Here is a 113,207-nt window from a genome sequence, read left to right as displayed (position 1 = left end):
TCGTCGATCTTGTAGAGCCCCAGGCGCTGCAGCCGCCGCAGCGTCTTGTTGGTGTGTACCAGCGACAGCCCGAGTGCATCGGCGATATGTTGCTGGTTGAACGGAAACTCGATCCAGCCGTCGCGCACCATGCCCACGCGGTCGGCACGCCGGTAGAGATGCATCAGCAGCATGGCCACGCGTTCGCCGGCATTGCGCCGGCCGGCTGAGACGAGGTTGTCGTCGACCAGCTTCTCCTCGCGCGCGGCCAGCCACGTGATGTCGTATCCCAGCTTGGGCTGCGCGTGGAACAGGCCCCAGAGGCGGTCGCGCGAGAAGGCGCACAGCGTGACATCGGTGATGGCCTCGACGCCGTGGGTCTGGCCGTCGGCGAATTCGTCCTGCAGGCCGATGAAGTCGCCGGGCAGCAGGAAGCTCAGGATCTGCCGCCGCCCGTCGCTCAGCGTCTTGAAGCGGAAGGCCCAGCCCGAATAGAGCGTGAAGAGCTGCGGGCTGCGCCGGTGCTCCTCGACGATGGCGGCGCCGCCCTCGACGCGGCGGGCGCCGACGCGGAACGACTGGATCGTCCTGAGCTCCTCCTCGGAGCAGGGCAGGAACGCGTCGAGCCGGCGCAACGCGCACTGGTCGCAGGGATTGGCGCCCTGGGGTGGAGGCGCCGCGGCAGGGTAGTCCTCGAATTTCACGCGTAACTATAGGCGCACGGAATGTGTCTTTTGACATTTCGCGACGGCGGGGGAGGTACCTACACTGCGCACGTTTTTTTCTGCGCCGCATGACCGAACAACGCCCGCTCTACGAAGTCCTCTACTGCAGCACGCTCACCCAGGACCTGCCCCCGAACACGGTCGGCTCGATCGCCACCCGCGCCCGCGGCCGCAATGTGGAACGCGGCATCACCGGACTCCTGGTGTTCGACGGCCAGCGCTTCTGCCAGCACCTCGAGGGCCCGCGCGAGGCGGTCGATGCGCTGATGCAGCAGATCGAGAAGGATCCGCGCCATACCGACATCCGCGTGGTCTACCAGGCGCCCCTGGCGGTGCGGCGCTACACCGGCTTCGGCATGGGGCTGGCCGAAAGCGAGGGGCCCGACCTGATGGCCGGCGTGCACGTGCTCGAAGGCGAGACGGCGCTGCGGCACTTCCTGGCGCTCCTGCCGAGCTTCGACATCAACGGGTAACGGCAACCTGTTACGCGAAAAGTAGCTTCAAAAAGAAAAAGGCGGCCGTGGCCGCCTTTCCAGCTCCTGGAGGCAGAACAATCAGGCGTTGTCCCAGCTGTAGGTCGCGCCGTAGCCGTCCCACGCCTCCATCACGATGCGCTGGCCCGCGGCCACATGGAGCGATTCGCCGGGGGCGAGCACCAGGTCTTCGCTGGGGCTGGCGAGCGTGGCGTCGGGCGTGACCCACACCCGGCCCTGCTTCACGCGCAACACGCTGGCCGACCGCGCCTTCAGGCTCATCGCCTCGCCGGGAGCGATCTGCCAGGCGCCACGGCGGACGGCCGGCGGAACTGCGGCGGTGCGGACGGTTGCGGACAGGGGCGAGAGCGATTCGGTGGTGCAGACGGCGGTGGACATGATGAAACTCCTTAGGGCTTTGCCGAAGCGCTTCACAGGAGGCAATAGCGCAGTTCGGGAATGAATGATCGTTTCTCATGCACCGGTGGTCCAATGAAAACGAGGTAGGCTACTGATGCGGGTTTCGCATCAATTGCGCAAATCGCCGCCCGACCTCCCAAAGTCATACTCATGCAACATTCGCAAACCCATCTGCGCTCGCGCCCGATCTCGGCCGGCCACCTGCGCGCCTTCGAGGCGGTGGCGCGGCACCTGAATTTCCGCGCCGCGGCCGAGGAGATGGCCCTGACGCAGTCGGCGGTCAGCCGCCAGATCCAGTCGCTGGAGGAAGAGGTGGGCGTGTCGCTGTTCCTGCGCCACACGCGGGCCGTGGAACTCACCAGCGCCGGGGCGCTGCTGCTGCTGGCGGTGCAGCAGTCCCTGCCGCGCATCGACACGGCCGTGCGGCAGATCCGCCAGAGCGCGGGGCGCCAGAGCGTGTCGCTGACCACCTTTGCGTCGTTCGCGTCGATGTGGCTCATCCCGCGGCTGGAGGCGTTCCAGCGCGACAACCCCGAGATCGACATCCGCATCGACGCCAGCGACGTGGCGGTCGACCTCGAAGTGGCCGACGTGGACATCGCGCTGCGCTACGGTCCGCGCGAGACCATGTCGGCAGGCGCCCTGCGCCTGTTCGGCGAAACGCTGACGCCGGTGGCCAGCCCCTGGCTGCTGAAGAGCAACCCGCCCATCAGGACGCCCGCCGACATCACCCGCTTCACGCTGATCGAAGCCGGGGACGCGCACCGCACGCACCTCGAGTGGTTGACGTGGCGGCGCTGGTTCGAGGTGAACGGGCTGGAGCGCGCGCAGCCGAAGCGCTGGCTCTATTTCAACTACGCCTATCAGATGGTGCAGGCCGCCCTCACCGGACAGGGTGTGACGCTGGCGCGCAGTTCGCTGATTGCCGAGAGCCTGGCCAACGGCGATCTGGTCGAGGTGCTGCCGCAGCACCGCATGGATTCACCGATGGCCTACTGGCTCATCGCGGGGCCGCGCAGCGCGTTGCGCCCGGAGATCAGGGCCTTCTGCGACTGGCTGCAACTGCAGGCCGCCACCACCCGCGAGACCATCGGCGAAGTGCCCGATCCGGACACGGTCGACGACATCGACTGAAGTCCGACGCCGCAAAGGGCCCGGCGGCCCTTTCCAGGAACACCGCGGAACCGGCTCCCGGCCGCAGTTGTTGCCCCCAGCGAGGGGGCAGGCGAAGCGACACGAAGTGCGCGAAGACGGGGGCGAGTCAGGAACACCGCGGAACCGGCTTTGCCGGGCCGCAGGTGTTGCCCCCGGTAGGGGGAAGTTGAAGCGACACGAAGTGCGCGAAGCCTGGGGGCGAGCCAAGCCTGTGGCGAGTCAAGCCTGTGGCCAGACCACGCCGTTGTCGTTGAGGATCGCGTCGAGCGGCAGGTCGTGCGCCTCGGGCTTGAAATCATCCAGCAAGCCGTTGGTGAAGCCCAGTCCCACCGTGAACGGCCGCGGCTCCAGCGCCGCCAGCGTGCGGTCGTAGAAGCCGCCGCCGTAGCCCAGCCGGTAGCCGCCCGCGCTGTAGCCCACGCAGGGCACGAACAGCAGCGTCGGCACGATCAGCTCGGTGTCCTTGGGCTTGGGAATGCCGTAGGCGTCCTCTTCCATCTGGCAGCCCGGGTACCAGGCATGGAAGGTCAGCGTCTTGTGAACTTTGTCGATCACCGGCAGTCCGATGCGGCGACGCTGCGACTCTTCCATGAGTTCGCCGTCTTCCTTCCAGCGGTGCAATGCAGGCAACGGATCGAACTCGCCCTTGATCGGCCAGTAGGCGCCGATCACGGTGTCGGGCCGGCCGACCAGCCAGATGCGCATCACGCGCTGCAAAAGGTCGGCGCGTGTCAGCCGGTCGGGCATGGCCAGGCGTTGTTCGACCAATGCCTTGCGCAGCTGATCCTTCAGAAAACTCGCCGTCGCCGAGGTGTCGGCATCCTTTGACTTGTCCATAATCCCCCGATGCAGTTCCCAAGCATTTTGGCACCCCAGCGCGCATCGCAGCGCACCCTTCGGCGCAGCGCGGCACCCGCACTGGTTTTTTCCGCTGTCATGGCTCTCGCGGCACTGCTCTCGCAGCAGCCCGCCGCCGCCCAGACCAACACCAACGACGACGTGCTGGTCCAGATGAAGCAGGCGTTCCAGCGCGGCGACAAGGGCCGCCTCACGGCCCTGCTGCCGCAGGCACGCGGCCATGCCCTGGAACCTTGGGCCGCCTACTGGGAACTCAAGGCGCGCCTGCAGGAGGCCGCGCCCAGCGAAGTGCAGGACTTCTTCGCACGCTACCCGGGCACCTACCAGGAAGACCGCCTGCGCAACGACTGGCTGCTGCTCACCGGCCAGCGCCGCGACTGGGACAACTTCTCGGCCGCAGTGGCGGGCTTCCGCATGGGCGACGACGCGCAGGTGCGCTGCTACGCAGTGCTGGTCGACACGCTGCGCACCGGCACCGCCACGCAGGCCCAGGCCGACGACGTGCGTCGCGACTGGTTCAGCCAGAAGGAAGCCGACGACGGCTGCCTCACCGCCGCAGACCGCATGGTGGCGGCCCGGCTGCTGTCGCCGAACGACGCCTGGAAGAAGGCCCGCCTTGCCATCGAGGCCAACCGTCCGCAGGCCGCGCGCGGCGCCATCACCATTGCCGCGCCCGATGCGCTGCCGCTGTTCGAGGAACTCAACGCCAGCTCGGCCAAGTTCCTGACCGGCCGTGCCTTCGTGGCCGCCAAGTCGCGCAAGGAGCTGGTGGTGCTCGCGCTCATCAAGGTCGCCATCGCCGACCCCGAGCAGGCGGCCGCGCAGCTCGACAGCAAGTGGGGCCCGATGCTGTCCGCCGAAGAGCGCAACTGGCTCTGGGGCACCATCGGCCGCGCGGCCGCGCTCAAGCTGTGGCCGCAGGCCGGCACCTACTTCGGCAATGTCACGAAGAACAGCGACCTGTCCGACGACATGCTCGGCTGGCGCGTGCGCGCCGCGCTGCGCGCCGGCCAGTGGAAGGAGGTGGCGCCCGCCATCAACGCCATGAGCGAGACCGCCCAGCTCGACCCGACATGGGTGTACTGGAAGGCCCGCGCGCTCGCCACCGAACGCAGCGAAGAGCGCCGCGCCCAGGCGCGCGATCTCTACCAGAGCATTGCCGGCTCGCGCGGCTTCTACGAGATGCTCGCGCTCGAGGAACTCGGGCAGCGCACCGTGGCCGCCACCCGGCCCGCGCCGCTCACGCCCGAGGAAAAGGCCGCCGCGCGCGCCAACCCGGCGCTGGCCCGCGGCCTGTACGCCATCGCCATCGGGCTGCGCCCCGAAGGCACGCGCGAATGGAACTACGCCACCAACCTGCACGACAAGGGCGGCATGGACGACCGCGCGCTGCTCGCAGCGGCCGACTTCGCCTGCCAGCGCGAGGTCTGGGACCGCTGCATCAACACCAGCGAGCGCACCAAGGGCGTGGTCGACGTCGAGCAGCGCTTCCCGATGCCGTTCCACGACACCGTGCTGCGCAAGAGCCAGGACATCGGGCTCGACCCGGCCTACGTCTATGGCCTGATCCGCCAGGAAAGCCGCTTCATCATGGACGCGCGCTCGGGCGTCGGCGCGTCTGGCCTGATGCAGGTCATGCCCGCCACCGCGCGCTGGACCGCCCGCAAGATCGGCCTGACCGACTTCTCGCCCGGCCAGATCAACGACCGCGAGACCAACATCACCATCGGCACCAACTACCTGAAGCTGGCGCTCGACGATTTCGACGGCTCGATGGCGCTGGCCGCCGCCGCGTACAACGCGGGCCCCGGCCGCCCGCGCAACTGGCGCAACGGCCCGGTGCTTGAGGCCGCCATCTGGGCCGAGAACGTGCCCTTCAACGAGACGCGCGACTACGTGAAGAAGGTGCTGGCCAACACCACCAACTACGCCGCCATCATCAGCGGCCGGCCGCAGTCGCTCAAGGAGCGCCTGGGCCGCGTCGGCCCGCGCGACGCGTCCGAGCCGGAACCGAACAAGGACCTGCCCTGAGCCGCGAAGGCGCCTGAATGAGCTGGCACGACGAGGTCCTCGACACCATCGCCTCCGAGTTCTCGGACGTGACCGACGTTGCGCAACTCACGCGCATCGTGCTGCGTCTCACGCTGGCCGGCGTGCTCGGTTTCCTGCTGGGCTTCGAGCGCGAGCAGGCGGGCAAGGCGGCCGGCGTGCGCACGCACATGCTGGTGGCGATCGGATCGGCCATGTTCGTGCTCATCCCGCAGCAGACCGGCATCGTGCCGGCCGACATGAGCCGCGTGATCCAGGGCCTGGTGGCGGGCGTGGGCTTCCTGTGCGCGGGCACCATCCTGAAGCAGGGCAAGGACGAAAGCCACGTGCAGGGCCTGACCACGGCAGCGGGCCTGTGGATGACGGCCGCGATCGGCATGGCCTGCGGGCTGGGCCGCGAGGCGACGGCGCTGCTGAGCGCGCTGCTCGCGCTGGCCGTGCTGGCGCGGGTGCCGCGGCTTGTGGCGCTGGTCGAACGGGTCGCCGGCCCGTCGCGGAACGGCGGCGATGCGCAGGACGCCAGGCCCCGCGTGATCGCATCGCCGGACGACGACCGCCCGCGTCGTTCGTGAACGCATCAATCCGGCGCGCGTCCGGAATCAATGGCGACGCGCTGCACGGCTAGCATCGAACGCTTTTTTGAACCGCAACGGACCGGAGGCCCACTCATGCGCAAGCTCTACATCGGCAACAAGAACTACTCGTCGTGGTCCATGCGGCCCTGGGTGCTGATGAAGCAGGCCGGCATTCCGTTCGAGGAAGTGATGGTGCGCTTCGACTCCTTCGAGGCCGATTCGCAGTTCAAGCACACGATCGCCGCGCTCAACCCCGTGGCCAAGGTGCCCGTGCTCGCCGACGGCGACCTCGTGGTGTGGGACACCCTGGCCATTGCCGAGTACCTCGCCGAGACCTTCCCCGAGAAGCAGCTCTGGCCCCAGCCGGCCGCCGACCGTGCCCGCGCGCGCAGCATCTGCGCCGAGATGCACTCGGGCTTTGGCGGGTTGCGCGGCCACTGCGGCATGAACATCGAGGCGTCGCTGCCCGAGGTGGGCGCAAGGCTCATGAAGGAAGAACCCACCGTCGCGAGCGATCTTGCGCGCATCGTGCAGATGTGGAGCGGCCTGCTCGAGGCCCACGGCGGCCCGATGCTGTTCGGCGCCTTCAGCATCGCCGATGCCTACTTCGCCCCCATCGGCACGCGCATCAGGACCTACGGGCTGCCCGTGCCCGCGCACATCACCGCCTACATCGAGCGCGTGCAGGCCCTGCCGGGCGTCAGGGCCTGGATCGACGAAGCGCTGGCGGAAAAGGACTTCCTGCAGTTCGAAGAGCCCTACCGCACCGGGCGCTGAGCGCCGAGGACGCCGCAACGGATCGAAACACAGAGCAGCCGGCAGTGCCGGGCCTCATGTATTGCCGGCTGCAGGGGAAGGCAAAGCGGACCCGAAGTGCGCGCAGCCTGGGGACGAGTCAGAAACACCGAGGAACCGGCTCTGCCGCGCCTCAGGTGTTGCCCCCGGCAGGGAGAAGGAGAAGCGACACGAAGTGCGCGCAGCCTGGGGGATGAGCCAAGAACACCGCGGAACCGGTTTTGCCGGGCCGCAGGTGTTGCCCCCGGTAGGGGGTTGGCGAAGCGACACGAAGTGCGCGCAGACTGGGGGCGAGCGATACCAGACGCAGCCTGGGGGCGCGCGATATCAGAACCTGTAGGTGGCCGACACGTAGGTCACGATCGGGTTCAGCTTCAGGCTGGCTTCGCTGGTGGCCACCGGCAGGCCGGTGATCGAGGTGGTTGTCAGCTTGGCCTTGGTTTTCAGCGGGATGTACGACACCGAGAACGACAGGCCCCAGTGCTTGTCGAGCTGGTAGGCCACGCCGAGGTTGATCACGGGCGCGAACGAGCTGTCGAGCTTGGCGGTGGTATTCACCGCGAGCGGCGACTGGCGGAACTGGCTGGCCAGCGCGCCCTGCAGGTTCGAGGTCAGCTTGACGTCGCTGTACCAGACATAGGTGGCGCCCACGCCGACGTACGGACGGAAGGCCGAAGTGCCTTCGTTGAAGTAATACTTGCCCAGGATGGTCGGGCTCCACTGACGGGCTTCGCCGAGCTGGCCGACGCGGCCCAGCGTGCCGGTGCCGTCGAGCTTGAACTTGGGGGGAACGCCGAACACGCCTTCGACCGCCCAGTGGCTGTCGAGGAAGTACATGGCGCTCAGGCCCAGGGTGTCGGAATCGCTCACGCTGGCGCCCGAGCCCGGCAGCACGGCCGGAATGGGCGAGGTCACGGTCAGCGGCTTGCTCGAGTCCTGAGGCGACAGATGAAACCACCCTGTGCCGACGACCCAGTCGCCGGCTTGTTGCGCCATCGCGCTCCCGGACGCCAGGGCGCCCAGAGCAGCCAGCGCAATCATTGTTTTCTTCATGATGTGAATTGCTCCTTTGGTTGAAAGATCCCTCTGCGGATACGAACTTCGGCTTATGTCTGCCGCTGTGAATCGTCCGTCTGGCGAACGATTGCCCGGTCTGCGGCGTGGATTATCGAACGACCGTTCTTTTCTGGGCGTGAGGAGTATCCCTACACTGCACTCATGAAGATTTTTATCGTCGGCGGTGCACTCCGCGACCGCCTTCTCGGGCGACCGGTGTCCGACCATGACTGGCTGGTGGTGGGCGCCACGCCCGAGGACATGGTGCGCCGCGGCTACCTGCCCGTGGGGCGCGACTTTCCGGTGTTCCTGCATCCGCGCACCCGCGAGGAATACGCGCTCGCCCGCACCGAACGCAAGAGCGCACCGGGCTACCGCGGCTTCACCGTGCATGCCGCGCCCGACGTCACGCTCGAGCAGGACCTCGCCCGCCGCGACCTGACCGTCAACGCCATCGCGCTGCCGGCCGAGCTGGTGGGCGACGACGGCCGCTTCGACGCCGACCCTGCCCTGCTGGCCGACCCGTTCCACGGCCAGCGCGACCTGCGCGACAGGGTGCTGCGCCACGTGACGGACGCCTTCCGCGAAGACCCGGTGCGCATCCTGCGCGTGGCGCGGTTCGCCGCCCGTTTCGACGACTTCGGCGTCGCCCCCGAGACCATGGCGCTGATGCGCGAGATGGTCGCCGCAGGCGAAGCCGATGCGCTGGTGGCCGAGCGCGTCTGGCAGGAGCTGTCGCGCGGCCTGATGGAAACCCGGCCTTCGCGCATGTTCGACGTGCTGCGCGCATGCGGTGCGCTGGCGGTGCTGCTGCCCGAGGTCGACCGCCTCTGGGGCGTTCCGCAGCGCGCCGAGCACCACCCGGAGATCGATGCGGGCGTGCACCTGATGATGGTGATCGACACCGCCGCCCGGCTCGGCGCCTCTCTGGCCGTGCGCTTCGCCTGCCTCATGCACGACCTCGGCAAGGGCACCACGCCCGCCGACGCGCTGCCGCGCCATCCCGACCACGAGCTGCGCAGCGTCGCGCTGCTGCAGCAGGTGTGCGAGCGCTGGCGCATTCCGGTGGACGTCCGCGAACTGGCCGAAGTGGTGGCGCGTGAGCACGGGCACGTCCATGCCAGCGGCGCGCTCGACGCCACCGGGCTGGTGCGTCTGCTGGAGCGCTGCGATGCCTTCCGCAAGCCCGCGCGCTTCGCCGAGGCGCTGCTGGCCTGCGAGTGCGACTCGCGCGGCCGCCTCGGCTACGAGGACGCGCCCTATCCCCAGCGCGCCCGGCTGCTGCAGGTGCTGGCCACCGCGGCGGGCGTGGCCACCGACGCAGTGGCGCGCGCGGCCCAGCAGGCCGGTGCCACCGGACCGAAGATCGGCGAGGCGATCCACCGGGCGCGGGTCGATGCGGTCGCGGCGTCGCTGCCGGCCGGGGACTGAATCCCCGCTTTCCCAAGCGGGCCCGTCCGAACCCACCCCCGGGCACCCACCCGTCGGGCATGACTTCTGGCACTTCTCCGTGCACATCCGGCCGATAGCATCGATCGGGTGAATGCGACCGCGCCGAAGCCCCTGGGCGACCCCCTTGCCGTCCACCGTGCAGACACGGACCATTCGGGCCTGCGCGTGCTGCGCGAGCACGTGGCCGCCGTCTACGCGGCCTACGACACCTCGGTGTTCGTACATTTCGGGCTGGCGGCCGCGCTGGGCGTGGTCATGTACCTGCACGTGCCGCGCACCTGGATCCTGGCGTGGATGGCCGCCCACCTCGCGCTCGGCCTCGTACTGCTGCTGATGCCGCGCTGGCACGACGGCGTGCCGCTGGCGGACACTCCGCTGTGGGCGCGCCGCCATTCGCGCACCGCGGCCACGATCGGCATGGCCACCGCCACCGCACCGCTGCTGTTCATCTCGTCCGACGACCTGCCCGTGACCTCGGTGGTCACGGTCGTCATCATCGGCAGCTGTGCGCGCGCGATGCAGCTGCTGTGGCCGCTGAAGCCCGCGCTGTACGGCTACACCCTGCCGATGATGCTGAGCCTCATCGCCGCGCTGGCCTGGCAGCGCGACACGATGCATTTCTTCCTGGCGGTGTTCAGCCTGGCCTACCTCGTGTTCACGCTGCGCGTCGGCAACCAGCAGCACAGGCTCCTGACCGAGTCGCTGGCGCTGCGCTTCGAGAACGAGGCGCTGGCCGCGCAGCTCGGCGCGCAGATCGCGGTGGCGGAGCGCGCCAGCGCCGAGAAGACCCGCTTCCTCGCCACCGCCAGCCACGACCTGCGCCAGCCGCTGCACGCCATCGCGCTGTTCGGTGCCGCGCTGGAGAACGAGCTGCGCACCCACCACGACGGGCGCAACGCGCAGGGGCTGATGCGCGCGGTGAACGCGCTGGGCGCCTCGCTCGACACCATGTTGGACGTGTCGCGCCTTGATGCAGGCGTGGTCGTGCCGGCGGTGGCGCCGGTGTCGCTCGACGCGCTGTTCCGGTCGATCAACCAGCTGTTCGCGGCGCAGGCCGAGCAGCGCGAGCTGCAGTTGCGCGTGCGCGCCAGCGGGCTGTGGGTGCGCAGCGACGCGCAGCTGCTGTCGCGCATGCTCTCGAACCTCGTGGACAACGCGCTGAAGTACACCGCCCGCGGCGGTGTCGCCGTGCGGGCCCGCGCGCGCGGCGACACCGTGTGGATCGAGGTGCACGACACCGGCATCGGCATCGCGCCCGAGCAGCAGGAGCGCGTGTTCGAGGAGTACTACCAGGTGCACAACCCCGGGCGCGACCGCGCGCAGGGCCTGGGCATCGGCCTGTCGATCGTGCAGCGGCTGTCGCGGCTGCTCGACCATCCGGTGCAGGTGCACTCGCGGCTCGGCGGCGGCACGCGCTTCAGGCTGTGCCTGCCGGCAGCGGCGCCGGCCGAGGCTGCGGCGCTGCCGCCTTCCGCATCCGCGACACCCGGCACTTCGCCGGGACGCATCCTGCTGGTCGAGGACGCGGCCGACATCCGCGAAGCCATGGCCGGCCTCTTCCGGCTTCATGGCATGGCCGTGGACGGGGTGGCCGACGAGGCCGCGGCAGTCGAGCTGCTCGGCCGGCCCGACGCGCAGGAGCACCCCTTTTCCTTGCTGCTGTGCGACTACCGCCTGGCCAACGGCGACAACGGGCTCGATGTCGGCCTGCGGCTGCAGCGCCGCTTCGGCCTGCAGGCGCCGCTGATGCTGGTCACGGGCGAGACCGCGCCCGAGCGGCTGCGGCATGTGCGCGCCTCCGGCGTGCCGGTGCTGTTCAAGCCCGTCAGCGCACCCGCGCTGCTGCGCGCGCTGGCGCAGGTCCTGCCGAACGGTTCGCCCGCGCGCTGATCCCGGAGATTGGGCTTTGGCCGACACGCGCCGCCGACAGCGCGTGTTAAGGTTTTTACCAATGCCAAAGTCCACCAGCAACTCGCAGTTGCCTCCTCCGTTGGGCCGGGATGCAGCCCTCTTCCTCGACTTCGACGGAACGCTCGTCGGGCTCGCTCCCACGCCCGAAGCCATCGAGATTCCTCCGGCCCTCGTCTCCCTGCTGGGCGACCTGAGCGACCAGCTCGGCGGCGCGCTGGCCGTGGTGTCGGGTCGCCAGATCGACTCGATCGACCGCTTCCTGGCGCCGCTGCGCCTGCCCGCGGCCGGCGAACACGGCGTGCAGCGCCGCAATTCCAAGGGGCACATGCAGGAGCAGCGCGCGCCCGACCTCGTCCCCATCCTCGAGATCGCCAACGAACTTGCCCGCGTGCACGAAGGCCTCCTGGTGGAGCGCAAGCACGCGGCCATCGCGCTGCACTACCGCCTCGCGCCCCAGCTCGAGGCGGTCTGCCAGGACGCCATGTCGCGCGCCATCGCCGACAACCCGTCCCTCGAGCTGATGCACGGCAAGTTCGTGTTCGAGGTGAAGCCCGCGGGCGTCAACAAGGGCATCGCGATCGACGCCTTCATGGGCGAGGCACCGTTCACCGGGCGCACGCCGGTCTTCCTGGGCGACGACACCACCGACGAGAGCGGCTTCGCCGTGGTGCAGCCGCGCGGCGGCATCGCCATCAAGGTCGGCTCGGGGCCGAGCCTGGCACTGCACCGGCTCGAATCGCCGCGCGCCGTGTACGAATGGCTGGTGCAGGCGCGCGACCTGCTCGCCACGCCTAAGACCGAGGCCGCATCGCAAGAATCCCCGAGGAACCAGGAATGAGCGAACAACAACTGGCCACGGCGCCCGAAGACCGCGCCGGGCAGGCGCTGGCGGGTGCCGCCGGCCCCGACGACGCTGCACCGCTCGATGCGCACGCCACCGCGGCACCCGCCCCGCGCGGCTTCGCACCGCCGGCCGAGCCCTCGCTCAACGTGGGCGTGATCGGCAACTGTGCCTACACCGCGCTGATCGACGCACGCGGGCGCGCCGTGTGGTGCTGCCTGCCGCGCTTCGACGGCGATCCCGTGTTCAACGCGCTGCTGCATCCGGGCGAGGAAGCGGGTGCGTGGTCCATCGAGATCGAGGACTTCGCCGAGGCGAAGCAGTGGTACGAACCGAACACCGCGGTGCTGCGCACGCAGCTGTTCGACAGCGCCGGCCAGGGCATCGAGATCACCGACTTCGCGCCGCGCTTCTACAGCCGCTCGCGCTACTTCCGGCCGCTGATGTTCGTGCGCCGCGTGCGCCCCATCGCCGGCGCGCCGCGCATCCGCGTGTCGCTCGACCCGCGCTTCCAGTGGGGCGCTTCGGCACCGGTGGAAGTGACGCGCGGCAGCAACCACATCCGCTACGTGGGGCCCGACCTGACGCTGAGGCTGAACACCGACGCGTCGATCTCGCACATCCTGTCGCGCCAGCCCTTCGTGATCTCGCGCGAGTACAACTTCATGTTCGGCGTGGACGAGACGCTGCTCGACGGCATCGCAGACACGGCGCGCAAGTTCGAGCAGGAGACCATCGCCTACTGGCGCACCTGGAGCAAGCGCCTGGCGATCCCCTTCGAGTACCAGGACGCGGTGATCCGCGCGGCCATCACGCTGAAGCTCTCGCTGTACGAGGACACCGGCGCGATCGTCGCGGCCATGACCACCAGCATCCCGGAGGCGCCGGGCAGCCAGCGCAACTGGGACTACCGCTACTGCTGGCTGCGCGACGCCTTCTTCGTGGTGCGCGCGCTCAACTCGCTGAGCGAGGTCGGCACCATGGAGGACTACCTTCGCTGGCTCGGCAACGTGGTGATCGGCTCGCACGGCGAGCACATCCAGCCGCTGTACGGCATCGGGCTGGAGCGCGAGCTTCCCGAATCCTTCGTCGAAGGCCTCGCGGGCTACCGCGGCATGGGTCCGGTGCGCGTGGGCAACCAGGCGCAGGAACACTTCCAGCACGACGTGTACGGCAACATCGTGCTCGGCGCGGCGCAGGCCTTCCACGACCACCGGCTGCTGAGCCGCGCGGGGCTTGCGGAATTCCCGCACCTCGAGGCCGTGGGCGAGCAGGCGGTGCGCGTGTACGGCACGCCCGACGCCGGCATGTGGGAGCTGCGCACGCGCGCCCGCGTGCACACCAGCTCGGCGCTGATGAGCTGGGCCGCCTGCGACCGGCTTGCCAAGATCGCGCGCCGGCTCGAGCTGCCCGAACGCGCCGCCTACTGGCACGGCCACGCGGCGCGCATGAAGGAAGAAATTCTCTCCAAGTCGTGGTGCGAGGAGCGCCAGGCCTTCGCCGAGAGCTTCGGCGGCCACGAGCTCGACGCCAGCATCCTGCTGATGGTCGAGGTGGGACTGATCGACGCGCGCGACCCGCGCTTCATCTCCACCGTCGATGCCATGGAGAAGTCGCTGTGCGACGGCCCCTACATGCGCCGCTACGAGGCCGCCGACGACTTCGGCAAGCCCGAGACCGCCTTCAACATCTGCACCTTCTGGCGCATCGACGCGCTCGCCAAGATCGGCCGCAAGGCCGAGGCACGCCAGATCTTCGAGACCATGCTGGCCGCGCGCAATCCGCTGGGCCTGCTCTCGGAGGACACCCACCCGGTCACGGGCGAGATGTGGGGCAATTTTCCGCAGACCTATTCGATGGTCGGCATCATCAACGCGGCCGTGCGCCTGTCCGCTCCCTGGGATTCCTGCATATGATGGTCGCCCCCCGGCTTTTCACTCGCTACGCTCGTGTAACTCCACCCCCCGAGGGGGAGGCGCGGCCCGCCTTGGGGCGGCCCGGCGGCGGCTGCACGACCGCCCCCCTGCTTTTCACTCGCTACGCTCGTGTAACTCCACCCCCCGGGGGGGAGGCGCGGCCCGCCTTGGGGCGGCCCGGCGGCGGCCGCGGCATGCGCGAGGTGCGCGCATGAGCCGGCTCGTCGTCATTTCCAACCGCGTGGCCGACCCACGCAAGCCCGCGGCCGGCGGCCTGGCCGTGGCGCTGGGCGAATCGCTGCAGCAAAGCGGCGGCCTGTGGTTCGGCTGGAGCGGCCAGATCGTCGAGGGCGGCCCGACCGGCGAAGGCGAGCTGCACAAGCAGCAGGCCGGCAAGGTCACGCTGGCCACCATCGACCTGAGCCGCGAGGACCACGACAGCTACTACCTGGGCTACAGCAACGACGTGCTGTGGCCGGTGTTCCACAACCGCCTCGACCTCGCGCACTTCGACGCCGGCTTCATCGGCGGCTACCGGCGCGTGAACCAGCTGTTCGCGCGCAAGCTGCTGCCGCTGCTGCAGGACGACGACATCATCTGGGTGCACGACTATCACCTGATCCCTTTGGCGGCCGAGCTTCGCGCCATGGGCTGCAAGCAGCGCATCGGTTTCTTCCTGCACATTCCGCTGCCGCCGCAGATCATCACCGCGGCTATTCCGCAGCACGAGTGGCTGATGCGCTCGCTGTTCGCCTACGACCTGATCGGCTTCCAGGCCCAGCAGGACGTGCAGCATTTCGAGCACTACGTGCGCAACGAAGCCCGCGGCGAATATGTGGGCGACGACATGTACCGCGCCTACGGCCAGACCGTGCGCTGCAGCGCCTTCCCCATCGGCATCGACGTGGACGAGTTCCTGGCGCTCACCCACGCCAAGGAAGCGCGCGACATGTACGAGACGATGAAGCGCGAGTATTCGCAGCGCCGGCTGCTGCTGGGCATCGACCGGCTCGACTACTCCAAGGGCATTCCGCAGCGCGTGCGCGCGTTCCGCGAGCTGCTGGCGCACTACCCCGAGAACCGGCGCAGCGCCACGCTGATCCAGATCGCCTCGCCCACGCGCGAGACGGTCGATGCCTACGCCGACATCCGGCGCGAACTCGAATCGCTGTGCGGCGCCATCAACGGCGACTACGGCGAGCTCGACTGGATGCCGGTGCGCTACATCCACCGCATGGTGGCGCGCAAGCGCGTGCCGGGCCTGTGCCGCGCGGCGGCCGTGGGGCTGGTGACGCCGCTGCGCGACGGCATGAACCTGGTGGCCAAGGAATACATCGCGGCGCAGGACCCGGCCGACCCCGGCGTGCTGGTGCTGTCGCGCTTCGCCGGCGCGGCCGAGCAGCTGAAGGAAGCGCTGCTGGTGAACCCGTACGACACGCACGGCACCGCCGAGACGGTGCAGCAGGCGCTGCACATGCCGCTGGAAGAGCGGCGCGAGCGGCACCAGAAGCTGCTGTCGCGCATCCGCGAGCACGACATCCACTGGTGGCGCCGTGCCTTCCTCGACGCACTGCGCGCGTCACCCAGCGTGCGCTGAACGCTCACCAGCCGGTGAGCAGGCGCACGAAGCGCATCACCGGGCGGGCCTCGGTGCGCGTTGCGGCCTTCGAGGGTGCCGCGACCATCGCCGCGTGCAACCGCAGGTGCACCGGCGTCAGCGCGAGCACCTCGATCCATCCGCCATGCGGCAGCGGGTGCACGTCGCCTTCATCGAGCAGGGTCTCTGCCATGAACACCGTCTCGCCAAACCAGCCCGGCGGCGACACCACGCGGGCGCGGCCCTCTGCCAGCTGGAGCCAGGCCCCTGCGTCGACCGCGGTGCGCAGCGACTGGCCAGGTTCGAGGACGATGGAATCGGGCGCTTGGGAGAGGGTGGTGATCATGGCGGACCTCGGGTGAATCGAGGCTTGATCGTAGGAATCCGGGCGCCCAAAAAACAGGCACACGCCATGGCTATTGCGACCGGAACAGCCGGCCCGCCGGGGCATCTGTTATGGTCTTTTTCCCAGGCAACTGCATCTGTTTTCAGACGCCCGAAGCGGGGAACATCGACCTCATGGACTCGCTACCGCTCTACCGCCAGCTCGCAGCGCACTACGTGGACGCGATCCACACCGGTTCGCTGAAGCAGGGTGACAAGCTCCCGTCGCTGCGCAGCCTGATGCGGCTGCACGACATCAGCCTGTCGACCGCGCTGCAGGTCTGCCGCGCGATGGAAAGCGACGGCTGGGTCGAGGCGCGCGACCGGTCGGGCTACTTCGTGCGTCGCCCGCAGCGACTGGCCATCGCGCCGATGGAAGAGCCCCTGTCCAGCGTGCCGCCAGACCCGGCGCAGTTCGTGAGCATGCGCGCGCGCATGGCCAACTTCATGGCGCGCGGGCGGCACACGGGCGTGAAGCTCAACTTCGCCATCGCCCGCGCGGCACCCGAGCTGTACCCGGCCGAGGCGCTGCGCAACGCCATGACACGCGCACTGCGCCAGCGGCCCGATCTGCTGACCACCGCCTCGTCGCAGCGCGGCCACCTGCAGTTCCGCGAGGCGCTCGCGCAACGCAACCTGCGCATCGGCATGACGGTGGCGCCCGACGAGGTGCTGGTCACCAACGGCTGCATCGAGGCGCTGAACCTCGCGCTGCGCGCGGTAGCGAAGCCGGGCGACACCGTGGCGGTGGAGTCGCCCACGTTCTATGGCCTGCTGCAGGTGCTCGAAAGCCTCGGGCTGCGTGCGCTCGAGATCCCGACCAGCCCCCAGACCGGCATGTCGCTGGAGGCGCTTGACCTGGCCATCCACACCTACGACGACATCAAGGCCGTGGTGGTGGTGCCGCACCTGCAGAACCCCATCGGCAGCGTGATGCCGGACGCGCACAAGCAGCGCCTGGTGCACCTGTGCGAGAGCCACGGCATCGCGCTGGTCGAGGACGACACCTACAGCGACCTGGTGGAAACCGACACGCCGCTGCGCGCCATGAAGTCGTGGGACCGCACGGGCAACGTGATCTATTGCGCCTCGCTGCACAAGGTGCTGGCGCCGGGGCTGCGGCTGGGCTGGATCACCGCGGGCCGCTGGCATGCGCAGGTGGAAATGCTCAAGTACGCGCAGACCCGCAACAACGAGGCGCTGGCGCAGATCGCGGCGGGCGAATTCGTCGCCAGCGGCGCCTACGACCGCCACCTGCGGCGCCTGCGCGAGAGGCTGCACGTGCAGCGCGACCAGACGGCGGACGCCATCGCGAAATACTTTCCTGCCGGCACGCGACTCAACCTGCCGCGCGGCGGGCTGCAGCTGTGGGTCGAGTTGCCGCAGCAGCGCTCGTCGGTGGACGTGTTCGAAACGGCGCTGCGCGAACACATGCTGGTGGCGCCGGGCGCGCAGTTCTCGAACTCGGGGCGCTTCGACAACTACCTGCGGCTGAACTGCGGCTGGCCGTATTCGAAGGCGGTCGACGAGGGGTTGAGGCGGCTCGGCGAGATCGTCTCTGCCACGCGGCCACCGGGCTGACCGCCCGTCATCCGGCTAGGCGATGTAGAAGACCACCGCGTCGCGCCGCGCGGCCGCACCGGCGAAGAAGCGCTTCACCCCTTCGAGCAGGCCTGCGAGTTCGCTCGCGCCGTCCTGCCAGGCGCGCGCCCGGTAGAGCTCGGCGAACTTCGCGGGCTCGCCGGTGAACTGGCCGACGAGTGCCTGCACGTCGCGCTGCGCAAGCCGCGCCGCGGCGCGCTCCACATGCGCGGCCGTCAGGTAGATGCAGCCCAGGCCGCCGGTCTCATCGAGCGTCTCGCCGTCGACGGCCTCGGGCAGGAGCGTTCGCACCACGTCCCAGGCCTGCTCCACCGTGTGGCTGTCGCTCGGGCTGTCCGGCCCCGCCGGCGAGCGGATGAAGCCCGGCACGGTCGACGGATCGATCACCAGTGCGCGAAGCCGGTAGCGGTCGAGCGCGTAGAACGCCCCGCCGATGCTCATGTGCTGGGCTCCATGCGCGCCGCGCGTGCGACCGCCGCGAGCACCATGCTGACGCTGTCGATGTTGCGCTGCGCACTCTCGATGTTCGAGAAATGGTCGGGCGTGCAGATCTGGTTGAGCAGCAGCGTGCGCTTGAAGTGCATGAGCGCCTGGCGCAGGTCGCCGTCGTCCTGCGCCATCAGTCCGAGGTCGTTGTGGGCGTTGGCCGCGGCGGTCGAGATGCCTCGGCAACTGGCTTGCTGGATGGCCAGCGAACGGTCGTAGAGCGGCCGCGCCCCGTCGAAGTCGCGGCGCGCCATCAGCAGGCTGGCGAAATTGTTCAGCATGTGCGAGTGCAGTTCGGCATCGCCCCGCTCGTCGCCGCCCGCCTCGCGCAGCTTGTCGAGATGGACGAGCGCACGCGCATAGCAGAGCTCGGCCTTGTCGTTCTGCCCCGACTCGGCATACAGGAATGCCAGGTTGTTGAAGGCCCGCACCACGCCGTCGCTGGAACCGCCCCTGGCCTCGGCCAGTGCCATCGCGATGGTCTTCTTGTAGAGCGCCTCGGCCTCGTCGGCACGCCCCGCTGCGGCATGCAGCAGCGCCAGCGTGTTGGTCGGCCCGCGCCGCCAGCTGTCGTCCAGCCCGAGCTCGCCGGCCATGGCGAGCGCCTCGTTGGCGGCTACCTCGGCCTTGTCGTTCCACTGCAGGCGGCGGCACAGCTCCGCGTGGCTGGACAGGTGGAACACCACCGACTTGCCCGGTCCGCCGCACAACTGCCGGCTGGTGGCCACAGCCTCGGCGCACAGGCGCTCGGCGCGCGGCAGGTCGCCCTGCACGAGCGCGTCGCGGTAGCGCGTTTCCTTGTCCTCGAGCAGGTTCAGCAGCACCGCCTCGCCATCGGTCTCGGCGCCCTGCGCCTTGCGCTCGGCGATGGCGGTCCGCGTGAGCGCCAGCGCGTTGCGGGCGATGTCCATGTCCTCGGCCGGCATGCCGATCCGGCGGCCGATGGCCAGGCATTCCTCGAGGCTGGCCCTGGCCTTGTCGTAGGCCTTGAGCTGGTGGCAGGCCTGGCCGAGCATGCACAGGGACATAGCCAGGTTGAGATGCGGCCCCTTGAAGATGCGGCGTGCGCCGGCCACGATCTGTTCGGCAACGGCCACCGCCCGTGCCCAGTCCTGCGCCTCGGCCGCGGCGACGAAGGAGGCTTGCAGGCGGTTGACGTCGGCGAGCGCTGCGAGGTCGTAGTCCTTGCCTTCGGCATGGCCTTGCGGCCCTCGGCGGCGCGCGCCGGCCAGGGCGAGCGCGGAAGCCGGCTGCCGGGTCCGCAGATGCACCCAGTAGATGTCGAACAGCAGCCAGGGCAGCAGCGGCAGCAGCGCGAGCCGCGCGCCCGGCAGTCCGCTGAACCCGTACAGCAGCAGCCCCAGTTGCGCCGCACCGCCGAGGTAGCTGCCCAGGTAGAACCGGTGCGCGCCGGCGAAGCCGCCCACGCCCAGCAGCAGGAAGGCGAGACCGGGGCGGCGGGGCGACGCGGTCATGGTGCGCCCGTGTGTGCGTGGTCGGTGGCGCCTTGCCCGCTCAGTCGAGCAGGGCCAGCGCGGCGTAGTCGCCGACCTTGTCGCCGAGGCCGGCGGGAACGAGCTTCACGCCGCGCGTGAGCGGCAGCAGCTTGCCGTCGATCTGAGCCTGCAGGCGCGGCAGCACGAAGTCGCGGTGATGCCAGAACACGCTGCCTCCCAGGCTGATTCGCTCCAAGTCGAGCGTGATGACCATGTTGTAGAGCATCCGGCCGAAGACGCGGCATAGGGCCTCCGCCGTCTCCAGCGCCTTGGGCTCGCCGGCGGCCGCGGCGGTGAGCAGGTCGGCGGCGGACTGGCCGAAGCGATGGCCGATCGAATTGCCGCCGACCAGGGCCTCCACGTCGCCGTGGTTGCCGCAACCGCACAGCGCGCCGCTGTCGTCGTCGACCACGAAGCTGTGGCCCGCGTGGCCCGCATTGCCGTTCTTGCCGCGCAATGCCCGGCCGTCCACGCACAGGCCCACGCCCACGCCGGTGCTCCAGGTGGCGTAGGCGCAGTTGTCCAGGCCCTTCAGCGCGCCCCATTGGCGCTCGGCCTCGAGCGCGGCAACGGCGTCGTTCTCGACGCGCACGCTGCCGAAGCGCTTCGCCAGCGGGGCCTCGACGATGGCGGTCATCCATGAATTCGGCAGGCCGCGCGACGGTCCGGCAATGCCGCCGCAGATGTTGGGCGTGGCCAGCTCGACCATGCCGTCGCGCAGCTCGAACGGCCCGGTCGACGAGACGCCCACACGGTCGATCGTGCCCGCGTCGACGCCCTGCTCCGCGCAGACCTCGTCGATCATCCGAATGATCTGCACCGCCACGGCGTCGTTGTCGCCGGTCTTGGCGGTGGGCTCGCTGCGGCGGCCGACCAGCGGCTCGCCGGTCGCGGCTGAAAGGCTCACGGCCACCTTGGTACCACCGATGTCTACGCAGGCTCTCATTGCGGTTGTGCTTCTCTTTCAGGTCAGGTCAAGGGCGTGGCCGCTACAGCAGGCGCGCGACCAGCGCCGCGATCATGCTGAGCACCACGGTGCTGGCGATCGGCAGCTGCCACTCGCGGCCGAACATGCGGAACTCGAGATCGCCGGGCAGCCGTCCGAAGCCGAAGCGGCGCAGCCAGGCGGTCAGGCCGCTCATGAGCACCAGCGCAAGGACGACGACGATCAGCCAGCGGAACATGGTCGACAGTCTAGGCCGAGAGAATGGCCATCGCTTGTCGGTGGAGTTCGGGCGTTGCGGCCGCGATCACCCTGCCGTCGGACTTCAGTCCCAGCGGCTGGCCCTGCCAGTCGGTGACGACGCCGCCGGCCGCCTCGATCAGCCCGGCCGGGCCGAGGTAGTCGTAGGGCTGCAGGCCGGTTTCGACCACCAGGTCGATGGTGCCGCCCGCCAGCTGGGCATAGCCGTAGCAGTCGCCGCCGAAGCGGCGCATGGCGCACTGGCGGCTGAGCCGGTCGAAGGCCTGCCAGTCGGCCGGCGCGAAGATGTCGGGCGAGGTGGTGACGATGCGTGCCTGGGCGACATCGGTGCAGTTGCTGACGTGCACCGGCTGGCCGTCGCGCGTGGCGCCCTTGCCGGCTTCGCCGATCCAGCGCTCCTTGAGCACCGGCATGTCGACCACACCCAGCACCACGCGTGAACCCTGAAGCACGCCGATGAGCGTGCCCCACAGCGGCGAGCCGGTGATGAAGCTGCGCGTGCCGTCGATCGGATCGAGCACCCAGACGCGTTCGGCCTCCAGCCGCTCGGGACCGTGTTCCTCGCCGTAGATGCCGTCGGCAGGCACACGCCGGGCGAGGATCTCGCGCATCGCCGTCTCGGCGGCGCGGTCGGCCAGCGTGACGGGGCTCTCGTCGGCCTTGGTGATGATGTCCAGCGGCGTGCGGAAGTGGCGCATCGACAGCGCGGCGGCGGCATCGGCCAGGGCCTGGGCGATCGATGAAAGGTCTGCAGTGGATGAGCTCATGGGAGAGAGGAGAACGCGTGGCAAAACCAGGATTAGACCCGAGCCGGGCCGGGTTTGACACAGCCGGGCCGCCAGCCCTAGCATGGCCCGGAAATTGCCACGGACCTGCGACAAATGGACTCCTTCAAACCCCTGCGTGCGGCGCTGCTGGCGCTCGTGCTCGGCGCCTCGGCCCTGGCGGCCCAGGCCACCCCTTCCGCGGCCGAGGGCAAGCTGATCGACACGCTGATCCAGCGCGTCTCGCAGATGAGCGCGATGGTCTTCGTGCGCAACGGCAGCGAGTACAACGCCGCCGACGCCGCCAAGCATATGCAGGCCAAGTACGACCACTTCAGAAAGGAACTGGTCACCGCGGAAGACTTCATCGAGCGCTGCGCTTCGCGCTCCGAGATGACCGGCCAGGCCTACAAGGTGAAGCTCGCGGGCGGCGCGGTGCGCGACGCCAACGAGTTCCTCAACAACGAGTTGCGCGCCCTGCGCCAGGGCACGCCGAAACCCTAGCGCTGCTGTCCCCAGCGGCGCACCGTGAGCCGCTCCAGCGTCTTGAAGCCGAGGCTCTCGACCAGCAGGCCGATCAGCACCACCAGCACCAGGCCGGCGAACACGCGGTCGGTGTAGAGCTCGTTGCGGTTCTGGAAGATGTACCAGCCCAGGCCGCCCTTGCCCGACGAGGCGCCGAACACCAGTTCTGCGGCGATCAGCGTGCGCCACGCGAAGGCCCAGCCGATCTTCAGCCCCGACAGGATCGACGGCAGCGCCGCCGGCACCAGGATCTGCAGCACGTAGCGCATTCCCTTCAGGCCGTAGTTGCGCCCGGCCATGCGCAGCGTCTCCGGCACGCCCTGGAAGCCCGCATAGGTGTTGAGCGCCAGCGGCCACAGCACCGAATGGATCAGCACGAACACCAGGCTGCCGCGGCCCAGCCCGAACCACAGCAGCGCCAGCGGCAGCAGCGCGATGGCCGGCAGCGGGTTGAACATCGAAGTGAGCGTGTCCAGCAGGTCTCGGCCGATCTGCGTGGACACCGCGAGCGTGGTGAGCGCGAAGGCCAGCAGCACGCCGGCGAGGTAGCCCTGCAGCAGCACGGCGAGCGAGATGCGCACCTTCTCGACCAGCTCGCCGCTGGCCAGGCCCTCCACCAGGGCCCGGGCCGTGGCGGTGAAGGTGGGCAGCAGCAGGTCGTTGTCCTGCCAGCGAGCGGCCAGCTCCCAGAGCACGGCGATGACGATGAGGATGAGGCCCTTGCGCAGCCACGCCTGCGACCAGATGCGCGTGCGCAGCGGCAATGCGCGCTCGACCGGGACTTCGGTGAAGGGCTCGAGCGTGCGTTCGTATTCGGGGCGGATGGGCGGCGTCAGTGTGCTCATGGGGTGTTGCTCCTTCCCCCTCTGGGGGAAGGTCGGGATGGGGGCAGGCAGAGCGCCCGATGGATACGCCGCTCGCCCGCACCCCTGCCCTCCCCCACAGGGGGAGGGAGAAAGATGGAGGTCATGGCGCGGTCACCGCTTCCAGCTCTTCCTCGAACAGCATGTCGTGGATGCGCTGCGCAGTGCCCTGGAATTCGGCGCCGCCCAGGCTCGCCAGCGAAAAGCCATGGCTGTTGACCTCCGCGCGCATGCGCCCCGGGTGCGGCGACAGCAGCGCGATGCGGTTGCCCACCACCAGCGCCTCCTCGATCGAATGCGTGACGAACAGCAGCGTGAAGCGCACCTCGTCCCACAGTTCGAGCAGCTCCTGCTGCATCCTGCGGCGCGTGAGCGCATCGAGGGCGGCGAAGGGTTCGTCCATCAGCAGCACGCGCGGCTGCATCGCCAGCGCACGGGCGATGGCCACGCGCTGCTTCATGCCGCCGGAGAGCTGGTGCGGATGCACGTCCGCGAACCTGGCGAGGCCGACCTTGTCGAGGTAATGCAGCGCGCGCTCCGCCGCCTCCTTCCGGCCCAGCGTGCGCGAGGCCAGCAGCGGAAACATCACGTTCTGCTTCACCGTCTTCCACGGCGGCAGCTGGTCGAACTCCTGGAACACCACGATGCGGTCGGGGCCGGGTTGCGTCACGCGCTGGTTGTCGAGGCGGATCTCGCCCTCCACCGGCGCGATGAAGCCGCCGACGGCCTTCAGCAGCGTGGACTTGCCGCAGCCCGAGGGGCCGAGCAGCACGAAGCGGTCCGCGGCGTGCACGTCGAAGCTCACGCGGTGCGTGGCGCGCACGACGCGCTCGGGCGTGCGGTATTCGAGGCTGACGTTGTCGACCTGGAGCAGCGGCGCCTCGTGCCTCTGCTCGTGCCCCTCCCCGTGCCTCTTCTCCTGCTCGCGCGCGAGGGTCGGGGTAAGGGCCGGCGACGATGCCGGCGGCTCTCCCCTCACCCCCGCCCGCTCCCGATGGGAGAGGGAGTCAGTCCGGGACGGCAAGACCGCTGCGGCACTCATCAGTTGCCCGAAGTGTTCTGCGCATCGTCGAAGAAATAGTCCTTCACCGAGGCCGGCTTGTTCCTGATCGCGCCCACGCGGTGCATGAACTCGGCCAGCGGGTAGGTGTTCTGCGGTGTGGTCTTGAACTGCACTTCGGGGTTCTTGATGATCTTCAGCAGCAGGTCGCGGTCGAGCTTGGCGTTGCTCACCTTCAGGTAGATGTCGGCCGCCTTCTCCGGGTTGGCCGTGACGAACTTCGCCGCCTCGTCGAGCGCATCGACGAAGGCCTTGTACGTCTTCGGGTTCTCGCTGCGGAATTTCTCGGTGGCGTAGAGCACCGTGGCCGACGACGGCCCGCCCAGCACCTGGTACGAGTTCAGCACGATGTGCGCGTTCGGATTGCCTGCGAGTTCCTGTTCCTGGAACGGCGGGTTGCCGAAGTGCCCCGTGATCTCGGTGCCGCCCTTGATGATGGCAGCCGCCGCGTCGGGGTGCGGCACCGCCACGCTGATCTTGTCGAGGCGGTTGAACTCCTTGTCGCCCCAGAGCCTGGCCGAGGCGAACTGCAGCACGCGCGACTGCACCGACACGCCCACCGCGGGCAGCGCGATGCGGTCCTTGTCCGTGAAGTCCGCGATGGTCTTCACGTTCGGGTTGTTGCTCACCAGGTAGTAAGGAAAGTTCCCCAGCGAGGCCACGCCCTTCACGTTCTGCTTGCCCTTGGTGCGGTCCCACAGCGTGAGCAGCGGGCCCACGCCGGCGCCCGCGATCTCGATGTTGCCCGACAGCAGCGCGTCGTTCACCGCCGAGCCGCCCGAGAGCTTGACCCACTCGACCTTCGCATCCACGCCCGCGGCCTTGGCGTGCTTCTCGATCAGCTTCTGCTCCTGGGCCACGTTGAGCAGCAGGTAGACGATGCCGAACTGCTCGGCAATGCGGATCTGGCCTTCGGCGTGCGCAGAAGCCGAAAAGGACAGGCTTCCGGCGAGAAGGCCGAGGCCGGCGGCGAGGGCTGCGGCCTTGCGGGTGAAACGGTTCATTGGGGAGTCCGGAGAAGAGATCAGAAAGGCGTGTCGCCGACGATGGTCGTGCGGTTGAGCCGGCGGCGCAGGTGGTCGGGCGTGCCGGCCGCCAGGTGCATCAGCGAGCGGTTGTCCCAGAACACCAGGTCGTGCGGCGCCCAGGTGTGGCGGTACACGAACTCGGGCTTCACGCTGTGCGCGAAGAGCTCGGCCAGCAGCGCGTCGCTGTCGTCCTGCGGCAGGCCGACGATGCGCGTCGTGAAGTGCTCGCTGACGAAGAGCGCCTTGCGGCCGGTCTCGGGGTGGGTGCGCACCACCGGCTGCACTGCGGGTGCGACCTGGTCGATCTGCGCCTGCGAGAGCTTGGGCCGCCACGGATTCTTCGAACGCAGTTCCTCGTACTTGGCCAGGTAGCTGTGCTCGGCCTTCAGCGGCAGCACGCGCTGCTGCAGCTCGGGACTCAGGGACTCCCATGCGAGGTGCTGGTCTGCGAACAGCGTGTCGCCGCCTTCGCTCGGCAGCTCCTGTGCGTGCAGAAGCGAACCGAGACTGGGCTTGGGCTTGTACGAGATGTCGGAGTGCCAGTAGACGCCCGCATCGCCGAGACCGATCGGCTCGCCGTTCTCCTTGATGTTGGAGACGATGAGGATCTCGGGATGGTCCTTGAGCTGGAACTGGTGCAGCACGTGGATTTCGAGGGGGCCGAAGCGGCGGCTGAAATCGATGTGGGCCTGCGGGGTGACCTGCTGGTCGCGGAATACCAGCACGTGGTGGTCGAGGTGTGCCTGGTGGATGCGCTTGAAGTCTTCGGCGTTGATCGGCCTGGAGATGTCGAGGCCGATGATTTCGGCGCCGACGGGGGCGTCGAAGGGGCGCACTTCGAAGTGCTGCGGCGCTGCCTTTGCCTCTGGCTCGTGGTGGGGAACGGCTGTCATGCCGCGAATGTAGGGGTGGGGCTGTCGTTCACCAACGAACTCTTTGTTGATAGCTTATGACTGGGTTGCTGTGAGGGATAGAGGTGGGTTGCCTTCTTTTGCCTCTCGCCTCTCGCTTCTCTGAGTCGAGGACGGAGGCCGGGTCTCGGCCCGGCGGCCGACTTACTTTCTTTTGCTTCGCCAAAAGAAAGTAAGCAAAGAAAAAGCGACCCTGCTGTCTGCGTCCCTCCGCTTCGCTGCGGGCAACCTGCGGTGCTCGACGTAGGAGGGGGTCCGCAGAACTCGCTTCGCTCAAACAGCTGCGGCCCTGATCCCTCCTACGCCTGCGCTCCTCGGCGCAGCCAGAAGGGTTTTGGGAACCAGCACGCCATCGCTTCGCTCGGCTTGGGAACTGACGGCTCGAACTTCGTTCTCGCGCCTTGGCCTTGGCCTTGGCCTTGGCCTTGGCCTTGGCCTTGGCCTTGGCCTTGGCCTTGGCCTTGGCCTTGGCTTTGACCTTGGCTTTGACCTGAGCCTGAGCCTGGGCCTGGGCCTGGGCCTGGGCCTGGGCGTGCTAACTGCTAACGCTCGAGTTCCGGCTCTGACTTGACTCTGGCTCGGGCCTCATCCAGGGGTGCGGCTGCGCGCGAGCACCAGCCAACACCAACACCAACACCAACACCAACACCAACACCAACTCGAGCATCAGCATCAGCATCAGCATCAGCATCAGCATCGATTCAACGTAACTCAAACCCCGGCACCCGCACCCGCACCCGCAACAGCAACAGCAACAGCAACAGCAACAGCAAGAGCAAGAGCAAGAGCAAGAGCAAGAGCAAGAGCAAGAGCAAGAGCTGTTCAGCGTGCGTTCAACACTGCAGGCTCACAGCGCCTGGAGTGACCAGAGGCCGAGCGAAGCAAAGGCCTGTGTGGTTCCCGCTCCCCCCCTCCGGCTGCGCCGAGGAGCGCAGCGTTTCGCGGATCAGGGCCGCAGCTGTTTGAGCGAAGCGAGTTCTGCGGACCCCGCGAAACGCGAGCACCGCAGGTTGCCCCGTAGCGCAGCGAAGGGGTCGCAGACAGTGGGGTCGCCTTTCTTTTGCCTACTTTTCTTTGGCGAAGCAAAGAAAAGTAGGTCGGCCGCCGGGCCGAGACCCGGCCCCGGGAAGCAAAGAATCACAGATCACAGATCACAGATCAAAGATCAAAGATCAAAGATCACAGCGTATGACTCCGATCCCCTTCCCCAAACCCAACAGCATCCCACCCCTCCTCCACAGCAAACCCCAAAACCTTGAACAACTCCCCCATCTCATGCTCATGAACAAGCCGAGCAGCCATCCCCCGCTCGGCAACCGACCCCGCTTCCATGCAAGCCAGCAGCCCGCAGTTCAGCAGAAACCTGGCCTGGCTCGTATACCCGAGCACCGCAAACCCCGCGTCCTGCCCCGCAAGCGCAATCCCCGTGAAGTCGACATGCGCAGTGATGTCCTTGTAGCCGACATCGGACAGCGGATCGCCATCGGCCTGGTGTGCCCGGTGGCACATCACCGTGCCCATGTGCCGCTGCGCGTGGTAGTACTCGGCCTCGGGAAAGCCGTAGTCGATGAAGAAGGCCGCGCCCCTCTTCAGCCGGTCCGCCAGCGTCGCGATGAACGCCCGGGCCTGCGGGTGGATCTCGGTGAGGTAGTCGTGCTCGCCCGGCACTTCGACCGGCGGGCGCAGCGCGGTCTCGCGGTCGGCCCATGCCCAGCCGTCGCCGGCGGCATTGCGCGCCACGCCGCGCTCGAACCATTGCCCGCCGACGCGCGCCAGCAGCTGCACCGGCATCGCATCGAGCACCTCGTTGCCGACCACAACACCTTCCATCGCCTCGGGCAGTTCGTTGAGCCACTCGACGCGGTCCGCATAGCGGACCAGCGCCTGCTGCTGGCGCTCGCGCAGGGTGCCCGACAGGTCGACGATGCGGTAGCGCACGTCGGCGCGCCCCATCTCGTCGAGCGCGTGCAGCAGCTGCACGGCCAGTGCGCCGGAACCGGCACCGAATTCCCACACCGTGGCGGTGCCCGTCTTCTCCAGCGCCTCGGCCACCTGGACGGCGAGCGTGCGGCCGAACATGGGCGTCAGTTCAGGGGCGGTGACAAAGTCGCTGCCCGACGAAGGCATGTGGCCGAACTTGGCCGAGGTGTTGGCGTAGTAGCCGAGCCCCGGTGCATAAAGGGCGAGCGCCATGAAGCGGTCGAAACCGATCCAGCCGCCCGCGCGCTCGACGGAGCGCGCAATGAGGTGATCGAGGGCGGTGGGTAAACTGCTGGGGGTCGTGTTTGTCGTCACGGCGCCATTGTCTCTCTCCTCCCACTCCTGCCGCATGAGCACCCCAACTCCCTCCCCCGCACCCCGGACCGTTCTCGTCACGGGCGCAGGCCGCAGGCTGGGCCGCGAGATCGCGCTGGCACTGGCGGCAGGCGGCTGGCAGGTGGCGGTGCACTACCGCCATTCGCGCGCGGAGGCCGAGCAGACGGTGGCCGACTGCACCGCGCTCTCGGGCGACTCGGCGCTCTTCGCCGCCGACCTCGAGGACGAAGCCGCCACGCGCGCGCTGCTGCCGCGCGTGGTCGCACGCTTTCGCAGCGTCGACGCCGTGGTGCACAGCGCCGCACTGTTCGAGCACGACGAGGCCGCCACCTTCAGCTATGCGCTCATGGAACGCCACGCGCGCAGCAACACCGGCGCGGCCATCCTGCTGGCGCAGGCGCTGCACGCGCACGTCTCTGCGCGCGACGCGCAGGGCGCGGTGGTGCACCTGCTCGACCAGAAGCTCTGGAACCCGAACCCCGACTTCCTGAGCTACACGCTGTCCAAGGCGGCACTCGAAGCCGCCACGCCGATGCTGGCACTGGCGCTCGCGCCGCGCGTGCGGGTGGTGGGCGTGGCGCCGGGCCTCACGCTGGCGAGCCACATGCTGGACGACGACAAGTTCGCGCAGTTGCACAAGCTGTCGCCGCTGGGCCGCTCGTCCACGCCAGGCGACGTGACGGCCACGGTGAAGTTCGCGCTGGAAAACAGCTCGATCACCGGCACCACGCTGCTGGTGGACGGCGGCCAGCACCTGATGAAATTCGAGCGCGATTTCTCGCTCATGTGAGCAGAGCACCACCATCATGTCCACCCCCACGCCCATCGCCATCCAGGGCCGCCAGACCCTCACCCTCCAGGGACTGCGCTTCGACGCCAACCTCGGCATCCTCGAACAGGAAAAGACGGCCCCGCAGCCGATCCTGGTCGACGCCGAGCTCAACCTCGGCCCGCAGCCGCTGCTGCCGCAGGACGACGACATCTTCCACGTGCTCGACTACCGCAAGGTGCGCCGCATCATCATCGACGAGTGCACCGCCGAGCATGTGAACCTGCTCGAGAGCCTGATCGGCAAGCTGGTGCAGCGCCTCTTGCAGTTGCCCGGCGTGCTGGGCGTGCGCGTGAAGATCGCCAAGCTCGAGATCTTCGACGACTGCGAGGTGGCGATCCGCATGGAAGCCGGCGAATGGTGAGCGCGGCCTCAGGCCGCTGAACCGCAGGCCGCAGCGGGCTTGCCGGCCGCCGCAGGCCACATGCGCACCGCCAATGCGCCGAGCCCCGACACCGCGGCCAGCAGGGCCACCGCCGACCATCCCCACTGGGCCAGCACCAGGGCGCCGAGCGCGGAGCCCGTGGCCATGCCGACGAACACGCCGGTGAAGAACACCGCATTGAGCCGGCTGCGCGCACCGGGGTCGATGCCGTAGACCACGGTCTGGTGCGCGATCAGCGCGGCCTGCAGGCCGAAGTCGAAGCCGATGGCACTGGCCACGATCAGCCCGAGCCGTGCAGCGGGCGCCATCAGCGGCGCGAACAGCATGGCCGCGAACGACACCACGACCAGCGCGGCGCCCATGCGGATCACCAGTTCCGGGCCGCGGCGGTCGGCCAGGCGCCCGGCCAGCGGCGCGGCCAGCGCACCCGCCGCACCGGCCAGGCCGAACGCGCCCGCCGCGGCGCTCCCGAGGTGGAACGGCGCACCGTGCAGCATCACGGCGAGCGTCGACCAGAAGGCGCTGAAGCCCACCGACAGCAAGGCCTGCGCAATGGTCGCGCGGCGCAGCGCGCCATGGCGCTGCCAGAGCCTGCCGAGCGAACCCAGCAGCGCGCCGTAGCCCAGTTGCGTGGTCGGGCGCAGGTGCGGCAGACCGCGCGCCACGGCGACGCCGATGAACGCGATGCTGGCGGCAGCGACCATGAACATGGTGCGCCAGCCGAAGTGCTCGGCCACGAAGCCGCTGAGCACGCGCGACAGCAGGATGCCCAGCAGCAGGCCGGTCATCACGGTGCCGACGATCCTGCCGCGGTGCGCCTCGGGCGCCAGCGTGGCGGCGGCGGGCACCACGTCCTGCGCCATGGTGGCCGCGAGGCCGATGACGAGGCTGGCCGCCAGCAGCGGCCCGACCGACGGCGAGAACGCCGCGCCGAGCAGCGCCAGCACCAGCGCCGCAGCCTTCACGAGGATGATGCGGCGCCGGTCGAAGCGGTCGCCCAGCGGTGCCAGCAGCAGGATGCCGAGCGCGTAGCCCAGTTGCGTGAGCGTGGGCACGAAGCCGACCGCACGCGCCGAAGCGCCGATGTCCGGACCGAGCACGCCGAGCATAGGCTGGCTGTAGTAGAGCGCCGCAACCCCGAAGCCGGCGCTGGCGGCCAGCAGCAGGATCAGAGAGGCCGGCAGGCGCTCATGCGTATGTTGAATGGAAGACATGGTGCAAACCCTTAGATGCAAAAAGCAGGGCTGGAGTGTGCGGGGCATGGCGCTTCGAAGGTAGCCCCCGAGCCCGAACAATTGTTATACGCTCGGCGCATGGCCGCCTCGATCCCCGCTTCCACCGACCGCATCGAGCTGATGCAGACCTTCGTGCGCATCGTCGAGGCCGGCAGCCTGTCTGCCGCAGCGGCGCAGATGGGCACCACCCAGCCGACCGTGAGCCGGCGGCTGCAGGCGCTGGAGCGTTCGCTGGGCGTGCGGTTGCTGCAGCGCTCCACCCACGCAATGAAGCTCACCGAGGACGGCGAGCGCTGTTTCGACCGTGCCAAGGAACTGATACTGAACTGGAGCGCATTCGAGGCCGAGCTGCGCGGCGCCGGCGACCAGCCCGAAGGCCGGCTGCGCGTGGTGGCGCCGCACGCCTTCGGGCAGCAGTTGCTGGTCGGCCCGCTGGCCGCGTACCTGCAGCGCCATCCGCAGGTCACGGTCGAATGGCTGCTGCACGACGGACCGCACGACCAGACGCCCGACTTCATCGCCGACGGCGTGGACTGCGCGATCCGCGTCGGCGCCGTGGACGACCCCGCCGTGGTGGCGATCCGCCTGTGGGAGGTGCCGCGCATCGCTGTGTGCGCGCCTTCTCTGCTCGAGGGCCTGGCGCCGCCTTCGCACCCGCGCGAGCTCGAGGCGCTGCCGTGGCTGGCGGCGCGCAACTTCTACCGGACCGAAGTCGTGATGCGCCACGAGTCCACCGGCGAGATGCACCGCGTGCCCATCCGCCCGCGCATGATGACCGACAGCCTCTACGCGCTGCGCAGCGCGGCGGTGCTGGGCGTGGGCGCGGCCGCGTCATCGGCCTGGATGCTGACCGACGAGATCGCCGCCGGCCGGCTGGTGCACCTTGTGCCGCAATGGCGCGCGATGCCTGCGCCGGTGTACCTGGCGTACCCCTACGCGCGCTTCTATCCGGCGAAACTCCGGCTGTTCGTGGAGGCGATGCGCACGGCGTTTCCCTCTGCGCAGCCTGCCCCGCCCGGCGCCGATGGCACGTGAAACGGGGATCGGGGACAATCGCTCCCTTCCCCCGACTCCCCGAAGTAGCCAGCCATGAACGCCGTCTGGATCGACGAGGCGCCCGCCGCCGCCGACGCCACTGCCAATTCCCTGAAGATCGAGCGCGAAACGCACAAGCTCGAAAAGCGCCTGTGCCGCCAGGTCGGGCAGGCCATCGTCGACTACAACATGATCGAGGAAGGCGACAAGGTCATGGTGTGCGTCTCGGGCGGAAAGGACAGCTACGCGCTGCTCGACATCCTGCTCAAGCTGAAGGCGCGCGCGCCCATCCACTTCGACATCGTGGCGGTCAACCTCGACCAGAAGCAGCCCGGCTTTCCCGAGGAGGTGCTGCCGAAGTACCTGAGCGACCTGGGCGTCGACTTCCACATCGAGAACCAGGACACGTACAGCATCGTCAAGCGCGTGATTCCCGAGGGCAAGACCACCTGCGGCCTGTGCAGCCGGCTGCGCCGCGGCATCCTGTACCGCGTGGCGGACGAGCTGGGCGCCACCAAGGTCGCGCTGGGCCACCACCGCGACGACATGCTGCAGACCTTCTTCCTGAACATGTTCTTCGCCGCCAAGCTGAAGAGCATGCCGCCCAAGCTGGTGAGCGACGACGGAAAGCACATCGTGATCCGCCCGCTGGCCTACGTGGCCGAGAAGGACACCGTGCGCTGGGCCCAGCACCGCGAGTTCCCGATCATTCCGTGCACGCTGTGCGGCAGCCAGGAGAACCTGCAGCGCAAGCAGGTCGGCGAAATGCTGCGCGAGTGGGACAGGAAGTACCCCGGGCGCATCGAGAACATGTTCAACGCGATGCAGAACGTGGTGCCTTCGCACCTGCTTGACGGAACGCTGCACGACTTCAAGGGTCTCAAGGCGACGGGCGTGGCGGACGAGAACGGCGACAAGGCCTTCGATACGCCCTCCTACGACCTGCTCTCCCAGGCACCCGCGGCCCTGCGAATCGTCCAGGGTTGACCGGGCAACCCAGGGGAATTTGAGGCATTTTTGCCCGGAGACCCTCATGCAACGTGCGCTACCCGCTCTATTTCTGATAGCAAGCCTGACAGGCTGCGCCACCTCCTGGGTGGTCGACAGCGACGTGAAGAGCTTCGCCTCGCCCGGCGCCATCGCACCCGGCGCCACCTACCGCTTCGACCGCCTGCCCTCGCAGCAGGCCGACGGCGCGCGGCAGGAGTCGCTCGAAGCCATGGCCGGCGCGGCACTCGACAAGGCCGGCCTGCGCCGCGACGACGCCAGGGCCCAGTACACCGCGCAGATCGGCGCGCGCGTCACGGCCGGGCTCTCGCCCTGGGCCGACCCGTGGCTCTACAACGGCCCCTGGGGTTACCGCTATGGCGGCTACGGCTACTACGGCCGGCGCTGGTACGGCGGCGGCTGGTACGGCGGCCCGGTGTTCGCGCCGCCGGCCAATCCCTGGTACGAACGCGAGGTGAGCGTGGTGCTGCGCGAGGCGGGCAGCAACAAAGTGGTCTACGAGACGCGGGCGCGCAACGACGGTCCCTATAGCTCGAGCGCCGCGATCCTGCCGGTGATGTTCCAGGCTGCGCTGCAGGGCTTTCCGAATCCGCCGCCGGGCGAGCGGCGGGTCAACATCGAGCTGGCGCCGGCCACGGCCAAAAAGTAGCGCTTCTAGAATCCCGCGGATGGAAGAAGCCACCCGCCTGATCGCCGTTCGCCACGGCGAAACCGCCTGGAACGTCGACACCCGCATCCAGGGCCAGCTCGACATCGGGCTCAACGCCACCGGGCTCTGGCAGGCGCAGCGCGCAGGCGGCGCGCTGGCGGACGAGCCGGTCGGCGTCGTCTATGCGAGCGACCTGTCGCGCGCCTGGCAGACCGCCGAGGAAATCGCCCGCCCCCACGGCCTGGCCGTGCAGCCCGAGCCCCGCCTGCGCGAGCGCGCCTTCGGCACCTTCGAAGGCATGAGCTTCGCCGAGATCGAGGCGAAACTGCCGGAGCAGGCCCGGCGCTGGCGCGAGCGCGACCCCGAATTCGAACCCGAGGGCGGCGAGAGCCTGCTCGCGTTCCGCGACCGTGTAACCGGTGTGGCCGCCGAACTGGCGGCGCGCCATCCGGGCGAGCTGGTGGTGCTGGTGGCGCACGGCGGCGTGATGGACGTGCTGTACCGCGCCGCCACCCGCCAGGAGCTGCAGGCGCCGCGCACCTGGCAACTGGGCAACGCGGCCATCAACCGCATGCTGTGGACACCCGGCGGCTTCAGCCTCGTGGGCTGGAGCGACATCGCCCACCTGGCGCGCGACACGCTCGACGAAACGACGACCTGACGGGTCCTCGACCCCGAGACCGGCGCGGCCGGTGCGATCAATCCGAAGCACCGCACGGCTGCCAGCCTCCGAATCGAAGAAGTCCGTGAACTTCTTCACTCCCCGAGCCCGCGGCGCGCCCGCGTCCGGCGCCTGATTCCGCGTGCAACTCCCAATAATCGCGCGGCTTCGAAATCAATCGAAGTTCAGCAGTCAATAGACGTTAACAAAGGGAGTTACATGCAAACAAATTCAGGGAAATCATTCGCGCGCGGCATCCTGTGCATCGCCGCGGGCTTGCTGCTCGCAGCCTGCGGCGGAGGCGGCAATTCGGATTCGCCGGGCTTTTCGGCCGCACCCGCGGCAGCGGTGCCTGCAGACCAGGCGGCCCCGGCGCCCGCACCGGCAACAGCGGACGCTCCGGCGGAGCCCGCTGCCGCGGCTGCGGCAGAAGAGCAGGCATCCGGCCCCGCGCCGGACCCCTTCCAGCAAGAAGCGCTCGACGCCCACAACGCAGCACGCGCCGCAGAGGGCCAGGGCCTCGCGCCGCTGAAATGGTCGCCCAGCCTGCAGGCCGACACCCAGGCATGGGCCGAGCAGTGCAAGTTCGACCATTGGGCGCCGAAGGGACAGGGCCAGAACCTCTACATGACCTCGCGACCGACCGCGAGTCCCGCGAACGCGGTGAAGGCCTGGATGGACGAAAAGGCCGACTACACCTACGGCGCGACCGGCGGCAGCTGCGCGCCCGGCAAGGCCTGCGGCCACTACACGCAGGTCATCTGGGACACCACCACCGAAGTGGGATGCGCGGCCAAGACCTGCGCGAACATCACCGAGGACGGCAAGGACATCGGCCCCGGTACCGTGCTCGCGTGCAACTACACCCCGCCCGGCAACGTTGTCGGGCGTGCGCCCTATCCGGCGCAGTGACGCGCCGCCGCTGCTAGGCGTGTGAAGCCGTGTGCCCGCCGGCGGCCTCGGCTTGCGCCTTCGCCTCGCCCGGCAGCTCCACCATCGGCCCCGTCCCGCTGTAGCGGTCCAGCGCCAGGTAGATCGCCGGCGTGATGTACAGCGTGATCACCTGCGAGAAGATCAGCCCGCCCACCACCGCCACGCCCAGCGGCTGCCGCAGCTCGGCACCGGCGCCCAGGCCCAGCGCGAGCGGCAGCGCGCCCATCAGCGCGGCCAGCGTGGTCATCAGGATCGGGCGGAACCGCAGCCTGCAGGCCTCGCGGATCGCATCGACCGGCTTCATGCCCTCGGTGCGCTGCGCCTCCAGGGCGAAGTCGATCATCATGATCGCGTTCTTCTTCACGATGCCGATCAGCAGCAGGATGCCGATGGTGGCGATCAGCGTCAGGTCGAAGCCGAACAGCTTCAGCGACAGCAGCGCACCCACCGCCGCCGACGGCAGGCCGGCCAGGATGGTGATGGGGTGGATGTAGCTCTCGTAGAGCACGCCCAGCAGCACGTAGATCACGAGCACCGCCAGCACCAGCAGCACCGCCTGGCTCGACTGCGAACTCTGGAACACCGCCGCATCGCCGCCGTAGGTGGTGATGATCGACTGCGGCATCTTCAGCTCGTCCTTGAAGCGGTCGATCTTCGCGGTGGCGTTGCCCAGCGGCACGTCGGGTCCGAGGTTGAACGACACCGTCACCGCCTGCAGCTGCCCCTGGTGGTTGACCGAAGTCGGCCCCACGGTGCGATTGATGGTGGAGAAGGCCGACAGCGGCACCAGCCTGCCGGTGTTGCTGCGCACGGACAGGCGCGAGACGTCGTCCTCGAACTGGCGGTCGCTGTCGGCGGCCGACAGGATCACCTGGTAGGTGTTGCTGGCCGCGTAGATGCTGCCGATCTGCCGGTCGCCGTATGCGTTGTAGAGGGCCAGGCGCAGGTCGCCGACCGCCACGCCGAGCACGCCGGCCTTGTCGCGGTCGATGTCGAGCGTGGCCTGCAGGCCGCGGTTCTGCGAGTCGCTCGTGACGTCGCGGAAGTCGGGGTCGGCGCGCATGCGCTCCATGAGCTTCGTGGCCCACGGCACCATCTCGCCCGCGTTCACGCTCTGCAGCGTGTACTGGAAACGCGCCTTGCTCTGCCGGCCGCCGAGCCGCAGGTTCTGCACCGGCTGCATGTACACCGCGATGCCCGGGATCTCGCGGAAGCGCTGGCGCAGCGACTCGAGCACCTTCGCCATCTGCGGACGCTCGCTGCGCGCCTTGAGCACGGCGAACAGCCGGCCCGAGTTCTGCGTGGCGGTCGGGCCGCCCACGCCGACGAACGAGCTCACGTAGTCGACGCTCGGGTCATCCTTGAGCGCAGCGGCCACGCGGTCCTGCAGCGCCTTCATGGCGGTGAACGAGATGTCCTCGGCGGCCTCGGTGGTGATCTGGATCTGCCCGATGTCCTCCTCGGGGAAGAAGCCCTTCGGGATGGTCGCGAACAGCCAGCCGGTGACCACGAACGTGAGCGCCGCCGCCAGCAGCATCACCTTGCGGTGCACCAGCGTCCAGTCGAGCGTGCGCATGTAGGTGGCGTGCACGCCACGGTAGCCCCGCTCGAAGGCACGGCCGATGGCGGTGCCCGGCTCGGGGTGTTCCTCTTCGTGGTCGTTCGCGTGGCCGGCCGCGCCTTCCTTGCGCGGCACGTGCCTGAGCAGCCGGCTCGCGAGCATCGGCACCAGCGTGAGCGAGACGATGGCCGACACCAGCACGGCCAGCGCCACCACCACCGCGAACTCGTGGAACAGCAGGCCGATCACGCCCGGCATGAAGAAGATCGGGATGAACACGGCCACCAGCGAGATCGAGATCGAGATGATGGTGAAGCCCACCTCGCGCGCGCCGCGCAGCGCGGCGGCCATCGGCTCCATGCCTTTCTCGACGTAGCGCATGATGTTTTCGAGCACCACGATGGCGTCGTCCACCACCAGGCCCACGGCCAGCGTGATGCCCAGCAGCGAGACGTTGTCCAGGCTGTAGCCGAAGGCGTAGAGCAGTGCCACCGCGCCGATCAGCGAGATGGGAATGGTGGCCGCCGGAATCAGCGTGGCCACCAGCCGGTGCAGGAACAGGAAGATCACCAGCACCACCAGCGCGATGGTGCCCAGCAGCGTGAGCTGCACGTCGTGCACCGCCTCGCGGATCGACAGCGAGCGGTCGTTCACCATCTGGATCTCGACCGACTGGGGCAGCTCGGCCTTGAAACGCGGGATGAGCGCGCGCACCGCGTCCACCACCTGCACCGTGTTGGCATTGGGCTGACGCTGCACGGCCAGCGAAATGGAATCCTGCCCGTTGAAGCTGCTGGCGGTCTTCACCGACTCGAAGCTGTCCTCGATGGTGGCGACCTCGTCCAGGCGCACCGGCGAGCCGTTGCGCTGGCCGACGATCAGCCTGGCGAAGTCGGCCGCCTTCAGCAGCTGCCGGTTGGCCTGGATGGTGAGCGTCTGGCGGGGGCCGTCGAGCACGCCGACCGGCGTGTTCGCGTTGGCCGAGTTCACCGCCTTGGCGAGCTCGTCGAGCGTGATGTTGCGCGCGTTCAGCAGGTCGGCATTGGCCTTGATGCGCACCGCGAAGGCCTTGCGCCCGTACACGCCCACCTGCGCCACGCCATCGATGGTCGACAGCGTGGGCGAGATGAGGTTTTCGGCGTAGTCGTTGAGCTCGGACGGGTTCATCGACGGCGAGATCAGCGCGATGAACAGCACCGGCGCGTCGGCCGGGTTCACCTTGCGGTACGAGGGCAGCTGCGTGAGCTCCTGCGGCAGCTGCCGCTGCGCACGCAGCAGCGCGGCCTGCACGTCGACCGCGGCGGCGTCGATGTCGCGGCTGCTGACGAACTCCAGCGTGAGCGAGGTCACGCCCTGCGTGTTCACCGAGCTGATGGTCTGCAGGCCCGGGATGGTCGAGAACTGCTTCTCGAGCGGCAGCGCCACCGAGCTCGCCATGGTGTCCGGACTGGCGCCCGGCAGCTGCGCGTTGACGTTGATGACCGGCGTGTTGTAGCTGGGCAGTGCGGCGACGGGGATGCTGAAGTACGCGAAGATGCCGACGACCACCACGGCCGCGGACAGCAGCACCGTCATGGCGGGGCGGCGGATGCAGAGTTCCGAGATGTTCATCGCGCAACCTCCGCGCTTCGCGCTGCGGCGTTCGCCCTGGGAGCGGCCCGGCGGCTCATGCCCGTTCCTGTTTCGGCGGCTTCGCGTCGGTGCCGTCCGAAGACGCCGCGCTGCCCGGCGTGACGCCGGAGCTTCCGTTGGCGGGCGCGGCCGGTGCACCCGGGGCCGCGGCCGGCGCCTTCGCGTCGACGCGCACCTTGCCGCCCGGACGCACGTTCTGGCTGCCCTCGATCACCACCTGCTCGCCGGGCTCCACGCCGCTCACGGCCACCTTGGTGCCGAACGTGTGCAGGGTCTTCACCTTGCGGCGCGTGGCCGTCTTCGCCTCGTCGACCACGTAGAGCGAAGTCCCGTCGGACAGCATCATCAGCGCCGCGGCCGGCACCACGGTGACGCCGCCGAGCGAGCGCACCTGGATGCGCGTGCCCACGAACTGCCCCGGCCACAGGCTCTGGTCGGCATTGGCGAACACGGCCTTGGCGCGCACCGTGCCGATCGTCGGATCGACGGTGTTGTCGACGAAATCGAGCGTGCCGGTCAGCGGCTCCTTGCGCCCGGTGACGAGCGCCTCGACCTTCGAGCGCGAGCGCGCGGCCTCCAGCAGGTCCTGCAGGTTGCCTTCGGGCACCGGGAAGCTCACCGCGATCGGGTCGAGCTGCGTGATGGTGACCAGCGACAGCGTCGGCTGCACCAGCGTGCCCGGATAGATGTTGACCGCGCCGATGCGCCCGGCGATCGGCGCGCGCAGCGTGGCGTAGCCCAGCGCCACCTGCGCCGACTGCACCGCGGCGCGGTCGGCCGCCACCGCGGCACGCTGCGCCTCGAGCTGCGAGAGCGTGGCATCGGCCGCGCTCCTGGCGATGAAGTTCTGCGCGACGAGGTCCTGGCTGCGCTTGTACTGGCGCTCGAGGTCGGCCATGGTGGCCTCGTCCTTCTGCTGCTGCGCCCGGGCGCGCGCCAGGTTGGCCTGGTCGTTGCGGTCGTCGAGCGAGAAGAGCAGCTGGCCGGCCTTGACGAACTGGCCTTCCTTCACATGCACCGCGCTCACCGTGTTGGTCACCTGCGGGCGCAGGTCGACGCTGTTGAGGGACACCACGCTGCCGTTGACCTGCACGGTGACCGGCACGTCCTGCTTCTGGGCCGTGGCCAGCGTCACGAGCGCGGGCGCGCCGCCGCCCGACGGGCCGCCGGCGGCCGTGGGTGCCTTCGCGTTCTTCGGACCCGACTTGCTGCCGGACATGCTCCACCACCCGCCCGCGACAGCTACGATCAACACGCCCGCAAGGGCAACGGCAACAATTTTCTTCATGGGTTTTTTGTGCACTTTGGGCTGACAAGGGCTATTGAATCAGTGGCCGCCCCGGAGTGTTCACCAGTCCTGTAAAGAAATGTAAAGCAAGTCAACCCACGCCCCGACACCCCGCGCTGCGGACGGCTCGAAGGGATACCCCCTCGCTAAAATCCCCGCTCCACAGCCTCTGGATGAACCCCATGAACCGCTGCAAGAAACCCACGAACGCTCTCTCATTCATAGCGCTTTGCGCAGCAGCCGCCACCCTGGCCGGCCTGTTTTCCCTGCCGGCCAGCGCCCAGGACGAAGTTCCCCGCCCGCAGACCCAGAACGAATCGCTGGTCGGCGGACGCAACTTTCCTATCGGCACTCTGCGCGGCAAGTTGATGGTGGTCAACGCTCCCGACGTCGAACTCGACGGCAAGGCCGACCGCCTGGGCGCGGGGGCGCGCATCCGCAATCCGCAGAACATGCTGGTGATGCCCGGCGCGATCATCGGCCAGAAGTACCTGGTGAACTACACGCGCGACGCCGCCGGGCTGCTGCGCGAGGTATGGATCCTCACGCCCGATGAAGCCATGGCCAGCCGCGAATCGCTGGACAAGCCGTTCCTGAACATCTGGCCGTTCGTCTCGAACGACACGCTCAACACGCAATAAACAGAAGCCGGCGCGCCTCCTGCGCTTGCCGCGCTTGTCGCCCTCCGCCCCGGAGGGCAAAGAGTTCCCCCATGAAAAAAGTATTCATCAAGACCTTCGGCTGCCAGATGAACGAGTACGACTCGGACAAGATGGCCGACGTGCTCAACGCCGCCCAGGGCTACGAGCCCACCCAGAACGTCGACGAGGCCGATCTCATCCTGTTCAACACCTGCTCGGTGCGCGAGAAGGCGCAGGAGAAGGTGTTCTCCGACCTCGGCCGCGTGAAGCACCTGAAGGCCAGGGGCGTGAAGATCGGCGTGGGCGGCTGCGTGGCCAGCCAGGAGGGCCAGGCCATCATCGCGCGCGCACCGTACGTCGACATCGTGTTCGGCCCGCAGACGCTGCACCGCCTGCCCGAGATGCTGAACGACCGCGAGCGGCTGGACCGCCCGCAGGTGGACATCAGCTTCCCCGAGATCGAGAAGTTCGATCACCTGCCGCCCGCGCGCGTGGAAGGCGCCACCGCCTTCGTGTCGATCATGGAAGGCTGCTCCAAGTACTGCAGCTACTGCGTGGTGCCCTACACCCGCGGCGAGGAAGTGAACCGCCCGCTCGACGACGTGCTGGTGGAAATCGCCGGCCTGGCCGACCAGGGCGTGCGCGAGATCACGCTGCTGGGCCAGAACGTGAACGCCTACCGCGGCCGCATGGGCGACACCGCCGAGATCGCCGACTTCGCGCTGCTCATCGAGTACGTGGCCGAGATCCCCGGCATCGAGCGCATCCGCTACACCACCAGCCATCCGAACGAGTTCACGCCCCGCCTGATCGAGGCCTACGCCCGCGTGCCGCAGCTCGTGAGCCACCTGCACCTGCCGGTGCAGCACGGCAGCGACCGCATCCTGATGGCCATGAAGCGCGGCTACACCGCCATGGAATACAAGAGCACGGTGCGCAAGCTGCGCGCCATCCGCCCCGAGCTGGCCCTCTCCAGCGACTTCATCGTCGGCTTCCCCGGCGAGACCGACGACGACTTCGCGAAGATGATGAAGCTGATCGAGGACTGCGGGTTCGACAGCAGCTTCAGCTTCATCTTCAGCCCGCGCCCGGGCACGCCCGCCGCCGCGCTGAAGGACGACACGCCGCACGAGGTCAAGCTCGCGCGCCTGCACACGCTGCAGGCCGCCATCGACGCCAACGTGAAGCGCTTCGGCCAGGCGCTGGTGGGCACCACCCAGCGCGTGCTGGTGGAAGGCGCGTCGCGCAAGGACGCGAACGAGCTCATGGGCCGCACCGCCTGCAACCGGGTGGTCAACTTCGAGGGCGATGCCCGCCTGATCGGCCAGATGACCGACCTGCGCATCACCCGCTCGCTGGCGTACACGCTGCGCGGCGAGGTGCCGACGCGCGAGTCGGCCATGGCCTCTGCCACGACGCTCGCCCACTGATGGCGAAGCGTCCCTCCACGCGCGGCTCGTTCCAGCAGCTGCTCCTGTTCGCCTTCCTGCTGATCACCGCGCTGCTGGTGGGCGTGGCGCTGCGCTCGGTGCTGCAGTACGACGTGCTCATGACGCAGAGCCGCGACGCGGCCGCGCGCGCGCTGCGCCTGTCAGGCGCCTCGCAGTCGCTGGCCGAGCGCAGCGCCGCCATGGAGCGCGCCGGCCGCCAGTCGCTGGTGCTCAACGATGCCGTGCTGCGCCGGCGCTTCGACGACGCGGCACGCGAGGCGCACCAGGTGCTCGAGCGGCTCGAGAAGAACGGCCTGGCGCCGGCCGGCATCGACGTGTGGCGCGCCCAGCTCGGCGTGATCGAGGGTCTGATGAGCGGCAGCGCCGACAGCGCCCTGACCCGCGAAAGCACCATGGCCATGCAGTTCCGCGAACTCGACGCGCTGAACACCAACCTGGCGCAGCAGGCGCAGTTCCTGATCGAGATGCAGAACGACGCGCTGGCCAAGCGCATCGAGAACGCACGCCGGCGGCTGATGCGCGAAGTGGTGGCCGCCAGCGTGCTGGCCGTGTCGCTGGCGCTGGCCTTCGGCATCTGGCTCGCGCGGCCCTTCAAGCGGCTGGAGCACGCCATCGTCGGCCTCGGCCAGAACCGGCTCGACGAGCCCATCGACATCCGCGGCCCGGCCGACGTGCGGCGCGTGTCGCAGCAGCTCGAGTGGCTGCGCCTGCGGCTGACCGAGCTCGACGCCGACAAGGCGCGCTTCCTGCGCCACGTGTCGCACGAGCTGAAGACGCCGCTGGCCGCGCTGCGCGAAGGCGTCTCGCTGCTCGAGGACGGCGTGACCGGCCCGCTGAACCCGGCGCAGCTCGAGGTGGCGCAGATCCTGAACCAGAACACCGTGTCGCTGCAGGGCCAGATCGAAGCGCTGCTGCGCTTCAACGCCGCGGCCTTCGAGGCGCGCGAGCTGCGCCGCGAACGCACCGAGCTGCTGCCGCTGATCGAGGAACAGATCGAGGCGCAGCGCCTGCAGTGGCAGTCGCACGGCCTGCGCGTGCGCGCCGAGGGACAGCCGATCGCGATCACGGTCGACCGCACCAAGCTCGGCACGGCCATCGCCAACCTGCTGAGCAACGCCATCCGCTTTTCGGTAACGGGCGGTGTCATCACCCTGGCCGTCTCGGGGACGCCGGAAGCGGTCTACATTGACGTGAACGACGCCGGGCCGGGCATCGCCGAGGGCGACCGCGACCGGATCTTCGAACCCTTCTTCCGGGGCGAGCGCCAGCCCGAGCACACGGTGAAAGGCACCGGCATCGGACTTTCCATCGTGCAGGAGTACATTGCAGCCCACGGGGGCCGCATCACCTTGCAGCCCGGCGGACCCGGTGCCCACTTTCGCATCGAGCTGCCACGCACGGCCTGAGCGCAACGGCTCCCCTCCCACCCATCTCCAACACGGCCTGAGCGCCTCGCGTCCTTTCTTCGACCCATGTCTTTCTCGTTCGTCCGCAGTTCCACCTTCGCCGGGGCGATCGCCGTGCCGTTCGTCCTGTTGCTGGCCGCCTGCGCCTCGCCGCCCGCGCCTCCCGCGGAGGCCAACGCACTGCCGCCGCCGCCGGTGGTGCCGCGCGTGATGCCCGTTGAAGCCGAACCCAGGGCGCCGGCCACGCAACCCGCCTCGCTCTTCACGCTGGCGACGCAGGGACCGGTGGCCGTCATCCTGTCCTATGCCGACAAGATGCGCCCGCTCAACGGCGCCGACCTGAGCGCCGAGATCTCGCGCATCGGCGACCCCGGCGATTCGCCGGTCACGCAGATGCAACTCGCGCTGCTGCTGTCGCAGACGCGCGTGCCCGCCGACCTGGCGCGTGCGCTCGGCCTGCTGCAGCGAGTCATCGCCAATCCCTCGCCCGAGGCGCAGCCCCTGCATCCGCTCGCGCGCGCGTTGGCCGCGCGCTACGTGGAGCAGCGCCGCGTGGAAGACGACCGCGACAAGCAGGCGCAGCAGGCGCGCGACAGCCAGCGCCGCATCGACCAATTGAACGACCGCATCGAAGCCCTGCGCGCCATCGAGCGCAGCTTCGCGCGGCCCAACACGACCCCGGCCGTGCCCGCGGCGGCGCCACCGAACACAGGCAAGCCCAACCAATGAGCGCAGCGCGGGGCCGTCCCAGGCAAGCTTCCACCGCAGTACGAAGCACGGAGGTTTTTCGATGAGCACCACTGGCGCCCGCCTCCTCGTGGTCGACGACGACCCGGACATGCTGCGGCTGCTCTCGATGCGGCTCAGCTCGGCGGGCTACCAGGTCACGGCCGTGACCTCGGCCGAGACCGCGCTCACGCAGCTCGAGATCGAGCACCCGCAGCTCGTGCTGAGCGACGTGCGGCTGCCCGGGCGCGACGGCCTGCAGCTTTTCGATGAGATCCGCAAGCGCCATCCGTCGCTGCCTGTCATCCTGCTGACCGCGCACGGCACCATTCCCGACGCGGTCGAAGCCACCGCCCGCGGTGTGTTCACCTATCTCACCAAGCCCTACGACGGCCGCGAGCTGCTCGACAAGATCTCCCAGGCGCTGGCGCTCGGCGCGCCTGCCACCACGCCAAGCAAGTCCGGCGACGACAGCTGGCGCTCGGAGATCGTGAGCCGAAGCAACCGCATGGCCGAGCTGCTGGCCGAGGCGCGCATGGTCGCCAAGTCGGACGCATCGGTGCTGTTGCGCGGCGACTCCGGCGCCGGCAAGGAACTGCTGGCACGCGCCATCCACAAGGCCAGCGCGCGCGCCGACCGTCCGTTCGTGGCGGTCAATTGCGGCGCCATTCCCGAGGCGCTGCTCGAGTCCGAGCTGTTCGGCCACATGAAGGGCGCGTTCACCGACGCGCACGCCAACCACAAGGGCCTGTTCCAGCAGGCCGACGGCGGCACGCTGCTGCTGGACGAAATCGGGGACATGCCGCCCGCCCTGCAGGTCAAGCTGCTGCGCGTGCTGCAGGAACGCGCGGTGCGCCCGCTGGGGGCGAGCCAGTCGATCGAGGTCGACGTGCGCATCGTGTCGGCCACCCACCGCGACCTGGACGCCGCCATGGAAGCCGGCCAGTTCCGCGAAGACCTGTATTACCGCCTGAACGTGGTGACGCTCACGCTGCCGCCGCTGTCGGCGCGCCGCGAGGACATCCCGCTGCTGGCCAACCACTTCCTGCAGCGGCTGTCGACCAAGTACGGCAAGCGGCTGTCCGGCTTCGCGCCCGAGGCGCTGAAGGCACTGACCACCGCCGCCTGGCCGGGCAACGTGCGCCAGCTGTTCAACGTGGTGGAACAGGTCTGCGCCCTGTCGAGTTCGCCGCTGATCCCGCTGGCGTTGGTGCAGCGTGCGCTGCGGGTGCCGAGCGTCGAGGTCCAGACCTATGCCGAGGCCAAGCAGCGTTTCGAGCGCGATTACCTGGTCGGTCTGCTGAAATTGACGGACGGCAACGTGGCCGACGCCGCCCGCATGGCCGACCGCAACCGCACGGAGTTCTATCGCCTGCTGCAGAAGCATGAGCTCACTCCGGGGCACTTCAAGGCGGACGCTGTCGCTGGCGGCAGCGACCCTGTCGCCGAGTAGCGACGCGCCTAAGTCGTTGATTCATAAGGCCTAAGCAAGTCTGGCCCAAGGGCCTGTCGGGATTCGGCGACAAAAACAGGGGTTTTGGGGCCCTCCAGCGGCCTCCAACCCCGAAAAATGCCTTCGCAGCGGCTCAAGTCGTTGATCTGAAAGCGTTTTTCCAGGCTGGCACAGGGTTTGCCCCTGTAGTGGCATGACAGCACTAACCAGCCCATCTTTCGCACTGCGTCAGCAGCGCGACGGCCTGCGTCAAAAGCAGTTTTCCCCCTCGCGGCCCCGCGCCGCGGGTCATTCGCCAGCCGCGCTCGCAAGCGCAGGCGGCGCTGAGCCCGATTGCGTCATCAAGCGCTTTCCGGCCATTGGCGACACCCCTTCCCTCGACAAGCAACGTTGGTAAATCACATGAAGCCAAACGACTTTTCGCATCTGAATGTTCTGGCCGACAGCGACTTCTCGCACCGCAGCGCGGTCCGTGAAGAGCGCCACCCGAATGCGGTGACCGCGCCTCCGATCAACCGCGGTTCGATGACGCCGCGCCCCTGGCGCGGTTTCTGGAACAGCCTGGGCACCGCCGCGCTGGTGAAGCTCGGCGCCGGCCGCGACGCCGAAGCCTCGGCGCACAAGACCGCCCCTGAAGCCAAGCAACCCTGGCAGCGCGCCGCCGCGCAACGCCGCCTGGCCTTCATGCTGCTGACCGTGCTGAGCACCGTCATCGCCTCGTCGCTGTTCGCCGGCGTGCAGCCCGACTACGACAACGTCTGGCTCGAATACGGCCAGATCGGCCTGTACGGCCTGCTCTCGGGCTGGGTCGTCACCGGCTTCGTGACCGCGCTGATGGGCTTCTATGTCTCCGTGCGCGGCGACAAGCACGCCCTGTCGGTGAAACAGGTGGCCAACCACCCGATGAACCCCGAGGCACGCACCGCGATCATCATGCCAATCTGCAACGAGGACGTGGCCACCGTGTTCGCCGGCCTGCGCGCCACCTGCGAATCGGTCGCGGCCACCGGCCACGCAAAGCAGTTCGACGTGTTCGTGCTGTCCGACAGCTACAACCCCGAGACCGCTGCCGCCGAGCGCGCTGCCTGGGAAGACCTGCGCGCCGCGCTGGCCGACAGCCCGAACCAGCCGCAGGTCGAGGTGTACTACCGCTTGCGCACCCGCCGCACGCACCGCAAGGCCGGCAACGTGGCCGACTTCTGCCGCCGCTGGGGCAAGGACTACCGCTACATGGTCGTGCTCGACGCCGACTCGGTGATGAGCGGCGACTGCCTGACCTCGATGGTCAAGCTGATGGAAGCCAACCCGACCGCCGGCATCATCCAGACCGCGACGCAGGCCATCGGTCACGTCACGCTGCATGCCCGCGCACAGCAATTCGCTTCCCGCGTGACGGGCCGCCTGTTCACGCTGGGCATGCAGTTCTGGCAACTGGGCGAATCGCACTACTGGGGCCACAACGCCATCATCCGCGTCGAACCCTTCATGAAGCATTGCGCGCTGGCCCCGATCAAGGGCACCGGCGGCATGTCGGGCGGCATCATGTCGCACGACTTCGTCGAGGCCGCGCTGATGCGCCGTGCCGGCTACAACGTCTGGCTGGTGTCCGATCTGGTCGGCAGCTACGAGCAGCAACCGCCGGACCTGCTGGCCGAGTTGCAGCGCGACCGCCGCTGGTGCCAGGGCAACCTGCAGAACTCGCGCCTGATGATGGAGCCCGGCATCCACCCCGTGCACCGCGCGATGTTCGTGACCGGCACCATGGCCTATGTCTCGGCGCCCCTGTGGCTGGCCTTCCTGACGCTGGGCACCGCCCTGTGGCTGAGCGGCTCGAGCCTGATCTCCAGCTGGAGCGTGCTGCCCGCCGAACTGGCCGGCCTGTGGGTCTGGACCCTGTGCCTGCTGTTCCTGCCGCGCGTGCTGGGCATCGCCGCCGTGCTGATGCGCGGCGAGCAACGCCAGTACGGCGGTGTGTGGGGCATCGTGAAGAGCTCGCTGCTCGAAAGCGGCCTGGCGATCGTGCAGGCCCCGGTCCGCATGCTGGCCCACTCGCTGTTCGTGCTGGTTGCCCTCACCGGCATCAAGCTCGACTGGAAGTCGCCTCCGCGTGAAGCCGCCGCCGTGCCGTGGAAGGTTGCCATGTCGCAACTGGCCCCCATGACGCTGGTGATCGCCATGCTGGCCGTCGGTGTCGCGATGATCGACCCGAGCGCGCTGATCTGGCTGATGCCCGTGGGCCTGCCGCTGCTGCTGGCGATCCCGCTGACCGTGCTGACCAGCCAGATCGCGCTGGGCACCACGCTGCGCGACCGCGGCTTCCTGCTGATTCCCGAGGAATCGCGTTCGCCGGCCGTGCTGCGCCGCGCCTGGATGCATGCCGTGCGGCTGGCCCGTCCGGCCGCCCTGGCCACCGCCTGAGGCGCCAGGAAACGCTGAAGACCGCTTCAGCCCTCCCAAAGAAGCCGGCCATTGCGCCGGCTTTTTTCATGGCGCAGACTGGACGGGTCCGCACGGGTGCGTGGGTCAAATCCGGTCCGAATAAGGGTAAACCCTAGGATCGGCGAAAATTCCCGGTTTCGGCGGCTGTTCGCAGCCGCGCAATGGCCAAGCAAGGGGGTTCGATCCATGACGGCAATACAGGAGCCGGAAATCCGGCAATCGCGGTTCCGGCAGTTCGCCACGCTGCCGGCCCTGGTGGCACTCGGCATGCTCGCCATGCTGATGGGCGCCTTTCTCGCGGCCGGCGGCGCTTACCTCGCCGCGCTCGGTGGCAGCTGGTATTTCGTGCTGGCAGGCCTTGCGCTGTTGGTGTCCGGCCTGCTCATCGCCAAACGCCGCACCACCGGCGCCTGGCTTTTCGCGCTGACGTTCGCGGCCACGGCGGCCTGGGCGGTGTGGGACGCCGGCTGGCATTTCTGGCCGCTGGTCTCGCGGCTGGTCGCCTTCGCCGTGCTGGGCCTGCTGGTCGCATTCGCCTATCCGGCACTGGTGCGACGCTCCGGCGGCACGCCGGGGCGCGGTGCCCATGCGGTGGCGGCCGTGCTGGCGGTCGCTCTCGTCATGACCGCCGTCTACGCCTTCGTGCCGGCGCCGGTGATCGCCGCGCAGGGTCCCGCGCCAGCCATCGTGCCGGTGAATCCGCAGGAGGCGCAGAAGGACTGGCGTCACTGGGGCAACACCACCGCGGGCAACCGCTTCGCGGCGCTCGACCAGATCAACAAGGACAACATCGGCCAGCTGCAGGTGGCGTGGACCGCGCACACCGGCGACGTGCCGCAGAGCAACGGCTCCGGCGCGGAAGACCAGAACACGCCGCTGCAGATCGGCAGCACGGTGTACGTGTGCACGGCCTACAGCAAGATCGTCGCGCTCGACGCCGACACCGGTGCCGAACTCTGGAAGTACGACCCCAAGGCCACCGCGCCGAACTGGCAGCGCTGTCGCGGGCTGGGCTATCACGACCAGGATGCCGCGAAGGCGGCCGAGCCGAAGGTGGAAACGACACCTCCGGCCCCGGGGGCAACCGCCGAAGCCACCGCTCCCGCGTCCACCCCCGCAGCGCCCGCTGCCGCCTGCCGCCAGCGCCTGCTGCTGCCGACCACCGACGCGCGCCTGATCGCCGTCGATGCGGCCACCGGCAAGCCCTGCGCCGGTTTCGGCAAGCAGGGCATCGTCGACCTCAAGGTCGGCATGGGCGAGGTGAAGGACGGCTACTACCAGCAGACCTCGACCCCGCTGGTCGCCGGAGACCTGGTCGTGGTCGGTGGCCGCGTGGCGGACAACTTCTCGACCGACGAGCCGCCCGGCGTGGTGCGGGCCTACAACGCGGTCACCGGCGAACTGGCCTGGGCCTGGGACCCGGGCAACCCCGCGGTGACCCGCCTGCCACCGCCCGGCCAGACCTACACGCGCGGCACGCCCAACGTGTGGTCGGCCATGTCGTACGACCCGAAGCTGGGCCTGGTCTACCTGCCGACCGGCAACGCCACACCCGACTTCTGGGCCGGCGAGCGCACGCCGCTCGACGACAAGTACAGCTCGTCGGTGGTCGCGCTCGACGCGAAGACCGGCAGGGTGCGCTGGAGCTTCCAGACCACCCATCACGACCTGTGGGACTTCGACCTGCCCGCCCAGCCCTTGCTCTACGACATTCCCGACGGTCACGGCGGCACGCAGCCCGCGCTCGCGCAGGTCACCAAGCAGGGCGAGATCTTCCTGCTGAACCGCGAGACCGGAAAGCCGATCGCCGAAGTGCAGGAGCGCCCGGTGCCGCAGGGCAACGTGCCGGGCGAGCGCTATTCGCCGACCCAGCCCTTCTCGGTGGGCATGCCCTCCATCGGCAACAGGACGCTGACCGAATCCGACATGTGGGGCGCCACGCCCTTCGACCAGCTGCTGTGCCGCATCGCCTTCAAGGGCATGCGCCACGAGGGCATCTACACGCCGCCGGGCCTCGACCCCGCGCTGCAGTTCCCGGGTTCGCTCGGCGGCATGAACTGGGGCAGCGTGTCGGTCGACCCGACCAGCAGCTACATGTTCGTGAACGACATGCGCTTGGGCCTGGCCAACTACATGATCCCGCGCGCGAACATCAAGCCCGGCGCCAGCGGCATCGAGATGGGTGTGGTGCCGCAGGAAGGCACGCCCTACGGCGCGATGCGCGAGCGCTTCCTGTCGCAGCTGGGCATCCCGTGCCAGGCGCCGCCCTTCGGCACGATGTCGGCCATCGATCTGAAGACGCGCAAGCTGGTGTGGCAGGTGCCGGTGGGCACGGTGAAGGACACCGGCCCGCTGGGTATCCGCATGCACCTGCCGATTCCCATCGGCATGCCGACGCTGGGCGCCTCGCTGGCCACGCAGTCGGGCCTGCTGTTCTTCGCGGGCACGCAGGACTTCTACCTGCGCGCCTTCGATACCGCCAGCGGCAAGGAAATCTGGAAGGCCCGCCTGCCGGTGGGCAGCCAGTCGGGGCCGATGACCTATGTATCGCCGAAGACCGGGCGGCAGTACGTCGTGGTGAGCGCGGGCGGCGCGCGCCAGTCGGCGGACCGCGGCGACTACGTGATCGCCTACGCCTTGCCGACTAAGTAGTTACCCGGGCTCCGGGCGTTTGTACCATCCGGTACATTGCGATGTACCAACTGGTACATAGAAAAAATGCCCGCATCCCAACCCGCACCTGGCGACGACGCCCAGGCGCCGCCACGCAAGAGCGCGGCGCGTGTCGTCAATCCCGAGGCGAACCGCCAGAACATCATCGAGGTCGCCACCGCCGAGTTCTCGCAGCACGGCCTGGCCGGCGCACGCGTGGACGAGATCGCGAGCAAGACCGACTGCAGCAAGCGCCTCATCTACTACTACTTCGGGGACAAGGAGGGCCTGTACCTCGCCGTGCTCGAGAACGTCTACCGCCGCGTGCGCAGCGTGGAGAGCGAACTCGACTTCGACCATGTCGACCCCGCGGAGGCGATGCGCCGCATGGTCGGGTTCCGCTTCGACCATCACTTCCAGAACCGCGATTTCGTGCGGCTGGTGACGATCGAGAACATCCACGAGGCGCGCTTCCTCAGGCAGTCCGACGTCATCCGCGAACTCAGCGCGGCGGCCGTCGAGCGCGTGGCACGCATCTACCGGCGCGGCGTCGAGGCGGGCGTGTTCCGCGACGGCATCGAGCCGGTGGACATCCACTGGCAGATCAGCGCGATGAGCTTCTACAACGTGTCGAACCGCGACACCTTCTCGGCGCTCTTCGGCATCCAGCTGGACGCGCCCGGCAACGTCGCGCGCCTGCGCGCCAACGTCATCGAGAGCGTGCTGCGCTTCGTGACCAAGAACACTCCTGCGAACCCCGAGACATGAACACCACCACTGCAACATCCGCCGCGGGCGCCACCGCCGAGGCACCCACGCGCGCGCGCTTCGGCATCCTCGCGCTGCTGGCCACCGGCACCATGATCAACTACCTGGACCGCACGGTGCTCGGCATTGCCGCGCCCACGCTGTCCAAGGACCTCGGGCTGTCGCCCGCCGTGATGGGCTTCGTGTTCTCGGCCTTCGCCTGGACCTACGCTGCCGCGCAGATTCCGGGCGGCGTGTTCCTCGACCGCTTCGGCAACAAGCTCACCTACTTTCTCTCGCTGACCTTCTGGTCGCTGTTCACGCTGCTGCAGGGTTTCGCCACCGGGCTCTACAGCCTCGTGGCCATGCGCCTGGGCCTCGGCATTTCCGAGGCGCCCTGCTTCCCGGCCAACAGCCGCATCGTGAGCACGTGGTTCCCGCAGAAGGAGCGGGCGCGCGCCACCAGCATCTACACGGTGGGCGAGTACGTCGGGCTGGCCTTCTTCAGCCCGGTGCTCTTCTACATCATGGGCATGTACGGCTGGCAGGCGCTCTTCATCATCGTGGGGCTGGTCGGCATCGCCTTCGGCGTGGTGTGGTGGGCCTGCTATCGCGAGCCGGCCGACAGCCGCTGGGCCAACCGCGCCGAGCTCGCCCACATCGAGGCCGGCGGCGGCCTGGCCGCCCGGCGCGAGCAGACCGTGCCCTTCTCGTGGGCCAACGTGCGGCTGCTGTTGTCGTACCGCCAGATCTGGGGCGCCAGCATCGGCCAGTTCGCAGGCAACGCCACGCTGGTGTTCTTCGTGACCTGGTTTCCCACCTACCTGGCCACCGAGCGCCACATGGGCTGGGTCAAGGTCGGCTTCTTCGCGGTGCTGCCCTTCATCGCGGCCGGCGTGGGCGTGATGTTCGGCGGCTGGCTGTCCGACCGCCTGCTCACGCGCACCGGCTCGGCCAACCTGGCGCGCAAGCTGCCGATCGTGGCCGGGCTGCTGCTGGCCTCGACCATCGTGGCGGCCAACTACGTCGACCGAGACGAGGTGGTGATCGCCATCCTGTCGGTCGCGTTCTTCGGCCAGGGCATGGTCGGGCTGGGCTGGGTCGTCATTGCCGACATCGCGCCGACGAAGCTCATGGGCCTCACCGGCGGCATCTACAACTTCATGACCAACCTGTCGGGCATCACGACGCCGCTGGTCATCGGCTTCATCGTGGGCAGCACCGGCTCCTTCGTGTGGGCGCTGGCCTTCATGGCGGTGCTGGCGCTGCTGGGTGCGCTGTCGTACGTGTTCCTGCTCGGCGACATCCGCCGCATCGAGCTGCCGGACACGTTCTGATGAACAGCCACAGCCCCATGACGCACGGCGTGCGCTGCCTCGTCAACCCCCGCGACCAGCTGGGCGAGACGCCGATCTGGTGCCCGCGCAGCGAGCGCGTCTGGTGGATCGACATCGAGCGGCCCAGGCTGCAGTCGTTCGACGAGCGCACGGGCGAGCACCAGGTGTTCGAGTTTGCGCAGAGCACGTTCCTCGGCAGCCTCGCGCTGCACCGGCGCGGCGGCTTCGTGCTGGCGCTGGACAACACGCTGCACCGCTTCGACCCTGCGTCGCGCACGCTGGAACGCATCGCCGAGGTCGAGCCGACCGCCAAGGGCACGCGGCTCAACGACGGACGCTGCGACCGCCAGGGCCGGCTCTGGATCGGCACCATGGACGCCGCGATCGAGAAGCCGCTCGGCAGCTTCTACCGCGTCGAGGCCGACGGCACGCCGCACTGGCTGTTCGACGACATCATCGTGACCAACTCGGTGTGCGTGTCGCCGGACGGCCGCACGCTCTACATGTCTGACACGCGGCGCTTCAAGCTCTTCGCGTTCGACCTCGACCCGGCGAGCGGCGCGCTGTCGAACCGGCGCGTGTTCGTCGATTACGCGCAGCAGCGCGGCCGGCCCGACGGCGCCTGCGTCGACAGCGAAGGCTACGTGTGGAACGCGGTGTTCGCGGGCCACCGCGTGGTGCGCTATGCGCCCTCGGGTGCGATCGACCGCGTGATCGAACTGCCGGTGACGCACCCGACCTGCGTGTGCCTCGGCGGACCGGAACTGAAGACGCTCTACATCACCACCGCCACCAAGATGATCGAGCCCGAGGTGCTGGCGCGCGAGACGCTCGCGGGCGCCCTGCTGGCCGTGGAAGTCGATGTGCCGGGGCTGCCCGAGGCCATGTTCGGCACTGCCGGCGCCCATGGCGACTGACGCTTTCGCGCATCAGTGCCCCTTCCACGGCGGCTCGGTCTCCCTATAGAATCCGCGCCTCTTTCAACCTCAGCCTTCACTGGAGCGCCAAGTGCCCCGATTCGCCGTCATCTCTCTCTGACGCCGACAACACCACTTCATTGCTGGTCATGTCGGGCGCCAAGCTGCGTACCCGCTGACCAGGCACGGCCCCACACCACGGCCATGCAAGTCGCTCCCGACCTTTCCCAGCTTCGCTCCCGCACGTTGTCGGTTCTTCCTGGTTTTCATCCGGAGAACAAACGTGTTTCCTCTCTCTTCCCTTTCATCGATTCCGCTGCTCAAGTACCCGCGTACTGCGCACCTGGAAGGCTCGCGGCTGCAGGCGGGCGATAGCGACGACGGCCAGGTGCCGTTGTCCGCGCTGCACGGCATGCAGGTCGTCATCGAGGAAAAGCTCGATGGCGCCAATGCCGCCGTGTCGTTCACTTCCGCGGGCGAGCTGCTGCTGCAGTCGCGCGGCCACTACCTCGCGGGCGGTGCCGGCGAGCGCCAGTTCAACCTGTTCAAGCACTGGGCGGCCGCACATGAAGCGGCGTTGCTTGAGCGCCTCGAAGACCGCTACGTGATGTACGGCGAGTGGTGCTTCGCCAAGCACAGCTGCTGGTACGACCGGTTGCCGGCGTTCTTCCTGGAGTTCGACATCTACGACCGGCAGGCGCAGTGCTTCCTCTCGACACCCGCGCGGCATGCGCTGCTCGAAGGCGGTCCGGTGCTTCCGGTGCCGGTGCTGTACGACGGCGAGATGCCGCGCCATGCGAACGCGCTGCGCTCGCTCGTGCGGCCGTCGCTGGCGCGCAGTGCCGAATGGAAGCGCGCCTTCGAACTGGCGGTGGCGCACGAAGGCCAGCCGCTCGATCTGGTGCGCCAGCAGACCGACCTGTCGGACCTGGCCGAGGGCCTGTACCTCAAGACCGAGGCGGGCGGGCAGGTGACGGGCCGCTACAAGTGGGTGCGTCCGGACTTCGTGCAGACCATCCTCGACTCGGGTTCGCACCACAGCCGCCGGCCGGTGCTGCCCAACCAGCTGGCGCCGGGCGCGGACCTCTACGCGCCCACGCCGCAACTGACATGGCACGACCTGGGCCTGCGCACCGTACGCGACCCCGCCGAGCTGACAACGACAGGGAGAAAAAAATGAACTTCGACGACCTGCGCGCGCTGGTGCCCGCGCCTGGCCAAGGCACCGACTGGGCGCAATGCTGCGACCTGCTGCCGGCGCTGCGGCGTCTCGAGGAGACGCCGCAAGACCCGTACTACCACGCCGAAGGCAACGTCGGCATCCACACGCGCATGGTGCTCGACGCGCTGCTGCAGGACGCGCACTACCGGCGCGCCGATGCCGACGGCCGCTTCGTGCTGTTCATGGCCTGCCTGCTGCACGACATCGCCAAGCCCGACACCACGGTGATCGACGAAGCCAGCGGCCGCATCGGCCAGCCCGGCCACTCGCGGCGCGGCGCGGTCGACGTGCGCGTGCTGATGTGGAAGGCGCGCGTGCCGTTCGCGCTGCGCGAAGCCGTGTGCCGGATCATCGCGGTGCACCAGTTGCCTTTCCATGCCTTCGCCTCGCGCAAGGGCGTGCGGCCCGAGTGGCTGGTGCACAAGCTCTCGTGGGAACTGAGCCTGCCCGACCTGTGCTGCGTGGCGCGCTGCGACATGCTCGGCCGCAGCTATGAGAAGCGCGCCGACAGCATGGCCGACATCGCGCTGTTCGAGGAACTCGCGCAGGAAGAAGGCTGCTGGAACGGTCCGCGCCCGATGGCGGACGCGCACACGCGCCTGGCCTACTTTCGCGGCGCCGACACCAGCCCCGACTACCCGCTGTTCCAGAACCCGGGCTCCCGGGTGACGGTGATGTGCGGCCTGCCGGCCAGCGGAAAGAACCACTGGGTGGCGCGGCAGCGCCAGGGCTGGCCAGTGGTGTCCTTCGACGACGCGCGCGCCGAGCTCGGCCTGAAGCACGGCGAGAACGACGGCATGGCCGCGCACCACGCGGTCGACCAGGCCAAGGCGCTGCTGCGCAGGCAGGAGCGCTTCGTGTGGAATGCGACGCACCTGAGCGAGCAGATGCGCACCAAGACGCTCGACCTGCTGTGGAACTACCACGCGCAGATCGAGCTGGTGTACCTCGAGGTGCCGCACGCGGAGCTGATGCGCCGCAACCGCGAGCGCGACACCACGCTGTCGAACGCGGGCATCGAGCGCATGCTGCACCGCTGGGAACTGCCCGCGCCGGTGGAAGCGCACGAGACGGTCTACGAGATACAGACCTGAGCGCGCGGCCCCGAAGACGGAAGGCCCGCCGGTTCGCACCGGCGGGCCTTCTTATATATATGAGGGGATGAAGCGTTTGCCTAGAACGGCAGCTTCGGACCGCCAGGGCCACCCATGCCGGGCATGCCCTTCATGCCGCCCATGCGCTTCATCATCTTCATGAGGCCGCCGCCCTTCATCTTCTTCATCATGCCCTGCATCTGCTCGAACTCGTTGAGCAGGCGGTTCACTTCCTGGACCTGCACGCCCGCGCCGGCCGCGATGCGGCGCTTGCGCGTGGCCTTCAGCAGCTCGGGCTTGCGGCGCTCGAGCGGGGTCATGCTGTTGATGATGCCTTCCTTGCGGCGGATGTCGCGTTCGGCGCGGCTCAGGTCGGCCTCGCTGGCCTTGGCGGCCATCTGCGTGGGCAGCTTGTCCATCAGGCTCGACAGGCCGCCCATCTGCTTCATCTGCTGCAGCTGGCCGAGGAAGTCGTTGAGGTCGAAGCCCGCGCCGCTCTTGACCTTGGCCGCGAGCTTCTGTGCCGCCGCCACGTCGACGCCGGCCGTGACCTGCTCGACCAGCGCCACGATGTCGCCCATGCCCAGGATGCGGCCCGCATGGCGCTCGGCGTCGAACACCTCGAGGCCATCGATCTTCTCGCTCACGCCGGCGAACTTGATCGGCACGCCGGTGACCTGGCGCACCGACAGCGCCGCACCGCCGCGCGAGTCGCCATCGGTCTTGGTCAGGATGATGCCGGTGAGCGGCAGCGCCTCCTTGAACGCCTTGGCGGTGTTGATGGCGTCCTGGCCCTGCATGGCATCGACCACGAACAGCGTTTCGACCGGATCGACCGCGGCGTGCAGCTGCTTGATCTCGGTCATCAGCGCCTCGTCGATGGCCAGGCGGCCGGCCGTGTCGACCAGCAGCACATCGAAGTAGTGGCGCCTGGCGTGGTCGAGCGCGGCGCGCGCGATGTCCAGCGGCTTCTGGTCGGGCGTGCTCGGGAACCACTCGGCGCCGGCCTGCTTCGTGACCGTCTTGAGCTGCTCGATGGCGGCCGGGCGATACACGTCGCCCGACACGGTGAGCACCTTCTTCTTGCGCTTCTCGATCAGGTGCTTGGCCAGCTTGGCGGTGGTGGTGGTCTTGCCGGCGCCCTGCAGGCCGGCCATGAGGATCACCGCGGGCGGTTGCGCGGCGAGGTTGATGTCGGACACGCCCTCGCCCATGGTGGCGGCGAGCTCGCGGTTGACGATGCCCACCAGCGCCTGGCCCGGCTTGAGCGAGCCCAGCACTTCCTGTCCGAGCGCTTTCTCCTTCACGCGGGCGACGAAGTCGCGCACCACGGGCAGCGCCACGTCGGCCTCGAGCAGCGCCATGCGCACTTCGCGCAGCATGTCCTGCACGTTGCTTTCGGTGATGCGGGCCTGGCCGCTCATCGTCTTGACGAGGCGGGAGAACTTTTCTGTGAGGGCGGTGGCCATGAGCGGGATGCCTTGCTGCCCGCTGCGGCGGGCCGGTGGAAGTCTTGGAGACGAGGGGGAGAACTTGAAGTCGGGCGCGGGCAACGCAAGGGCGAGACGCTAAACTCCGGCCGATGATTTTAGCGATCCCCTCTCCACTCGGCGTGGCGCTGGGCATCGCCACCGCGGTTGCCTATGGATTTGTCGCCGCCGCCGGCGCCAGGCTCAGCCGCCAATCGACCCAATGGGCACTCGGCATCGCATGGCTGCTGCACGCGGCCGTGCTGGCCCACGGCCTGATCGGCAGCGATCCCCGCTTCGGTTTCGCCCCTGCCCTGTCGGTCACCGCGTGGCTGGTGCTCACTGTCTACGCGGTCGAAAGCCGCATGTACCCGCAACTGAAGGTGCGCCGCGCGCTCGCCTGGCTGGGCGCGGCCGCCGTGCTGCTGGCCATCCTGTTCCCCGGAACGCCGCTGCATGTCGCGGCCTCGCCCTGGCTGCCGCTGCACCTGGCGCTGGGCATCGCGTCGTACGGCCTGTTCGCCGCGGCCGTGGTGCACGCGTGGCTGATCACCCGGGCCGAAAAGCAGATCCGCCTCGCCACCAACGAGCCGCAGGGCGGCGTGCCGCTGCTCACGCTCGAACGCCTCACCTTCCGCTTCGTCGCCGCCGGCTTCGTGCTGCTCTCGGCCACGCTGCTCGCAGGGCTCCTGTTCAGCGAACAGCTCTACGGCGCCGCGGGCCGCGCCTGGAAGTGGGACCACAAGACCATCTTCTCGGTGCTCGCCTGGATCACCTTCGCCATCCTGCTGGTCGGACGCCTGCGCTTCGGCTGGCGCGGACGCACCGCGCGCCGCGTGCTGTACGCCGGCTCGGCGTTGCTGCTGCTGGCCTACGTGGGCTCGCGCTTCGTGCTCGAGGTGGTACTGGCACGCCCTCCCGTATGAAATACCTGCTCGTCCTCGCGGTGCTCTGGATCGCGATCTGGCTCTGGCGCAAGAACCGCCGCGAAGAAATGCGCGAGGCCCTGCGCGAACGCGCCGCCAAGGCCCGTGTCACGCCGCCGCCGAACGGTCCGCCCGGCCCGCCGCAGGCCATGGTGCGCTGCGCCCACTGCGGCCTGCACCTGCCCGCCGCCGATGCCATCGCCGGCCCGGGCGGCGCGGTCTACTGCAGCAGCGCCCACCGCGACGCCGCCGCGGCGCGATGAGTTCGCGCCTCTCGTCGCACGGCGAGCCGGCCACCGACTGGGACGTGCTCGACCCGGCGGGAGCGGGAGAGAGTTCCGCGCTGATCCGCCTCTGGCGCGGCTTCATGGGCGCGCGCTGCTTCGTGGCGCTGGTGCTGATGCTGCTGCAGGGCGTGGCCTACGCCATGGGCCAGACGGTGCAGCCCGCCGCCGTTGCCATTTCCTGCCTCTACCTGGCCGCCAGCTGGCTGGGCATGCGCTACACGCGGTTCCGCCCGCCGATCCGCAGCTTCACCGCGCTGTGGCTGCTGACCATCGGCATCGACCTGGCCGCCTTCACCGCGCTGCAGGTGCTGCAGGGCGGCAACGTCAACTACACGCCGCTGTTCGCGCTGCCCGTGCTCATGAGCGCGGTGCTCGGCACCATGACCGTGAGCCTGGGCACCGCGGCCACCGTCACGCTGCTGCTGCTGGCCGACGCCGGCTGGCACTGGCTGCAGCAGCCCGTCGATTCGTCGACCCGCTTCGTGCAGGCGGCGCTCACCGGCACTGGACTCTTCGTGGTCGCGCTGCTGGCGCACGAACTGGCACGCCGGCTGGCGCGCGAAGAGGCGGTGGCGCAGCGCAGCCGCAGCAGCGCGCAGATGCAGGCGGAGGTCAACGACCTGGTGATCGAGACGCTCAGCGAAGGCGTGCTGGTGATCGATGCCGAAGGCCTCGTGCACGCGGCCAACCCGGCCGCCGACGCCATCCTGGGCCAGGGCCTGGCGAAGCTGGCGCTGCCGTTCCCGCTGCACGCGCAGCCCGCGTGGCACGCCCTGGCCGCGCTGGCGCGCCAGACCTTCGCGCGCCGCGCGCCGCAGGCGGAAGAAATCCCGGTGGCGCAGGCGCGCGGCGCCGCGCGAGAGGTGCGCGTGCGCACCCGGCTCACGCCCACCAGCGACCGGCACGTCGACAGCCTGTGCGTGATGTTCCTGCAGGACCTGCGCGAACTCGAGGCGCGCATCCGCACCGAGAAGCTCGCCGCGATGGGCCGCATGTCGGCCGCGGTGGCGCACGAGATCCGCAATCCGCTGGCGGCCATCACGCAGGCCAGCGCGCTGCTCGCCGAAGACCTCACCGACCCCGGGCATCGCAAGCTCACGAGCATGGTGCAGCACAACGCGCAGCGGCTCGCGCGCATCGTGGACGACGTGCTCGACGTCTCGCGCGCGCGCCAGCAACGGGTGCTGTCGCTGGGCGAGCAGGTGGTGCTCGACCCCGCGGTGCAGGTGCTGGCAGAGGAATGGGTGCGCCAGACGCAGCGCAAGGGCGTGCTGATCTCGCTCGATGCGCCCGGCAGCGACGTGCGCTTCGACGCCGAGCACCTGCGCCGTCTGATGGTCAACCTGCTGGACAACGCGTCGCGCTATGCGAGCCAGCAGGACGGCTCGATCCAGGTGCTGACGACGCTGCAGCGCGGCGGCTCCGCCCGGCCCAGCCTCATGGTGTGGAGCGACGGCGCGCCGCTGGAGCCGGCGGTGCAGCGGCACCTGTTCGAGCCCTTCTTCTCTTCCGAGAGCCGCTCGAGCGGCCTGGGCCTGTTCCTGTGCCGCGAGCTGTGCCGCCGGCATGGCGCCACCATCGGCTACGAGCGCCGGTCGCTCGCGCCGGGCGGCCCCGAGGGCAATGAATTCTTCGTCAGCTTCGCCGTGAGCGAAAACCGGCTGACACAATAGCGCCGTGAGCATTCCCACCCCTTCCAACCAGCGGCCGGCGCAGATCCTGGTCATCGACGACGAACCCGATCTGCGCACGCTGTACGAGCTCACGCTGCTGCGCGAGGGCTATCGCGTCGAGGCCGCAGGCAGCGTGTCGGAAGCATGGCAGCACCTGGAAACGGGCCGCTTCGACGCGGTGATCACCGACATGCGGCTGCCCGACGGACAGGGCATGGAAATCATCCATCGCATCCAGAAGGACCAGCGCAGCGAGCGCTGCGTGGTGATGACCGCCTACGGCTCGGCCGAGAACGCGGTCGAGGCCCTGAAGGCCGGCGCCTTCGACTACCTGACCAAGCCGGTCGACCTGAAGCAGTTCCGCGCGGTCGTCGCTTCCGCCGTGCAGGCGCGCCAGGCACCACCGGTGCCGCAGGTTCCGGCCAGGTCCGCGCACGCACCGGCCGCGGCCGGCAATGGCGCAGAGACACCGCCCGCCACGTCGGGCACCGGCATCGCCGCGCTCGACCGCCTCGTCGGCGAATCGGAGCCGATGCGCCTCGTGAAGTCGCGAATCGCCAAGGTGGCGCGTGGCATGGCGCCGGTGCTGGTGCGCGGCGAGTCGGGCACCGGCAAGGAACTGGTGGCACGCGCGGTGCATGCCTGCAGCCAGCGCAGCGACGGCCCCTTCGTCGCAGTGAATTGCGGCGCCATCCCCGAGAACCTGCTCGAGGCCGAGTTCTTCGGCGCGAAGAAAGGTTCGTACACCGGCTCCTCGCAGGACCGCGACGGCTACTTCCAGGCCGCGAGCGCCGGCACGCTGTTCCTCGACGAGATCGGCGACCTCCCGCTGGCCATGCAGTCGAAGCTGCTGCGCGCGATCCAGGAGCGCAGCGTGCGCTCGATCGGCTCGACGCAGGAAGAAGCCGTCGACGTGCGCATCGTCAGCGCCACCCACAAGGACCTGCACGCCGAAGTGCAGGCCGGCCGCTTCCGGCAGGACCTCTTCTACCGGCTCAACGTGATCGAGATCGCGGTGCCCGCACTGCGCGACCGCCGCGAAGACCTGCCCGCGTTGTGCGCCGCCCTGCTCGCGCGCATCGCGCAGGACGGCGGGCTGCCGGTGCCTCACCTGTCGGCCGACCTGCTGCGCCGCCTCGCGATGCATCCGCTCGACGGCAACGTGCGCGAACTGGAAAACCTGCTGCACCGCGCCGTCGCGCTGAACGACGGCGACGAGCTTCACCTCGACCTGATGGGTGGCTTCACCGCCGCCGCCGAAGCCGCAGCATCCGCCCCCGCGCCGCTGATGCCACAGCCGCAGTCGCCTGGCGCGCCCGTCGCGTCGGCCACGCCCGTGCCCATGGCGCCCGCCGCGCCGAAGGCCGCGCCACTGCCGCTGCCCTCCGACCTGCAGGCCTACCTCGACCAGCAGGAACGGGAGATCCTGGTGCGTGCACTGCACGAAAGCGGCTTCAACCGCACGGCCGCCGCCGCGCGGCTGGGCATGAGCCTGCGGCAGATCCGCTACCGCATCGCGCGGCTGGGCATCACCACACCGAACGGCGACGATGGCGCAAGCAGCCAGCCCGACGACTGAAGACCCCGGCGGCGACCGCGGCAGGGGCGGCGCACTCTGGCAGGCCGGCTGGTACCGCTTCGCGAAGGCGCTGCGCTCGCCCAACTTCGGGCCGCGCCCCGCGGTCGCTCCCACCGATCTCATCGTGCTGCACTCGATCAGCCTGCCGCCCGGCGAGTACGGCGGCGACGCGGTGCAGCGGCTCTTCACCAACCGGCTCGACTGGGACGCGCACCCCTACTTCCAGTCGATCCGCGGGCTCGAGGTGTCGTCGCATTTCTACGTGCGCCGCGACGGCGAGCTGTGGCAGTTCGTGAGCTGCGACGACCGCGCGTGGCACGCCGGCGTGTCGTCGTGGCGCGGACGCGCGAACTGCAACGACGACTCGATCGGCATCGAGCTCGAGGGCCTCGAGGGCGGGCTGTTCGAGCACGCGCAATACGAGACGCTCGCCAGCCTGTGCGCCGCGCTCGCGCAGCACTACCCCATCGCCCACATCGCGGGACACGAGCACATCGCACCGGGCCGCAAGCAGGACCCGGGCGCCGGCTTCGACTGGCGCGCGCTGCGCGAACAGCTCGGCTGGGATCCACAGATGTTTCCGGCGCAGGTGGTCGATTGCTAATTTTTTCAATCGCGTGAACCGTCGCGATGCGCTGCGCCGCGAACGCATCGCGACGCAGATTGCAAATGCCGCGCCCAGCAACCATGCGGGTTGCAAGCCCAAATCGGCTCGCAAGCCAAGCACCGCGCGGGTTGCGCGAACATAGGCCAGTATTCATGGGCCATCTCCGGCGGTAGGCCCTGCCGAATGAAATATGACAGTGGGTGTATCCGAAGGAAAACACTACCTGTAGTGGCTTGTAGGCCACCGACACCCTAGATATAGTGTCCCCCGGTCCGGTCGCCAGCACCGGCGCGGCACCCAGCCCAGGTGCCGCCATCCAACAAGAATTGCCAACCGAGAGGAAGCGAATGCAAACAGCCCTGAACCCCCAATCGACCTCGCGCGCCGTGCCCTCCGCGCCCGTGCAGCAGCAGCGAGACACTGCCGGCTCGCCCACCAGCCAGAACCTGGCGCACTACCAGATCATTCGCCGCAACGGCGCGGTCGTGCCCTTCGAGCCGAACAAGATCGCCATCGCGATGATGAAGGCCTTCCTGGCGGTGCACGGCACCCAGGGCGCCGCTTCGGCCAGCGTTCGCGAGACGGTCGACACGCTCACGCAGGGCGTCATTCGCGCCATGGTGCGTTCGCGTCCGGGCGGCGGCACCTTCCACATCGAGGACGTGCAGGATCAGGTCGAACTCGGCCTGATGCGCGGCGGCCACCATGAAATCGCCCGCGCGTACGTGCTGTACCGCGAGCGCCGCACGCAGGAGCGTTCGAAGCAGGTCGAGAACGAAGTGCCGGCCGCACCCGCACTGCACGTGCTGGACAACGGCGAACGCGTCGCGCTGGACCTGAACGAACTCAAGAGCCTGATCGAGTCGGCCTGCCAGAACCTGGGCGACAACATCACGGCCGCGCCGATCGTCGCCGAGACGATGCGCAACCTGTACGACGGCGTGCCGCTCGACGAGGTCTACAAGGCTTCCATCCTCGCGGCCCGCACGCTGATCGAGAAGGACCCCGACTACACCTTCGCCACCGCGCGCCTGCTGCTGCACACGATCTTCAAGGAGATCATCGGCCGCGAAGTGATGCCCGCCGAGCGCGCCACCGCCTACGCCGACTACTTCCCGCAGTTCATCAAGAAGGGCGTCGAAAACGACCTGCTCGACGAGAAGCTGCTGCAGTACGACCTGCCCCGCCTGGGCGCCGCCCTGAAGGCCGAGCGCGACAACCAGTTCGACTACCTCGGCCTGCAGACGCTGTACGACCGCTACTTCCTGCACGTGCGCAAGACCCGCATCGAGCTGCCGCAGGCTTTCTTCATGCGCGTGGCCATGGGCCTGTCGCTGAACGAGATCGACCGCGAAGCGCGCGCCATCGAGTTCTATGAAGTGCTGTCGTCGTTCGACTTCATGTCGAGCACGCCCACGCTGTTCAACGCCGGCACGCTGCGCTCGCAGCTGTCCAGCTGCTACCTGACCACGGTGCCCGACGACCTGGACGGCATCTACGAGTCGATCAAGGAAAACGCGCTGCTCTCGAAGTTCGCGGGCGGCCTGGGCAACGACTGGACCCGCGTGCGCGCGCTCGGCAGCCACATCAAGGGCACGAACGGCGAATCGCAGGGCGTGGTGCCGTTCCTGAAGGTGGTGAACGACACGGCCGTGGCCGTGAACCAGGGCGGCAAGCGCAAGGGCGCCGTCTGCACGTACCTCGAAACCTGGCACCTCGACATCGAGGAGTTCCTGGAGCTGCGCAAGAACACCGGCGACGACCGCCGCCGCACGCACGACATGAACACCGCCAACTGGATCCCCGACCTGTTCATGCGCCGCGTGATGGAAAAGGGCACCTGGACGCTGTTCTCCCCTTCCAACGTGCCCGACCTGCACGACCTGTTCGGCGCCGAATTCGAGCGCGCCTACGTCGCCTACGAAGAGAAGGCGGCCCGCGGCGAGATCAAGCCCGCTCGCACCATCCAGGCCACCGACCTGTGGCGCAAGATGCTCACGATGCTGTTCGAGACCGGCCACCCCTGGATCACGTTCAAGGACGCCTGCAACGTGCGCTCGCCGCAACAGCACGCCGGCGTGGTCCACTCGTCGAACCTGTGCACCGAGATCACGCTGAACACCAGCGACACCGAAACCGCGGTGTGCAACCTCGGCTCGGTGAACCTGCTGCAGCATCTGAAGGACGGCAAGGTCGACCAGGAAAAGCTGAAGAAGACGATCTCGACCGCGATGCGCATGCTCGACAACGTGATCGACATCAACTACTACGCCGTGAAGAAGGCCCGCGACTCGAACCTGCGCCACCGTCCGGTCGGCCTGGGCCTGATGGGCTTCCAGGACGCGCTGTACGAACTGCGCATTCCGTACGCCTCGCACGAAGCCGTGCAGTTCGCCGACGAGTCGATGGAAGCCATCTGCTACCACGCCTACTGGGCGTCGACCGAACTGGCCAAGGAACGCGGCAAGTACTCGAGCTACAAGGGTTCGCTGTGGGACAAGGGCATCCTGCCGATCGACTCGCTCGACCTGCTCGAGAAGGCACGCGGCGGCTACGTCGAAGTCGACCGCTCGGCGACCCTCGACTGGGACGCGCTGCGCTCGAAGATCAAGGCCGACGGCATGCGCAATTCGAACTGCGTGGCCATCGCCCCGACCGCGACCATCTCGAACATCATCGGCGTGGACGCCTCGATCGAACCCTGCTTCGGCAACCTGTCGGTCAAGTCGAACCTGTCGGGCGAGTTCACCGTAATCAACCACTACCTGGTGCGTGACCTGAAGCGCCTGGGCCTGTGGGACGACGTGATGGTCATGGATCTGAAGCACTTCGACGGTTCGCTGCGCCCCATCGACCGCGTGCCGCAGGACGTGAAGGCGCTCTACGCCACCGCGTTCGAAGTCGAAACCACGTGGCTGGTGGAAGCCGCCGCGCGACGCCAGAAGTGGATCGACCAGGCGCAATCGCTGAACATCTACATGGCCGGCGCATCGGGCAAGAAGCTCGACGACACGTACAAGCTCGCATGGCTGCGCGGCCTGAAGACCACGTACTACCTGCGCACGCAGAGCGCCACGCACGCCGAGAAGTCGACGGTGCAATCGGGCCGGCTCAACGCGGTGTCCTCGGGCAACGAAGCACCATCGGGCATGAGCGCGCTCGAGGCCGCGGCCGCTGCTGCGCAAGCGCAGATGAATGCGATTCCCGCCACCGACATCGCGTTCTGCGGCGTGGACGATCCGACCTGCGAAGCCTGCCAGTGATGTGCATGTGAAGCGTCGCGCGATGCATCGAGAAATGCGCGCGACGCTTCAGCGAATCGGCGAGGTGCATGCGAAAGACGCGCGACGTTCACTCAATGGCGACATTGACTGACATCGCGCGATGCATGCGAGCAACATAACAACCACATAAATGGCGTGCGGTGTGAACGAGCACTTTGCAACTCACATCGTTGCTCCGATAATTTGAGCATTGGATTTTTCTATGTTGACCTGGGACGAAGAAGTCAAGCCCTCCTTACCAAAGGACATGCAACAAGGATTGCAGCACCACAGCGCATCGACCATCGGTTCACCCGCAGGTCGTCCGGTGGATGCGTCGACTTCGTCGATCACACAATCGACGCCACTGCGTTCGGTTGATGCAGCGGCAACGCCCGCCGCCGCCCAGCGCGTCAAGGCTTCCGACAAGCGCATCATCAACGGCCAGACCGACGTCAACCAGCTGGTGCCGTTCAAGTACAAGTGGGCGTGGGAAAAATACCTCGCCACCTGCGCCAACCACTGGATGCCGCAGGAAGTGAACATGACGCGCGACATCGCGTTGTGGAAGGACCCGAACGGACTGACCGAAGACGAGCGCCGCATCGTCAAGCGCAACCTCGGCTTCTTCGTGACCGCCGATTCGCTGGCCGCCAACAACATCGTGCTGGGCACCTACCGCCACATCACCGCGCCCGAGTGCCGCCAGTTCCTGCTGCGCCAGGCGTTCGAGGAAGCGATCCACACGCACGCGTACCAGTACATCGTCGAGTCGCTCGGCCTGGACGAGAGCGAGATCTTCAACGCCTACAACGAAGTGCCGTCGATCCGCGAGAAGGACCAGTTCCTGATCCCGTTCATCGACGCCATCAGCGACCCCAACTTCCACACCGGCACCCACGAGACCGACCAGACGCTGCTCAAGTCGCTCATCGTGTTCGCCTGCCTGATGGAAGGTCTGTTCTTCTACGTCGGCTTCACGCAGATCCTTGCGTTGGGCCGCCAGAACAAGATGACCGGCGCCGCGGAGCAGTACCAGTACATCCTGCGCGACGAGTCGATGCACTGCAACTTCGGCATCGACCTGATCAACCAGCTCAAGCTCGAGAACCCTGGCCTGTGGACCCCCGAGTTCAAGGCAGAGATCAAGGCCCTCTTCATGAAGGCCGTCGAGCTCGAATACAGATACGCCGAAGACACGATGCCGCGTGGCGTTCTCGGCATGAACGCCTCCATGTTCAAGGGCTACCTGCGCTACATCGCCAATCGGCGCGCGCAGCAGATCGGCCTCGAAACGCTCTTCCCGAACGAGGAAAACCCGTTCCCCTGGATGAGCGAAATGATTGACCTGAAGAAAGAACGCAACTTTTTCGAGACGCGCGTGATCGAGTACCAATCGGGTGGCGCGCTCTCCTGGGATTGAATCTTTCGACAAGAACAATGAATTCAAGAATTGCCCTTGCCACCGATCGCGCCGAAGAGCGCGGCATGGACGAGGGCTCAGGTGTTCATGGTGCTGGAGCTCAGATTCCAACGCCATGGATCGCTTCACGCTACCCAACGTGCGTGGAGTGCTTCAATAGGTTGATTTTTTCAACTTGATCAAGGAGAAATAGAAATGGCAACTGCAAAGAAAGCTCCGGCCAAGAAGGCCGCCGCAAAGAAGGCTCCGGCAAAGAAGGTCGTGGCTGCTAAGAAGGCTCCGGCAAAGAAGGTCGCTGCCAAGAAGGCTCCGGCCAAGAAGGTCGCTGCCAAGAAGGTAGCCGCCAAGAAGGCGCCTGCGAAGAAGGTCGCCGCCAAGAAGGCAGCACCGGCGAAGAAGGCTGCTGCGAAGAAGGCACCGGCGAAGAAGGTCGCTGCCAAGAAGGCAGCACCGGCGAAGAAGGCTGCTGCGAAGAAGGCACCGGCAAAGAAGGCCGCTGCCAAGAAGGCGCCTGCGAAGAAGGCTGCTGCCAAGAAGGCCCCTGCCAAGAAGGCTGCGGCCAAGAAAGCCGCGAAAAAGCCCGCTGCCAAGCCTGCCGCTGCTGCCAAGAAGCCTGCTGCGAAGAAGGCCCCCAAGGCTGCTGCGCCCGCCAAGGCTGCAGCCGTAGCGCCCGCTCCCGCGGCGCAAACGACGCTGAACCCCCAGGCAGCCTGGCCGTTCCCCACGGCCAGCAAGCCCTGAGTCTCCTCAGCGGCCTTGAAGGCAAAAAGCCCGGCACCTCACGGTGCCGGGCTTTTTTCATGGGTGCCGGTCTTGCCGGCGACGGATCAGGTCAGAGGCCCAGTGCCTTGCGATCGATCTGGTAGTTCTGCGGGCCGCGCTGTGCGATCTTGATCGCGCCGACCTTGTTGCCCAACGCAGCGCACTGCGCCAGCGACCAGCCCTTCTCCAGACCGAACAGCAGCGCACCGCGCCAGGCGTCGCCGCAGCCCGTGGGCTCGACCACTTCGGTGGCCACCACGCCGGGCACATGCTCGCGTTCACCGTTCACCCAGACCTCGCAGCCCTCTCCAGCCAACGTGACGACCAGGCCGCGCACGTGCGTCGAGATCTCGGCCAGGCTCCAGCCGGTGCGCTGCGAGAGCATCTTGGCTTCGTAGTCGTTCACCACCACCCAGCTCGCGAGCTCGACGAAATGGCGCAGCGCCTCTCCGTCGAACATCGGCAGGCCCTGGCCCGGATCGAACACGAACGGAATGCCCGCGGCGGCGAACTGCTCGGCGTGCTGCAGCATCGCGTCCCGGCCATCGGGTGCGACGATGCCGAGCTTGATGTCCTCGCGCGCTGTCACCTTGGTGATGTGCGCCTGCTGCATCGCGCCGGGGTGGAAGGCGGTGATCTGGTTGTTGTCGACGTCGTTCATGATCATCGCCTGGGCGGTGAAGGTGTCGTCGAGCTGGCGCACGAACTCGGTGTTGATGCCGAGCGTGCGCATGCGCTCCAGGTACGAGGCGCCGTCGCTGCCCAGCGTGGCCATCGGCAATGCCGTGCCGCCCAGCGCGTTGAGGCTGTAGGCGATGTTGCCGGCGCAGCCACCGAAGTCACGGCGCAGCGTGGGCACCAGGAACGACACGTTGAGGATGTGCAACTGGTCTGGAAGGATCTGGTCGGCGAACCGGCCCTCGAAAGTCATGATGGTGTCGAACGCGAGGGAACCGCAAATCACTGCTGCCATGGTGAGCCGTTTGGTAAAGGAAAAGGTTTGAGAAAGGGAATGAGGCGAGCGCACCGTACAGTGGACGCGCCCCGCTCAGGGATAGAAGGCCTCGACCCGGTAGCCCGCGATGGGCGGCAGCGCCGCCGCCTCCGAGGCCGACAAGGTCAACGGCAGCGAGGCCGCGCGATCGGCGCGAGCCTGCAGCAACGCCGGCGCACCATAGTCGGCAGGCATCAACACACGGCGGACCACGGCGCGCTCCTGCGTGTCGAGCAGCGAGAGTTCGATCGCCGGCATCGCGAGCGGCACGGTCGCGCCGTTGCGCAAGGTGAAGCTCAGGCGGTAGTCGTTGGTACCGCTCTTCTCGCGCGCGAAGGCCGCGCCTTCGATCACGATGTCGCCTATCTGGCGCACGGCTGCGAGTTCGCAGCCGGTGTACCGGCACAGCGCGGCAAGCGCAGGACGAAGGTTCGGCTGGCGTGCGGCGATGCCGTCGCGCTCATGGCGCAGCACCTGCACCGCGAGCAGCAGCACGGCCACCAGCGCCAGCAACACCAGCACGGTGCGCACGCTCCTGCGCTGCCAGAACCCCGGCAGCGCATCGGCATGCTCTTCCTCATCGGCAAAGGGATGGCCCACCGGCGGCTCGAAGGCCGAAGAGAGCGAGTAGTCCGGCTCGCTCTCGGCCTGCACCACCACGGGCTCGACCTCCACTTCGGCTGCCTTTGCGGCGGCACGCTCCTCGCGCGCCTTGGCGCCCGCAATCTTGGCGGACTTGGCACGCGCGCGGCGCAATGCCTTCTGCATCTGCACCTGGTCGTGGTCCTTTTCTTCCTGCTCGCGCTCGCTCTCCCCGTCGTCGCTCGATTGCTGGATGAGCGCACGCGTCTTGATGAAACGCGGCGTGAAAGGCAGAGGCGGTGCAGGCGGCGGCGGCGCGGGCGGCGGCGACGCGAGGTTCAGGTCGATGTCGGGGAACGGCGGCAGCGTGCTCGGTGGCGGCTTCCATGCGGGCTCGGTGGCATCGAGATCGGACCAGGGCTCGTCGGCGACGAGGCCGTGTTCGGGCAAGGTGAGCGTGAAGGCAGGCGATGCCAGCGGCTGGGATGACGCCGATGCCGAAGCCGATGGCGCTTCCTGCTCGTCGTCGAAAAAGTCTGCGTCTTCCGGTGCGGGTGCGGGAGCCTCTTCGGGCGGCGCAGCGGGCGCTTCAACCGGCAGGGATGTCGGCGGCTCAGGCGAGGTCGCGACCGGCTCGGAAACTGCGGGCGGCGTGGTCGCTGCAGCCGTGTTGGACGGCTCGAACAATCCGGGCACATGGCCGCCCTGTGCCGTCACTCGCGATGTCGGCGGCGGCGATGCACCGTCCTGCGCCTCGTGCAGGTCAAGGGTGGCGTCGAACACATGGCTGCATCGGCCACAGCGCACCCAGCCGTCGGAGATGCGCAACTGGTCGCGCACCACCTTGAAGGTGGTGGTGCAGGCAGGGCAGCGCGTGACGAGGCTCATGACCGGGCGATTGTAGGGTTGGACCCCCGCCGCGAGAGGGGCGCGAACGGTGGCCCGGTGCCGCTCAGCAGCGAGCGGTCATGAGGATCCAGCCGTCCTCGGCATCGCTGACCTCGAGCGCGGCGTACGGCGCGTAGGCTTCCTTCAACTCGTCGGCCTGCCGCTCGAGGATGCCGGCCAGCACCAGCGATCCACCTGCCTTCACATGACTGCGCAGCAGCGGTGCGAGCACCTTGAGCGGCGTCGCCAGGATGTTGGCGAGCACGGTGTCGTACGCGCCTTTGGCCGCTTCGGGCAGTCCGGCATTCAACCGAACGGCGTTCGCCTCCGCGTTGAGCACGGTCGAGGAGACCGCAGCTTCATCGATATCGACAGCGTCGATGTCGGTCGCACCGAACTTGGCGGCGCCGATCGCGAGGATGCCGGAGCCGCAGCCATAGTCGAGCACACGCTGGTTGCCCAGCGAGCCCCGCGTGGCGATCCAGCGCAGGCACATGCGCGTGGTCGGGTGCGTGCCGGTGCCGAAGGCCAGGCCCGGGTCGAGCCGGATCACCTGCTTCGCCTGTGCGGGCGGCTCGTGCCACGTGGGCACGATCCAGAATTCGGGCGTGATCTCGACGGGCGCGAACTGCGATTGCGTGAGCCGCACCCAGTCCTGCTCGGGCACGGGCGCGACGCCGAGCACCTCGCAGCCCTCGAAGAAGTCTTGCAGCGCGAGCACCGACGCGGCCTCCTTCGCGAGCGCCTCGTCGGCAAACAGCGCGATCACCCGCGAACGCTGCCAGCCGTCCTTGGGCGGCGGCATGCCGGGTTCGCCAAACAGCGCCTGCTCGGCGTCGGTCTGCGCGTCGGCGTCTTCGACCGACACGCTCAGCGCATCGAGTGCGTCGAGTGCGTCGCTGAGCGTCTCGACCCGGTCTTCCGGCGCCATCAGCCGAAGTTCAAACATGACAAGCTTCCTCTGTACCAGGAACACCGAGGACCCGGCTTTGCCGGGCCTCCGGTGTTGCCCCCTGCAAGGGGGTTGGCGAAGCGACACGAAGTGCGCGAAGCCTGGGGGTGATCATCGCTTATGCGCAGCCAGCCACTCTTCCAGGTAGTGGATGTTGGTGCCGCCGGTCATGAACTTGGAGTCGACCATCAACTCGCGATGCAGCGGGATGTTGGTCTGGATGCCTTCGATCACGGTCTCGTTCAGCGCCGTGCGCATGCGCGCCATCGCCTGTTCGCGCGTATCGCCGTAGACGATGATCTTGCCGATCATCGAGTCGTAGTTCGGCGGCACGAAGTAGTTGGTGTACGCATGCGAATCGACGCGAACGCCCGGGCCGCCCGGCGGATGCCACATGGTGATGCGCCCCGGCGACGGCGTGAACTTCCACGCGTCTTCCGCGTTGAGGCGCACTTCGATGGCGTGTCCGTGCATCTGGATCTGGCGCTGCGTGAACGGCAGCTTCTCGCCGGCCGCAACCATGATCTGCGTCTTGACGATGTCGATGCCGGTGGTGAACTCCGTGACCGGATGCTCCACCTGCACGCGCGTGTTCATCTCGATGAAGTAGAACTCGCCGTTCTCGTACAGAAACTCGAAGGTGCCGGCGCCGCGGTAGCCGATCTTCTTGCAGGCAGCCGCGCAACGCTCGCCGATCTTCTCGATCAGCTTGCGCGGAATGCCCGGCGCGGGCGATTCCTCGATCACCTTCTGGTGGCGGCGCTGCATGGAGCAGTCGCGCTCGCCCAGGTAGACGGCGTTCTTGTGCTTGTCCGCGAGGATCTGGATCTCGATGTGGCGCGGGTTCTGGAGAAACTTCTCCATGTACACGGCCGCATTGTTGAACGCCGCGCCAGCTTCGGCCTTGGTCATCTGGATCGCGTTGACCAGCGCCGCTTCGGTATGCACCACGCGCATGCCGCGGCCACCGCCGCCGCCCGCCGCCTTGATGATGACCGGATAGCCGATCGCACGGGCAATGCGCTTGTTGGTGGCGGCATCGTCCGAGAGTTCGCCCTCGGAGCCGGGCACGCAAGGCACGCCGGCCTTGATCATGGCCTGCTTGGCCGACACCTTGTCGCCCATCGTGCGGATGTTGTCGGGCGTGGGGCCGATGAACTGGAAACCGCTCTGTTCCACGCGCTCGGCGAAGTTCGCGTTCTCGCTCAGAAAGCCGTAACCGGGGTGAATCGCTTCGGCGTCGGTCACTTCCGCGGCCGAGATGATGGCCGGCATGTTGAGATAGCTCTGCGCCGACGGTGCCGGGCCGATGCACACGGCCTCTTCGGCGAGCTTGATGTACTTCGCGTCGCGGTCGGCTTCCGAATACACCATCACGGCCTTGATGCCGAGTTCGCTGCAGGCGCGCTGGATCCGGAGGGCAATTTCCCCCCGGTTTGCAACCAGGATCTTCTTGAACATGGTCACTCGATGATGAACAGCGGCTGTCCGTATTCGACCGCCTGGCCGTTCTCACCAAGGATCTGGGTGACCGTGCCGGACTTGTCGGCTTCGATTTCGTTCAGGATCTTCATCGCCTCGATGATGCAGAGCGTGTCGCCTTCGCTGACCTTGCTGCCGACCTCGACGAAAGCCGGAGCGCCCGGACTCGACGAGCGGTAGAACGTGCCAACCATCGGCGATTTCACCGCATGGCCCGAAGGTGCAGCCTCGGCTGCGGGCGCGCTGGCGGCAGCAGGCGCTGCGGGGGCGCCAGCGGCCGGTGCGGCTGCCGTTTGCGGCGCAGCCAATGTTTGCACGTACTGCACCGGAGCGGCACCGCCGCCCTTGACGATGCGGACCTTGCCTTCGGTCTCAGTGATTTCCAGTTCGGAAATATTCGATTCGGACACCAGATCGATCAGTGTCTTGAGTTTGCGCAGATCCATGGGACTCCAGTGCCGGCTGAGCCGGTCTTCAGGATATAACTTGTTAACTTGTTCGAAAATCGTTGATTTTCGTCGTTTGGCGCTTAACGCCAGCGGAGGGGACGGATTCTAACCACGAACAAGTTCGCGTCGCCAAGTGTCCAGGTCGGTGGTTTCCAGCTTGCCCATTTTACGAGCCGCCACTGAACCGGCTCCGTCCAGCACCAAGGTGAAGGGCAGACCACCGCCTGTGTTGCCCAGATTCTTGACCAGTTCGGTACCCTGCAAGCCGGCCAGCCCGGTCGGATATGTCACTGGCGTGCGCTGCAGGAACTTGCGGACCGCGCTGGGCTGATCGATCGCCAAACCCACCACTTGCCAGCCGTTCGCACCGTTTTTACGGAAGAAGGCGTCGATCATGGGCATTTCCTCGACGCATGGCGGGCACCACGTGGCCCAGAAGTTCAGCAGCAGAGGCTTGCCGCGCAAACTCGACAAGACGAGGTCGCCCCCCTCCGGCCGCTCGAAGCTCTGGCCCCAGAAAGCTGCATCGAGTTGCTCACCGCCTGCTTCGCTACTGGCGCGCTCGTTCCACCAGGCACCACCAAGCCCGGCGGCCGCAGCCGCTGCCGCCACACCGGCATAGAGCATGCCGCGTCGGGTGGGCGAAGAAGTCATTCACTTGTCCTTTTCTCGTTCAATGAGGCGGCGAAGCGCGGGCAGATCACCTCGCGGCGTACGCCCCTGTGCGTCCGGCTTCAGCGCGCCCCGCAGGTCGTCGAGGTCGTAGACGAGCAGGTGCACGCCGATTTCCTCACCGAGCGCTCGGCTCGGGGCATGCACGCTCAGCGCCTCGACCTGTTCACCGTGAAAGCCGGTGACCATGCGGGGTTCGTAGTCGACATGGTGATCGATGAGTGCGATCTCCGCCGACTTGGAATCATCGCAGAACAACTGAATATAAATGTCTGACAGCCGGGTGGCCGTTCCGTGCCACACGGCACCACCGACGTGAGGACGGAAAACCGCCATGCGCTCCATCCACTCGAGGGCGAGCAGGCGCAGCGCATGCAATTCCTGGGGTTGGGTGTCGGCGCAGAAGAGCTCGATGTACTCGCGCACCTCGGCCTCGACCTCGTCGTTGTTGGGCAGCGCCGTGCGCGCCGACAGACCGAGATCGCGCAGCGCCCGCCGCTTGGCCGGGCCGTATTCCAGCCCTTCCTCGACGACGAGACGGGCTGCAGCGGCGGCGATTTCACGCTTGGACGTGTCCATCGCGGCATTTTGCCCGCAGCAGACGTCCCTCACACGAACATCAGTACGGGGGAGCAGGACAACCACGCCGCCATCCACCGGGGCATGCAATCCGCTTACCTAGAATCGACCGATGCACATTCATATTCTGGGTATCTGCGGCACGTTCATGGGCGGCGTCGCCGCCCTGGCGCGCGAGGCAGGCCATCGGGTCACGGGCTGCGATGCAGGCGTGTACCCGCCGATGAGCGACCAGCTGCGCGCCCTCGGCATCGATCTGATCGAAGGCTTCGGCGCCGACCAGCTCCTGCTCGCACCCGACATGTTCGTGGTCGGCAACGTGGTCTCGCGCGCCCGGCTGCCCGACGGCAGCCCCAAGTTTCCGCTGATGGAGGCCATTCTCGACGCCGGCAAGCCCTACACCAGCGGCCCGCAGTGGCTCGCCGAGCACGTGCTTTTCGGGCGCCATGTGCTTGCGGTGGCCGGCACGCACGGCAAGACGACCACCACGTCGATGCTGGCCTGGGCGCTCGAGAAGGGCGGCAAGGCGCCCGGCTTCCTGGTCGGCGGCGTCCCGCTCGACTTTGGCGTATCGGCCCGGCTGGGCGACGGCCCGGCCTTCGTGATCGAGGCCGACGAGTACGACACGGCCTTCTTCGACAAGCGCAGCAAGTTCGTCCACTACCGCCCGCGCACCGCAGTGCTGAACAACCTCGAGTTCGATCACGCGGACATCTTCGACGACCTGGCTGCCATCGAGCGCCAGTTCCATCATCTGGTTCGCACCGTCCCAGGGAGCGGGCGGCTGGTGGTGAACGCCACCGAAGAAAGCCTGCAACGCGTGCTGGCCCAGGGCTGCTGGAGCGAACTGGCGCGCTTCGGAGGCAACGGCGAATGGCAGGCCCGCGGTTCGCACGACGCTTTCGACGTGGTGCAGCGCGGCGAGGTGGTCGGGCGGGTCGAATGGGAGCTTTCGGGCTTGCACAACCAGATGAACGCGCTGGCCGCCATCGCCGCCGCCGAGCATGTCGGCGTACCGCCCGCCGAGGCGGCCCGCGCGCTGGGCAGCTTCCGCAACGTGCGCCGGCGCATGGAACGGCGCGGCACGGTCGAGCGGACCGGCGGCGCGATCACGGTCTACGACGACTTTGCCCACCATCCCACCGCCATCCGCACCACGCTCGACGGCCTGCGCAGGAAGCTGGACGCGGCCGGCAAGCAAAGTGAGCGCATCCTCGCGGCTTTCGAGCCCCGCAGCAACACCATGAAGCTCGGCGTGATGGCGGCCCAACTGCCCTGGAGCCTCGAATCGGCCGACCTCTCGTTCTGCCACACCGCAGGCCTCGACTGGGACGCCGCGGCGGCACTTGCGCCAATGGGCGATCGCGTCCAGGTGGCGAGCGCCATGGAGCCGCTGGTGAAACAGGTGGTGGCCGCATCGCGGCCGGGCGACCACATCGTCTGCATGAGCAATGGCGGATTCGGCGGCGTGCACGACAAACTGCTTGCCGCCTTGCGCGCGCCGGCGGCATCATGACCGCCATGGCCGTTGCGCGCGCTCGCGAACTGATCGACACCCTGAAGCTGCAGCCCCACCCCGAGGGCGGCTGGTACAGCGAGGTGTTCCGATCGGCCGCGAGCGTCATCCCGGCCGATGGCCGCGCGCCGCGCAGCGCGCTGACCAGCATCTACTTCCTGCTCGAGGCCGGCCAGCATTCCCGCTGGCATCGGGTGCTGTCGGACGAAGTCTGGGTCTACCTGGAAGGCGTGCCGCTGGCGCTGTGGACCTGCGATGCCGCCATGCGAACCGCGCCGGCCCATGTTCGCCTGGGTACGGTCGACGTCCATGGCAGCCGGCCCCAGCACGTCGTGCCCGCCGGCCAATGGCAGGCAGCCCGGCCGATCCAGGGGCACAGCTCGGGCGACTACACGCTGGTCGCCTGCCTGGTCGGGCCGGGCTTCGACTTCGCCGACTTCTCGCTGGTGCCGCCCGGCAGCGACGAGGCTGCGTCGATGCGGCACCACTGGCCCGACCTGGCCGGCATGCTGTAGAACGTCTTTCAGCCCCGGCGGCGCTTGACCGCTTGCGACAGCGTGTCGAGCACCTGCACCGAGTCGTCCCAACCCAGGCACGCGTCGGTGATGCTCTTGCCGTATTCGAGGCCCGACAGCTCGTCCTTGCCCGGCGTGAATTTCTGCGCGCCGGGCTGCAGGTGGCTCTCGACCATCACCCCGAACACGCGGTTCGAGCCGCCGGCGATCTGCGCGGCGATCTCTTTGGCCACATCGATCTGCTTCTGGTGCTGCTTGGAGCTGTTGGCATGGCTGCAATCGACCATCAGCGTGGGCGGCAGCTTGGCGGCCTGGAGATCGTTGCATGCGGCGTCGACGCTGGCGGCGTCGTAGTTCGGCGCCTTGCCGCCGCGCAGGATCACATGGCAGTCGGGGTTGCCGTTGGTCTGCACGATTGCGACCTGGCCGTTCTTGTGCACCGACAGGAAGTGATGGCCGCGCGCCGCGGCCTGGATGGCGTCGGTGGCGATGCGGATGTTCCCGTCGGTGCCGTTCTTGAAGCCGATCGGCGCCGACAGGCCCGACGCCAGTTCGCGGTGCACCTGGCTTTCGGTGGTGCGCGCGCCGATGGCGCCCCAGGCGATCAGGTCGCCGATGTACTGCGGCGAGATCACGTCGAGGAACTCGCTGCCCGCCGGCAGGCCCATGCGGTTGATGTCGATCAGCAACTGGCGCGCGATGCGCAGACCTTCGTCGATGCGGAAGCTTTCGTCGAGGTACGGGTCGTTGATGAGGCCCTTCCAGCCGACCGTGGTGCGCGGCTTCTCGAAGTACACGCGCATCACGATCTCCAGCGTGCCGGCGTACTTTTCGCGCTCGGCCTTCAGGCGGCGGGCGTATTCGAGCGCCGCGGCCGGGTCGTGGATGGAGCACGGTCCCATGACCACCAGCAGCCGATCGTCCTTGCCCGCCATGATGTTGTGGATGCTGCGGCGCGTGCCTTCGATCAGCGTCTCCACGGGCGTTCCGCGAATGGGGAAGAAGCGGATCAGATGTTCGGGAGGGGGGAGCACGTTGATGTCCTTGATGCGTTCGTCGTCGGTCTTGCTGGTTTTTTCGACGCTCGCATACCAGCTGTCGCTGGCGGGGGCAATGTTCGTGCTCATGGGTGCTTCCTTGTTGGATTGAAATCGTCAGGACAAAAAAAACCGCCGGGGGCTTGAGGCCACCGGCGGTTTTGGGAGGGTGTTCGTATGTGCTTCTTACGCGCTCGCCTCTCGTCCGCCGGAAACCGGGAACCAAAAGTAGGCAAAGAAATAAGCGCGGAGGGCGGACATGTGGGCGGAATGTAGCACGGAAAAACAAAACCCGGCTCGACGGCCGGGCGTTCGTTGTTTTCAGCGGTAACCCGATTCGTTGGGGTTGTGGATGATCCAGATCAGGTTGCCGGCGGAGTAGTCGCCCATGCCGCCGCCCGCGAAGATCAGGCGGCCCTGGCCCTTGTAGGTCATCTCGAAGCGATGGCGGTCGCTGCCGAAATAGAACGGGATGAAGGCCTTGCCCGTCACGTAGGCGCCCTGGTCGGTGGGTTGGCCGGCGAGGTCGGTGACCTGCTTGGCGCTCATGCCGATCTGCAGCCGCGCGAACTTGCTGTTGCGCGCCGGGTTGCCGGTGATCTCGCCCTCGTAGCCGTTCAGGCCCTTCACGGTGCGGCCGCTGCCGGCCTCGACCTTCGAGGAATCGACCACGTTGCCCTGGGCGTCCATGCCTGCCTTGGCGCCGCCGCGTGCCGGTGCAGCGGGAGCCGCGGCCGGTGCGGGTGCCGCTGCAGGCTGGCTGCCCGAACCGCCCCTGGATGCGCAACCGGCGGTGGCCAGCGCCACCACCGCGGTCACGGCCCACAGCACGGCGGACGAATTGATCCTGTTCCCCATCGAAATGCTCCTCGAACTCATCGTTCGCAAAAGGGCCGCAGCTTAGCAACCGAGGGAAACAGCGGGCAAGTGCCTTAAGGCCTAAGCCGTTCCACCTACTGTCAGCCCGTCGATGCGCAGCGTGGGCTGGCCGACGCCCACGGGCACGCTCTGGCCTTCCTTGCCGCAGGTGCCCACGCCTGTGTCGAGCGCCATATCGTCGCCGATCATGGTCACGCGGGTGAGCGCGTCGGGACCGTTGCCCACGATGGTCGCGCCCTTCACCGGGTACTGGATCTTGCCGTTCTCGACCCAGAAGGCCTCGCTCGCGGAGAACACGAACTTGCCGCTCGTGATGTCGACCTGGCCGCCACCGAAGTTGGTGGCGTACAGGCCCTTCTTGATGCTGGCAACGATTTCCTGCGGGTCCTTGTCGCCGCCGAGCATGTAGGTGTTGGTCATGCGCGGCATCGGCACGTGGGCATAGCTCTCGCGGCGGCCATTGCCGGTGGGCTTGACCTTCATGAGGCGCGCGTTCATCGCGTCCTGGATGTAGCCCTTGAGGATGCCGTCCTCGATCAGCACGTTGCGCTGGCTGGCGTTGCCCTCGTCGTCGACATTGAGCGAACCGCGGCGATCGGCGATGGTGCCGTCGTCGAGCACCGTGACGCCCTTGGCCGCCACGCGCTGGCCGATGCGGCCCGAGAACGCGCTGGAGCCCTTGCGGTTGAAGTCGCCTTCCAGGCCGTGGCCGATGGCCTCGTGCAGCAGGATGCCTGGCCAGCCGGAGCCGAGCACCACGGTCATCTCGCCGGCCGGGGCCGGGCGCGCGTCCAGGTTGGTCAGCGCGGCCTTGACGGCGTGGTCGACGTACTCGGCGATCTGCTCGTCGGTGAAATACGCCAGGCCGAAACGCCCGCCACCGCCGCCGGAGCCGACTTCGCGCCGGCCGTTCTGCTCGGCGATGACGGTGACAGACAGGCGCACCAGCGGACGCACGTCGGCGGCCAGCGTGCCGTCGGCACGCGCCACGAGCACCACGTCGTACTCGCTGGCCAGGCCCGCCATGACCTGCGCCACGCGCGGATCGCGCGAGCGGGCCAGCTTCTCGACCTTCTCGAGCAGCTTCACCTTGGCGGTGCTGTCGAGCGTGGCGATGGGGTCGATGCCGTCGTAGAGCGAGCGGCTGGCGGCGATCTTGCGCGCGGCGGTCTTCACTCGCGCGGTGCGGCCGGCGGAGGAAATCGAACGCACGGTGCGCGCTGCGTCGAGCAGCGAGGCCTCGGAAATGTCGTCGGAATAGGCGAAGGCGGTCTTCTCGCCGCTGACCGCGCGCACGCCGACGCCCTGGTCGATGCTGAAGCTGCCGGTCTTGACGATGCCCTCTTCCAGGCTCCAGCCTTCGCTGCGCGTGTACTGGAAGTACAGGTCGGCGTCGTCCACGCGGTGCGCGGTGATCTCGGCCAGGGCCTTGCTCAGGTGCGATTCGTCGAGGCCGAACGGCGCGAGAAGGAGCTGTTGCGCCGTGGCGAGGCGCTCGATGGTGGGTTCGCGGGAGATCATGCCGGGATTCTATGGCTCGCCCCCAGGCTGCGCGCGCTGCGTGTCGCTTCGCCTTCCCCCTGCCGGGGGCAACACCTGCGGCCCGGCGAAGCCGCTTCCGCGGTAGTCCTTGGCTCGCCCCCAGGCTGCGCGCACTTCGTGTCGCTTCGCCAACCCCCTGCCGGGGGCAACACCTGCGGCCCGGCGAAGCCGGTTCCGCGGTGTTTCTGGCTCACCCCCAGGATTCGCGCACTTCTTGTTGCTTCTCCTTCCCCTACCAAGGGCAACACCGGAGGCCCGGCAGAGCCGGTTCTTCGGTGTTCCTGACATCCTCAGTTCTGGGCCAGCTTGCGGGCCCGCGCGATCGACATCAGGATGCCGAGCCCCAGCCCCAGCGTGACCATGGCCGTGCCGCCGTAGCTGATGAACGGCAGGGGCACGCCCACCACCGGCAGGATGCCGCTCACCATGCCCATGTTCACGAAGGCATACGTGAAGAAGATCATGGTCACCGCGCCCGCGAGCAGGCGCGAGAACAGGGTCGAGGCATTGGCCGCGATCAGCAGCCCGCGGAAGATCAGAAGGACGAATGACGCGATCAGCGCCAGGTTGCCCACCAGCCCGAATTCCTCGGAATAGGCGGCGAAGATGAAGTCGGTGGTGCGCTCGGGAATGAACTCGAGGTGGGTCTGCGTGCCCTGCATGAACCCCTTGCCGCCGACACCGCCCGATCCGATGGCGATCATCCCCTGGATGATGTGGAAGCCCTTGCCCAGCGGGTCCTTGCTCGGGTCGAGCAGCGTGCACACGCGCTGCTTCTGGTAGTCGTGCAGCACACGCCAGTCGACGCCGTCGGTGCACAGCTGCGACTCGAAGCCCACGATCAGCGTGATGGCCACCGCGCCGATCACCACCGGCGGCACGATCAGCTTCCAGGGCAGCCCGGCGAAAAAGATCACCGCCAGCCCGGCCGCCAGCACCAGCAGCGAGGTGCCGAGGTCGGGCTGCTTCATGATGAGCCCGACCGGCACCGCCAGCAGCACGGTCGCCACCACGAAGTCGAGCGGGCGAAGCTGGCCTTCGCGCCGCTGGAACCACCAGGCCAGCATCAGCGGCATGGCGATCTTCAGGATTTCGCTGGGCTGGATCACCACGCCCACGTTGATCCAGCGCTGCGCGCCCTTCTTGGTGATGCCGAACAGCGCCACCGCCACCAGCAGCGCTACGCCCATCGAATAGAGCGGCACCGCGGCCAGCATGAGCTTCTGCGGCGGCACCTGCGCCACCACGAACATGATGAAGCCGGCCAGCAGCATGTTGCGGCCGTGGTCGATGAAGCGCGTGCCGTGGTCGTAGCCCGAGGAATACATGGTCAGCAGCCCGGCGAACGCGAGCAGCAGCACGGCGAAGGCCAGGAAGCCGTCGAAGCCCTGGAAGATGGGCGCAATGCGACGCGCCAGGGAGGGCTGGTTGAACACGGCAGACATGGGTGCGGATTATCCCCGCCCCGCCGGCCGCTTCAATCGAAAGAAAGCTGAACGACCGTGCGGCCAGGTCGGCTTTCGAGCGCCAGCTGCGCGCCGATGGCGCCCGCACGCTCGGCCAGCGCCCGCGGCAGGCAGGCCGCATCGAAGCCCTTGCCGTTGTCGATCACGCGCAGCTGCACGGCCTGCCCCACCATGTCGGCCTCGATGCGCAGTACGCTGGCCTGGGCATGCTGCAGCACGTTGGAGATGGCCTCGAACAGCAGGAACTGCAGTTGCCGCATGCCGTGCGCGTCGAGGCGGTCGACCATTGCCAGTTCTTCGACCGCCCATTCGAGCTCGATGCCCGCCCCCGCCAGCCGGGGTTCGAGCCGGTAGCGCGCCGCCGCCAGCAGCGCCGCGACGTCGCCGGGCGGCAGGTGAATCGAATCGATCGACAGCTTGAGCTGGTCGAGCGAGTCGCGCAGCGTGCGCAGCAGGTCGCTCGAGCTGGTCTGGCCCGACTGCAGTTGCCGGATCGCCGAACTGATGTGCGAGCCCACGCCGTCGTGCATGTCGCGCAGGATGCGCTCGCGCTCGTGCGTGCGCGCCTGGTCGCGCGCCGCTGCCTCGAGTTCCGCATACGTGGAAGCGAGTTCGCGCTCGCGCTGCGCCACCCGCTCGGCCAGCGCCGAGACCCAGCCGCGGGCCTGTACGGTGGCGGCGTGGAAGCGGCGCAGCACGATCAGCAGCAGCGCGATGCCGAAGAACACCGACGAATAGCGCACCCAGGTGGTTTCGCCGTACGCGTCGCTCAGGCGAATCACCAGCCAGTCGCGCGCGCCGAAGGCCACCGTCACGAGGGCCGCGCCAGCCACCAGCCACTGCTCGGTGCTCGGCCGCCGCGCCGTGGCGACGACGAACGCCGTCACGAAGCCGGCGATGAACACGATTTCCAGCGCCAGCCAGCCGGTGAGCCACATCGGTTCCTCGCGGTGCAGGGCGAGCGATGCCGCCGCCACGGTGCCGGCGACCACGGCGGCGAACGGCCAGCGCAGCCACCGCAGGCGAGCGTTGTCCGACCAGCCGGCCAGGTGGTAGCAGAACATCATGGCGGAAGCGGCCCAGCCCGCATAGCAGGTGGCCATCAACACCCCCCACGCGCCCCAGGGCAGCGGCGGATCGGCAATGACGCCGTCGGCCACGCGGATGGCCCAGCAGAACTCGGCCAGCGCGGCCCACAGATAGATCCCGTCGCGCCCGGAGCCTGCGCTGTCGCGCGCCCCCACCTGCGTGAGCCACAGGCCCAGCGCGATGCCGCTCACCATCAGGCTGAAGGCGGTGAGCAGCACCGAGCCGGTGAAACGCCACGCATAGGCGCTCTCGAACAGTTCGGTGCGCACCGGCGCTGCCGGGCCGATCACCACGTGCGACAGGCCCGCGCGGCGGGCACTGTCCGCGCGGATGCGGATCTGCAGGTGGTTGTCGCCCTGGCGCAGCAGCCGGCCGGGCACCGGCACGTAGATGGGCGCCTTGGCGTAGTCTCCCCCGTTGCCGTGGCCCAGGTCGCCGTAGACCTGCAGCAGCGCGTCGTTGAGTTGCACCTCGAAAACGCTGCCCACGCGCGGAATGAAGATGCCCCATGGTGTTTCGGGCGCGGAATCCAGCCTGAACGGCAGGTCGAAGCTCGCCGTACCCGGACGGCCGTGGTGCTCGCGGTCCCAGTGGTAGGACAGCTCGACCGGGCCGGTGCGCGTGAGGCCGTCGACCGAGGTCGTCACGGTGCCGTGCCGCAGTTCGATCGGCGCTTCCGCCGCCGCGGCGCGCGAGAGCCCGCCCGCCGCGCCGAGGACCGAGATGAGAAACACTGCCAGCCACCACGCCAACAGCGACGCCGGGCCCGGCCGCAACCGCCGCATCTGCCGTCAGCCCGGGTGGGACAGCAGGCCGAGCCGCGTCGCTTCGAAGACCGCTTCGCTCTTGGAGTGCACCGCGAGTTTTCCGTACAGGTTCTTGATGTGGGTCTGCACCGTATGCACGCTCAGCCCCTTGAGCCGCGCGATCTCGGCGTACGAGAAACCGCGCGCGATGAGCGTGAGCACTTCGTGCTCGCGCCCCGACAGCAGCCCGCGGTCGGCGTCCTCGGAAACCGCCTCGGGCGGCACGCCCGGTACCACGACGCCGGGCACGGCCGCCGACTGCAGGCTGCGGTACTTGGCAAGCACCCGTCGCGCGATCATGGGGGAGATGGGCGAGGCGCCAGCCTTCATCTCCACGATGGTCTGCGCGATGTCCTCGGGTGCGGCGTCCTTGTGGATGTAGCCCACGGCGCCGGCCTCGATGCTGGCGAGCACGTTTTCCTCGTCGCCGAAGACTGAGACCACGAGCGGCTCGCAGCCGGGAAAGCGCGTGACTGCGTCGCGGATCACGTCCAGGCCGGTGCCGTCGGGCATGCCGAGATCGACCAGCAGCACGTCGGGGATGATGGTGGTGCGGCCGAGCCAGGCCAGCGCCTCCTGGACCGTGCCGGCGCTGCCGAGCCAGAGAAGGCGCGGGCTGCGCTGCACGCTCGCCTCGAAGAATGCGCGCGCGCGGCTGTCGTCTTCAACGACCAGCACGCCCCATCGGCGTGGCGTCGCGTCGTGCGGGGCCTCAGTGTTCATGGGCGCAAGCATAAGCCGCGGCACCCGCCGCAGCTTCGGGCGCGCATACCCTGTTCATGGGATGCGCACGACCGTTCGCTCCATGAAACTTGCGCCGCCTTTCGACGGCGCGGACGACACCGGCGGCACTGCATCGAATGCCGTTGTTTGCAGAGGCAAAGTAACTCGAACGTAAACCCGCCAGACGGCGTCGGCCCCGGCCTGAATACTTTCGAGTTCCTGAGACGCAGCGCGCCCTTGCGCAGGCAAGCAGGACGTCCGCACACCCCGAGCACGGATCGGCTCGATCTTTACCGAAGAACCCCGGCCAGCGGGGTTTTTGTACGTTGGAAGCGGCCTCGCGAGAACAGACCTCATGCAAAATTACCTCGTCCCGGCCAGCGCGGTGCAACGTCAGCGCCTCGCGTCTCTTCCTCGCATGGATCCGCAAACCACTCATCTGTTGTACCTGCACGGCTTCCGGTCGTCGCCCCGCTCCACCAAGGCAAGGCTCATGGCGGAGCGCGTCGCGCAACGCCATCCCGATCTGCAATGGTGGTGCCCGCAGCTGCCACCGTCGCCGCACGACGCCATCGACATGGTGATGAAGGGCATCGCCCACTGGCCGCGCAAGTCGATGGCGGTGGTGGGCTCGTCGCTCGGCGGCTTCTATGCGACCTACGTCGCCGGCATGACCCGCTGCCGCGCCGTGCTGCTGAACCCCGCCGTCCACCCGGCGCGCGACCTCACCCGCTACATCGGTGACCAGACCGTCTGGCACGACCCGTCCGAGCACTTCTATTTCCGTCCTGAATACATCCACGAGCTGCGCGCCATGGAAGTCGGCCAGCTCACGCGCCCCGAGCGCGTTTTCGCGATCATCGCCAAGGGCGACGAGGCGCTCGACTGGCACGAGATGTCCGCCCGCTATCCCGACAGCAACATCAAGCTGCTCGAGGGCGGCGACCACGCCCTGTCGGATTTCGAGAAGGCGCATCTCGACGACGTGATGGCGTTCATCAACCCGGTCTAGGCACACCCCCGGCTTCGCGCACTTCGTGCCGCTGCACCAGCCCCGTTGCAGGGGGCGATGCCCGCGGCCCGGCGACGCCGGTTCCGCGGCATCCTGGAACTCGGTCGCGCCGGTTTTCAGCGTGGGACAATCGCGGGATGTTTGTATTGTTTGAAGAAGCCGGCAAGTACCTCGGCGGCCGCGTGCTGTCGGAGGCCGAAGCGTCGGCGCAGGTCGAGCTCGAGACGGGCAAGCGCGTCAAGGTCAAGGGCGCCAACATCGTGCTGCGTTTCGAGAAGCCGTCGCCCGCCGAGCTGATCGCCGAGGCGCGCACGCTCGCCGCCACCATGGACCTCGACCTCGCCTGGGAGTTCGCGCCGGAAGGCGAATTCGGCTTTGCCGAACTGGCCGCGGAATATTTCACCGACAAGCCGTCGCTCGCCCAGCAGGCAGCCGCATTGTTCGGTGTGTTCGAGGCGCCGCACTACTTCCGCCGCGCAGGCAAGGGACGCTTCAAGAAGGCGCCGGCCGAGATCGTGCAGCAGGCGCTGGCCGCCATCGAGAAGAAGAAAGCCGTCCAGGCGCAGATCGCCGAGTGGGCCGGGCAACTGGCCGAAGGCGTGTGTCCCGCGCCGGTGCGCGAGCAGCTCTACAAGATCCTCTTCAAGCCCGACAAGAACGCCCCCGAATACAAGGCCGTGGTCGACGCCGCGCGCGCCACGCAGCGCGCGCCGCTCGACCTGCTGGAGCGTGCGGGCGCGATCGACTCGCCCTACCAGTTCCACTGGCGGCGCTTCCTGTTCGAGAACTTCCCCAAGGGCACCGGCTTCCCCGCACTCGCGGCGCCCGCCATCGTCGACGAACTGCCCGTGGCCTCCGGCGTCCAGGCCTTCTCGATCGACGATTCCCAGACCACCGAAATCGACGATGCGCTCTCGGTGCAGGGCCTTTGTACCGGCACCGTCACGGTCGGCGTCCACATCGCGGCGCCGGCGCTGGCGATCACGCCGGGCAGCGCCATCGACAACGTGGCGCGCGCGCGCATGTCGACGGTCTACATGCCGGGCTACAAGATCACGATGCTGCCCGACGACGTGGTCGACACCTACACGCTGCTCGAAGGCGGCGACCGCCCCGCGGTGTCGCTCTATGCACGCTTCGACGAAGCCACGCTCGAGCTGCAGGGTACCGAAACCAGGCTGGAACGCGTGCCGATCGTCGCCAACCTGCGCCACGACCAGCTCGACACCGTCGTCACGCAGCAGTGGCTCGAAGACACCGCGTTCCAGAACGAGCACACGCCCGAAACCGCGGCCAGCCTGCGCGCCCCGCTCTCCTTCCTGTTCCGCCTGGCGAAGCAGCTGAAGGCGCAGCGCGAAGTGGTGCGCGGCAAGCCCGAGAACTTCAACCGGCCCGACTACAACTTCCGCCTCGTCGGCAACGACGGCGAACCCTCCGGCAGCGAGCAGGTGCAGATCAGCACGCGCCAGCGCGGTGCGCCGCTCGACCTGATCGTGTCCGAGGCCATGATCCTGGCCAACAGCAGCTGGGGCGGCTGGCTCGGCGAGCTCGGCGTGCCCGGCCTCTACCGCAGCCAGGCGAGCCTCGCGCCCGGCATCAAGGTGCGCATGGGCACGCGCGCATTGCCGCACGCGGGCCTGGGCGTGAAGAGCTACGCCTGGAGCACCTCGCCGCTGCGCCGCTACACCGACCTCGTGAACCAGTGGCAGATCATCGCCGCCGCGCGGCACGGCAAGACCGCCGCGCTGGCCGCGCCGTTCAAGCCGAAGGACGCCGACCTCTTCTCGATCCTGTCGGGCTTCGATGCGGCCTATGCCACGTACAACGCCTACCAGGGCGGCATGGAACGCTTCTGGACGCTGAAGTACCTGCAACAGCAGGGCATCACCGAACTCGAGGCCACCGTCATCAAGGACCTGCCGAACGGCGCGCTGGTGCGTGCCGAGACGCTGCCGCTGGTGTTTCCGGTGGCGGGCCAGCAGGAGCGCGGCGCCCGCCTGCGCGTGAAGCTCGGCGAGATCGACGAGATCGCGCTCGACGTGAGCGGCACCGTGCTCGAACGCCTCGACACGCCGAAGGCCGATGCGGCCGCCGACGAGGAAGGCGACGAGGACGAAGAAGTGGTTGCAGGACCGATCGCCATCGCCGTCGACCTGAACGACAGCGAGGCAGCGCCCGAAAACACGCCCGCATGAATTCCGGCGGATCGTCCGGAGAAGTGCGTCCCCTGGAGGAATTTCGAGAATGAACTTCAAGGACCTCAGCACGCTGCAGATTGCACTGGGCGTGTCGGTCATTGCGCACGCCGCGCTGCTCGCGGTGCGCTTCGTCGATCCCGAATCGTTCAACAAGGTCTTCAGCGAAACGCCGCTCGAGGTGATCCTGGTCAACAGCAAGACCAACGAGAAGCCCGACCCCAGCGCGCGCGTGATGGCGCAGACCGCACTGGCCGGCGGCGGCGACCTCGACAAGGGCCGTGCCACCAGCCCGCTGCCGCCGTCGAGCTTCACCACCATGGGCGACTCCTTCGAGGATTCGCGCCGCCAGGTCGAGGCCATGCAGGCCCAGCAGATGCAGCTGCTCGCGCAGCTCAAGCGTGAACTGGCCAGCATGCCGGTTCCCGATCCGCGCAACGCCGGCGACCCGACCGAAGCCGCGGCACGCGAAGACAAGCGCCGCCAGATGGTCGAGCTGCTCGCGGAGATCGAGCGCCGCGTGAACGAGGAGAACGCGCGACCCAAGAAGCGCTACCTGAGCCCCGCCACGCGCGAGGCCGCTTACGCGATCTACGTCGACTCGCTGCGCCGGCGCATCGAGCTCAAGGGCACGGAGAACTTCCCCACGGCAGCCGGCAGGAAGCTCTACGGCGAGCTCAAGATGACCATCACCATCAACCACGACGGCAGCGTGCTCGACACGGCGGTCGACGAAAGCTCCGGCGACGTCACGCTCGACAGGCGCGCACAGGCGATCGTGCGCAGCGTCGGCAACTTCGGCAAGTTCACCGACGCCATGCGCAAGCAGACCGACCAGATCGTGCTGCAGTCGCGCTTCAAGTTCACGCGCGACGAGACCATCGAGCTCTCGTCCCAGTAACCAGACGACGCGCAACGGCAGCACGGCCCGCGCGCCAGGAGACAAGGGCCATGGACCTGTACTGTGTAATGGGCAATCCCGTCGAGCACAGCCGCTCGCCGCGCATCCACGCGCGCTTTGCCGAACTCTGCGGCCAGCAGATCGAATACGGCCGGCGGCTGGTGCCGGTCGGCGCCTTCGCCGAAGGCATCGCGGCCTTCCGTCGGGAAGCCGCCGAACGCGGCGACACCGCACGCGGCTGCAACATCACCGTGCCCTTCAAGCTCGACGCCGCCGCGCTGGCACAGCACACCAGCGAGCGCGCCACGCTCGCGCAGGCGGTGAACACGCTGCGCTTCGCGGACGACGGCAGCATCCACGCCGACAACACCGACGGCATCGGCCTCGTCAACGACATCGTGCACAACGCGGCGGTGCCGCTCGCCGGCAAGGCGCTGCTGCTGATCGGCGCGGGCGGCGCGGCGGCCGGCGTGCTCGGACCGCTGCTCGACGCCGGCGCCTCGCGCGTGGTGGTGGCCAACCGCACCGTCGGCAAGGCCGTCGAGCTGGTGCGCCGCCACGCGGCCATTGCGCTGCGCCATGGCGCGTCGCTGGAGGCCTGGGCGCTCGACGAAGTGCCGGGCAGCTTCGACGTGGTTGTCAACGCGACCGCCTCCAGCCTTGCGGGAGACGCGGTGCCGGTGAACGCCAGCGTGCTGCGCGAAGGCGGGCTCGCGGTCGACATGATGTACGGCCCCGCGGCGGCCGGTTTCATGGCCTGGGCCGAGGCGCACGGCGCGACCGCGCGCGACGGGCTCGGCATGCTGGTCGAGCAGGCGGCCGAGGCGTTCGAGATCTGGCGCGGCGTGCGCCCGCCGTCGGCGCAGGTGCTGGCCGAAGTGCGCGCCGAGCTGAAATGAAAGCCCTGCTGCGCCTCATCGCCTGCCTCGTGATGGCGGGCGTGGCGCTCGAGCTGTTCTTCGTGGTGCGCATCGCGGCCATGGCGGTGATCGATCCGCAGAGCACCTCGTTCCAGCGCTCAGAGGCCTGGCAGGTCGCCATCCACAAGGGCAGCGAAGGCGGCTGGCGGCAGGAGTGGGTGCCGTACGCGCAGATCAACGACACCCTCAAGCGCGCGGTCATCGCGAGCGAGGACGCAGGCTTCGTCGACCACAACGGCGTGGAGTGGGAAGCCATCGAGCGCGCGCGCCAACGCAACGCCAAGGCCGAGGAACTGGCCGCCAAGCGCGCCGCGCGTGCGGCTGCGCGCGGCAAGCCGGTGCAGCCGGTGCGCCTGCGCGGCGGCTCGACGATCACGCAGCAGCTGGCCAAGAACCTGCTGCTGTCCGGCGAGCGCACGATGCTGCGCAAGGGCCAGGAGCTGGTGCTCGCCACGCTGCTCGAGGTGTTCCTCGACAAGCGGCGCATCCTCGAGCTCTACCTCAACAACGTCGAGTGGGGCGAAGGCGTCTTCGGCGCGGAAGCCGCGTCCCAGTACTACTTTCGCAAGTCCGCCGCGCGGCTTACCGCCAACGAGGCGGCGCGCCTCGCGGTGATGCTGCCGAGTCCCAAGTTCTTCGAGCGCCGGCCCGGCTCGCCTTACCTGAGCGGACGCGCGTCGACCGTCATGGCGCGGATGTCCTCGGCCGAACTGCCCTGACGGCATCGCGCAGGCCTTCGAGGGCCAGCACCGACGCGAAGCCGATCGTGTAGGCCAGCACGTCCCACCAGTCGGCGGTGCTGCCGAGCACGATGCGCAGCGCGCGGTTCGGAATGCGCAGGTGCCACGCCGACGCCAGGTACTGCCCCAGCTCGACCGCGCATCCCACGGCCAGCGCGGCCAGCGCCAGCGGCAGCACGCGCGCACCGATCGCGGTCTTGAACACGAAGTACACCCACACCACGGCCAGCACGTCGCCGAAGAAACTTCGCAGCCACCCCCAGCGTGCGCCGACGGTGGCCAGCAGCACGAGCAACACGAACAGGGCCACCGCCCACGCCAGGGAAAGAGGATCGAAACGCCATCGCATGGCCCGTATCATCGCGCCCATATGCTCGCAAAGCTCACGGGTTGGTTGTTGCTCGGGATCGTACGGTTGCTCACGGGCGCGCAGGCGCGCTGGTATGGCTGTCCGCCGAAGGCAGAGCAGCGCATCTACTTCGCCAACCATCAGAGCCACGCCGACCTCGTCATGATCTGGGCCGCGCTGCCCGAGGAACTGCGCAGCATCACGCGCCCGATCGCGGCGCGCGACTACTGGGCCAACACACCGGTCAAGCGCTGGATCACGACGGAGGTGTTCAACGCGGTGTACGTGGAGCGTGCCGCGACGGCAGCAGCCCCTGCTGCCGCAACCGCCGGCATCGAACCCGTGCAGGCTGCATCGGAAGCACCGTTGCCGCAGGCCGGGCGCATCGAGCCCACGATGGAGCCTCTGCTGCAACCGATGCCCGTGCCTTCACCCGCCGTTGTCGACGCGGTGCCGGAAGCGCAGGGCCGTCTCGATCTCCCTGACCCCCCTGCCCCGCCGCCGCCCACCGCGCCGGATTCCTTGGGACCCGAAGCACCCGCCGACGCGTCGCCCCCCGCTTCCGACCCGCTTGCACCGCTCGTCGACGCGCTGCGCAGCGGCGACTCGATCATCATCTTTCCCGAAGGCACGCGCGGCCACACCGGCGAGCCGCAGAAGTTCAAGTCGGGCCTCTATGCGCTGGCCACCATGTTCCCCGATGTCGTGCTGGTCCCGGCCTGGATCGACAACGTGCAGCGCGTCATGCCCAAGGGCGAGATCGTGCCGGTGCCCATCCTCTGCTCCGTGACCTTCGGCGCGCCGATCCGCGTCGAGGAAGGCGAGGAGCGCCGCCCTTTTCTCGACCGTGCGCGCGCCGCCGTGATCGCATTGCGCGACGTCTGAAATGCCCCCACGCTCATCACTTCGTGTATCGCTGGCTCCCGGGGGGACGCAGGCCTCCCTTCGGGCTGCCCGGCGGGAAGCCTGACATGAACCAGTTCCTGCGCAACCTCAGTCCGACCCAGCAGGTCGCGGCGCTCTTCCTCATCGTCTTCGGCGTGCTCGTGATCGTGAGCACCACCGCCTTCTTCCTGAGCTTCAGGGAACGCCGCAACCCGGTGCACGATGCAGCCTGGCAGGCCGAGCTGGCGCACTTCCGCGCGCTGCTGGGCACGACCTGGTTCATGGTGGTGGTCTTCTGGATCGGCTGGGCCCTCGGCGAGACCGTGGCCACGGTGCTGTTCGCGCTCATCGCCTTCTTCGCGCTGCGCGAGTTCATCACGCTCTCGCCCACGCGGCGCGGCGACCACCGCAGCCTGATCCTCGCGTTCTTCGTGGTGCTGCCGATCCAGTTCTGGCTGGTGGCGACCGCGCGCTTCGACCTGTTCACCGTGTTCATCCCGGTGTACGTGTTCCTCGCAATCCCGGTGGCCAGTGCGCTGGCCAACGACCCGAGCCACTTCCTCGAGCGCAACGCCAAGCTGCAGTGGGGGATCATGGTCTGCGTCTACGGCATGAGCCACGTGCCGGCGTTGCTGCTGCTGAGCTTTCCGGGCTACGAGGGCAAGAGCGCCTTCCTCGTCTTCTTCCTGGTGTTCGTGGTGCAGACCTCGGTCCTGGTGCAGCACCTGATCTCGCGGCGCATGCAGCGCGCACCCTTCGCGCCCAACGTGAGCCGCAGCTTCAACTGGACCAGCTGGGGCATCGGCATCGTCGTGGCGAGCCTGGTGGGCGCGCTGTTCTCGTTCATCACGCCGTTCAAGTTCGGCCAGGCGCTCGCGGTGTCGGTCATCGCCTGCATCGCGGGCTCGATGGGGCACCTGGTGATGAAGGCGCTCAAGCGCGACCGCGGCATTCCGAACTGGGGCAAGAAGGGCGTGGGCGTGACGGGTGCCAACGGCCTGCTCGACCGCGTCGATGCCCTGTGCTTCGCTGCGCCGATCTTCTTCCACTCGATCCGGTGGTACTTCAACGCATGAACTAGGTACACCCCCAGGATGCGCGCACTTCGTGTCGCTTCTCCTTCCCCCTCGCCGGGGGCAACACCTGCGGCCCGGCGGAGCCGGTTCCGCGGTATTCCTGGCACACCCCCAGGCTGCGCGCACTTCGTGTCGCTACTCCTTCCCCCTCGCCGGAGGCAACACCTGCGGCCCGGCAAAGCCGGTTCCGCGGTGTTCCTGGTACACCCCCAGGCTTCGCGCACTTCGTGTCGCTTCTCCTTCCCCCTCGCCGGGGGCAACACCTGCGGCCCGGCGAAGCCGGTTCCGCGGTGTTCCTGGCTCACCCCCAGGCTTCGCGCACTTCGTGTCGCTACTCCTTCCCCCTCGCCGGGGGCAACACCTGCGGCCCGGCGGAGCCGGTTCCGCGGTATTCCTGGAAGGGTTCCGGAGGCACGGCTGTGGGGTGCCGTGTTTCGGAGATCGGTGAGCCTCAGGCCTTGCGTCGCACCACGCGATCGAAGGCCTGCTTTGCCTTGCGGCCGAGCGCCTTCGCCTTCAGTGCCTGCAATTCGCGCATGAGGCGCGTGCGCTGGTCGGCCGAAAGCGCGGTGCCGAAGCGGCCGAGCGCCTGCTCGAGCACCGCGCGCTGCGCTTCGACCCTGCCCTGCCGGCCCTCGGCCTCGGCCAGCCATTCGCAGGCGTTGGCGACGCGTTCGCGCAAGGCGGCATCGCCGGACTCGCCGAAGCGCGCGATGAGCAGGCGGTAAGCCTTGGCCTGGCCGGCCGGGTCGCCCATCTTGTCGAGCGCCTTGGCCTTGTTGATCATCGCCTTGGCCGCCCACAGTTGCAGCACGTTCTCCCTGGCCGCGGCCGTGCGCGTGATCGCCTCGTCGTAGCTGGCCACGGCCTCGGCCAGCCGGCCGGCCTGGCGCAGGGCGGCCCCCTTGCGGAACAGCGCGCCAGCGACGCGCCCGCGCAGGTCGGGCAGCTCGGAGTTGCCCCAGCGCGCCACGATCTGGTCGTGCACGCGCATCTCTTCGTCAGGGCGGCCGAGGCGGTCGAGCGCGGTGCTCTTGTATTGAAGGCTCAGCGCGACCTGCTCCTGCATCTCGGTGGACGCGTCCGCGCCGTAGCGCGCATCCATCGCATCGGCAGCCGCGATCACCTCGTCGAAGCGCTCGAGCGCCACGAGGCAGAAGGTCTTGTGCACCAGCGCCCGCGCGCACTGGCGGCGCAGTTCGGGATGCGTCGACGCGGCATGCGCCGCGAGCACCTCGTCGAACAGTGCAATGGCTTCGAGCGACTCGCCCGCGTCGCCGTGCCTGCGGCCTTCCTTGACCTTGTCGCGCACCTCGTCGCGCAGGGCGGGCGGAAGTTCGCCCGCATCGGCCGGTCCGGCCTTGCGCAGGCGTTTCAGGCAGGACTGCCGGCCTGCGGTGGCCTTGGCCAGCATGTCCTGCAGTTCGGGCGCCACGGCATCGCGCAGCGTGTTCATGAGCTTCTCGTACACGCCGAGCGCCTCGTCGGTACGCCCGAGCTGTTCGAGCAGCACGTAGCCCTTGTTGAGCAGCGTGCTCGCCACGGTGCGCTGCACCACGGCATCGGTGTCGCGCGCGAAGGTGACCAGCGTCCGGTCGCAGGCCGCGAGTGCGGCCTCGCCGTCGCCCTGGTCGCGCAGCCCGACGGCCCAGTCGTAGGCACGCACCATTGCCATGCGGCGCACCTGCGACGAGGCGTCGCGGCCGTAGCGCTCGAGCAGCCAGCCCACCAGCTCGGCGCGGCGCGCCTGCTCGTCGAGGCCGAGGCCGTCGAAGAACAGCGTCAGCGCACGCACGCCCTCCAGCCGGAGTTCGGGCGCGGCATCGGCGAGGCCGGCCTCGATCTGGTCGGCCACCTGCAGGCACAGCACCTGGGCCTGCGTGTGCTGTGCCAGCTCTCGCAGGTTCGCCACCGAGGCCAGCCGCGCGCGTGCCACGCGCAGCACCACGGCCGGGTCGGTGCCGGCGTCGAAGCGCTCGATGGCGGCATCGAGCGTGGCAAGCGCGTCCTGCGGCAGGCCGCGGTGGTGTTCGAGCTCGGCCTTCAGCAGGCGCGCGTCCAAGCGCCATGCGTCGAATGCGGCATCGGCCCGGGCATCGAGCAATTCGCTCATGAAGTCGCACGCCTCGCAGCGCGCTGCCGGTTCGTCGATGAGCCACGTGCGCTGGTAGAGCGCCTGCGCGATGTGCTCGCGGATCTCCGGCTCGCTGCGCTGGCCGTGCGCGGCGACCAGGCGATCGAGCGTTGCGAGCGCATCGGCCGGCCGGTGCAGCTGGCGCAGCATGTGCGCGAGCAGGCGCAGCGCCTGGCAACAGGGCACCACCACCGCGGTCTCGGGCATGCCGCCGAACTCCTCGATGATGCGGCTGCAGGCGGCCAGCGCTTCGGCGCGGCGACCGAGGTCGTTCAGCAGCTCGGCGCGGCGCAGGCTCGCGGCGGCGCGCTCGCCCGGATGCTGCAGGCTCTCGAGCAGGGCCTGCGCTTCGTCCAGTTGCTGCTGCGCGGAGGACTCGACTACATTCACATTCGCTTCCTTGTGTGGCGCGCCGCGCTCGCAGCGCGGGCGGACTGTACGGACCGGGGCGCATTCTGCCCTCGATCGCGCGGCTTTCGAGCCCGGTTTCGCTGGTCTTTCGACACTCTTTATCCCGGCTTAGGCCTTTACGTTTCCTTTCATGCGCATTCTTGGCATCGACCCCGGCTTGCAGACCACCGGCTTCGGCGTGGTCGACTCGGACGGCCATGCGCTGCGCTATGTCGCCAGCGGCACCATCAGCACCCGGCACCTGGGCACGGGCAACCTGCCGGCACGCCTGAAGGTGCTGTTCGACGGCATCGCGGAGATCACCGCGCGCTACCAGCCCGATGCGTCGGCGGTGGAAATCATCTTCGTCAACGTCAATCCGCAGTCGACGCTGCTGCTCGGGCAGGCGCGCGGCGCATGCGTGACCGCGCTGGTGAGCAACAACCTCTCCGTGGCCGAGTACACCGCGCTGCAGATGAAGAAGGCCGTGGCCGGCCACGGCCAGGCAGCCAAGGCGCAGGTGCAGGAAATGGTGCGGCGCCTGCTCGACCTGCCCGGCGTGCCCGGCGCCGACGCCGCCGACGCGCTGGGCATCGCCATCACGCACGCGCAGGTGGGGCGGTCGATGGCGCGTCTGGCAGAAGCGGCGGAGCTGTCGAAGACGCATGCCGGCACCTACCGGCAAGGGCGTTCGCGCTGAAGCACACGGGCCGCCGGCGCGCTCCAGCGGCCTGGCCTCCTGCCGCTAGCGCCTGAAGTCCAGCCGGCCGCCGGGCCAGCGTCCGTCGATGCGGCGGTGGTCGACAATCAGGCCAACCCACGGCTGCGTGATGGCCGGGTTGCCCAGGTTGATGTAGCGGCCGGCGAGCCTGCCCGGGCCCGTCTGGCGGACATCGAGCAATGCGCGGCGCGCGCCGCCGTCCCAGTCGAACAGCACGTAGATGCGGCCGTTGGCGCGCTGCACAGTGGCCTGGCCTTCCTTCCAGGCGGACGCTGTGTCGCCGGGGATCGTCGGGTCCGCACCGCCGTTCCAGCGGCTGGACCATTCACCCTCGAGCGATGCCTGTGCTTCGTCTCGCGCGATGCCCCAGCCATTCGCGTTGTCGTCGGAGGCCGAGCCGTCGAGCCGGACACCGGCCGCGAACGTATCGATGTCGTCACCGTCCGGATCGGGCGCATCCTGCACGCCGAACGGATTGCGGGTGGGTGGGGTGGATGTGCTCATGGCGCCATCGTGCGCGGCGCGGTGCCATGCGGCATGCCGTTTCCGGACATGCGACCGGCGATGCAAACTAGGCGATGCGCTCGGCGATCAGCACCGCGAAGAAGCCGAATGCCGCAAGCAGCGTCCACTTCAGCACGATCCAGCCCAGGCGCCGGTACTTGACCTGCCCGGTGCCCGCATAGAACGCGAAGCACACGCCGGCCACCAGCAGGAGCAGCAGGATGGCCCAGCGGAAAAGGAGCATCGTGGAGGCGAGGCCTACCAGGCCCGCGCGACTTCGCCGAAACCGCGCGGCGCGCGCTTCTCGTCCTCGAAGGTCACGACTTCGTAGGCATCGCTGTGCGAGAGCAGTTCGCGCAGCAGCTTGTTGTTGAGCGCATGGCCCGAGCGGAACGCGGTGTACGCGGCCAGCAGCGGCTTGCCGATGATGTACAGGTCGCCCATGGCGTCGAGGATCTTGTGCTTCACGAACTCGTCGTCGTAGCGCAGACCGCCGGCATTGAGCACCTTGGTGTCGTCCATCACGATGGCGTTGTCGAGGCCGCCGCCGAGCGCGAGGCCCTTGCTGCGCATGTACTCGACCTCCTTGGTGAAGCCGAATGTGCGTGCACGCGCGATGTCGCGGCTGTAGGAGCCGGTTCCCAGGTCGAACTCGACGCGCTGGCCGGTGGAGTTCACCACGCGGTGGTCGAAGTCGATCTCGAAGCTGAGCTTGTAGCCGTGGTACGGCTCCAGGCTCGCCCACTTCTCGTTGGCGCCCTCGCCTTCGCGCACCTCGACCTTGCGGGTCACGCGGATGAAGCGGCGCGGCGCCTTCTGCAGCGCGATGCCCGCGCTCTGCAGCAGGAACACGAAGGACGAGGCCGACCCGTCGAGGATCGGCACTTCGTCGGCCGTGATGTCGATGTAGAGGTTGTCGATGCCCAGGCCCGCGCAGGCAGACATGATGTGCTCGACGGTCTGCACCTTCGCGCCGCCGGTGGAGACCGTGGACGCCAGGCGCGTGTCGGTGACCGACTCGGCCGTCATGCGGATGTCGACCGGTTCCGGCAGGTCGACGCGCCGGAACACGATGCCCGTGTCGGCCGGAGCCGGTCGCAGCGTCAGCTCCACGCGCTGGCCGCTGTGAAGCCCCACGCCCACGGCGCGGCTGATCGACTTGAGGGTTCGTTGTTGCAGCACGCCCGCGATTTTAGGCGCGTGCCGGGCATGACGCCCTATGCCCCTGGCTATGGCACCGATAGACATGGGTTCTATGAAAAGCCCCCGCGGTGGACGCAAAGGGCACGAAGTGAACGCAGCGTGTAGAGCCAGCGGAAGTCCCTTTCAGGTCTTCCCGAACCCCTTGCGAACCCTCGTGCCCTCTGCGTACGCAGGCCTCTTCGCGAGACACCGCGGAACCGGCTCTGCCGGGCCGCAGGTGTCGCCCCCGGCAGGGGGTTGGCGAAGCGACACGAAGTGCGCGCAGCCTGGGGGCGAGCCAGTATCAGTCGGCCTGGCGGCGCAGGAAGGCCGGGATCTCGAAGTCGTCCATGCCGCCCGAGGACAGCGCGTCCACCTTCGCGGCGGCCATCGTGCGGTTCGTGCGCCACACGCTGGGGACGGCCATGCCGTCGTAGTTGGGCTGGCTGCCGCCGCCCACGCCGGCGTGACCCACGCCACCGAGCGTCGGCACGGTGAACGGGATGTTGTCGGTGCCGGTGCGGATCACTTCGAGCGTCGGTGCCTGGCGGCGTGCATCGGCACGCGACAGGCCCGTGGCCACCACGGTCACGCGCATCTCGTCGCCCAGGCTGTCGTCATAGGCGGCGCCGTAGATCACGTGCGCGTCCGGCGAAGCGTAGGCGCGGATGGTGTTCATCGCCAGCTTCGATTCGTTCAGCTTCAGCGAGCCCTTCGATGCAGTCACCAGCACCAGCACGCCCTTGGCGCCCGAGAGGTCGATGCCTTCGAGCAGCGGGCAGGCCACGGCCTGTTCCGCGGCGATGCGCGCACGGTCCGGGCCTGCAGCGGCTGCCGTGCCCATCATGGCCTTGCCGGGTTCGCCCATTACGGTGCGCACGTCTTCGAAGTCGACGTTCACGCCGCCGTACTCGTTGATGATTTCCGAGATGCCGCCCACGGCGTTTTTCAGCACGTCGTTGGCTTGCGCGAAGGCTTCGTCCTGCGTGACGTCCTCGCCCAGCACGTCGAGCAGCTTCTCGTTGAGCACCACGATGAGCGAGTCGACGTTGGCTTCGAGCTCGGTCAGGCCGGCGTCGGCATTGGTCATGCGACGGCCGCCTTCCCAGTCGAAGGGCTTGGTGACCACGCCCACGGTAAGGATGCCCATTTCCTTCGCCACGCGCGCGATCACGGGTGCAGCGCCGGTGCCGGTGCCGCCGCCCATGCCGGCCGTGATGAACAGCATGTGCGCGCCGTCGATGGCCGCGCGGATGTCGTCCACCGCGAGCTCGGCCGCTTCACGGCCCTTGTCGGGCTTGCTGCCGGCGCCCAGGCCGCTGGTGCCGAGCTGGATGATCTTGTGCGCGTTGCTGCGTTGCAGTGCCTGCGCGTCGGTGTTCGCGCAGACGAACTGAACGCCCTGCACGCCGCGCTCCATCATGTGGGCGACTGCATTGCCGCCGCCACCGCCAACACCGATCACCTTGATCTGCGTGCCCTGATTGAACTCTTCGACTTCGATCATTTCGATGGTCATTCTTAACTCCTTGAATCTTGCAGTTGCCGTTTTGTATCTGTGAATATTTTTGCCGTGACGAGATCAACGATGCGCACGTCAGGATGGTGGACCTGTTCGTCGCCATCGCTCGTTGAAATGCATGGGTGGACTGCCACGCGCGAGCCACAGTGGAGACTTGATCATCGTCAGAAATTCCCCACGATGAAGTCCTTGAAACGTCCGAATGCAGTCTTTACCGACCCATTCTTCTGTGCGACCTTGAAGCCGCGCATGCGTGCGAAGCGAGCCTCTTCGAGAAGGCCCATGACTGTAGCGGCGCGAGGCTGTGCAACCATGTCGGACAACGCGCTGGAATACTTCGGGATGCCTCTTCGCACGGGCTTCAGGAAGATGTCCTCGCCGAGCTCGACCATGCCGGGCATCACCGCGCTGCCGCCAGTGAGCACCACGCCCGACGAAAGCACTTCCTCATAGCCCGACTCGCGCACCACCTGCTGCACGAGCGAAAAGATTTCCTCGATGCGCGGCTCGATCACGCCCGCCAGAGCCTGCTTGCTCAGCATGCGCGGGCCGCGGTCGCCCAGGCCGGGCACCTCGACCTGCGTGTCGGGGTCGGCCAGCAGCTGCTTGGCATAGCCGTTCTCGACCTTGATGTCTTCTGCATCCTTGGTGGGCGTGCGCAGCGCCATTGCGATGTCGCTCGTGATGAGATCGCCCGCGATCGGGATCACCGCCGTGTGGCGGATCGCGCCGTTGGTGAAGATCGCCACGTCGGTCGTGCCGGCGCCGATGTCCACCAGCACCACGCCGAGCTCGCGCTCGTCTTCCGTCAGCACCGCCTGGCTCGAGGCCAGCGGGTTGAGCATGAGTTGGTCGACCTCGAGGCCGCAGCGGCGCACGCACTTGATGATGTTCTCGGCCGCGCTCTGCGCGCCGGTCACGATGTGCACCTTGGCTTCAAGGCGCATGCCGCTCATGCCGATCGGCTCCTTCACGTCCTGGCCGTCGATCACGAACTCCTGCGGCTCCACGAGCAGCAGCCGCTGGTCGCTCGAGATGTTGATGGCGCGCGCCGTCTCCACCACGCGCGCCACGTCGGCGGGCGTCACTTCCTTGTCCTTCACGGCCACCATGCCGCTCGAGTTGATGCCGCGGATGTGGCTGCCGGTGATGCCGGTGTAGACGCGGCTGATCTTGCAGTCGGCCATCAGCTCGGCCTCCTTCAGCGCCTGCTGGATGCTCTGCACCGTGGCATCGATGTTCACCACCACGCCACGCTTCAACCCGTTGCTCGGCGCGATGCCGAGGCCGGCCAGCTTGAGCTCGCCGCCGGGCAGCACCTCGGCCACCACCACCATGACTTTGGCGGTGCCGATGTCGAGTCCTACGACCAGGTCTTTGTATTCTTTGGGCATTGATATGTCCTCGATTCCTCGGTATTCGCTACTTGATTTTTCTTGGGGCCTCTGGCGAGACCGTGGTGACGCCGCGCAGCCGCAATGCATACGCGTCGTTGTGGCGCAGGTCCGCGCCCTCGACATCCGCCACCGTGCGGCGGTACTGGCCCGCGACCTGGGTCACGGTCTTCAGGAACCGTTGCAGCCGGGCGGTCACCTCTTCGCTCTGGCCGCGGCCCAGTTCGATCTCGGCACCGCTGTCGAGCACCACCTTCCAGCTGCCACGGCTCGACAGCGTGAGCTCGTCGATGCCCAGGTCGTAGGGCTGGAACTGCGGCTGCAGCACGCGGTACATGCCCAGCACCTGACCGGCCTGCTCGATCGGTCCGTCCAGGCGCGGCAGGTTGTCGTCCACCTCGGCCACGTTGGCCTCGAACACGTCGCCGAAACCGTTGATCAGCTTCGAGCCCGCGTCGTCGCCCCATGTGGCCACGGGCACCTGCTCGGTCAGCGTCACATGCAGCCGGTTCGGAAACTCGCGGCGCACCACGGCGCTGCGCACCCAAGGCACCGACTCGAAGGCCGCGCGCGCGCGCGCCAGGTCGATGGTGAAGAAGTTGCCCTTGAGCTGCGGCGCCACGTTGGCACGCAGCGTGACGGCGTTGTTGTGCGTCACCTCGCCGTCCACCTTGATGCCGCCGATGGGGAAGAACGGCTGGCGCAGCACCCACCAGGCGCCCGCCGCCAGCAGCATGAGCGCCACCATCGCGAAGGCGATGTTCGCGACGATGTTCATGAGCTTGACGTCGAAGGGCGCGGGGATGCTGTCGGCCATGGCTATCGCGAGCCTCCCGTGGCGTCGAGCGACGCCGATGCCAGCACGCGCACGCACAGCTCCTCGTAGGGGATGCCCGCGGCGCGCGCGGACATCGGCACCAACGAATGGCTGGTCATGCCCGGCGAGGTGTTCATCTCCAGCAGGAAGGGCTTGCGGTCGCTTGCGCGGATCATCACGTCGGCGCGGCCCCAGCCGCGGCAGCCGAGCGTGCGGTACGCAGCCAGCGCGATGCGCTGGATCTCGTGCTCCTCGGCCTCGGGCAGGCCGCTCGGGCACTGGTACTTCACGTCGTCGGTGAAGTACTTGTTCTGGTAGTCGTAGGCGCCCTCGGGCGCGCTGATGCGCACCACCGGCAGCGCGCGCGCGTCCAGCCCCTGGCCGAGCACAGCGCAGGTCACTTCCTCGCCTTCGATGAATTCCTCGCACAGCACGTCGGCGTCGTACTTCGCCGACAGCGTCACCGCGTCCTGCATCTGCGAGTAGCCCTCGACCTTGGTCACGCCGATGGAGGAACCCTCGCGCGGCGGCTTCACGATCAGCGGCAGGCCGAGCACGTCGGGCACGGCCATGACCTGCTCGCGGCTTTGCTGGTCGAACGCCAGGCGCACGTACTTGGGCGTCGGCAGGCCGTCGGCCTGCCAGATGCGCTTGGTCATGACCTTGTCCATCGCCACGCTGGAGGCCATCACGCCCGAGCCGGTGTAGGGAATGCCGAGCAGTTCGAGCGCGCCCTGCACGGTGCCGTCCTCGCCATGGCGGCCGTGCAGCGCGACGAAGCAGCGCGCGAAGCCTTCGCGCTTCAGGTCGGCCAGCTCGCGCTGCGAGGGGTCGAAGGCGTGCGCGTCGACGCCGCGCGAGCGCAAGGCCTCGAGCACGCCGGTGCCCGACATCATGGAAATCTCGCGTTCGGCGGAACTGCCGCCGAACAGCACGGCCACCTTGCCGAAGAGTCTGGGGTCCTGAAGGCTCACGAGGCCCTCCCTTCGCGCGAATCGCGCTGCAATGTTGAAGGTGCGGCGGCCGTCGCCTTTGCTGCTGCTGTTGCAGCAGCAGTCGCCGCGCCGAGTTCGACCACCTTGCCCGGCACCGCGCCGATCGAGCCGGCACCCATGGAGAGCACCACGTCGCCCGGACGCGCGTTGTCGAGGATGGCGCGCGGCATGGCGGCGATGTCGTCCACGAACACGGGCTCGACCTTGCCGGCCACGCGCAGCGCGCGCGCCAGCGTGCGGCCGTCGGCCGCCACGATCGGTGCCTCGCCGGCGGCATAGACCTCGCCCAGCAGCACGGCGTCGGCCGTACCGATGACTTTCACGAAATCCTCGAAGCAGTCGCGCGTGCGGGTGTAGCGGTGCGGCTGGAACGCCAGCACCAGCCGGCGGCCCGGGAATGCGCCGCGCGCCGCGGCAATGGTCGCCGCCATCTCGACCGGGTGATGGCCGTAGTCGTCGATCACTGTGAAGGTGCCTGCCGCAGTCGCATCGCTGCCTTGCACCGGCACGTCGCCGTAGCTCTGGAAGCGCCGTCCCACGCCCTTGAAGCCTGCCAGCCCGCGCTGCACAGCCTCGTCGGGCACGCCGAGCTCGACCGCCACCGCGATCACCGACAGCGCGTTGCGCACGTTGTGTTCGCCCGGCAGGTTCAGCACGATGGGCAGGTCGGGCAGCGTCACGCCGTTGCGGCGCTGCGCGGTGAAATGCATCTGGCCGCCGACGGCGCGCACGTCGACGGCACGCACCTGGGCGTCCTCGCCGAAGCCGTAGCTGGTGACCGGGCAGTTCACGTCGGCCACGATCTCGCGCACCGCGGCGTCGTCGGTGCACAGGATGGCGGTTCCATAGAACGGCATGCGGTGCAGGAAGTCGACGAAGGCTCTCTTCAGCTTCGCGAAGTCGTGCCCGTAGGTCTCCATGTGGTCCGCGTCGATGTTCGTGACCACCGCCATCACGGGCAGCAGGTTCAGGAACGAAGCGTCCGACTCGTCGGCCTCGACCACGATGTAGTCGCCGCTGCCGAGCTGCGCGTTGGCGCCGGCGCTGTTCAGCCGGCCGCCGATCACGAAGGTCGGGTCGAGCCCCGCGGCAGCCAGCACGCTCGCCACCAGGCTGGTGGTGGTGGTCTTGCCGTGCGTGCCGGCGATGGCGATGCCCTGCTTCAGGCGCATCAGCTCGGCCAACATCACCGCGCGCGGCACGACCGGAATGCGCTTCTCGCGCGCGGCCAGGACCTCGGGGTTGTCCGGCTGCACGGCGGTGGAAGTGACGACCGCATCCGCGCCCTCGATGTGCGCGGCCGCATGGCCCACGAACGTGCCGATGCCGAGCCCGGCAAGGCGGCGCAGCGTGGCGCTGTCGGACAGGTCGGAACCGCTGATCCTGTAGCCCAGGTTCAGCAGCACCTCGGCGATGCCGCTCATGCCCGAGCCGCCGATGCCCACGAAGTGGATATGACGGATTGCGTGCTTCATGCGCGGCCTCCATTCATCGACAACGCAAGTTGCGCGACGAGCGCAGCGAGGTCCGTTCGCAGGACACCACGGAACCGGCTTTGCCGGGCCGCAGGTGTCGCCCCCGGCGAGGGGGGTGGCGAAGCGACACGAAGTGCGCGAAGCCTGGGGGAGTACGTCATCTTGCAAGCTCCTCGCAAGCGCGGACGACGGCATCCACGGCATCGGTCTTCTGCATGGACTTGGCCTTGGCGGCCTTCTCGGTCAGGGCGTCGCGCCCGGTTTTCTGTAGCAAATCAGCCAGCAATTCAGGAGTGAGGTCGGCCTGCTGCACCAGCCATCCGCCACCCGCGTCCACGAGGAAGCGCGCGTTGGTGGTCTGGTGGTCGTCGACCGCCGAGGGGAAAGGCACGAACAGCGCTGCTGCGCCGACGGCCGCGATTTCTGTGACGGTGCTGGCACCGGCGCGCGCGACGATGATGTCGGCGTCCGCGTAGGCCTGCGCGGTGTCCTCGATGAACGGCGTGAGTTCGCCCTCGACGCCGGCGGCCGTGTAGTTGGCGCGCAGTTCGTCGATCTGCTTGGCGCCGCTCTGGTGCAGCACCTGCGGACGCGCCTCGGGCGCGATGCGCGCGAGCGCCTGCGGCACCACGGTGTTCAGGCCGCGCGCACCGAGGCTGCCACCGACCACCAGCAGCTTGAGCGGACCGGTGCGGCCTGCGAAACGCACGGCCGGATCGGGCTTGGAAGTGAACGCCGTGCGCAGCGGATTGCCCACCCACTGCGCCTTCTTCAGCACATTCGGGAAGGCGGTGAACACGCGGTCGGCGACACCGGCCAGCACCTTGTTGGCAAGGCCGGCCACCGAGTTCTGCTCGTGCAGCACCAGCGGCTTGCCCACGAGCACGCCCATCATTCCGCCCGGGAAGGTGATGTAGCCGCCCAGGCCCACCAGCACGTCGGGCTTCACGCGGCGCACCACGGCCAGGCTTTGCCAGAACGCGCGCAGCAGGCGCAGCGGCAGCAGGAACAGCGTGAGCGGGCCCTTGCCGCGCACACCGCCGAACTGCACCGGCTCGAAGGCGAAGCCGCGCGGCGGCACCAGCTTTTCTTCCATGCTGCCGGGCGCGCCCAGCCAGTGCACGCGCCAGCCGCGCTCGCGCAGGGCCTCGGCCACCGCGAGTCCGGGGAAGATGTGGCCGCCCGTGCCGCCTGCCATGACGAGTGCGGTGCGCGTCGTCATACGCGGCCCCCACGCATCAGCGGCGCATTCGCGCCGCAGCGCTTCGCGCTGACACGGTTTTGATGAAACCGTGTCCTCATACGCGGCCTCCGCGCATGAGGACGCGGTTTTCGTAGTCGATGCGCAGCACGATCGCCAGCGCGACCATGTTCATCAGGATGGCGGAGCCACCGAAGCTCATCAGCGGCAGGGTCAGTCCCTTGGTCGGCAGCGCGCCCAGGTTCACGCCCATGTTGATGAAGGTCTGGAAGCCGAGCCACACGCCCACGCCCTGGGCCACGAGGCCCGAGAACACGCGGTCGAGCGCGATGGCCTGGCGGCCGATGTGCATGATGCGCCGTGTGAGCCAGAGGAACATGCCGATGATCAGCAGCACGCCGATCAGGCCGAATTCTTCGCCGATCACTGCGAGCAGGAAGTCGGTGTGCGCCTCGGGCAGCCAGTGCAGCTTCTCCACGCTGCCGCCCAGGCCCACGCCGAAGATCTCGCCGCGCCCGATGGCGATCAACGAGTGCGACAGCTGGTAGCCCTTGCCGAGCGCATGCTCCTCGCTCCACGGATCGAGGTACGCGAAGATCCGCTCGCGGCGCCACGGACTGCTGGCCACGATGGTGCCGAAAGCCACCACCACCAGCGCAGCGATCACGAAGAACATGCGCGCGTTCACGCCGCCCAGGAACAGGATGCCCATGGCGATCACGGCGATCACCATGAAGGCGCCCATGTCGGGCTCGGCCATCACCAGCATGCCGACCACCACCACGGCGATGCCCATCGGCAGCACCGCGCGGAAGAAGCGTTCCTTGATCTCCATCTTGCGCACCATGTAGCTGGCGGCGTAGAGCACCATGGCGAGCTTGGCCAGTTCCGAGGGCTGGAAGCGCATGAAGCCCATCGGCAGCCAGCGGCGCGCGCCGTTCACGTTGATGCCGATGTGCGGAATGAGCACCGCTACCAGCAGCAGCAGCGACGCGATGAAGAGCCACGGCGCGGCGCGCTCCCAGGTCTTCATGGGAATCTGGAACGCCAGCAGCGCCGCGATGAAGGCGAACGCCACCGAGGCCGCGTGCCGCGTGAGGAAGTACGAGGCGCTGTAGCCCGCGCGCGCGAAGCGCGGGTTGTCGGGCAGCGCGATGGAGGCCGAATACACCATGATCAGGCCCCAGGTCAGCAACGCGACCGTGACCCACACCAGCGCCTGGTCGAAACCCAGCACGCGCATCGGCGTGGCCTTGGTCTGCGCGATGCCGGCGCCGCCCAGGCGCACCGGCAGGTGCACGGGCAGCGCGTCGATCCCGCTGCGCGCGCGCTTGAACCAGCCACCGAAGCGGCTCGGGCGGGCGTTGGGCGTGGCGCCTGAAGCAGCGGTATTCAAACCGGGTCCTCCGTCGAATCGCCCAGTCCGCGCGGGCTGTCTTCCCAGGCCTGCACGGCCTCGCGGAACACCTCGGCGCGGTGGGCGTAGTCGTTGAACATGTCGAAGCTCGCACAGGCGGGTGACAGCAGCACGGCGTCGCTGGGGTTGGCACGCGCGCCGGCGAGCTTCACGGCCTCGTCCATCGAGCCCGCATGCATCAGCGAGACGCCGGTGGAAGCGAGCGCGGCCTCGATCAGCGGCGCGTCGCGGCCGATGAGCACCACGGCGCGCGCGTACTGGCGCACAGGCGCGGCGAGCGGCTCGAAGTCCTGGCCCTTGCCTTCGCCGCCGAGGATCACGACCACGCGGCGCTCTTCGCCCAGGCCGGTCAGCGCGGCGACCGTGGCACCCACGTTGGTTCCCTTGCTGTCGTCGAAGAACTCGACCTCGTCGACGATCGCGACCGGCTCCACGCGGTGCGGCTCGCCGCGGTACTCGCGCAGGCCGTAGAGCATCGGGCCCAGCGGGCAGCCGGCGGCACTGGCCAGCGCGAGCGCGGCCAGGGCATTCATGGCGTTGTGACGGCCGCGGATGCGCAGCGCGTCGGCGGGCATCAGGCGCTGCAGGAAGATTTCTTCCTCGACCACCGCACCGCGCTTGCGCTTCTGCGTTTCGTCGGCCTCCAGCGCGCGCACCAGCCAGGCCATGCCGTTGACGCGCTCGATGCCGTAGTCGCCGGGGCGCAGCGGCATCGCCGAGCCGAAGGTGACGTGCGTGCGGATCTGCGGACGCTGCAGCTTGACGCGCACCGGCGCGGGCAGCATGGCCATCACGCCGTCGTCGTCGCGGTTCAGGATCATCAGGCCGCGCGCGCCGAAGATGCGCGCCTTGGCCGCCGCATAGGCCGGCATGCCGCCATGCCAGTCGAGGTGGTCCTGCGTGAGGTTGAGCACGGTGGCCGCGGTGGGCTCGAAGCCCTGCACCTCGTCGAGCTGAAAGCTCGAGAGCTCGAGCACCCAGACGTCGGGCAGAGTGTCGGCATCGATGTGCGCGGACAGCGTGTCGAGCAGCGTCGGGCCGATGTTGCCGGCCACCGCCACCGTCTTGCCCGCGCGCTCGACCAGCTGGCCGGTGAGCGAGGTGACGGTGGTCTTGCCGTTGGTGCCGGTGATGGCGAGCACGGCGGGCAGGTAGCCCTTGGGTGCTTCGGGTTCGGGAACCGGCGCCAGCTCGAGCTGCGGCGATTCTTCTTCCACCGCGGCGGAGGCCGGGTTGGTGGCGGAGATCTCGGCGATCCTGGCGACGAACTCGGCGGCTTCCCTGGCGGCCGTCGCCACGTAGGGCTTGCCGGTGACGGGCAGGCGCGAGGCGGTCGAAGTTGCAGGTGCCGGTGCGGGCGCGGGCGTGTCGGCCGGTACATCGGGTGCAGCGGCTTCGGGGGCGGGGGCCGGGGCCTGCGCCGTATCGGGCGCGGCTTCTTGCGGCACCGGGGCGTCGCCGGCAGCGGCAGGCTCCACCGGCGCTTCGGGCACCACGTCTGCCGGAACGGGCACCGCCACGCTGATCGATGGATCGCGCGGCATCGCTTCGGCCATGGCAGGCGCCGAAGGTTCGGGCGAAGCCAGTTCCGGCCGAGGTTCCGCAGCCTGGACCGCGTCGGTCGCTTCCGCCGGTGCAACCGGCTCAGCGGGTTCAGCGGGTGCGACCGGCTCCGCTGCTTCACCCGCGTCGGACACGGCCAGCTCGACCGCGGCCGGCGCTTCCTCGAGCGGGAGTTCGGCCTGCGCTTCAGGCTCGACGGCTTCGGGCAACGCTGGCGGCGCGGGCTCTGGCTCGGCCTGCGCTTCGGGCGCGGCCTCGACCACAGGCACTTCGACCGTCTGCAGATCCAGCAGCGCGCGCGCGAACAGGTCCAGCTCGCCGCCGACCGGCAGGCCCATGGCACGGGCCGCGTCGGCCACAGGCGCGATGATCTCGGGCGACAGGCCCGGCGAGCGGTACACGGCGCGGATCGGCGTGCCTTCGACCAGCGCGGCCGAGAACGAGCCGCCGACGAACGTCACGTCGGGCAGTTCGGCCTTCAGCGTGGCCAGCGCTGCCGGCGCCTCGCGCGTGTCCGCCACGGTCACGACCGCGCCGTGGCGCGCGCACCAGCGCGTCATCGCCAGCCCGGACGCACCGAGGCCGAGGATGAGGACGGGGAGGTCTTTCAGATGCCGCATGGTTCCGTTACCGCAGCTTCAGCGTCGAAAGGCCCACGAGGCACAGCAGCATCGTGATGATCCAGAAGCGCACCACGACCTGCGTCTCGCGCCAGCCGCTCTTCTCGAAGTGATGGTGCAGCGGCGCCATCTTGAGCACGCGGCGGCCTTCGCCGTAGCGCTTCTTGGTGTACTTGAAGTACATCACCTGCGCCATCACAGAGATCGCCTCGACCACGAAGATGCCGCCCATGATGAAGAACACGATCTCTTGGCGCACGATGACCGCGATCGTGCCCAGCGCGCCGCCCAGCGCCAGCGCGCCCACGTCGCCCATGAAGACCTGCGCCGGATGGGTGTTGAACCACAGGAAGGCCAGACCCGCGCCGGCCATCGCCGAGCAGAACACCAGCAGCTCGCCCGAGCCGGGGATATTGGGGAACAGCAGGTACTTGGAGTACACCGCGCTGCCCGTGACGTAGGCGAACACGCCCAGCGCGGAGCCCACCATCACCACCGGCATGATCGCCAGGCCGTCGAGGCCGTCGGTGAGGTTCACCGCGTTGCTCGCACCCACGATCACCAGGTACGTGAGGATCACGAAGCCGATGCCGCCCAGCGGGTAGCTCACTTCCTTGAAGAAGGGCACCAGCAGGTTGATCTTGGGCGGGAAGTCGAGGTCGAAGCCCGACTGCACCCACGCGAAGAACAGCTGCAGCACGCGCCAGTTGGAGCTTTCGGAGATGCTGAACAGCAGGTAGAAGGCGGCGATCAGGCCGACCACCGACTGCCAGAAATACTTCTCGCGCGAGCGCATGCCTTCCGGGTCCTTGCGCACCACCTTGCGCCAGTCGTCGACCCAGCCGATGGCGCCGAAGCCCATGGTGACCCACAGCACGATCCACACGAACCGGTTGGACATGTCGAACCACAGGAGCGTGGCGAACGCGATCGCGAACAGCACCAGCACACCGCCCATGGTGGGCGTGCCGCTCTTGGTGAGGTGCGTTTCCATGCCGTAGCCGCGCACCGGCTGGCCGATCTTGAGCGCGGCGAGGCGCCGGATGACGAAGGGACCGGCCACCAGGCCGACCACGAGCGCCGTCAACGCGGCCATGAGCGCGCGGAAGGTGAGGTACTGGAAGATGCGCAGGAACCCGAATTCGGGCGACAGCGTCTGCAACCATTGGGCCAGTGTCAGCAGCATGTGTTTTCGCGCGGCTCATGCGTCATGACCGGCCTCCTTTTCTTGTTGTGGCGAGAGTCCGTGCCTGGGCCTCGATGGCCTGCACCACGCGTTCCATCTTCATGGAGCGCGATCCCTTGACGAGCACGCTGCCGGCCTGCGGCAGGTGCGAGAGAACGGCCGCGCCGAGGGCGTCGAACGTGTCGAAATGACGGCCTCCGGCGCCGCCGCGAAACGCCGTGACGGCATGCGCGGTGGCGGTGCCCAGCGTGTACACGGCCTCGATGCCGCGCTCGCGCGCACGGTCGCCGACTTCGGCGTGGAATTCCGGCGAACGGTCGCCCACCTCGGCCATGTCGCCGAGCACCAGCAGGCGCGGACCCGGCAGTGCGGCGAGGACGTCGATGGCGGCGATCACGGAATCGGGGTTGGCGTTGTAGCTGTCGTCGACCAGCGTGAGCGCATGGCCGTCGGCCAGCACCACCTCGATGGCACGCGAGCGGCCCTTGACCGGCTCGAACGCATCGAGGCCGGCGGCGATGGTCTCGACCGACACGCCGGCCGCAAGCGCGCAGGCGGTGGCCGCCAGCGCGTTGACGACGTTGTGGCGGCCCGCGATGTGCAGCCGCGTGGCGAAGCTGCCGAGAGGTGTGCGGATGCGCACGGCCCAGGCGCCCTGCGCCCATTCGGCGCTTTCGAGCGAGATATCGGCGTCTTCCGGCTCGCCGAAGGTCATGCAGCGGCGCGACCCGGTGTCGCGCGCCATGTCGGTCCACAGCGAGGTGAAGACGTCGCCGTGCGGGAACACGGCCGTGCCGTCGTCGGGCAGCACCGCGAAGACGGAAGCGTTCTCCACAGCCACGGCTTCGACGGTGGCCATGAATTCCTGGTGCTCGCGCTGCGCGTTGTTCACCAGTGCGATGGTCGGGCGCGAGATGGCGGCCAGCCGCGCGATCTCGCCCGGATGGTTCATGCCCAGCTCCACCACCGCGCGGCGGTGCTCCGCGCGCAGGCGCAGCAGCGTGAGCGGCACGCCGATCTCGTTGTTGAAGTTGCCGGCGGTGGCGAGCGCGCGCTCGGCCCGGCTGGCGAACAGGATGGCCGCGATCATCTGCGTGACCGTGGTCTTGCCGTTGCTGCCGGTGACGGCGATGAGCGGCAGTTCGAATTGCGCGCGCCAGCCCGCGCCGAGCGCGCCCAGCGCGGCCAGCGAGTCCGGCACCTCGAGCCCGGCCAGGCCGGCGGCCTCGAGGCCGTGGTGCGCGATGGCCGCGACGGCGCCCTGCTTCCTCGCGTCGGCGAGGAAGTCGTTGGCATCGAAGCGCTCGCCCTTGAGCGCGACGAACAGGTCGCCGGCCGCGAGGGTGCGCGTGTCGGTGTGCACGCGGGCGATGACGGTCGAGGCGTCACCCACCAGGCGCGAACCGGGAATCCATTGCTGCACACGGGCGAGCGTGATGTCGAGCGGCGTCGTGTCGGTCATGCCGCACCTCGCAGTGCCAGCGCGTCCAGCGCGTGGGCCTTGTCGGAGAACTCGATGCGCTTGCCGGCAACCTCCTGCCAGGCCTCGTGGCCCTTGCCGGCGATCAGCACGACGTCCTGTGGCGCCGCCTGCGCGATCACGTCGGCAATGGCGATGCCGCGGTCGGGCTGCACCTGCGCCGCGTCGGGGCGCGAAAAGCCGCGCAGCACCTGGGCAATGATCGCGTCGGGCTTCTCGCTGCGCGGGTTGTCGCTGGTGACGACCACGCGGTCGGCCTGGCGCTCGGCCACGGCGGCCATCATGGGGCGCTTGATCGGATCGCGGTCCCCGCCGCAGCCGAACAGGCACCAGAGCGCGCCGCCGCGCTGCTTCGCCAGCGGGCGCAGGCCGATGAGCGCCTTGTCGAGCGCGTCCGGCGTGTGGGCGTAGTCGACCACGGCCAGCGGTGCGCCTTCGCCGGTGCCGGCCCTGTCCATGCGGCCCGGCACGCTGGTGAGGCTGCCGCAGGCCGTCACCGCCTGGGCCAGCGTGAGGCCGAGCGCGCGCAAAGTTCCCAGCACGCCGAGCAGGTTGGCCACGTTGTACTGGCCGATCAGGCCGGTGGACAGGCGTTCGACCGCCGCCGTGCCGTGCTCGGCCACCGAGAACTGCAGGCCCTGTGCGTCGTAGCCGATGTCGCGTGCCACGAGGCGCGCCGGCTTGCCATCGGCCGACACGGTCCAGACGTCGAGCGCGCCGATGCCGGCGTCGATCAGGTTGGCGCAGAGGCTGGCGCCGTGCGTGTCGTCGATGTTGATCACCGCCGCGCGCAGGCCGGGCCAGCGGAACAGCTCGGCCTTGGCCTGCCAGTAGGCGTCCATGCTGCCGTGGTAGTCGAGGTGGTCCTGCGTGAAGTTGGTGAAGACCGCCACCGCGATCCGGGCACCGTCGAGGCGGCGCTCGGCGATGCCGATGGAAGAGGCCTCGATGGCGCACGCGCCGAAGCCGCGCTCGACCAGCGAACGCAGCCCGCGCTGCATCATCACCGGATCGGGCGTGGTCAGGCCGGTGTAGGTGAGTTCGGGCGGCACCCCGATGCCCAGCGTGCCCATCACCGCGCAGGGCGACGGCGCATCGCGCTGCATGGTGCCGTCGGGCTTCATCGCACGCACGCCGCCCGCCGCGCGCAGCGTGGAGAGCGACTCGGCCAGCCACCACGCGGTGGAGGTCTTGCCGTTGGTGCCGGTCACGGCCAGCACGTCGAGCAATCCCGAAGGGTTGTCGTAGAAGGCCGAGGCGATCGGGCCCGTGGCGGCCTTCAGGCCGGGATAGCTCACGATGCGTTCGTCGCCCTCGAAGCCGAAGGCCTCGACGCCTTCGTGCTCGACCAGGCAGGCCACGGCGCCCTGCGCCAGCGCGGCGGCCACGTGCTTGCGCCCGTCGGTGGCGGCGCCGGGCCACGCGATGAAGACGTCGCCGGCATTCACGGCTCGGCTGTCCGCATGCAGCGCGGCCTGCGGCGCGCGTTCCTTGAGCCAGGCCGCTGCGAGTGGAGGGGAAGTGAAGGTCAGCATGTTCAGAAGCTCTCGTCGACGCCCTGCGTCATCACAAGCGGTTTGACCGCCAGATCGGGCGGTACGTTCATCATGCGCAGGGTCTGCTGCACGACTTCGCTGAACACGGGGGCCGCTGCCAGGCCGCCGAAATACTGGCCGTCGCTGGGCTCGTCGATCATCACGGCCACGATGATGCGCGGCTTCTCGATCGGCGCCATGCCGGTGAACCACGCGCGATATTTGTTACTCGCGTAACCCTTGCCAACCTGCTTGTGCGCGGTGCCCGACTTGCCGCCCACCGAGTAGCCGACCGTCTGCGCGCGGGTGCCGGTGCCGCCCGGACCCGCGGCCATCTGCAGCATCTTGCGGACCGCCAGCGCGTTCGAGGGCGAGAACACGCGCACGCCGGCCGGCGGCTCGGTGTTCTTGAGGATAGTGACCGGGATGAGCGAGCCGTCGTGCGCGAACGAGGTGTACGAATGCGCCATCTGGAACAGCGACGCCGACAGGCCGTAGCCGTAGGCCATGGTGGCCTGCTCGACCGGCTTCCAGGTCTTCCAGGGACGCAGTCGGCCGGTGACGGCACCGGGGAACTGGATCTGCGGCTTCTGGCCGTAGCCGAGCGCCGTGTAGGTGTCCCACATTTCGTGCGGGGTCATCTTCTGGGCGATCTTGAGCGCGCCGACGTTGCTCGACTTCTGGATGACGCCCTCGACCGTCAGCGTGCCGTAGTTGTGCGTGTCGCTGATGGTGAAGCCGCCGATCTGGAAACGGCCGGGACCGGTCTCGATCAGGGTCTGCGGCTTCACGCGGCCGGCTTCCAGCGCCATCGCCACGGTGATCGGCTTCATGGTCGAGCCGGGCTCGAAGGTGTCGGTGAGCGCGCGGTTGCGCAGCTGCTCGCCGGTGAGGTTCTGGCGCTTGTCGGGAACGTAGCTCGGGTAGTTGGCCAGCGCGAGCACCTCGCCGGTGGTGCTGTCGAGCACCACCACGCTGCCGGCCTTGGCCTTGCGCGCCGTCACGGCGTCGCGCAGCTTCTGGTAGGCGAAGAACTGCACCTTGCTGTCCACGCTGAGCTGGATGTCCTTGCCGTCCAGCGGCGGCACGGT

98 protein-coding genes (2 of these 98 only partly in view) are annotated in these 113,207 nt (G+C 68.4%); 49 read left to right on the top strand and 49 right to left on the bottom strand.

The window, feature by feature from the left end; translation table 11 throughout:
* Positions 1-683 carry the 5' portion of a Crp/Fnr family transcriptional regulator gene (locus AACL56_RS07815; protein WP_339089256.1) on the bottom strand. The gene continues 88 nt to the left of window position 1, outside the view, so the window shows 683 of its 771 coding nt (coding positions 1-683); the start codon lies at positions 681-683; the stop codon falls past the left edge of the window.
* A gap of 89 nt (positions 684-772) precedes the next feature.
* Here AACL56_RS07815 and AACL56_RS07810 point away from each other — a divergent pair, with 89 nt between their 5' ends.
* Complete coding sequence (locus AACL56_RS07810) at positions 773-1,177, top strand: BLUF domain-containing protein (protein WP_339089255.1); 405 nt, start codon at positions 773-775, stop codon at positions 1,175-1,177.
* Between the two features lie 81 nt (positions 1,178-1,258).
* Here the strand turns inward: AACL56_RS07810 and AACL56_RS07805 are convergent, their stop codons facing one another.
* Positions 1,259-1,576, bottom strand: a complete 318-nt coding sequence (locus AACL56_RS07805; protein ID WP_339089254.1) for a DUF2917 domain-containing protein — start codon at positions 1,574-1,576, stop codon at positions 1,259-1,261.
* Positions 1,577-1,747: 171 nt separating this feature from the next.
* On the opposite strand from AACL56_RS07805, the gene AACL56_RS07800 reads away from it, so the two are divergent.
* A complete protein-coding gene (locus tag AACL56_RS07800) occupies positions 1,748-2,731 on the top strand; it encodes a LysR substrate-binding domain-containing protein (protein WP_339089253.1) in 984 nt (327 codons plus the stop codon).
* 240 nt (positions 2,732-2,971) lie between these two features.
* Here AACL56_RS07800 and AACL56_RS07795 read toward each other — a convergent pair whose 3' ends face one another.
* On the bottom strand, positions 2,972-3,589 hold the full coding sequence (locus AACL56_RS07795; RefSeq protein WP_339089252.1) for a 5-formyltetrahydrofolate cyclo-ligase: 618 nt from the start codon (positions 3,587-3,589) through the stop codon (positions 2,972-2,974).
* Positions 3,590-3,688: 99 nt separating this feature from the next.
* On the opposite strand from AACL56_RS07795, the gene AACL56_RS07790 reads away from it, so the two are divergent.
* The 3 genes from AACL56_RS07790 (at position 3,689) to AACL56_RS07780 (ending at position 7,011) form a co-directional block, all read left to right on the top strand.
* Positions 3,689-5,641 (top strand): lytic transglycosylase domain-containing protein, encoded by a 1,953-nt coding sequence (locus AACL56_RS07790; RefSeq protein WP_339089251.1) that lies wholly within the window; start codon positions 3,689-3,691, stop codon positions 5,639-5,641.
* Positions 5,642-5,658: 17 nt separating this feature from the next.
* Positions 5,659-6,231 (top strand): MgtC/SapB family protein, encoded by a 573-nt coding sequence (locus AACL56_RS07785; RefSeq protein WP_339089250.1) that lies wholly within the window; start codon positions 5,659-5,661, stop codon positions 6,229-6,231.
* 96 nt (positions 6,232-6,327) lie between these two features.
* Positions 6,328-7,011, top strand: coding sequence for a glutathione S-transferase family protein (locus AACL56_RS07780; protein ID WP_339089249.1), 684 nt, complete (start codon positions 6,328-6,330; stop codon positions 7,009-7,011).
* A gap of 345 nt (positions 7,012-7,356) precedes the next feature.
* Here the strand turns inward: AACL56_RS07780 and AACL56_RS07775 are convergent, their stop codons facing one another.
* On the bottom strand, positions 7,357-8,082 hold the full coding sequence (locus tag AACL56_RS07775) for an OmpW/AlkL family protein (RefSeq protein WP_339089248.1): 726 nt from the start codon (positions 8,080-8,082) through the stop codon (positions 7,357-7,359).
* A 165-nt stretch (positions 8,083-8,247) separates the two neighbouring features.
* Between AACL56_RS07775 and AACL56_RS07770 the strand changes: the two genes are divergently transcribed.
* The 5 genes from AACL56_RS07770 (at position 8,248) to otsA (ending at position 15,802) form a co-directional block, all read left to right on the top strand.
* The gene (locus AACL56_RS07770; protein ID WP_339089247.1) at positions 8,248-9,516 is read left to right on the top strand and encodes a multifunctional CCA addition/repair protein; all 1,269 of its coding nucleotides are present in this window, start codon (positions 8,248-8,250) and stop codon (positions 9,514-9,516) included.
* Between the two features lie 108 nt (positions 9,517-9,624).
* Entirely contained in the window at positions 9,625-11,427 is a 1,803-nt protein-coding gene (locus AACL56_RS07765; RefSeq protein WP_425336994.1) for an ATP-binding response regulator, read from the top strand.
* 61 nt (positions 11,428-11,488) lie between these two features.
* Positions 11,489-12,286 carry a trehalose-phosphatase gene (otsB, locus tag AACL56_RS07760; RefSeq protein WP_339089246.1) on the top strand — a complete coding sequence of 266 codons (798 nt, stop codon included), beginning with the start codon at positions 11,489-11,491 and terminating at the stop codon, positions 12,284-12,286.
* Positions 12,283-14,205, top strand: coding sequence for a glycoside hydrolase family 15 protein (locus AACL56_RS07755; protein ID WP_339089245.1), 1,923 nt, complete (start codon positions 12,283-12,285; stop codon positions 14,203-14,205). Before otsB ends, AACL56_RS07755 begins: the two co-directional genes overlap by 4 nt.
* Before the next feature lie 211 nt (positions 14,206-14,416).
* Positions 14,417-15,802, top strand: a complete 1,386-nt coding sequence (gene otsA, locus AACL56_RS07750) for an alpha,alpha-trehalose-phosphate synthase (UDP-forming) (protein ID WP_339089244.1) — start codon at positions 14,417-14,419, stop codon at positions 15,800-15,802.
* Positions 15,803-15,806: 4 nt separating this feature from the next.
* Here the strand turns inward: otsA and AACL56_RS07745 are convergent, their stop codons facing one another.
* On the bottom strand, positions 15,807-16,148 hold the full coding sequence (locus tag AACL56_RS07745) for a hypothetical protein (RefSeq protein ID WP_339089243.1): 342 nt from the start codon (positions 16,146-16,148) through the stop codon (positions 15,807-15,809).
* Between the two features lie 173 nt (positions 16,149-16,321).
* Between AACL56_RS07745 and AACL56_RS07740 the strand changes: the two genes are divergently transcribed.
* Positions 16,322-17,767: a PLP-dependent aminotransferase family protein gene (locus AACL56_RS07740; RefSeq protein ID WP_339089242.1), complete on the top strand. Its 1,446-nt coding sequence runs from the start codon at positions 16,322-16,324 to the stop codon at positions 17,765-17,767.
* Positions 17,768-17,782: 15 nt separating this feature from the next.
* Here AACL56_RS07740 and AACL56_RS07735 read toward each other — a convergent pair whose 3' ends face one another.
* From AACL56_RS07735 to hisN, 5 genes are read right to left on the bottom strand one after another with little or no spacing between them, the layout of a single operon-like run.
* Complete coding sequence (locus AACL56_RS07735; protein ID WP_339089241.1) at positions 17,783-18,229, bottom strand: DUF1877 family protein; 447 nt, start codon at positions 18,227-18,229, stop codon at positions 17,783-17,785.
* Positions 18,226-19,749 (bottom strand): tetratricopeptide repeat protein, encoded by a 1,524-nt coding sequence (locus AACL56_RS07730; protein ID WP_339089240.1) that lies wholly within the window; start codon positions 19,747-19,749, stop codon positions 18,226-18,228. The genes AACL56_RS07735 and AACL56_RS07730 overlap by 4 nt, the downstream gene beginning before the upstream one ends.
* Before the next feature lie 40 nt (positions 19,750-19,789).
* Positions 19,790-20,716 (bottom strand): ROK family protein, encoded by a 927-nt coding sequence (locus AACL56_RS07725; protein WP_339089239.1) that lies wholly within the window; start codon positions 20,714-20,716, stop codon positions 19,790-19,792.
* A gap of 43 nt (positions 20,717-20,759) precedes the next feature.
* On the bottom strand, positions 20,760-20,954 hold the full coding sequence (locus tag AACL56_RS07720) for a DUF2905 domain-containing protein (RefSeq protein WP_339089238.1): 195 nt from the start codon (positions 20,952-20,954) through the stop codon (positions 20,760-20,762).
* Between the two features lie 10 nt (positions 20,955-20,964).
* Positions 20,965-21,741 carry a histidinol-phosphatase gene (hisN, locus tag AACL56_RS07715; RefSeq protein WP_339089237.1) on the bottom strand — a complete coding sequence of 259 codons (777 nt, stop codon included), beginning with the start codon at positions 21,739-21,741 and terminating at the stop codon, positions 20,965-20,967.
* A gap of 114 nt (positions 21,742-21,855) precedes the next feature.
* Here hisN and AACL56_RS07710 point away from each other — a divergent pair, with 114 nt between their 5' ends.
* Positions 21,856-22,242, top strand: a complete 387-nt coding sequence (locus tag AACL56_RS07710; RefSeq protein ID WP_339089236.1) for a DUF5329 family protein — start codon at positions 21,856-21,858, stop codon at positions 22,240-22,242.
* Here the strand turns inward: AACL56_RS07710 and AACL56_RS07705 are convergent.
* The 5 genes from AACL56_RS07705 to AACL56_RS07685 all read right to left on the bottom strand — a co-directional run bounded on the left by AACL56_RS07705 (position 22,239) and on the right by AACL56_RS07685 (position 28,420).
* Entirely contained in the window at positions 22,239-23,108 is an 870-nt protein-coding gene (locus AACL56_RS07705; RefSeq protein ID WP_339089235.1) for an ABC transporter permease, read from the bottom strand. The genes AACL56_RS07710 and AACL56_RS07705 overlap by 4 nt on opposite strands.
* Before the next feature lie 121 nt (positions 23,109-23,229).
* Positions 23,230-24,000, bottom strand: a complete 771-nt coding sequence (locus AACL56_RS07700) for an ABC transporter ATP-binding protein (protein WP_339092821.1) — start codon at positions 23,998-24,000, stop codon at positions 23,230-23,232.
* Positions 24,001-24,167: 167 nt separating this feature from the next.
* On the bottom strand, positions 24,168-25,190 hold the full coding sequence (locus AACL56_RS07695; protein ID WP_339089233.1) for an ABC transporter substrate-binding protein: 1,023 nt from the start codon (positions 25,188-25,190) through the stop codon (positions 24,168-24,170).
* 20 nt (positions 25,191-25,210) lie between these two features.
* A complete protein-coding gene (locus AACL56_RS07690) occupies positions 25,211-26,107 on the bottom strand; it encodes a TauD/TfdA dioxygenase family protein (protein ID WP_339089232.1) in 897 nt (298 codons plus the stop codon).
* A gap of 1,197 nt (positions 26,108-27,304) precedes the next feature.
* Positions 27,305-28,420, bottom strand: coding sequence for a class I SAM-dependent methyltransferase (locus tag AACL56_RS07685; protein WP_339089231.1), 1,116 nt, complete (start codon positions 28,418-28,420; stop codon positions 27,305-27,307).
* A gap of 34 nt (positions 28,421-28,454) precedes the next feature.
* Between AACL56_RS07685 and AACL56_RS07680 the strand changes: the two genes are divergently transcribed.
* The gene (locus AACL56_RS07680) at positions 28,455-29,231 is read left to right on the top strand and encodes an SDR family oxidoreductase (RefSeq protein ID WP_339089230.1); all 777 of its coding nucleotides are present in this window, start codon (positions 28,455-28,457) and stop codon (positions 29,229-29,231) included.
* Between the two features lie 16 nt (positions 29,232-29,247).
* Positions 29,248-29,634, top strand: coding sequence for a dihydroneopterin aldolase (locus tag AACL56_RS07675; protein ID WP_339089229.1), 387 nt, complete (start codon positions 29,248-29,250; stop codon positions 29,632-29,634).
* Between the two features lie 8 nt (positions 29,635-29,642).
* Here AACL56_RS07675 and AACL56_RS07670 read toward each other — a convergent pair whose 3' ends face one another.
* The gene (locus AACL56_RS07670) at positions 29,643-30,869 is read right to left on the bottom strand and encodes an MFS transporter (protein ID WP_339089228.1); all 1,227 of its coding nucleotides are present in this window, start codon (positions 30,867-30,869) and stop codon (positions 29,643-29,645) included.
* A 99-nt stretch (positions 30,870-30,968) separates the two neighbouring features.
* Between AACL56_RS07670 and AACL56_RS07665 the strand changes: the two genes are divergently transcribed.
* The 5 genes from AACL56_RS07665 (at position 30,969) to AACL56_RS07645 (ending at position 35,155) form a co-directional block, all read left to right on the top strand.
* Positions 30,969-31,925, top strand: a complete 957-nt coding sequence (locus AACL56_RS07665; RefSeq protein ID WP_339089227.1) for a LysR family transcriptional regulator — start codon at positions 30,969-30,971, stop codon at positions 31,923-31,925.
* A gap of 54 nt (positions 31,926-31,979) precedes the next feature.
* Entirely contained in the window at positions 31,980-32,912 is a 933-nt protein-coding gene (gene ttcA, locus AACL56_RS07660) for a tRNA 2-thiocytidine(32) synthetase TtcA (RefSeq protein WP_339089226.1), read from the top strand.
* A gap of 46 nt (positions 32,913-32,958) precedes the next feature.
* The gene (locus AACL56_RS07655; protein ID WP_339089225.1) at positions 32,959-33,582 is read left to right on the top strand and encodes a DUF4136 domain-containing protein; all 624 of its coding nucleotides are present in this window, start codon (positions 32,959-32,961) and stop codon (positions 33,580-33,582) included.
* A gap of 19 nt (positions 33,583-33,601) precedes the next feature.
* The gene (locus AACL56_RS07650) at positions 33,602-34,243 is read left to right on the top strand and encodes a histidine phosphatase family protein (protein ID WP_339089224.1); all 642 of its coding nucleotides are present in this window, start codon (positions 33,602-33,604) and stop codon (positions 34,241-34,243) included.
* A gap of 219 nt (positions 34,244-34,462) precedes the next feature.
* Complete coding sequence (locus tag AACL56_RS07645; RefSeq protein WP_339089223.1) at positions 34,463-35,155, top strand: CAP domain-containing protein; 693 nt, start codon at positions 34,463-34,465, stop codon at positions 35,153-35,155.
* A 13-nt stretch (positions 35,156-35,168) separates the two neighbouring features.
* Here AACL56_RS07645 and AACL56_RS07640 read toward each other — a convergent pair whose 3' ends face one another.
* Complete coding sequence (locus AACL56_RS07640; protein ID WP_339089222.1) at positions 35,169-38,348, bottom strand: efflux RND transporter permease subunit; 3,180 nt, start codon at positions 38,346-38,348, stop codon at positions 35,169-35,171.
* 55 nt (positions 38,349-38,403) lie between these two features.
* The gene (locus AACL56_RS07635; protein ID WP_339092820.1) at positions 38,404-39,588 is read right to left on the bottom strand and encodes an efflux RND transporter periplasmic adaptor subunit; all 1,185 of its coding nucleotides are present in this window, start codon (positions 39,586-39,588) and stop codon (positions 38,404-38,406) included.
* Positions 39,589-39,839: 251 nt separating this feature from the next.
* On the opposite strand from AACL56_RS07635, the gene AACL56_RS07630 reads away from it, so the two are divergent.
* From AACL56_RS07630 to AACL56_RS07575, 12 genes are all read left to right on the top strand, one after another.
* A complete protein-coding gene (locus tag AACL56_RS07630) occupies positions 39,840-40,298 on the top strand; it encodes a hypothetical protein (protein ID WP_339089221.1) in 459 nt (152 codons plus the stop codon).
* A gap of 71 nt (positions 40,299-40,369) precedes the next feature.
* Complete coding sequence (gene miaB / locus AACL56_RS07625) at positions 40,370-41,728, top strand: tRNA (N6-isopentenyl adenosine(37)-C2)-methylthiotransferase MiaB (RefSeq protein WP_339089220.1); 1,359 nt, start codon at positions 40,370-40,372, stop codon at positions 41,726-41,728.
* Positions 41,728-43,155, top strand: coding sequence for a sensor histidine kinase (locus AACL56_RS07620; protein ID WP_339089219.1), 1,428 nt, complete (start codon positions 41,728-41,730; stop codon positions 43,153-43,155). The genes miaB and AACL56_RS07620 overlap by 1 nt, the downstream gene beginning before the upstream one ends.
* 66 nt (positions 43,156-43,221) lie before the next feature.
* The gene (locus AACL56_RS07615) at positions 43,222-43,884 is read left to right on the top strand and encodes a hypothetical protein (RefSeq protein ID WP_339089218.1); all 663 of its coding nucleotides are present in this window, start codon (positions 43,222-43,224) and stop codon (positions 43,882-43,884) included.
* A 61-nt stretch (positions 43,885-43,945) separates the two neighbouring features.
* The gene (locus AACL56_RS07610) at positions 43,946-45,334 is read left to right on the top strand and encodes a sigma 54-interacting transcriptional regulator (protein ID WP_339089217.1); all 1,389 of its coding nucleotides are present in this window, start codon (positions 43,946-43,948) and stop codon (positions 45,332-45,334) included.
* 402 nt (positions 45,335-45,736) lie between these two features.
* The gene (gene mdoH / locus AACL56_RS07605) at positions 45,737-47,752 is read left to right on the top strand and encodes a glucans biosynthesis glucosyltransferase MdoH (protein ID WP_339089216.1); all 2,016 of its coding nucleotides are present in this window, start codon (positions 45,737-45,739) and stop codon (positions 47,750-47,752) included.
* 288 nt (positions 47,753-48,040) lie between these two features.
* Entirely contained in the window at positions 48,041-50,425 is a 2,385-nt protein-coding gene (locus tag AACL56_RS07600) for a membrane-bound PQQ-dependent dehydrogenase, glucose/quinate/shikimate family (protein WP_339092819.1), read from the top strand.
* A gap of 66 nt (positions 50,426-50,491) precedes the next feature.
* Complete coding sequence (locus tag AACL56_RS07595; protein WP_339089215.1) at positions 50,492-51,193, top strand: TetR/AcrR family transcriptional regulator; 702 nt, start codon at positions 50,492-50,494, stop codon at positions 51,191-51,193.
* The gene (locus tag AACL56_RS07590; protein WP_339089214.1) at positions 51,190-52,509 is read left to right on the top strand and encodes an MFS transporter; all 1,320 of its coding nucleotides are present in this window, start codon (positions 51,190-51,192) and stop codon (positions 52,507-52,509) included. Before AACL56_RS07595 ends, AACL56_RS07590 begins: the two co-directional genes overlap by 4 nt.
* Positions 52,509-53,426, top strand: coding sequence for an SMP-30/gluconolactonase/LRE family protein (locus AACL56_RS07585; protein WP_339089213.1), 918 nt, complete (start codon positions 52,509-52,511; stop codon positions 53,424-53,426). Before AACL56_RS07590 ends, AACL56_RS07585 begins: the two co-directional genes overlap by 1 nt.
* Positions 53,427-53,709: 283 nt before the next feature.
* The gene (locus AACL56_RS07580; protein WP_339089212.1) at positions 53,710-54,606 is read left to right on the top strand and encodes an RNA ligase family protein; all 897 of its coding nucleotides are present in this window, start codon (positions 53,710-53,712) and stop codon (positions 54,604-54,606) included.
* Positions 54,603-55,742: an AAA family ATPase gene (locus AACL56_RS07575; RefSeq protein ID WP_339089211.1), complete on the top strand. Its 1,140-nt coding sequence runs from the start codon at positions 54,603-54,605 to the stop codon at positions 55,740-55,742. Before AACL56_RS07580 ends, AACL56_RS07575 begins: the two co-directional genes overlap by 4 nt.
* A gap of 80 nt (positions 55,743-55,822) precedes the next feature.
* On the opposite strand, the gene ffh is transcribed toward AACL56_RS07575, so the two are convergent.
* Positions 55,823-57,211, bottom strand: a complete 1,389-nt coding sequence (gene ffh, locus AACL56_RS07570; protein WP_339089210.1) for a signal recognition particle protein — start codon at positions 57,209-57,211, stop codon at positions 55,823-55,825.
* Positions 57,212-57,324: 113 nt separating this feature from the next.
* Between ffh and AACL56_RS07565 the strand changes: the two genes are divergently transcribed.
* The 8 genes from AACL56_RS07565 to AACL56_RS07530 all read left to right on the top strand — a co-directional run bounded on the left by AACL56_RS07565 (position 57,325) and on the right by AACL56_RS07530 (position 67,710).
* Positions 57,325-58,137: a cytochrome C assembly family protein gene (locus tag AACL56_RS07565; protein WP_339089209.1), complete on the top strand. Its 813-nt coding sequence runs from the start codon at positions 57,325-57,327 to the stop codon at positions 58,135-58,137.
* The gene (locus AACL56_RS07560) at positions 58,134-58,400 is read left to right on the top strand and encodes a PP0621 family protein (RefSeq protein WP_339089208.1); all 267 of its coding nucleotides are present in this window, start codon (positions 58,134-58,136) and stop codon (positions 58,398-58,400) included. The genes AACL56_RS07565 and AACL56_RS07560 overlap by 4 nt, the downstream gene beginning before the upstream one ends.
* Positions 58,397-60,097: a two-component system sensor histidine kinase NtrB gene (locus AACL56_RS07555; RefSeq protein WP_339089207.1), complete on the top strand. Its 1,701-nt coding sequence runs from the start codon at positions 58,397-58,399 to the stop codon at positions 60,095-60,097. Before AACL56_RS07560 ends, AACL56_RS07555 begins: the two co-directional genes overlap by 4 nt.
* 4 nt (positions 60,098-60,101) lie before the next feature.
* Positions 60,102-61,676, top strand: coding sequence for a sigma-54-dependent transcriptional regulator (locus AACL56_RS07550; protein WP_339089206.1), 1,575 nt, complete (start codon positions 60,102-60,104; stop codon positions 61,674-61,676).
* Entirely contained in the window at positions 61,648-62,280 is a 633-nt protein-coding gene (gene ampD / locus AACL56_RS07545; RefSeq protein WP_339089205.1) for a 1,6-anhydro-N-acetylmuramyl-L-alanine amidase AmpD, read from the top strand. Before AACL56_RS07550 ends, ampD begins: the two co-directional genes overlap by 29 nt.
* A gap of 350 nt (positions 62,281-62,630) precedes the next feature.
* On the top strand, positions 62,631-65,546 hold the full coding sequence (locus tag AACL56_RS07540) for a ribonucleoside-diphosphate reductase subunit alpha (protein WP_339089204.1): 2,916 nt from the start codon (positions 62,631-62,633) through the stop codon (positions 65,544-65,546).
* Between the two features lie 223 nt (positions 65,547-65,769).
* Positions 65,770-66,969: a ribonucleotide-diphosphate reductase subunit beta gene (locus tag AACL56_RS07535; protein ID WP_339089203.1), complete on the top strand. Its 1,200-nt coding sequence runs from the start codon at positions 65,770-65,772 to the stop codon at positions 66,967-66,969.
* A 195-nt stretch (positions 66,970-67,164) separates the two neighbouring features.
* On the top strand, positions 67,165-67,710 hold the full coding sequence (locus AACL56_RS07530) for a histone H1-like DNA-binding protein (protein ID WP_339089202.1): 546 nt from the start codon (positions 67,165-67,167) through the stop codon (positions 67,708-67,710).
* Between the two features lie 91 nt (positions 67,711-67,801).
* On the opposite strand, the gene AACL56_RS07525 is transcribed toward AACL56_RS07530, so the two are convergent.
* From AACL56_RS07525 to AACL56_RS07495, 7 genes are all read right to left on the bottom strand, one after another.
* A complete protein-coding gene (locus AACL56_RS07525) occupies positions 67,802-68,704 on the bottom strand; it encodes a carbohydrate kinase family protein (RefSeq protein WP_339089201.1) in 903 nt (300 codons plus the stop codon).
* A 75-nt stretch (positions 68,705-68,779) separates the two neighbouring features.
* On the bottom strand, positions 68,780-70,195 hold the full coding sequence (locus tag AACL56_RS07520; RefSeq protein ID WP_339089200.1) for a zinc-ribbon and DUF3426 domain-containing protein: 1,416 nt from the start codon (positions 70,193-70,195) through the stop codon (positions 68,780-68,782).
* A 64-nt stretch (positions 70,196-70,259) separates the two neighbouring features.
* Positions 70,260-71,144, bottom strand: a complete 885-nt coding sequence (gene prmA, locus AACL56_RS07515) for a 50S ribosomal protein L11 methyltransferase (RefSeq protein ID WP_339089199.1) — start codon at positions 71,142-71,144, stop codon at positions 70,260-70,262.
* 114 nt (positions 71,145-71,258) lie between these two features.
* Positions 71,259-72,608, bottom strand: coding sequence for an acetyl-CoA carboxylase biotin carboxylase subunit (accC, locus tag AACL56_RS07510; protein WP_339089198.1), 1,350 nt, complete (start codon positions 72,606-72,608; stop codon positions 71,259-71,261).
* 2 nt (positions 72,609-72,610) lie between these two features.
* Entirely contained in the window at positions 72,611-73,075 is a 465-nt protein-coding gene (accB, locus tag AACL56_RS07505) for an acetyl-CoA carboxylase biotin carboxyl carrier protein (protein ID WP_339089197.1), read from the bottom strand.
* 108 nt (positions 73,076-73,183) lie between these two features.
* Positions 73,184-73,732 (bottom strand): TlpA family protein disulfide reductase, encoded by a 549-nt coding sequence (locus AACL56_RS07500; protein ID WP_339089196.1) that lies wholly within the window; start codon positions 73,730-73,732, stop codon positions 73,184-73,186.
* Positions 73,733-74,329 (bottom strand): hypothetical protein, encoded by a 597-nt coding sequence (locus tag AACL56_RS07495; protein ID WP_339089195.1) that lies wholly within the window; start codon positions 74,327-74,329, stop codon positions 73,733-73,735. It abuts the gene before it with no gap.
* Between the two features lie 112 nt (positions 74,330-74,441).
* On the opposite strand from AACL56_RS07495, the gene mpl reads away from it, so the two are divergent.
* Both mpl and AACL56_RS07485 read left to right on the top strand, forming a co-directional pair.
* Positions 74,442-75,845 carry a UDP-N-acetylmuramate:L-alanyl-gamma-D-glutamyl-meso-diaminopimelate ligase gene (gene mpl, locus AACL56_RS07490; protein WP_339089194.1) on the top strand — a complete coding sequence of 468 codons (1,404 nt, stop codon included), beginning with the start codon at positions 74,442-74,444 and terminating at the stop codon, positions 75,843-75,845.
* A 5-nt stretch (positions 75,846-75,850) separates the two neighbouring features.
* On the top strand, positions 75,851-76,360 hold the full coding sequence (locus AACL56_RS07485) for a cupin domain-containing protein (protein ID WP_425337051.1): 510 nt from the start codon (positions 75,851-75,853) through the stop codon (positions 76,358-76,360).
* An 8-nt stretch (positions 76,361-76,368) separates the two neighbouring features.
* Here AACL56_RS07485 and AACL56_RS07480 read toward each other — a convergent pair whose 3' ends face one another.
* The 6 genes from AACL56_RS07480 to AACL56_RS07455 form a co-directional block, all read right to left on the bottom strand.
* Positions 76,369-77,487, bottom strand: a complete 1,119-nt coding sequence (locus tag AACL56_RS07480; protein ID WP_339089192.1) for a 3-deoxy-7-phosphoheptulonate synthase — start codon at positions 77,485-77,487, stop codon at positions 76,369-76,371.
* Between the two features lie 231 nt (positions 77,488-77,718).
* Positions 77,719-78,255 (bottom strand): hypothetical protein, encoded by a 537-nt coding sequence (locus AACL56_RS07475; RefSeq protein WP_339089191.1) that lies wholly within the window; start codon positions 78,253-78,255, stop codon positions 77,719-77,721.
* A gap of 81 nt (positions 78,256-78,336) precedes the next feature.
* Entirely contained in the window at positions 78,337-79,797 is a 1,461-nt protein-coding gene (gene tldD / locus AACL56_RS07470; protein WP_339089190.1) for a metalloprotease TldD, read from the bottom strand.
* A gap of 311 nt (positions 79,798-80,108) precedes the next feature.
* A complete protein-coding gene (gene rodA / locus AACL56_RS07465; RefSeq protein WP_339089189.1) occupies positions 80,109-81,263 on the bottom strand; it encodes a rod shape-determining protein RodA in 1,155 nt (384 codons plus the stop codon).
* Positions 81,264-81,295: 32 nt separating this feature from the next.
* A complete protein-coding gene (locus tag AACL56_RS07460; RefSeq protein ID WP_339089188.1) occupies positions 81,296-83,107 on the bottom strand; it encodes a sensor histidine kinase in 1,812 nt (603 codons plus the stop codon).
* A gap of 57 nt (positions 83,108-83,164) precedes the next feature.
* On the bottom strand, positions 83,165-83,914 hold the full coding sequence (locus AACL56_RS07455) for a response regulator transcription factor (RefSeq protein ID WP_339089187.1): 750 nt from the start codon (positions 83,912-83,914) through the stop codon (positions 83,165-83,167).
* Between the two features lie 406 nt (positions 83,915-84,320).
* Here AACL56_RS07455 and AACL56_RS07450 point away from each other — a divergent pair, with 406 nt between their 5' ends.
* The 5 genes from AACL56_RS07450 (at position 84,321) to AACL56_RS07430 (ending at position 89,649) form a co-directional block, all read left to right on the top strand.
* Positions 84,321-84,914, top strand: coding sequence for a YqiA/YcfP family alpha/beta fold hydrolase (locus AACL56_RS07450; RefSeq protein ID WP_339089186.1), 594 nt, complete (start codon positions 84,321-84,323; stop codon positions 84,912-84,914).
* A gap of 137 nt (positions 84,915-85,051) precedes the next feature.
* Positions 85,052-87,109 carry a ribonuclease catalytic domain-containing protein gene (locus AACL56_RS07445; protein WP_339089185.1) on the top strand — a complete coding sequence of 686 codons (2,058 nt, stop codon included), beginning with the start codon at positions 85,052-85,054 and terminating at the stop codon, positions 87,107-87,109.
* 49 nt (positions 87,110-87,158) lie between these two features.
* Positions 87,159-88,010, top strand: a complete 852-nt coding sequence (locus tag AACL56_RS07440) for an energy transducer TonB (protein ID WP_339089184.1) — start codon at positions 87,159-87,161, stop codon at positions 88,008-88,010.
* A 50-nt stretch (positions 88,011-88,060) separates the two neighbouring features.
* Positions 88,061-88,909, top strand: coding sequence for a shikimate dehydrogenase (gene aroE / locus AACL56_RS07435; RefSeq protein ID WP_339089183.1), 849 nt, complete (start codon positions 88,061-88,063; stop codon positions 88,907-88,909).
* Positions 88,906-89,649, top strand: a complete 744-nt coding sequence (locus AACL56_RS07430) for a transglycosylase domain-containing protein (RefSeq protein WP_339089182.1) — start codon at positions 88,906-88,908, stop codon at positions 89,647-89,649. Before aroE ends, AACL56_RS07430 begins: the two co-directional genes overlap by 4 nt.
* Here the strand turns inward: AACL56_RS07430 and AACL56_RS07425 are convergent.
* Positions 89,615-90,031 (bottom strand): DUF2809 domain-containing protein, encoded by a 417-nt coding sequence (locus AACL56_RS07425; protein WP_339092818.1) that lies wholly within the window; start codon positions 90,029-90,031, stop codon positions 89,615-89,617. The genes AACL56_RS07430 and AACL56_RS07425 overlap by 35 nt on opposite strands.
* Positions 90,032-90,040: 9 nt before the next feature.
* Here AACL56_RS07425 and AACL56_RS07420 point away from each other — a divergent pair, with 9 nt between their 5' ends.
* Both AACL56_RS07420 and AACL56_RS07415 read left to right on the top strand, forming a co-directional pair.
* Entirely contained in the window at positions 90,041-90,904 is an 864-nt protein-coding gene (locus tag AACL56_RS07420; protein ID WP_339089181.1) for a lysophospholipid acyltransferase family protein, read from the top strand.
* Positions 90,905-90,990: 86 nt separating this feature from the next.
* Positions 90,991-91,980, top strand: a complete 990-nt coding sequence (locus tag AACL56_RS07415) for a phosphatidate cytidylyltransferase (RefSeq protein ID WP_339089180.1) — start codon at positions 90,991-90,993, stop codon at positions 91,978-91,980.
* A gap of 451 nt (positions 91,981-92,431) precedes the next feature.
* Here AACL56_RS07415 and AACL56_RS07410 read toward each other — a convergent pair whose 3' ends face one another.
* On the bottom strand, positions 92,432-94,504 hold the full coding sequence (locus AACL56_RS07410) for a tetratricopeptide repeat protein (protein ID WP_339089179.1): 2,073 nt from the start codon (positions 94,502-94,504) through the stop codon (positions 92,432-92,434).
* A 151-nt stretch (positions 94,505-94,655) separates the two neighbouring features.
* Between AACL56_RS07410 and ruvC the strand changes: the two genes are divergently transcribed.
* A complete protein-coding gene (gene ruvC / locus AACL56_RS07405; RefSeq protein WP_339089178.1) occupies positions 94,656-95,204 on the top strand; it encodes a crossover junction endodeoxyribonuclease RuvC in 549 nt (182 codons plus the stop codon).
* Between the two features lie 45 nt (positions 95,205-95,249).
* Here ruvC and AACL56_RS07400 read toward each other — a convergent pair whose 3' ends face one another.
* The 15 genes from AACL56_RS07400 to AACL56_RS07330 form a co-directional block, all read right to left on the bottom strand.
* Positions 95,250-95,729, bottom strand: a complete 480-nt coding sequence (locus AACL56_RS07400) for a hypothetical protein (RefSeq protein ID WP_339089177.1) — start codon at positions 95,727-95,729, stop codon at positions 95,250-95,252.
* Positions 95,730-95,796: 67 nt separating this feature from the next.
* Entirely contained in the window at positions 95,797-95,973 is a 177-nt protein-coding gene (locus AACL56_RS07395; RefSeq protein ID WP_339089176.1) for a hypothetical protein, read from the bottom strand.
* A gap of 14 nt (positions 95,974-95,987) precedes the next feature.
* On the bottom strand, positions 95,988-96,911 hold the full coding sequence (gene lpxC / locus AACL56_RS07390) for a UDP-3-O-acyl-N-acetylglucosamine deacetylase (RefSeq protein ID WP_339089175.1): 924 nt from the start codon (positions 96,909-96,911) through the stop codon (positions 95,988-95,990).
* Positions 96,912-97,215: 304 nt separating this feature from the next.
* Positions 97,216-98,430 carry a cell division protein FtsZ gene (gene ftsZ, locus AACL56_RS07385; RefSeq protein ID WP_339089174.1) on the bottom strand — a complete coding sequence of 405 codons (1,215 nt, stop codon included), beginning with the start codon at positions 98,428-98,430 and terminating at the stop codon, positions 97,216-97,218.
* A gap of 167 nt (positions 98,431-98,597) precedes the next feature.
* Positions 98,598-99,827, bottom strand: a complete 1,230-nt coding sequence (gene ftsA, locus AACL56_RS07380; RefSeq protein ID WP_007832444.1) for a cell division protein FtsA — start codon at positions 99,825-99,827, stop codon at positions 98,598-98,600.
* A gap of 28 nt (positions 99,828-99,855) precedes the next feature.
* Positions 99,856-100,644: a cell division protein FtsQ/DivIB gene (locus tag AACL56_RS07375; protein WP_339089173.1), complete on the bottom strand. Its 789-nt coding sequence runs from the start codon at positions 100,642-100,644 to the stop codon at positions 99,856-99,858.
* A gap of 2 nt (positions 100,645-100,646) precedes the next feature.
* Entirely contained in the window at positions 100,647-101,618 is a 972-nt protein-coding gene (locus tag AACL56_RS07370; RefSeq protein WP_339089172.1) for a D-alanine--D-alanine ligase, read from the bottom strand.
* Positions 101,615-103,114 carry a UDP-N-acetylmuramate--L-alanine ligase gene (gene murC / locus AACL56_RS07365; protein ID WP_339089171.1) on the bottom strand — a complete coding sequence of 500 codons (1,500 nt, stop codon included), beginning with the start codon at positions 103,112-103,114 and terminating at the stop codon, positions 101,615-101,617. Before murC ends, AACL56_RS07370 begins: the two co-directional genes overlap by 4 nt.
* A 157-nt stretch (positions 103,115-103,271) precedes the next feature.
* Positions 103,272-104,336, bottom strand: a complete 1,065-nt coding sequence (gene murG / locus AACL56_RS07360) for an undecaprenyldiphospho-muramoylpentapeptide beta-N-acetylglucosaminyltransferase (protein ID WP_339089170.1) — start codon at positions 104,334-104,336, stop codon at positions 103,272-103,274.
* A gap of 76 nt (positions 104,337-104,412) precedes the next feature.
* Complete coding sequence (ftsW, locus tag AACL56_RS07355; RefSeq protein ID WP_339089169.1) at positions 104,413-105,711, bottom strand: putative lipid II flippase FtsW; 1,299 nt, start codon at positions 105,709-105,711, stop codon at positions 104,413-104,415.
* Positions 105,708-107,915 (bottom strand): UDP-N-acetylmuramoyl-L-alanine--D-glutamate ligase, encoded by a 2,208-nt coding sequence (gene murD, locus AACL56_RS07350; protein ID WP_339089168.1) that lies wholly within the window; start codon positions 107,913-107,915, stop codon positions 105,708-105,710. The genes ftsW and murD overlap by 4 nt, the downstream gene beginning before the upstream one ends.
* Before the next feature lie 7 nt (positions 107,916-107,922).
* Positions 107,923-109,101, bottom strand: a complete 1,179-nt coding sequence (mraY, locus tag AACL56_RS07345; RefSeq protein WP_339089167.1) for a phospho-N-acetylmuramoyl-pentapeptide-transferase — start codon at positions 109,099-109,101, stop codon at positions 107,923-107,925.
* 22 nt (positions 109,102-109,123) lie between these two features.
* A complete protein-coding gene (locus AACL56_RS07340) occupies positions 109,124-110,563 on the bottom strand; it encodes a UDP-N-acetylmuramoyl-tripeptide--D-alanyl-D-alanine ligase (RefSeq protein ID WP_339089166.1) in 1,440 nt (479 codons plus the stop codon).
* Positions 110,560-112,116, bottom strand: a complete 1,557-nt coding sequence (locus tag AACL56_RS07335) for a UDP-N-acetylmuramoyl-L-alanyl-D-glutamate--2,6-diaminopimelate ligase (protein ID WP_339089165.1) — start codon at positions 112,114-112,116, stop codon at positions 110,560-110,562. Before AACL56_RS07335 ends, AACL56_RS07340 begins: the two co-directional genes overlap by 4 nt.
* A gap of 2 nt (positions 112,117-112,118) precedes the next feature.
* A protein-coding gene (locus AACL56_RS07330; protein WP_339089164.1) for a peptidoglycan D,D-transpeptidase FtsI family protein crosses the window boundary here: on the bottom strand, positions 112,119-113,207 show its 3' portion. The gene runs 666 nt beyond the window's last position; only the last 1,089 of its 1,755 coding nucleotides appear in the window; its start codon lies beyond the right edge, outside the window; the stop codon is at positions 112,119-112,121.

The organism is Variovorax paradoxus (assembly GCF_902712855.1).
GTDB lineage: Bacteria > Pseudomonadota > Gammaproteobacteria > Burkholderiales > Burkholderiaceae_C > Variovorax > Variovorax paradoxus_Q.
This window is presented reverse-complemented; position numbering and strand designations above follow the sequence as displayed.

What these genes read in the sequence shown, in the direction of transcription:
- AACL56_RS07500 (WP_339089196.1), bottom strand. Translation starts at nt 73,732, where the DNA reads ATGACTTCTTCGCCCACCCGACGCGGCATGCTCTATGCCGGTGTGGCG.
- AACL56_RS07790 (WP_339089251.1), top strand. Translation starts at nt 3,689, where the DNA reads ATGGCTCTCGCGGCACTGCTCTCGCAGCAGCCCGCCGCCGCCCAGACC.
- AACL56_RS07720 (WP_339089238.1), bottom strand. Translation starts at nt 20,954, where the DNA reads ATGTTCCGCTGGCTGATCGTCGTCGTCCTTGCGCTGGTGCTCATGAGC.
- AACL56_RS07415 (WP_339089180.1), top strand. Translation starts at nt 90,991, where the DNA reads ATGAACCAGTTCCTGCGCAACCTCAGTCCGACCCAGCAGGTCGCGGCG.
- miaB (WP_339089220.1), top strand. Translation starts at nt 40,370, where the DNA reads ATGAAAAAAGTATTCATCAAGACCTTCGGCTGCCAGATGAACGAGTAC.
- aroE (WP_339089183.1), top strand. Translation starts at nt 88,061, where the DNA reads ATGGACCTGTACTGTGTAATGGGCAATCCCGTCGAGCACAGCCGCTCG.
- AACL56_RS07735 (WP_339089241.1), bottom strand. Translation starts at nt 18,229, where the DNA reads ATGAGCATCGGCGGGGCGTTCTACGCGCTCGACCGCTACCGGCTTCGC.
- AACL56_RS07630 (WP_339089221.1), top strand. Translation starts at nt 39,840, where the DNA reads ATGAACCGCTGCAAGAAACCCACGAACGCTCTCTCATTCATAGCGCTT.
- AACL56_RS07635 (WP_339092820.1), bottom strand. Translation starts at nt 39,588, where the DNA reads ATGTCCGGCAGCAAGTCGGGTCCGAAGAACGCGAAGGCACCCACGGCC.
- AACL56_RS07645 (WP_339089223.1), top strand. Translation starts at nt 34,463, where the DNA reads ATGCAAACAAATTCAGGGAAATCATTCGCGCGCGGCATCCTGTGCATC.
- otsA (WP_339089244.1), top strand. Translation starts at nt 14,417, where the DNA reads ATGAGCCGGCTCGTCGTCATTTCCAACCGCGTGGCCGACCCACGCAAG.
- murG (WP_339089170.1), bottom strand. Translation starts at nt 104,336, where the DNA reads ATGACGACGCGCACCGCACTCGTCATGGCAGGCGGCACGGGCGGCCAC.
- AACL56_RS07445 (WP_339089185.1), top strand. Translation starts at nt 85,052, where the DNA reads ATGTTTGTATTGTTTGAAGAAGCCGGCAAGTACCTCGGCGGCCGCGTG.
- AACL56_RS07785 (WP_339089250.1), top strand. Translation starts at nt 5,659, where the DNA reads ATGAGCTGGCACGACGAGGTCCTCGACACCATCGCCTCCGAGTTCTCG.
- AACL56_RS07375 (WP_339089173.1), bottom strand. Translation starts at nt 100,644, where the DNA reads ATGGCCGACAGCATCCCCGCGCCCTTCGACGTCAAGCTCATGAACATC.
- accC (WP_339089198.1), bottom strand. Translation starts at nt 72,608, where the DNA reads ATGTTCAAGAAGATCCTGGTTGCAAACCGGGGGGAAATTGCCCTCCGG.
- AACL56_RS07710 (WP_339089236.1), top strand. Translation starts at nt 21,856, where the DNA reads ATGGACTCCTTCAAACCCCTGCGTGCGGCGCTGCTGGCGCTCGTGCTC.
- AACL56_RS07810 (WP_339089255.1), top strand. Translation starts at nt 773, where the DNA reads ATGACCGAACAACGCCCGCTCTACGAAGTCCTCTACTGCAGCACGCTC.
- AACL56_RS07670 (WP_339089228.1), bottom strand. Translation starts at nt 30,869, where the DNA reads ATGTCTTCCATTCAACATACGCATGAGCGCCTGCCGGCCTCTCTGATC.
- ttcA (WP_339089226.1), top strand. Translation starts at nt 31,980, where the DNA reads ATGAACGCCGTCTGGATCGACGAGGCGCCCGCCGCCGCCGACGCCACT.
- mpl (WP_339089194.1), top strand. Translation starts at nt 74,442, where the DNA reads ATGCACATTCATATTCTGGGTATCTGCGGCACGTTCATGGGCGGCGTC.
- AACL56_RS07520 (WP_339089200.1), bottom strand. Translation starts at nt 70,195, where the DNA reads ATGAGCCTCGTCACGCGCTGCCCTGCCTGCACCACCACCTTCAAGGTG.
- AACL56_RS07400 (WP_339089177.1), bottom strand. Translation starts at nt 95,729, where the DNA reads ATGAGCACATCCACCCCACCCACCCGCAATCCGTTCGGCGTGCAGGAT.
- AACL56_RS07805 (WP_339089254.1), bottom strand. Translation starts at nt 1,576, where the DNA reads ATGTCCACCGCCGTCTGCACCACCGAATCGCTCTCGCCCCTGTCCGCA.
- AACL56_RS07340 (WP_339089166.1), bottom strand. Translation starts at nt 110,563, where the DNA reads ATGACCGACACGACGCCGCTCGACATCACGCTCGCCCGTGTGCAGCAA.
- AACL56_RS07425 (WP_339092818.1), bottom strand. Translation starts at nt 90,031, where the DNA reads ATGATACGGGCCATGCGATGGCGTTTCGATCCTCTTTCCCTGGCGTGG.
- AACL56_RS07770 (WP_339089247.1), top strand. Translation starts at nt 8,248, where the DNA reads ATGAAGATTTTTATCGTCGGCGGTGCACTCCGCGACCGCCTTCTCGGG.
- rodA (WP_339089189.1), bottom strand. Translation starts at nt 81,263, where the DNA reads ATGTCTGCCGTGTTCAACCAGCCCTCCCTGGCGCGTCGCATTGCGCCC.
- ruvC (WP_339089178.1), top strand. Translation starts at nt 94,656, where the DNA reads ATGCGCATTCTTGGCATCGACCCCGGCTTGCAGACCACCGGCTTCGGC.
- prmA (WP_339089199.1), bottom strand. Translation starts at nt 71,144, where the DNA reads ATGTTTGAACTTCGGCTGATGGCGCCGGAAGACCGGGTCGAGACGCTC.
- AACL56_RS07525 (WP_339089201.1), bottom strand. Translation starts at nt 68,704, where the DNA reads ATGGCAGCAGTGATTTGCGGTTCCCTCGCGTTCGACACCATCATGACT.
- murC (WP_339089171.1), bottom strand. Translation starts at nt 103,114, where the DNA reads ATGAAGCACGCAATCCGTCATATCCACTTCGTGGGCATCGGCGGCTCG.
- AACL56_RS07675 (WP_339089229.1), top strand. Translation starts at nt 29,248, where the DNA reads ATGTCCACCCCCACGCCCATCGCCATCCAGGGCCGCCAGACCCTCACC.
- tldD (WP_339089190.1), bottom strand. Translation starts at nt 79,797, where the DNA reads ATGATCTCCCGCGAACCCACCATCGAGCGCCTCGCCACGGCGCAACAG.
- murD (WP_339089168.1), bottom strand. Translation starts at nt 107,915, where the DNA reads ATGCGGCATCTGAAAGACCTCCCCGTCCTCATCCTCGGCCTCGGTGCG.
- AACL56_RS07420 (WP_339089181.1), top strand. Translation starts at nt 90,041, where the DNA reads ATGCTCGCAAAGCTCACGGGTTGGTTGTTGCTCGGGATCGTACGGTTG.
- AACL56_RS07705 (WP_339089235.1), bottom strand. Translation starts at nt 23,108, where the DNA reads ATGAGCACACTGACGCCGCCCATCCGCCCCGAATACGAACGCACGCTC.
- AACL56_RS07565 (WP_339089209.1), top strand. Translation starts at nt 57,325, where the DNA reads ATGATTTTAGCGATCCCCTCTCCACTCGGCGTGGCGCTGGGCATCGCC.
- AACL56_RS07755 (WP_339089245.1), top strand. Translation starts at nt 12,283, where the DNA reads ATGAGCGAACAACAACTGGCCACGGCGCCCGAAGACCGCGCCGGGCAG.
- hisN (WP_339089237.1), bottom strand. Translation starts at nt 21,741, where the DNA reads ATGAGCTCATCCACTGCAGACCTTTCATCGATCGCCCAGGCCCTGGCC.
- AACL56_RS07725 (WP_339089239.1), bottom strand. Translation starts at nt 20,716, where the DNA reads ATGAGAGCCTGCGTAGACATCGGTGGTACCAAGGTGGCCGTGAGCCTT.
- AACL56_RS07650 (WP_339089224.1), top strand. Translation starts at nt 33,602, where the DNA reads ATGGAAGAAGCCACCCGCCTGATCGCCGTTCGCCACGGCGAAACCGCC.
- AACL56_RS07775 (WP_339089248.1), bottom strand. Translation starts at nt 8,082, where the DNA reads ATGAAGAAAACAATGATTGCGCTGGCTGCTCTGGGCGCCCTGGCGTCC.
- AACL56_RS07655 (WP_339089225.1), top strand. Translation starts at nt 32,959, where the DNA reads ATGCAACGTGCGCTACCCGCTCTATTTCTGATAGCAAGCCTGACAGGC.
- ftsA (WP_007832444.1), bottom strand. Translation starts at nt 99,827, where the DNA reads ATGCCCAAAGAATACAAAGACCTGGTCGTAGGACTCGACATCGGCACC.
- AACL56_RS07455 (WP_339089187.1), bottom strand. Translation starts at nt 83,914, where the DNA reads ATGCTTGCGCCCATGAACACTGAGGCCCCGCACGACGCGACGCCACGC.
- AACL56_RS07535 (WP_339089203.1), top strand. Translation starts at nt 65,770, where the DNA reads ATGTTGACCTGGGACGAAGAAGTCAAGCCCTCCTTACCAAAGGACATG.
- mraY (WP_339089167.1), bottom strand. Translation starts at nt 109,101, where the DNA reads ATGCTGCTGACACTGGCCCAATGGTTGCAGACGCTGTCGCCCGAATTC.
- otsB (WP_339089246.1), top strand. Translation starts at nt 11,489, where the DNA reads ATGCCAAAGTCCACCAGCAACTCGCAGTTGCCTCCTCCGTTGGGCCGG.
- AACL56_RS07780 (WP_339089249.1), top strand. Translation starts at nt 6,328, where the DNA reads ATGCGCAAGCTCTACATCGGCAACAAGAACTACTCGTCGTGGTCCATG.
- AACL56_RS07795 (WP_339089252.1), bottom strand. Translation starts at nt 3,589, where the DNA reads ATGGACAAGTCAAAGGATGCCGACACCTCGGCGACGGCGAGTTTTCTG.
- AACL56_RS07430 (WP_339089182.1), top strand. Translation starts at nt 88,906, where the DNA reads ATGAAAGCCCTGCTGCGCCTCATCGCCTGCCTCGTGATGGCGGGCGTG.
- AACL56_RS07395 (WP_339089176.1), bottom strand. Translation starts at nt 95,973, where the DNA reads ATGCTCCTTTTCCGCTGGGCCATCCTGCTGCTCCTGCTGGTGGCCGGC.
- AACL56_RS07495 (WP_339089195.1), bottom strand. Translation starts at nt 74,329, where the DNA reads ATGGACACGTCCAAGCGTGAAATCGCCGCCGCTGCAGCCCGTCTCGTC.
- AACL56_RS07560 (WP_339089208.1), top strand. Translation starts at nt 58,134, where the DNA reads ATGAAATACCTGCTCGTCCTCGCGGTGCTCTGGATCGCGATCTGGCTC.
- accB (WP_339089197.1), bottom strand. Translation starts at nt 73,075, where the DNA reads ATGGATCTGCGCAAACTCAAGACACTGATCGATCTGGTGTCCGAATCG.
- AACL56_RS07480 (WP_339089192.1), bottom strand. Translation starts at nt 77,487, where the DNA reads ATGAGCACGAACATTGCCCCCGCCAGCGACAGCTGGTATGCGAGCGTC.
- AACL56_RS07575 (WP_339089211.1), top strand. Translation starts at nt 54,603, where the DNA reads ATGAACTTCGACGACCTGCGCGCGCTGGTGCCCGCGCCTGGCCAAGGC.
- AACL56_RS07695 (WP_339089233.1), bottom strand. Translation starts at nt 25,190, where the DNA reads ATGAACCGTTTCACCCGCAAGGCCGCAGCCCTCGCCGCCGGCCTCGGC.
- AACL56_RS07800 (WP_339089253.1), top strand. Translation starts at nt 1,748, where the DNA reads ATGCAACATTCGCAAACCCATCTGCGCTCGCGCCCGATCTCGGCCGGC.
- ftsZ (WP_339089174.1), bottom strand. Translation starts at nt 98,430, where the DNA reads ATGACCATCGAAATGATCGAAGTCGAAGAGTTCAATCAGGGCACGCAG.
- AACL56_RS07740 (WP_339089242.1), top strand. Translation starts at nt 16,322, where the DNA reads ATGGACTCGCTACCGCTCTACCGCCAGCTCGCAGCGCACTACGTGGAC.
- AACL56_RS07475 (WP_339089191.1), bottom strand. Translation starts at nt 78,255, where the DNA reads ATGGGGAACAGGATCAATTCGTCCGCCGTGCTGTGGGCCGTGACCGCG.
- AACL56_RS07665 (WP_339089227.1), top strand. Translation starts at nt 30,969, where the DNA reads ATGGCCGCCTCGATCCCCGCTTCCACCGACCGCATCGAGCTGATGCAG.
- AACL56_RS07615 (WP_339089218.1), top strand. Translation starts at nt 43,222, where the DNA reads ATGTCTTTCTCGTTCGTCCGCAGTTCCACCTTCGCCGGGGCGATCGCC.
- AACL56_RS07620 (WP_339089219.1), top strand. Translation starts at nt 41,728, where the DNA reads ATGGCGAAGCGTCCCTCCACGCGCGGCTCGTTCCAGCAGCTGCTCCTG.
- AACL56_RS07530 (WP_339089202.1), top strand. Translation starts at nt 67,165, where the DNA reads ATGGCAACTGCAAAGAAAGCTCCGGCCAAGAAGGCCGCCGCAAAGAAG.
- AACL56_RS07680 (WP_339089230.1), top strand. Translation starts at nt 28,455, where the DNA reads ATGAGCACCCCAACTCCCTCCCCCGCACCCCGGACCGTTCTCGTCACG.
- ffh (WP_339089210.1), bottom strand. Translation starts at nt 57,211, where the DNA reads ATGGCCACCGCCCTCACAGAAAAGTTCTCCCGCCTCGTCAAGACGATG.
- AACL56_RS07335 (WP_339089165.1), bottom strand. Translation starts at nt 112,116, where the DNA reads ATGCTGACCTTCACTTCCCCTCCACTCGCAGCGGCCTGGCTCAAGGAA.
- AACL56_RS07595 (WP_339089215.1), top strand. Translation starts at nt 50,492, where the DNA reads ATGCCCGCATCCCAACCCGCACCTGGCGACGACGCCCAGGCGCCGCCA.
- AACL56_RS07540 (WP_339089204.1), top strand. Translation starts at nt 62,631, where the DNA reads ATGCAAACAGCCCTGAACCCCCAATCGACCTCGCGCGCCGTGCCCTCC.
- AACL56_RS07450 (WP_339089186.1), top strand. Translation starts at nt 84,321, where the DNA reads ATGGATCCGCAAACCACTCATCTGTTGTACCTGCACGGCTTCCGGTCG.
- AACL56_RS07610 (WP_339089217.1), top strand. Translation starts at nt 43,946, where the DNA reads ATGAGCACCACTGGCGCCCGCCTCCTCGTGGTCGACGACGACCCGGAC.
- AACL56_RS07690 (WP_339089232.1), bottom strand. Translation starts at nt 26,107, where the DNA reads ATGACAGCCGTTCCCCACCACGAGCCAGAGGCAAAGGCAGCGCCGCAG.
- AACL56_RS07485 (WP_425337051.1), top strand. Translation starts at nt 75,851, where the DNA reads ATGGCCGTTGCGCGCGCTCGCGAACTGATCGACACCCTGAAGCTGCAG.
- AACL56_RS07745 (WP_339089243.1), bottom strand. Translation starts at nt 16,148, where the DNA reads ATGATCACCACCCTCTCCCAAGCGCCCGATTCCATCGTCCTCGAACCT.
- AACL56_RS07640 (WP_339089222.1), bottom strand. Translation starts at nt 38,348, where the DNA reads ATGAACATCTCGGAACTCTGCATCCGCCGCCCCGCCATGACGGTGCTG.
- ampD (WP_339089205.1), top strand. Translation starts at nt 61,648, where the DNA reads ATGGCGCAAGCAGCCAGCCCGACGACTGAAGACCCCGGCGGCGACCGC.
- AACL56_RS07555 (WP_339089207.1), top strand. Translation starts at nt 58,397, where the DNA reads ATGAGTTCGCGCCTCTCGTCGCACGGCGAGCCGGCCACCGACTGGGAC.
- AACL56_RS07440 (WP_339089184.1), top strand. Translation starts at nt 87,159, where the DNA reads ATGAACTTCAAGGACCTCAGCACGCTGCAGATTGCACTGGGCGTGTCG.
- AACL56_RS07585 (WP_339089213.1), top strand. Translation starts at nt 52,509, where the DNA reads ATGAACAGCCACAGCCCCATGACGCACGGCGTGCGCTGCCTCGTCAAC.
- AACL56_RS07600 (WP_339092819.1), top strand. Translation starts at nt 48,041, where the DNA reads ATGCTCGCCATGCTGATGGGCGCCTTTCTCGCGGCCGGCGGCGCTTAC.
- AACL56_RS07590 (WP_339089214.1), top strand. Translation starts at nt 51,190, where the DNA reads ATGAACACCACCACTGCAACATCCGCCGCGGGCGCCACCGCCGAGGCA.
- AACL56_RS07730 (WP_339089240.1), bottom strand. Translation starts at nt 19,749, where the DNA reads ATGACCGCGTCGCCCCGCCGCCCCGGTCTCGCCTTCCTGCTGCTGGGC.
- mdoH (WP_339089216.1), top strand. Translation starts at nt 45,737, where the DNA reads ATGAAGCCAAACGACTTTTCGCATCTGAATGTTCTGGCCGACAGCGAC.